At 43.2% G+C, this 115343-nt stretch carries 102 protein-coding genes (2 of these 102 only partly in view); 54 read left to right on the top strand and 48 right to left on the bottom strand.

Features of this window, described 5'->3' with window-relative positions; genetic code table 11:
* A protein-coding gene (locus tag L3V43_RS01345; protein WP_235366627.1) for a mechanosensitive ion channel family protein crosses the window boundary here: on the bottom strand, positions 1-354 show its start. Its footprint begins 531 nt before the window's first position; only the first 354 of its 885 coding nucleotides appear in the window; it begins with the start codon at positions 352-354; its stop codon lies beyond the left edge, outside the window.
* Positions 355-590: 236 nt separating this feature from the next.
* Between L3V43_RS01345 and L3V43_RS01350 the strand changes: the two genes are divergently transcribed.
* The 5 genes from L3V43_RS01350 to L3V43_RS01370 all read left to right on the top strand — a co-directional run bounded on the left by L3V43_RS01350 (position 591) and on the right by L3V43_RS01370 (position 3384).
* On the top strand, positions 591-1154 hold the full coding sequence (locus L3V43_RS01350) for a BON domain-containing protein (RefSeq protein WP_010606600.1): 564 nt from the start codon (positions 591-593) through the stop codon (positions 1152-1154).
* Positions 1155-1216: 62 nt separating this feature from the next.
* Positions 1217-1792: an outer membrane beta-barrel protein gene (locus L3V43_RS01355; protein WP_010606599.1), complete on the top strand. Its 576-nt coding sequence runs from the start codon at positions 1217-1219 to the stop codon at positions 1790-1792.
* A 584-nt stretch (positions 1793-2376) separates the two neighbouring features.
* Positions 2377-2706 carry a hypothetical protein gene (locus tag L3V43_RS01360; protein WP_010606598.1) on the top strand — a complete coding sequence of 110 codons (330 nt, stop codon included), beginning with the start codon at positions 2377-2379 and terminating at the stop codon, positions 2704-2706.
* A 2-nt stretch (positions 2707-2708) separates the two neighbouring features.
* Positions 2709-3146 carry a hypothetical protein gene (locus tag L3V43_RS01365; RefSeq protein ID WP_010606597.1) on the top strand — a complete coding sequence of 146 codons (438 nt, stop codon included), beginning with the start codon at positions 2709-2711 and terminating at the stop codon, positions 3144-3146.
* Positions 3130-3384, top strand: a complete 255-nt coding sequence (locus tag L3V43_RS01370; protein WP_045989359.1) for a hypothetical protein — start codon at positions 3130-3132, stop codon at positions 3382-3384. Before L3V43_RS01365 ends, L3V43_RS01370 begins: the two co-directional genes overlap by 17 nt.
* Positions 3385-3412: 28 nt before the next feature.
* Here the strand turns inward: L3V43_RS01370 and L3V43_RS01375 are convergent, their stop codons facing one another.
* The 6 genes from L3V43_RS01375 to L3V43_RS01400 all read right to left on the bottom strand — a co-directional run bounded on the left by L3V43_RS01375 (position 3413) and on the right by L3V43_RS01400 (position 10724).
* Positions 3413-5365, bottom strand: a complete 1953-nt coding sequence (locus tag L3V43_RS01375) for a response regulator (RefSeq protein ID WP_102057238.1) — start codon at positions 5363-5365, stop codon at positions 3413-3415.
* A 113-nt stretch (positions 5366-5478) separates the two neighbouring features.
* Positions 5479-5928 (bottom strand): response regulator, encoded by a 450-nt coding sequence (locus L3V43_RS01380; RefSeq protein ID WP_010606594.1) that lies wholly within the window; start codon positions 5926-5928, stop codon positions 5479-5481.
* Positions 5918-7402, bottom strand: coding sequence for a sensor histidine kinase (locus tag L3V43_RS01385; protein WP_102057239.1), 1485 nt, complete (start codon positions 7400-7402; stop codon positions 5918-5920). Before L3V43_RS01385 ends, L3V43_RS01380 begins: the two co-directional genes overlap by 11 nt.
* A complete protein-coding gene (locus L3V43_RS01390; RefSeq protein ID WP_010606592.1) occupies positions 7399-7614 on the bottom strand; it encodes a histidine kinase in 216 nt (71 codons plus the stop codon). The genes L3V43_RS01385 and L3V43_RS01390 overlap by 4 nt, the downstream gene beginning before the upstream one ends.
* A 15-nt stretch (positions 7615-7629) precedes the next feature.
* Positions 7630-9033, bottom strand: a complete 1404-nt coding sequence (locus L3V43_RS01395) for a sigma-54 dependent transcriptional regulator (protein WP_029215868.1) — start codon at positions 9031-9033, stop codon at positions 7630-7632.
* 80 nt (positions 9034-9113) lie between these two features.
* Complete coding sequence (locus L3V43_RS01400) at positions 9114-10724, bottom strand: diacylglycerol kinase family protein (RefSeq protein WP_237115869.1); 1611 nt, start codon at positions 10722-10724, stop codon at positions 9114-9116.
* 360 nt (positions 10725-11084) lie between these two features.
* On the opposite strand from L3V43_RS01400, the gene L3V43_RS01405 reads away from it, so the two are divergent.
* Together L3V43_RS01405 and smrA are read left to right on the top strand one after the other, a co-directional pair.
* A complete protein-coding gene (locus L3V43_RS01405; protein WP_010378899.1) occupies positions 11085-11324 on the top strand; it encodes a hypothetical protein in 240 nt (79 codons plus the stop codon).
* A 108-nt stretch (positions 11325-11432) separates the two neighbouring features.
* Complete coding sequence (gene smrA, locus L3V43_RS01410) at positions 11433-12014, top strand: DNA endonuclease SmrA (RefSeq protein WP_010606588.1); 582 nt, start codon at positions 11433-11435, stop codon at positions 12012-12014.
* 27 nt (positions 12015-12041) lie between these two features.
* Here the strand turns inward: smrA and L3V43_RS23660 are convergent, their stop codons facing one another.
* Positions 12042-12176, bottom strand: coding sequence for a hypothetical protein (locus L3V43_RS23660; RefSeq protein WP_010378895.1), 135 nt, complete (start codon positions 12174-12176; stop codon positions 12042-12044).
* Between the two features lie 136 nt (positions 12177-12312).
* Complete coding sequence (locus tag L3V43_RS01415; RefSeq protein ID WP_235366625.1) at positions 12313-13239, bottom strand: glyoxylate/hydroxypyruvate reductase A; 927 nt, start codon at positions 13237-13239, stop codon at positions 12313-12315.
* Positions 13240-13355: 116 nt separating this feature from the next.
* Here L3V43_RS01415 and L3V43_RS01420 point away from each other — a divergent pair, with 116 nt between their 5' ends.
* The 6 genes from L3V43_RS01420 to L3V43_RS01445 all read left to right on the top strand — a co-directional run bounded on the left by L3V43_RS01420 (position 13356) and on the right by L3V43_RS01445 (position 20645).
* A complete protein-coding gene (locus L3V43_RS01420) occupies positions 13356-15077 on the top strand; it encodes a lysophospholipid acyltransferase family protein (RefSeq protein WP_235366624.1) in 1722 nt (573 codons plus the stop codon).
* Between the two features lie 83 nt (positions 15078-15160).
* A complete protein-coding gene (locus tag L3V43_RS01425; RefSeq protein WP_237115868.1) occupies positions 15161-15643 on the top strand; it encodes a TlpA disulfide reductase family protein in 483 nt (160 codons plus the stop codon).
* A 109-nt stretch (positions 15644-15752) separates the two neighbouring features.
* Positions 15753-17816: a TonB-dependent receptor gene (locus tag L3V43_RS01430; RefSeq protein ID WP_206473352.1), complete on the top strand. Its 2064-nt coding sequence runs from the start codon at positions 15753-15755 to the stop codon at positions 17814-17816.
* A gap of 60 nt (positions 17817-17876) precedes the next feature.
* Positions 17877-18155: a peptidylprolyl isomerase gene (locus L3V43_RS01435; RefSeq protein ID WP_237115867.1), complete on the top strand. Its 279-nt coding sequence runs from the start codon at positions 17877-17879 to the stop codon at positions 18153-18155.
* 291 nt (positions 18156-18446) lie between these two features.
* Positions 18447-18710, top strand: a complete 264-nt coding sequence (locus tag L3V43_RS01440; RefSeq protein WP_237115866.1) for a GrxA family glutaredoxin — start codon at positions 18447-18449, stop codon at positions 18708-18710.
* A 129-nt stretch (positions 18711-18839) separates the two neighbouring features.
* Positions 18840-20645: a DEAD/DEAH box helicase gene (locus L3V43_RS01445; RefSeq protein WP_237115865.1), complete on the top strand. Its 1806-nt coding sequence runs from the start codon at positions 18840-18842 to the stop codon at positions 20643-20645.
* Positions 20646-20712: 67 nt separating this feature from the next.
* Here the strand turns inward: L3V43_RS01445 and L3V43_RS01450 are convergent, their stop codons facing one another.
* Positions 20713-21543: a M90 family metallopeptidase gene (locus tag L3V43_RS01450; protein WP_237115864.1), complete on the bottom strand. Its 831-nt coding sequence runs from the start codon at positions 21541-21543 to the stop codon at positions 20713-20715.
* A 303-nt stretch (positions 21544-21846) separates the two neighbouring features.
* Here L3V43_RS01450 and L3V43_RS01455 point away from each other — a divergent pair, with 303 nt between their 5' ends.
* Positions 21847-24183, top strand: a complete 2337-nt coding sequence (locus L3V43_RS01455; protein WP_237115863.1) for a helicase-related protein — start codon at positions 21847-21849, stop codon at positions 24181-24183.
* 296 nt (positions 24184-24479) lie between these two features.
* On the opposite strand, the gene L3V43_RS01460 is transcribed toward L3V43_RS01455, so the two are convergent.
* From L3V43_RS01460 to L3V43_RS01470, 3 genes are all read right to left on the bottom strand, one after another.
* The gene (locus L3V43_RS01460) at positions 24480-27398 is read right to left on the bottom strand and encodes a TonB-dependent receptor (RefSeq protein WP_237115862.1); all 2919 of its coding nucleotides are present in this window, start codon (positions 27396-27398) and stop codon (positions 24480-24482) included.
* A 493-nt stretch (positions 27399-27891) separates the two neighbouring features.
* Positions 27892-30759 (bottom strand): TonB-dependent receptor, encoded by a 2868-nt coding sequence (locus L3V43_RS01465; RefSeq protein ID WP_237115861.1) that lies wholly within the window; start codon positions 30757-30759, stop codon positions 27892-27894.
* Between the two features lie 381 nt (positions 30760-31140).
* Complete coding sequence (locus L3V43_RS01470) at positions 31141-33477, bottom strand: DNA polymerase II (protein WP_237115860.1); 2337 nt, start codon at positions 33475-33477, stop codon at positions 31141-31143.
* A 167-nt stretch (positions 33478-33644) separates the two neighbouring features.
* Here L3V43_RS01470 and dinG point away from each other — a divergent pair, with 167 nt between their 5' ends.
* The 7 genes from dinG to L3V43_RS01505 all read left to right on the top strand — a co-directional run bounded on the left by dinG (position 33645) and on the right by L3V43_RS01505 (position 39350).
* Positions 33645-35714, top strand: coding sequence for an ATP-dependent DNA helicase DinG (dinG, locus tag L3V43_RS01475; RefSeq protein ID WP_102057249.1), 2070 nt, complete (start codon positions 33645-33647; stop codon positions 35712-35714).
* Between the two features lie 2 nt (positions 35715-35716).
* Positions 35717-36496: a TSUP family transporter gene (locus tag L3V43_RS01480; RefSeq protein ID WP_010606576.1), complete on the top strand. Its 780-nt coding sequence runs from the start codon at positions 35717-35719 to the stop codon at positions 36494-36496.
* Positions 36493-37092: a primosomal replication protein gene (locus L3V43_RS01485; protein WP_237115859.1), complete on the top strand. Its 600-nt coding sequence runs from the start codon at positions 36493-36495 to the stop codon at positions 37090-37092. Before L3V43_RS01480 ends, L3V43_RS01485 begins: the two co-directional genes overlap by 4 nt.
* Positions 37092-37997: a histone deacetylase gene (locus L3V43_RS01490; protein ID WP_237115858.1), complete on the top strand. Its 906-nt coding sequence runs from the start codon at positions 37092-37094 to the stop codon at positions 37995-37997. Before L3V43_RS01485 ends, L3V43_RS01490 begins: the two co-directional genes overlap by 1 nt.
* A 27-nt stretch (positions 37998-38024) precedes the next feature.
* Positions 38025-38297: a late competence development ComFB family protein gene (locus L3V43_RS01495; protein WP_010606573.1), complete on the top strand. Its 273-nt coding sequence runs from the start codon at positions 38025-38027 to the stop codon at positions 38295-38297.
* Positions 38294-38455 carry a DUF2496 domain-containing protein gene (locus L3V43_RS01500; RefSeq protein WP_010606572.1) on the top strand — a complete coding sequence of 54 codons (162 nt, stop codon included), beginning with the start codon at positions 38294-38296 and terminating at the stop codon, positions 38453-38455. Before L3V43_RS01495 ends, L3V43_RS01500 begins: the two co-directional genes overlap by 4 nt.
* Positions 38456-38555: 100 nt before the next feature.
* Positions 38556-39350 (top strand): NPP1 family protein, encoded by a 795-nt coding sequence (locus tag L3V43_RS01505; RefSeq protein WP_237115857.1) that lies wholly within the window; start codon positions 38556-38558, stop codon positions 39348-39350.
* A 62-nt stretch (positions 39351-39412) separates the two neighbouring features.
* Here L3V43_RS01505 and L3V43_RS01510 read toward each other — a convergent pair whose 3' ends face one another.
* On the bottom strand, positions 39413-39877 hold the full coding sequence (locus tag L3V43_RS01510) for a hypothetical protein (RefSeq protein WP_102057251.1): 465 nt from the start codon (positions 39875-39877) through the stop codon (positions 39413-39415).
* Between the two features lie 285 nt (positions 39878-40162).
* On the opposite strand from L3V43_RS01510, the gene L3V43_RS01515 reads away from it, so the two are divergent.
* The 4 genes from L3V43_RS01515 to L3V43_RS01530 all read left to right on the top strand — a co-directional run bounded on the left by L3V43_RS01515 (position 40163) and on the right by L3V43_RS01530 (position 46090).
* Complete coding sequence (locus L3V43_RS01515; RefSeq protein WP_237115856.1) at positions 40163-43273, top strand: efflux RND transporter permease subunit; 3111 nt, start codon at positions 40163-40165, stop codon at positions 43271-43273.
* A 14-nt stretch (positions 43274-43287) separates the two neighbouring features.
* The gene (locus L3V43_RS01520; protein WP_235366612.1) at positions 43288-44361 is read left to right on the top strand and encodes an efflux RND transporter periplasmic adaptor subunit; all 1074 of its coding nucleotides are present in this window, start codon (positions 43288-43290) and stop codon (positions 44359-44361) included.
* A gap of 138 nt (positions 44362-44499) precedes the next feature.
* On the top strand, positions 44500-45255 hold the full coding sequence (locus L3V43_RS01525; protein ID WP_237115855.1) for a Nif3-like dinuclear metal center hexameric protein: 756 nt from the start codon (positions 44500-44502) through the stop codon (positions 45253-45255).
* Between the two features lie 31 nt (positions 45256-45286).
* A complete protein-coding gene (locus L3V43_RS01530) occupies positions 45287-46090 on the top strand; it encodes a methyltransferase domain-containing protein (protein WP_237115854.1) in 804 nt (267 codons plus the stop codon).
* A gap of 12 nt (positions 46091-46102) precedes the next feature.
* Here the strand turns inward: L3V43_RS01530 and map are convergent, their stop codons facing one another.
* The 5 genes from map to L3V43_RS01555 form a co-directional block, all read right to left on the bottom strand.
* Entirely contained in the window at positions 46103-46873 is a 771-nt protein-coding gene (gene map / locus L3V43_RS01535; RefSeq protein ID WP_237115853.1) for a type I methionyl aminopeptidase, read from the bottom strand.
* A gap of 1 nt (position 46874) precedes the next feature.
* Positions 46875-47075 (bottom strand): ParD-like family protein, encoded by a 201-nt coding sequence (locus L3V43_RS01540; protein ID WP_010606564.1) that lies wholly within the window; start codon positions 47073-47075, stop codon positions 46875-46877.
* Between the two features lie 166 nt (positions 47076-47241).
* The gene (locus L3V43_RS01545; RefSeq protein WP_237115852.1) at positions 47242-49515 is read right to left on the bottom strand and encodes a TonB-dependent siderophore receptor; all 2274 of its coding nucleotides are present in this window, start codon (positions 49513-49515) and stop codon (positions 47242-47244) included.
* 197 nt (positions 49516-49712) lie between these two features.
* Positions 49713-50087, bottom strand: a complete 375-nt coding sequence (locus L3V43_RS01550) for a rhodanese-like domain-containing protein (protein WP_130125958.1) — start codon at positions 50085-50087, stop codon at positions 49713-49715.
* Complete coding sequence (locus L3V43_RS01555; protein WP_235366610.1) at positions 50084-50572, bottom strand: hypothetical protein; 489 nt, start codon at positions 50570-50572, stop codon at positions 50084-50086. The genes L3V43_RS01550 and L3V43_RS01555 overlap by 4 nt, the downstream gene beginning before the upstream one ends.
* Positions 50573-50685: 113 nt before the next feature.
* Here L3V43_RS01555 and L3V43_RS01560 point away from each other — a divergent pair, with 113 nt between their 5' ends.
* A complete protein-coding gene (locus L3V43_RS01560) occupies positions 50686-51204 on the top strand; it encodes a hypothetical protein (protein WP_235366609.1) in 519 nt (172 codons plus the stop codon).
* Positions 51205-51618: 414 nt separating this feature from the next.
* Positions 51619-53247, top strand: a complete 1629-nt coding sequence (locus L3V43_RS01565) for a methyl-accepting chemotaxis protein (RefSeq protein ID WP_235366608.1) — start codon at positions 51619-51621, stop codon at positions 53245-53247.
* A 124-nt stretch (positions 53248-53371) separates the two neighbouring features.
* Here L3V43_RS01565 and L3V43_RS01570 read toward each other — a convergent pair whose 3' ends face one another.
* Positions 53372-54799, bottom strand: coding sequence for a serine hydrolase domain-containing protein (locus tag L3V43_RS01570; protein WP_237115851.1), 1428 nt, complete (start codon positions 54797-54799; stop codon positions 53372-53374).
* A 138-nt stretch (positions 54800-54937) separates the two neighbouring features.
* Between L3V43_RS01570 and L3V43_RS01575 the strand changes: the two genes are divergently transcribed.
* The gene (locus L3V43_RS01575; RefSeq protein ID WP_237115850.1) at positions 54938-56455 is read left to right on the top strand and encodes a winged helix-turn-helix domain-containing protein; all 1518 of its coding nucleotides are present in this window, start codon (positions 54938-54940) and stop codon (positions 56453-56455) included.
* 25 nt (positions 56456-56480) lie between these two features.
* Here L3V43_RS01575 and L3V43_RS01580 read toward each other — a convergent pair whose 3' ends face one another.
* On the bottom strand, positions 56481-57326 hold the full coding sequence (locus tag L3V43_RS01580) for a hypothetical protein (RefSeq protein ID WP_237115849.1): 846 nt from the start codon (positions 57324-57326) through the stop codon (positions 56481-56483).
* A 114-nt stretch (positions 57327-57440) separates the two neighbouring features.
* The gene (locus L3V43_RS01585; RefSeq protein WP_237115848.1) at positions 57441-57983 is read right to left on the bottom strand and encodes a hypothetical protein; all 543 of its coding nucleotides are present in this window, start codon (positions 57981-57983) and stop codon (positions 57441-57443) included.
* 216 nt (positions 57984-58199) lie between these two features.
* On the opposite strand from L3V43_RS01585, the gene L3V43_RS01590 reads away from it, so the two are divergent.
* From L3V43_RS01590 to L3V43_RS01610, 5 genes are all read left to right on the top strand, one after another.
* Entirely contained in the window at positions 58200-58949 is a 750-nt protein-coding gene (locus tag L3V43_RS01590; protein ID WP_010606554.1) for an SDR family oxidoreductase, read from the top strand.
* Positions 58950-59065: 116 nt separating this feature from the next.
* Positions 59066-59413 carry a phasin family protein gene (locus L3V43_RS01595; RefSeq protein WP_017216260.1) on the top strand — a complete coding sequence of 116 codons (348 nt, stop codon included), beginning with the start codon at positions 59066-59068 and terminating at the stop codon, positions 59411-59413.
* Between the two features lie 62 nt (positions 59414-59475).
* Positions 59476-61242 carry a class I poly(R)-hydroxyalkanoic acid synthase gene (gene phaC, locus L3V43_RS01600; protein WP_102057263.1) on the top strand — a complete coding sequence of 589 codons (1767 nt, stop codon included), beginning with the start codon at positions 59476-59478 and terminating at the stop codon, positions 61240-61242.
* A 360-nt stretch (positions 61243-61602) separates the two neighbouring features.
* The gene (locus tag L3V43_RS01605; protein ID WP_102057264.1) at positions 61603-62283 is read left to right on the top strand and encodes a hypothetical protein; all 681 of its coding nucleotides are present in this window, start codon (positions 61603-61605) and stop codon (positions 62281-62283) included.
* A gap of 113 nt (positions 62284-62396) precedes the next feature.
* Positions 62397-62885 carry a hypothetical protein gene (locus tag L3V43_RS01610; RefSeq protein WP_029215865.1) on the top strand — a complete coding sequence of 163 codons (489 nt, stop codon included), beginning with the start codon at positions 62397-62399 and terminating at the stop codon, positions 62883-62885.
* Between the two features lie 3 nt (positions 62886-62888).
* Here the strand turns inward: L3V43_RS01610 and L3V43_RS01615 are convergent, their stop codons facing one another.
* The gene (locus L3V43_RS01615) at positions 62889-63359 is read right to left on the bottom strand and encodes a DUF4920 domain-containing protein (protein ID WP_237115847.1); all 471 of its coding nucleotides are present in this window, start codon (positions 63357-63359) and stop codon (positions 62889-62891) included.
* Positions 63360-63497: 138 nt separating this feature from the next.
* On the opposite strand from L3V43_RS01615, the gene L3V43_RS01620 reads away from it, so the two are divergent.
* Positions 63498-65726 carry a TonB-dependent receptor gene (locus L3V43_RS01620; RefSeq protein ID WP_235366604.1) on the top strand — a complete coding sequence of 743 codons (2229 nt, stop codon included), beginning with the start codon at positions 63498-63500 and terminating at the stop codon, positions 65724-65726.
* Between the two features lie 75 nt (positions 65727-65801).
* On the opposite strand, the gene L3V43_RS01625 is transcribed toward L3V43_RS01620, so the two are convergent.
* The 4 genes from L3V43_RS01625 to L3V43_RS01640 form a co-directional block, all read right to left on the bottom strand.
* Complete coding sequence (locus L3V43_RS01625) at positions 65802-67532, bottom strand: hypothetical protein (RefSeq protein WP_237115846.1); 1731 nt, start codon at positions 67530-67532, stop codon at positions 65802-65804.
* A 256-nt stretch (positions 67533-67788) separates the two neighbouring features.
* Complete coding sequence (locus L3V43_RS01630) at positions 67789-69753, bottom strand: pre-peptidase C-terminal domain-containing protein (protein ID WP_237115845.1); 1965 nt, start codon at positions 69751-69753, stop codon at positions 67789-67791.
* A gap of 11 nt (positions 69754-69764) precedes the next feature.
* The gene (locus L3V43_RS01635) at positions 69765-70436 is read right to left on the bottom strand and encodes a DUF1566 domain-containing protein (RefSeq protein ID WP_174169930.1); all 672 of its coding nucleotides are present in this window, start codon (positions 70434-70436) and stop codon (positions 69765-69767) included.
* Positions 70433-71935 carry an ethylbenzene dehydrogenase-related protein gene (locus L3V43_RS01640; protein WP_237115844.1) on the bottom strand — a complete coding sequence of 501 codons (1503 nt, stop codon included), beginning with the start codon at positions 71933-71935 and terminating at the stop codon, positions 70433-70435. Before L3V43_RS01640 ends, L3V43_RS01635 begins: the two co-directional genes overlap by 4 nt.
* Positions 71936-72119: 184 nt before the next feature.
* Between L3V43_RS01640 and L3V43_RS01645 the strand changes: the two genes are divergently transcribed.
* Positions 72120-73958: a di-heme-cytochrome C peroxidase gene (locus L3V43_RS01645; protein ID WP_237115843.1), complete on the top strand. Its 1839-nt coding sequence runs from the start codon at positions 72120-72122 to the stop codon at positions 73956-73958.
* Positions 73959-74024: 66 nt separating this feature from the next.
* Here the strand turns inward: L3V43_RS01645 and L3V43_RS01650 are convergent, their stop codons facing one another.
* Together L3V43_RS01650 and L3V43_RS01655 are read right to left on the bottom strand one after the other, a co-directional pair.
* A complete protein-coding gene (locus L3V43_RS01650; RefSeq protein ID WP_237115842.1) occupies positions 74025-75134 on the bottom strand; it encodes a GNAT family N-acetyltransferase/peptidase C39 family protein in 1110 nt (369 codons plus the stop codon).
* A complete protein-coding gene (locus tag L3V43_RS01655) occupies positions 75134-76582 on the bottom strand; it encodes a RimK family protein (RefSeq protein WP_010606541.1) in 1449 nt (482 codons plus the stop codon). The genes L3V43_RS01650 and L3V43_RS01655 overlap by 1 nt, the downstream gene beginning before the upstream one ends.
* A 333-nt stretch (positions 76583-76915) precedes the next feature.
* On the opposite strand from L3V43_RS01655, the gene L3V43_RS01660 reads away from it, so the two are divergent.
* Entirely contained in the window at positions 76916-77743 is an 828-nt protein-coding gene (locus tag L3V43_RS01660) for a hypothetical protein (protein ID WP_010606540.1), read from the top strand.
* Positions 77744-78175: 432 nt separating this feature from the next.
* Here L3V43_RS01660 and L3V43_RS01665 read toward each other — a convergent pair whose 3' ends face one another.
* On the bottom strand, positions 78176-78430 hold the full coding sequence (locus tag L3V43_RS01665) for a hypothetical protein (RefSeq protein WP_237115841.1): 255 nt from the start codon (positions 78428-78430) through the stop codon (positions 78176-78178).
* A gap of 403 nt (positions 78431-78833) precedes the next feature.
* Positions 78834-79802 carry an AraC family transcriptional regulator gene (locus L3V43_RS01670; RefSeq protein WP_237115840.1) on the bottom strand — a complete coding sequence of 323 codons (969 nt, stop codon included), beginning with the start codon at positions 79800-79802 and terminating at the stop codon, positions 78834-78836.
* 121 nt (positions 79803-79923) lie between these two features.
* Between L3V43_RS01670 and L3V43_RS01675 the strand changes: the two genes are divergently transcribed.
* Positions 79924-80772: a sterol desaturase family protein gene (locus tag L3V43_RS01675; protein ID WP_237115839.1), complete on the top strand. Its 849-nt coding sequence runs from the start codon at positions 79924-79926 to the stop codon at positions 80770-80772.
* Positions 80773-80774: 2 nt separating this feature from the next.
* On the opposite strand, the gene L3V43_RS01680 is transcribed toward L3V43_RS01675, so the two are convergent.
* A complete protein-coding gene (locus tag L3V43_RS01680) occupies positions 80775-81686 on the bottom strand; it encodes a LysR family transcriptional regulator (protein ID WP_237115838.1) in 912 nt (303 codons plus the stop codon).
* A 96-nt stretch (positions 81687-81782) separates the two neighbouring features.
* Between L3V43_RS01680 and nfsB the strand changes: the two genes are divergently transcribed.
* From nfsB to L3V43_RS01695, 3 genes are all read left to right on the top strand, one after another.
* The gene (gene nfsB, locus L3V43_RS01685) at positions 81783-82442 is read left to right on the top strand and encodes an oxygen-insensitive NAD(P)H nitroreductase (protein ID WP_237115837.1); all 660 of its coding nucleotides are present in this window, start codon (positions 81783-81785) and stop codon (positions 82440-82442) included.
* 387 nt (positions 82443-82829) lie between these two features.
* Complete coding sequence (locus tag L3V43_RS01690) at positions 82830-83942, top strand: M35 family metallo-endopeptidase (protein WP_010606245.1); 1113 nt, start codon at positions 82830-82832, stop codon at positions 83940-83942.
* A gap of 133 nt (positions 83943-84075) precedes the next feature.
* Positions 84076-85137: an endonuclease/exonuclease/phosphatase family protein gene (locus L3V43_RS01695; protein ID WP_237115836.1), complete on the top strand. Its 1062-nt coding sequence runs from the start codon at positions 84076-84078 to the stop codon at positions 85135-85137.
* 623 nt (positions 85138-85760) lie between these two features.
* On the opposite strand, the gene L3V43_RS01700 is transcribed toward L3V43_RS01695, so the two are convergent.
* From L3V43_RS01700 to L3V43_RS01715, 4 genes are all read right to left on the bottom strand, one after another.
* On the bottom strand, positions 85761-87629 hold the full coding sequence (locus tag L3V43_RS01700; RefSeq protein ID WP_237115835.1) for a DUF885 domain-containing protein: 1869 nt from the start codon (positions 87627-87629) through the stop codon (positions 85761-85763).
* A 255-nt stretch (positions 87630-87884) separates the two neighbouring features.
* Positions 87885-88571, bottom strand: coding sequence for a transposase (locus tag L3V43_RS01705; protein WP_102057280.1), 687 nt, complete (start codon positions 88569-88571; stop codon positions 87885-87887).
* 410 nt (positions 88572-88981) lie between these two features.
* Complete coding sequence (locus L3V43_RS01710) at positions 88982-89155, bottom strand: hypothetical protein (RefSeq protein WP_157782802.1); 174 nt, start codon at positions 89153-89155, stop codon at positions 88982-88984.
* Positions 89156-89286: 131 nt separating this feature from the next.
* On the bottom strand, positions 89287-89751 hold the full coding sequence (locus L3V43_RS01715) for a CreA family protein (RefSeq protein ID WP_102057281.1): 465 nt from the start codon (positions 89749-89751) through the stop codon (positions 89287-89289).
* Positions 89752-90090: 339 nt separating this feature from the next.
* Here L3V43_RS01715 and L3V43_RS01720 point away from each other — a divergent pair, with 339 nt between their 5' ends.
* From L3V43_RS01720 to L3V43_RS01730, 3 genes are all read left to right on the top strand, one after another.
* On the top strand, positions 90091-92538 hold the full coding sequence (locus tag L3V43_RS01720; protein WP_237115834.1) for a TonB-dependent receptor: 2448 nt from the start codon (positions 90091-90093) through the stop codon (positions 92536-92538).
* 54 nt (positions 92539-92592) lie between these two features.
* Positions 92593-94077 carry a sulfotransferase gene (locus L3V43_RS01725; RefSeq protein ID WP_237115833.1) on the top strand — a complete coding sequence of 495 codons (1485 nt, stop codon included), beginning with the start codon at positions 92593-92595 and terminating at the stop codon, positions 94075-94077.
* A gap of 64 nt (positions 94078-94141) precedes the next feature.
* The gene (locus L3V43_RS01730) at positions 94142-95200 is read left to right on the top strand and encodes a hypothetical protein (protein ID WP_237115832.1); all 1059 of its coding nucleotides are present in this window, start codon (positions 94142-94144) and stop codon (positions 95198-95200) included.
* Positions 95201-95206: 6 nt separating this feature from the next.
* Here the strand turns inward: L3V43_RS01730 and L3V43_RS01735 are convergent, their stop codons facing one another.
* Positions 95207-95788, bottom strand: a complete 582-nt coding sequence (locus L3V43_RS01735) for a VTT domain-containing protein (protein ID WP_102057285.1) — start codon at positions 95786-95788, stop codon at positions 95207-95209.
* 156 nt (positions 95789-95944) lie between these two features.
* Here L3V43_RS01735 and L3V43_RS01740 point away from each other — a divergent pair, with 156 nt between their 5' ends.
* On the top strand, positions 95945-96541 hold the full coding sequence (locus tag L3V43_RS01740; RefSeq protein WP_237115831.1) for an ACP phosphodiesterase: 597 nt from the start codon (positions 95945-95947) through the stop codon (positions 96539-96541).
* A 173-nt stretch (positions 96542-96714) separates the two neighbouring features.
* Here the strand turns inward: L3V43_RS01740 and L3V43_RS01745 are convergent, their stop codons facing one another.
* Both L3V43_RS01745 and L3V43_RS01750 read right to left on the bottom strand, forming a co-directional pair.
* Positions 96715-98160 (bottom strand): serine hydrolase domain-containing protein, encoded by a 1446-nt coding sequence (locus L3V43_RS01745; protein WP_237115830.1) that lies wholly within the window; start codon positions 98158-98160, stop codon positions 96715-96717.
* A 104-nt stretch (positions 98161-98264) separates the two neighbouring features.
* Positions 98265-98648 carry a rhodanese-like domain-containing protein gene (locus tag L3V43_RS01750; RefSeq protein WP_010606234.1) on the bottom strand — a complete coding sequence of 128 codons (384 nt, stop codon included), beginning with the start codon at positions 98646-98648 and terminating at the stop codon, positions 98265-98267.
* A gap of 232 nt (positions 98649-98880) precedes the next feature.
* On the opposite strand from L3V43_RS01750, the gene L3V43_RS01755 reads away from it, so the two are divergent.
* Positions 98881-99762 carry a LysR family transcriptional regulator gene (locus L3V43_RS01755; protein WP_237115829.1) on the top strand — a complete coding sequence of 294 codons (882 nt, stop codon included), beginning with the start codon at positions 98881-98883 and terminating at the stop codon, positions 99760-99762.
* Here the strand turns inward: L3V43_RS01755 and L3V43_RS01760 are convergent.
* Together L3V43_RS01760 and L3V43_RS01765 are read right to left on the bottom strand one after the other, a co-directional pair.
* Positions 99740-100126: an MmcQ/YjbR family DNA-binding protein gene (locus L3V43_RS01760; protein ID WP_010606232.1), complete on the bottom strand. Its 387-nt coding sequence runs from the start codon at positions 100124-100126 to the stop codon at positions 99740-99742. The two genes, L3V43_RS01755 and L3V43_RS01760, sit on opposite strands and share 23 nt — an antisense overlap.
* Before the next feature lie 132 nt (positions 100127-100258).
* On the bottom strand, positions 100259-101269 hold the full coding sequence (locus L3V43_RS01765; protein ID WP_237115828.1) for a hypothetical protein: 1011 nt from the start codon (positions 101267-101269) through the stop codon (positions 100259-100261).
* Between the two features lie 160 nt (positions 101270-101429).
* Between L3V43_RS01765 and L3V43_RS01770 the strand changes: the two genes are divergently transcribed.
* From L3V43_RS01770 to L3V43_RS01785, 4 genes are all read left to right on the top strand, one after another.
* On the top strand, positions 101430-101747 hold the full coding sequence (locus tag L3V43_RS01770; protein ID WP_235366587.1) for a hypothetical protein: 318 nt from the start codon (positions 101430-101432) through the stop codon (positions 101745-101747).
* Positions 101748-101779: 32 nt separating this feature from the next.
* Positions 101780-102514, top strand: a complete 735-nt coding sequence (locus tag L3V43_RS01775) for a YafY family protein (protein WP_237115827.1) — start codon at positions 101780-101782, stop codon at positions 102512-102514.
* Between the two features lie 117 nt (positions 102515-102631).
* Positions 102632-103186 (top strand): hypothetical protein, encoded by a 555-nt coding sequence (locus L3V43_RS01780; protein ID WP_102057291.1) that lies wholly within the window; start codon positions 102632-102634, stop codon positions 103184-103186.
* A gap of 312 nt (positions 103187-103498) precedes the next feature.
* Positions 103499-103786 (top strand): hypothetical protein, encoded by a 288-nt coding sequence (locus L3V43_RS01785; RefSeq protein ID WP_010606223.1) that lies wholly within the window; start codon positions 103499-103501, stop codon positions 103784-103786.
* A 128-nt stretch (positions 103787-103914) separates the two neighbouring features.
* On the opposite strand, the gene L3V43_RS01790 is transcribed toward L3V43_RS01785, so the two are convergent.
* Positions 103915-104871 carry a helix-turn-helix domain-containing protein gene (locus L3V43_RS01790; protein WP_237115826.1) on the bottom strand — a complete coding sequence of 319 codons (957 nt, stop codon included), beginning with the start codon at positions 104869-104871 and terminating at the stop codon, positions 103915-103917.
* Between the two features lie 94 nt (positions 104872-104965).
* On the opposite strand from L3V43_RS01790, the gene L3V43_RS01795 reads away from it, so the two are divergent.
* Entirely contained in the window at positions 104966-105373 is a 408-nt protein-coding gene (locus L3V43_RS01795) for an MAPEG family protein (RefSeq protein ID WP_237115825.1), read from the top strand.
* Positions 105374-105553: 180 nt separating this feature from the next.
* A complete protein-coding gene (locus tag L3V43_RS01800) occupies positions 105554-107035 on the top strand; it encodes a diguanylate cyclase (RefSeq protein WP_237115824.1) in 1482 nt (493 codons plus the stop codon).
* A gap of 3 nt (positions 107036-107038) precedes the next feature.
* Here the strand turns inward: L3V43_RS01800 and L3V43_RS01805 are convergent, their stop codons facing one another.
* Complete coding sequence (locus L3V43_RS01805; RefSeq protein WP_010606219.1) at positions 107039-107221, bottom strand: ribosome alternative rescue factor ArfA; 183 nt, start codon at positions 107219-107221, stop codon at positions 107039-107041.
* Between the two features lie 212 nt (positions 107222-107433).
* On the opposite strand from L3V43_RS01805, the gene L3V43_RS01810 reads away from it, so the two are divergent.
* Positions 107434-108441, top strand: coding sequence for an alpha/beta hydrolase (locus L3V43_RS01810; RefSeq protein ID WP_102057293.1), 1008 nt, complete (start codon positions 107434-107436; stop codon positions 108439-108441).
* A 249-nt stretch (positions 108442-108690) separates the two neighbouring features.
* A complete protein-coding gene (locus L3V43_RS01815; RefSeq protein ID WP_102057294.1) occupies positions 108691-110235 on the top strand; it encodes a basic secretory protein-like protein in 1545 nt (514 codons plus the stop codon).
* An 87-nt stretch (positions 110236-110322) separates the two neighbouring features.
* On the opposite strand, the gene L3V43_RS01820 is transcribed toward L3V43_RS01815, so the two are convergent.
* The 5 genes from L3V43_RS01820 to L3V43_RS01840 form a co-directional block, all read right to left on the bottom strand.
* Positions 110323-110640 (bottom strand): hypothetical protein, encoded by a 318-nt coding sequence (locus tag L3V43_RS01820; RefSeq protein WP_010606216.1) that lies wholly within the window; start codon positions 110638-110640, stop codon positions 110323-110325.
* 9 nt (positions 110641-110649) lie between these two features.
* On the bottom strand, positions 110650-111372 hold the full coding sequence (gene bla / locus L3V43_RS01825; RefSeq protein ID WP_235366582.1) for a subclass B1 metallo-beta-lactamase: 723 nt from the start codon (positions 111370-111372) through the stop codon (positions 110650-110652).
* Between the two features lie 120 nt (positions 111373-111492).
* The gene (locus L3V43_RS01830; protein ID WP_010606214.1) at positions 111493-112623 is read right to left on the bottom strand and encodes a sodium ion-translocating decarboxylase subunit beta; all 1131 of its coding nucleotides are present in this window, start codon (positions 112621-112623) and stop codon (positions 111493-111495) included.
* 10 nt (positions 112624-112633) lie between these two features.
* Positions 112634-114415, bottom strand: coding sequence for a sodium-extruding oxaloacetate decarboxylase subunit alpha (gene oadA / locus L3V43_RS01835; protein ID WP_237115823.1), 1782 nt, complete (start codon positions 114413-114415; stop codon positions 112634-112636).
* Between the two features lie 12 nt (positions 114416-114427).
* On the bottom strand, positions 114428-114676 hold the full coding sequence (locus tag L3V43_RS01840) for an OadG family transporter subunit (RefSeq protein ID WP_010606212.1): 249 nt from the start codon (positions 114674-114676) through the stop codon (positions 114428-114430).
* Positions 114677-115134: 458 nt separating this feature from the next.
* Here L3V43_RS01840 and L3V43_RS01845 point away from each other — a divergent pair, with 458 nt between their 5' ends.
* Positions 115135-115343: the 5' portion of a YcxB family protein gene (locus L3V43_RS01845; RefSeq protein ID WP_010606211.1), read on the top strand. 286 nt of this gene lie beyond the right edge of the window; only the first 209 of its 495 coding nucleotides appear in the window; it begins with the start codon at positions 115135-115137; its stop codon lies beyond the right edge, outside the window.

A 115343-nucleotide genomic window follows, 5' to 3' on the forward strand; every position in this document is an offset into this window, starting at 1 on the left:
GATGAGGTTCTCGGTCATGTCTTGGAATGCAAAGCCAATAGCAAGGCCAATGATCCCCGCCCCAGCCAACAATGACATTACAGCACCTGATAGTTTTACTATATCTAAAGCGAAGAAAATCCCAATGGCAATAATAGAGACTTTAAATATGGAACTAATAAGTGAAGCCACTTGTTCTGTCTTTATTGCTTTTTTAATTGCCTTTGAAAACCAAATTGAAGATATTTTAGCCAAAACAGTGAAGAATATGAGTATCATTAAGGCTAGGATCATATTCGGTAGTAACTGCACACCGGATTCAAGCCAAGAGATTAACTTATCATTAATTAACGTCCAGAATTTTTCTAAATTCATAATCAAATATTCCTATTTAAGTACTCGACAAATCTAGAATGCAGTAATCATTCCTAGTTATATTAATTAGCCGTTCATGGAAAAGGTAATTATTACAAACTAATTTACACATCTTCTCGGTAAATTCTTCCTTAAAACTTACTCTATAAAAATAAATCACATAATTATCAATAAGTTAAAGATTGGCACAACAGCTGCAACAGATAATTCGACTACGAAATTAAAGGAGTTTAATTATGAAAAAGACATTAATTGCAACTGTACTAGTATCTTCACTTACTACTGCTTCAGCATTTGCTGCTGATAACTCTTGGGAAAAAGAAGCGAGTGACGCTTGGATAGACGGTAAAGCAGAAGCAACACTGCTTTTCAACGGTGAACTGAACAACTTTGACATTAACACTGATGTAAAGAACGGCGTTGTAGTGCTAACTGGTAAAGTTGAACACTCAGTAGATAAGAAGCTAGCTGAGGAACTGGTACTAGGTATCGATGGCGTAAAAGAAGTGAAAAACGACCTGACTATCGTTGATATGTCAGATGAGCGTAAAAAAGAGCGTAATTACGAAAGCGATAGTGGCTTTACTGACGCAAAAATCGCAACCGTAATCAAGTCTCGCTACCTGTTTGACACTGATGTAGATGGTACTGACATCGATGTTGATGTTGAAGGTCTAGTCGTAACACTAAATGGTCATGTTGGTAGCGAAGCGGAGCGCAAACTTGCTGTGCAAATCGCGAAAAACGCCAATGACGTTAGAGATGTAAAAGATAACCTTCGCGTTACCACAAAATCATAAGCCAATTTTGATTTGAGGGGGGCTTTCCCCCTCCCATACTTATATTGATTTAAGGAGTAAAGATGAAACAATTAACAATTGCTGCTGCGCTACTTGCCTCTCTAGGTCTTGCATCCACAGCCGCTCACGCGGAGTCTGATTTTGGACTAGATGATTATAAAATTTACACAGGTATCGGCTATGGCCAATACTCTTTCCAATGGGAAGATCGTGAGAATGACACTTCATTCGACGACGACTCTTCTATGCTAAAAGCGTATGTGGGTACAAAAATTAATCCATATTGGAGTTTTGAACTTGCCTATGAGAACTTCGACGAAGCAAGTGACATTGACAACTCTGCTGAAATAGACGGTATTTCTTTATCTACACGTATTTCAGCTCCACTAAACGAACATTTCTCAGTGTATGCAAAAGGTGGTTGGCTTGAGTGGGATGCTGATATCTACGCGGATATTCCAGCTGTAGGTCGAGTTTCATCTAGCCTTGAGGGTGGCGACTGGCTCTATGGTGCCGGTGTTGAGTTTCACCTCAATGAAAACGTTAACATGCGGTTAGAATACACTCGCTATGAACTTGAAGACAATATCGACCCTGATATGGACGTAGCTGCCGTCTCTATCGAATATCAGTTTTAAGCAGTAATTTTGGCTCTATAGCCTCCCAATTATTTCCCCTTTGACTCAGTCCTGGCTCTTCCACAAGAGTCTGGTTTTGGCGCTACCACTTGGTAGCGCTTTTTTTGTTTCTTCTTTCATAGTAATCCCATACTAACTTACTCATTTAAGTAACTAAACCAAGGCAAGAAAACCGGACTCGTAATTCCGCCGTAGCTCGCTATCGCTAAGGCCGAAATTTATATAGGCAAGGTAATAAATTTGCTACTTTGTTACTCGAAATAAGAAGTTTATACCTATCCAACATCAGTCGAAATCTCTCATCGAGCACGAAGGTTACTAAATAAAAATCCACTGTTGCAGATCCCTGTAATCCTGCCGAGTAAAAGATACGAATGGGTTATCGCTGTTGTGAGTCAATGTAAAAGCTGCAAGCTTTGTGACCACAATACCCTGTAGGTTCTGCTATGTAACATTTACACCCTTCATTTCGCATCTACCGACAAACGATACCGAAAAACATTAACCTTATGAATTTAAACAACTTTCAAGTTGGCAAAGGGTTTGCAACCTATATAGTGAACTAAACGAATAAGGAGTAGTTTATGAGTAATCAAGCAAACCAAACACAGACAAGCAATACAGCTAAACCACAGCCAAATGGCCAAGACTCTAGCCATCCTGTTACGGATCAAATTGCAGATACATTGCATGCATCAGTAGATTCACTGCACGCTTCGGCATCTCGTACTGAAACCTCACTACGTGAAAAAAGCCATAATTCGAGTGAAGCGATTGGTGCCAAACGCAAGGAGTGGGAACGTGCGTGGAATACATCAGGTGTGAAAAAGTATGCAACGGAAAACCCAGTAAAAACGGCTGGTATCGCATTCTCACTTGGTATGTTAGCAACTATGCTGTTAAGGAATAAGTAATCATGCAAGACCAAGCTCAAATAAGAGACCGTCAAGCAGCAGCTCACGAGCGCACTCCAGCGCTCGCTGAGCTTAAAGATTCTGTGTCTCTATTATTCAACAGCTATCAGCAAATCGCAGAAGCACAACTAAACCTATTAGGTGCTAAGTTTAGAGCTAATCTAAAAACCTTATGTATTGCGCTCGGGTTAATTCTATTTTCTCTAATCTTGACAGCAATGGTGTGGGGAAGCTTGCATGTGTTATTTGCTTACGCGTTAACCTACGCGGGACTAAGTTGGTTTGTTTCGGCGGGTATCGTACTGACTATCAATATCGCGATGATTTATTACCTAATCATAACAGGGCTGAAGCTCTTTAATAATAGTATTAACGACCTGACGTCTGGGTTTTATACCCCAGTTGCGAAGCAGGAGGCTAGCAATGACGAAGCTCGCTGAATTCATCACTGATAAGTTGCACCAAGAAGTGGTGATTGAGAAGAAAAAGCTCATTACCGCTAAACATTTTAATCAACTTACCCAAGTGAAAGCCAAGAAGGTATTCACCGGCGCGATTAGCTCTCCTCAAGGGTTGGGCTTCATGTTTATGTTTGGCGCACTCAGCGCTAAATATGGCAAGTTTGGCGCACTAAGAAAAATCGTACTTTTACAAAGAATAGCTCAAGGTATCATTTAACTCCTTGAGCTATTCTTTGGCTCTCTATCTAAACTAGCTTTTCTTTAATTTCTTTCAAATCCACAAGTGTAATTGGCTTTAATAACACTTCATCCACTTGCGACTCAGCCAACTTTTCCGGCTCTGGATCAAAACCACTAGCAATCACAATATGCTGATTAGGATCTTGTGCTTTAATTTCTCGAGCAAGCGTAAGCCCGGACTTATCGGGCAGACCTATATCCAGTAAAATCGTGTCAAAGCGCTCAGAACCAACAAAATGCTGCCAACAAGTTTGCGCGCACTCTGCCGTAACCACATTCACTTGCAGTGAATTAAGTAACAGCTTAAGCAGATTGCGTGTATCTGCGTCGTCTTCTACCACTAAAAACTGCAATGTGCCGCTAGCTTGCTCTACGTCATTGCTAGAAGCTACCAACTCCCCGCTCAAGTAGTGTGTTAAACATTCTCCTAACTCAGAGACATTAACAGGTTTGCTCATCATATCGCTAAAGCCTAATGCCATTAACTCCTCTTTTGTGCCTTTTTGAGCTGCTGCTGTCAGTGCGACAACAGGTAAGTCAATACCACGCTCTCTGAGTGCAACAATCGTGTCTCGGCCATCCATTCTAGGCATATGCAAGTCCATAAAGACTAAGTCATACTTATCAGGGTTATCCTTTAGCATCGCAAGCGCTTCAATACCATCACCCGCAATTTCAGCGGTTGCGCCAGTTTGACCAATCAAGGTACGCATTAACATTTGGATCTCACTGATATCTTCAACGATAAGGATATGCCCTTTCAAATCAGATGGAAGCGAGTTATTAGCCGCGTTGTGGGTCTTATCAAGCATTAATGGCGCCAGAGTCATTTCATCGATAGTATCAAGGTCAATACTAAAGCCAAATTCACTCCCCTCTCCCAAAGTCGACTCAACCGCCAGCTCCCCCCCCATCAATTTAATGAGTGCCGAGCTAATAGCCAAACCAAGACCTGCACCTTCGTCTGTACGAGTCGTAACATTTTGTACTTGTTCAAAAGGTTTAAATATACGTTTTAACTTCTCGCAAGGAATACCAATACCCGTGTCAATCACCTTGAATTCAAGTTTTGCATCCGCTTGTAGTGTTATCTCAACCTTCACAAAACCGGAGCTTGTGAACTTAATCGCATTATAAATAATGTTGATAAGTACCTGCTTCAACCGCGTCTTATCTACTTTTACATCCTGCGGCAATGGCGTTTTAGCCTCGATACTAAAACTCAAGCCTTTCTTAGCTGCGGCCATTTTAAACAAACTATACAAATCACTTAAAAAGCTACTCAAACACGTGTTTTGTTTATTGAGCTGTAACCGATTTTCATTTAGCTTGGATAGGTCAAGCACATCGTTTAACAGGTTAAGTAAGTGCTCACTATTATTATTGATAATAGAAAGCTCAGGCTTAACATTCTGCAATTCTTCCCGAGATAGGAGGAGATTAGTGTAACCTAAGATAGAAGTTAAGGGTGTTCTCAACTCATGGCTTAAATGGGCCAAAAAGCGGTCTTTTGCTCGACTATCAGACTCTACACGCAATCGCTCTAGGCGCTCACGTTCAAGCTCTTTGCGTGCCAAAGCGTAGCGAATGGAACGAATAAATCGTGCGCTACTGATCTCTGACTTAAGTACAAAGTCTTCAGCACCAGCTTTTAGGGCTTCGTTATCTAACACTTCGTCTGATTGCCCCGTCAGCATGATTATCGGTGTATGGACCTGTCTTGCTCGCGCTTCTTTTAACACGCTCAAACCGGTTTGTGGGCCTAATTGATAATCCAATAAGCAGAGATCGAAGCCATTGCTCTCAAGTGCTTCTAGCGCTTGATGGTATTGGCTTTGCCAAACGAGATTAAATTTAAAGTTAGGAATAGACTGTAAATAATCTAAGGTTAAAATATAATCGTCTTCGTCATCTTCAATGAGTAACACATTGACTTCACTGACCGACTCCTTTGTCATACTGGCCTCCACAAATGAAGTGATACTAATTCGTTTAGGTCGCCACGTTATGTTGATACAGATATAGGGCGACTTGGGGTGAGGTAGCGCTTGCTTGCACAAGCGCGATAGGATTAGTTTGGCAGCTCTACTATTTCAATCCAGTACTTGCCTAAATGTTTCATCAAATCGACTAAGCCATCAAAATCAACAGGTTTAGTAATATAAGATGCAGCGCCTGAGTCATACCCTCTCAATTTGTCCTCTTCTTCCTTTGAGGTCGTTAAAATCACCACAGGAATAGAACGTAGTATCGGGTCTTTTTTGATTTCTTGTAGTGCTTCTCTACCATCCATTCTTGGCATATTCAGGTCAAGTAAAATAAGGTTAGGTCTTGGGTACTGTTGCTTATCAGTAAACTGGCCCTCATTTCTCAAGTATTCCAAAAGCTCAACCCCGTCTTTAACAAACTGAAACGCATTGAGTACTCGGCTCTCTTCTAGAGCATCTTGAGCCAATAAACGATCATCTTCGTCATCATCCGCCATCAAAATATGGATCGGCTGAGTTTTCTTATAGTTCATTCTTCAATTCCTGAATAATTGGTGTTGGTTCAGCGAGTAGTGTTATCGTGAATTTAGCACCTTTACCATCTTCACTGGTCGCTGAAATCGTTCCGCCGTGTCGCTCAACAATACGTCTACACACGGTTAAACCAATGCCAGTACCAGCATATTTTTTTCTGTCATGCAGTCGTTGAAAAGGCGAGAATATTTTCTCAGCGTATTCAACGTCAAAGCCAACGCCATTATCTTCCACTACAAAGGTATAGGCATCTTGACTCATCAATTGACTGTTTTCAACCGCGATTGTAATAATCGGATTGCGCCCTTCTACTCTGAATTTAATTGCATTGGAAAGTAGATTTAAAAACAACTGATGTATTTGACTGGCATCACATTTTATTGTCGGTAACACATCCGAGTTTACGCTCGCTCTACTGTCATGAACTGCTATTTCTAAATCATCCAACACAAACTGTAAAACTTGATTAAGATCCTGATCTTCAAAAGGCTTTGCTCTGGTGGTAACTCGGGATAACTCAAGCAAGTCAGTGATAAGCGTTGACATCCGTTGCGCGGCGCTCGTCATTCGAGCCAGATAATCTCTGCCCTTATCATCAAGGTGTTCGCCATAATTCTTTTCGATGCGATCGCCAAAAGCACGGATCTTTCTCAGCGGCTCTTGCAGATCGTGAGAGGCAACAAATGCAAAGTCTTCTAGCTCACGGTTACTACGGTTTAACTCTTCAGCATAATGTTCTAACGCTTCGGTACGCGCTTGTACCTTTTCTTCCAGGTGATCGTTCGCTTTTTCTAACTCATTCTTTGCTTTCTTTGCGCTGCGTAGATTGACAACTAAAAGTACCAAAATGGCAAAAATCATCACGGCGCTCAGCAAAGTAAATACAACGATATTCATTTGTGCTTCTTTGCGGACGCGTTTTAACTGATTAAGCTGAATGGTTCGAATATCCACTTCTGCGGCCATGATTTGAGTAAACTCTTCTCGTAGGTCGCCACCAGAGTCCGCAGCTCGGTCAAGTAATAAGTTTTCATTACCTGTATCGGTGTTACGCGCAACGATTACCGTACTTTGTAAAGTTTTAAATCGCGCTTTTACGCCTTCAACATAACGATTGATTTTTTGCTGCTGTACTTCACTTTCAGAGTGATTACGATCAACCCTAGATAGACTTTCATCAAGGTTTTGCAACGCCTTTCTAAAAGGTGCCAAATCGCTTTCTTTATTTGAGATTAAAAATGCTCGTTGTCCAGCCTCTGCATTTAGCATCGCAATATGCAGCCTGTCCAATGACATCATCACTTCGCTGGTGTTACGGATACTCTCTTGAACTTGGTTTAATTCTTTAACATTGTTAAAACCGATTAGGGCATTGGACGCGACAAGGCCAACGCTCACAACCACCGCAAACCAAATAAAATTAAGCTTACTACTCAAATTCATAAAGTAATTCGACTTTGTTTCATTGTTCACTCATCATTTCCTTGCTCCACCAGCGTTTGTAACAACTCGCTGCACTCTTTGGTTGCCTTAATAATCGTATTCGCTATCTCGATCACCTGTTGCTGAGAACCAGGCTGTTCAGCAATAAGCTTAATCAACTCTGAGTTCATTGAAATTTGATTCAAAGGTTTGCGTGCATCGTGTACTAGCTTCGCGAGCTCACCTTGATCATGTTGTGTCATTGTTCCTCCCCGAAATTATGACTGTGTTTCTCCCTCATAGGCGTTTAAACGGTTGTAGAGCGTTTTTGTACTGATCCCAAGCATTCGCGCGGCCAGCGTCTTATTACCTTCTACTGATTCTAACGTTTGATAGATCAATTCTCTTTCTACTTCTTCAATCGTTTTACCAGGCTTCATTTCAGGCGTTGGTACTTGAATCGCATTTGCTCTGCTTGAAGTCCCCACCTGTGGTGGAATTGGAGTACGATTAAGCTGCGCATGCTCCATCATACGTTTAGCCTGTGCGAATGGTGAAGCGAAGTTCGCATCAAATACTAAGCTATGGTCATCGTGATCTGCCATAATATAGGCACGATGAATTGTGTGCTTGAGTTCACGCACGTTACCAGGCCAGTCATATTCAACCAAACGGCTCATATCCGCCGCCTTGATCACATATTGGCTATTACCTTTTTTATTCAAGCCTTGGAGAAAATGCTCGGCAAGCAATGGAATGTCTTCTTTTCTCTCTCTCAGCGGTGGAATATGGATTGGAAATACCGCCAATCGGAAATAAATGTCTTCTCGCAGTACATCATTGGTAGCAATATCTTCAACGCTACGGTTAGTCGCTGATATTACCCGACAGTTTACTTTTATCGGCTTTGTGCCACCGACCCGTGTCACCGTATGCGTTTCAAGTACACGTAACAAGTTTGGCTGTTGCTCTATTGGCATTTCGGTTAATTCATCTAAAAACAAAGTGCCATTTTCTGCTTGTTCAAATACTCCAACTTTTTGAGCATTTGCTCCCGTAAACGCGCCTTTTTCGTGACCGAATAGTTCGCTACCGATCAAGTCTTTCGGAATTGCACCACAGTTTACGTTAACCAAGTCCCCTGTCACTGTGCTGGCATTGTGAATTGCGCGGGCAAACATTTCTTTACCTACACCGCTTTCCCCCATCAACATCACATTAGCATCAGTACCCGCAACGCGCTCTATCATCTTATATAGATGTTTCATTTTGGCAGACTCGCCCAGCAACACACCAAAATGTGCTTGACTCTCGGTTCGCTTGGCTTTGTTCTTAGAAGGGCTTAATGCGTTTCTAAAATCGTCTGCATCAACTGGTTTAGTGAGATAATTTAACCCATCATGACAAAGCTGCGACAATGCTGATTTTACTGATGGATGTCCCGTAACCATAGTTATTGGTGTACGGATCCCTGCAGCTCTGATTTCATCAACTAAATGTAAACCACTGCCATCTGGCAGCATAAAATCAAGAAAGATATGATCAAAACTTTGTGTTTCTAGCCATTGTCTGGCCGACGCTAAGTCATTCGCTAAACACGCGTCATGGCCTAAGTATTCGACAATGCGACAGGCCAGCTCTGCAAAATCATGATCATCATCTACTAATAAAACGGTTTTCAATTGAGTCCCTCTCTCAATACTCCAATAGTGTTTCCACTTTTGATTTTTATCTCGCACACTAATGAATGGCCGCAAAATACCTAATTCGGAACCATTACGTTCAGCGCGTGTTTCTGGATCACTATCTCAATACTTTTTGCACTAAGCACTTCACCATCTAGTGCAAAGTGTTGTTCTTGTTCAAATTCTATGTTTATCTTTTCGCACTGCTCGGTGCGAATATTAGAAGGTTTGCCGTCCAATTTAGGTAAAATAAGTTCGGCTACCGTAAGATTCTGCGCACCATCCGGCTCAACCGGTAAAATCGTAATATCTAGTTTGCCATCGTCATAGATTGGCTCTCCATGACCTTGAGCAAGAATTGTGGTTTTTGGTGCTGCATTCGCTACAACCAGACTAACACATTCTATTTGAGATTGCTCAGCGCCATCAAAGCTCACTTTAAAATTAAGAGGCTTATTCTCACTTACCGCCTGCCAAAGGCCTCGAATATAGGCTAATTGCCCCGAGTTATTCTTCTCTTCACGCCCAGCCTTTTCGATCATTTCCTGACCAAAGCCAACGGCTGCTGCTAAAAGCGCGGTGCGGCCATTACAGTTCATTATATCAATAGGCTTAGTTTTACCCGCTAAAATTGCTTCACAGGCACGGTTAATGGGATCTATTTTGGACAGTGAACCAAGTAACACGGTCGCTAAGGAATTGGCAGTACCTAAAGGCAATATACCAAACTGTACATCACTTTGATGAACACCATGAGCAACACTTGCTAATGTGCCATCACCGCCTCCTGCGATGATGATATTTGGCTGTTTATCAGACATGATTTGTTTAGCCAAAGCCGCGACATCTGTCTCTTTCTCTGTAAAGTGAATGGATAAGTTATATTTTTCCGTCAGCATACCCACAATGTCGTTTTCATAGGTAAACCATTTACCCGATCCTGATACAGGGTTAATGACTAATGCCGCCTGCTCACTATGGGTAAAATTTTGACTGTGATGTAGCTTTGTCAGCCCTTTTAGCTGATGCTTGTTTAACCTTGCTGTTTCACGGCGGTTTTGAATTTTTTCAAGTGCTTCACGGACGGTATAATCGGGGTTGGTTGCAAGTAAATAAGCAGTACAAAAGAACACTGAGCGTCCTCGACCTAACGCACAATGCACCACAACCTTTCGCTTTAATTCGTGCTGCGCCGCTATCCATGCCATGCCATGCGCTAACTGCTCTGAGGTAGGCGCTTGATGATCTAACACTGGAATATTGAGGTAGTGTAAGCCTTGCTGTTCTGCTGACCAGTTTAACCCATCAAACTCCGCAGTTACGTCTAAAATGGCTTCAATCCCTTCCGCCTTAAGCATATCCACATCGCTTGGAAATAACCGACAAGCAACAAATAAATCATCGGTAAGCGGCTGAAATGCATCAACAACATCTCTACCTCTTTCAATTGCATTGTATAAATGTACACAGCCTAAATAAGGCCAAAATAGCCAAGTTATATACCAAGGAATTTTGCCTGTACCGTGCTTTCTAAATATGAGCGGATAGTTGGTTGCATAAGCAAAAGTAACTAAAGAAATAGAGACGGTAAACCACGCAAGCGGCAACATTAGCCAAGATCCAATACTGTGGATCGTGAGTGCGGCTAAACAGAGACTTGCAAACAGGTAGTACTTGAGCATTTTCATTGCCTTTCCTTAATTATTTTTGTCGCCTACGGCTTTTTATTATCGCCTTATGCGGAACTCTCTTAGGTTTGTACATATGTAACTAAGTATAGGTATGCATTTCTTAATCTGCGCTGATTCATCAACTTGTTTATGATAATCATGAAGATACTTAACTATAGCTGAGACTATTCACAAAGAAATAAAAAGTGCGTCTGGGTATTTGTAACGACTTATGCAAGCGCTGCTACATAAGTATTCAGCCATCATTAATCCATTAAAATTTCTAATTTGAAAATCATAAAATTTATCAGTTGAATGAAGCATAAATGATCACCATAATGGCGATCCTTTAAACGCATTTGGAGAACCAAACAGACAATGGCAAACGAGCTCGACTGGCTACTTAACTTAATATTACTTACTTTAGGTTTTGGTGCCTTTTTTATTAACCATAAAACGCTACTAAGAGTAGCTGCTGTGTGCGCATGTGGCGTACTTTTTATCTCGTTTAGCCTTGATCTGATGAACACCAGTGTAATTTCTAACCTTAGCTTGATTTTGATAAATACTTTTTATCTATTCAAAGTCTATACCTTTGGTCAGCTGGAAGTTCACTAGTTCTTTGCAGTAACTAGTTCATAGCGACTAGTTCCCAGCGACTAGTTCCCTATTTCACTTCGGTGCGCTAAAATCATGGCCATCATTGCTTGTTAATGGAGAAGCAGTATGGCCATGACTGATGAAGAGCTATTTTTAGCTTCAATGGGCGACGTCACTCCGCTCGCCCAAGACAAAAAAGCAGAATTACGCCGTCACAAAAACGAACCTACTATTTCGCAACTCGCAAAACGCGAGGCCGCCGAGCAAGAACTTGAGTTTGATCCTAATTACTTATCTACAGAGTACGTCGATCTATTAGATCCACACGATCTACTCGCCTATAAAAAAAGTGGCGTCCAAGATGGTGTATACAAAAATCTCAGATTAGGTAAATACCAAGTTGATGCTACCTTAGACTTACATGGCAAACCCTTTCATGATGCCCGTAAAGCCTTGTTTGACTTTGTTACCGATTGCCATGCGAAAAGCATCCGAGTGTTGTTATTAAGACATGGTATCGGTTTAAACAGTAAACCCTTTCCCGCAGTATTGAAAAGCTATACAAATAAATGGCTGCAAGAAATGCCGCAAGTGTTGGCATTTCACTCTGCATTAAAATGCCATGGTGGTAGCGGCTCTACTTACGTACTACTAAGAAAGAGTGAAGAGAAAAAACAAGAGAATAGAGAGCGTCACGCTAAACGCTAAAAAACAAAAAGCCGAGTAAAACTCGGCTTATTTGCTATTTGCGGTGGGTGTCGTCCCCTGAAGTTCACTTGCACTAGCTTGATTAAACCAAGCTGATACACCTAACAAAATAACCGAAACCACAACAAGTGATAATTTCGCGCCACCTTGACTTTGCTTCATGGGTTAGACCTTTTTATTATTGTTTTTTTGTTAAATTAATGCATCATTCATAAACACTCAAGATGTTTTTTTATACAGTAGTTTATTCTATTCTCTTTACACTCTGCTCTGTGGCTAATTACAATCATTTAATCAATTAGTAGCCCTGTTTTTTCTGGACTGAGTGAACGAGTGCTTTGCCCTCCTGCATCGCTAAATAGTTGTTAGCAATTTGCTGAGCAGCCGTATTCAAACTGGTTAATGCGGCAACATGTGGAGTAATACTAATGTTTGGCTGCTGCCAAAAAGCATGTGATGCAGGGAGTGGCTCAGTGTCAAACACGTCTAAAATAGCCCCGCCAAACGTCTCAGCCGCTAATGCATTGAGTAAATCCGCCTCGTTAAGATGACCTCCTCTTGCAACATTGATGAGTACGCAATGATCTGGCGCGAGTGCAAATAGCTGGGCGTTCAATATCCCTTTTGTTTGTTCAGTCAATGGTAGCAGGCACACAAGATAATCAATATCTGAAAGAAAAGCAGCTAGCTCATCTTGCCCACTGAAATGCTCAATATTGTCGAGTTGTTTTGCAGAGCCGGACCAACCTTTGATGTTAAATCCATTTACGTGTAGCTTGTGCGCGACCGCAAGGCCAAGTTGCCCCATCCCCATAATACCAACCGTGCGACCTGCTCTTGCGCGCCTTGGCTTCCATATTTGCTGAGATTGATTGTGCCCGTACTCTCTAACTCTAAGCTTATGACTTAATAGTTGGCCTAATACATATTCAGCCATATCATTCGCTAAATTTGGGTCAACGATACGCGCAACTTCTACATGTGGTGGTAATAGCTGCATCGGAATACTATCAACACCGGCACCGTAAGAATGCACAACTTTTAAATTAGGAAGCTGTGACCATAGCGTCTCTGGCGCGTTCCATGCCAGTACAAACTCGACCTCCTTTAATAAGCTAACATCATCAACGGGCCATTCAAGCAAGGTTTGCTGCGGCAGCAGCGCTGCTAGCTTAGCAACTAACTTGTCATTATTACGACCAGTAACACAAATAAGTAAAGCCATATCGTTCCTTTATTTTCGCTATACGCTATCACTGCAAAATAAATGACATACCAATGCAACATGCTTGTCATTAATAGTTTTTACTCTTGCAAAAAAGCGCCAACAGGTGATGAAAAATGATCAGTGTAGATAAAGTCATTGAAGCAAATCTTCCACAACTTGAAAACTCCCCAAAGGTAAAAGGTTTAGTAAAAAAAGGACTTGGTTATCTCTTGCATGAGCAAGAGTTTGTCGCGTTTGCTGACACCTACCCCCATTTGCAGGGGCTCGAGTTTGTTGAACAGGTGCTCGATGAGTTAGATTTTGACGCTCGCTTTAAACCAAAGCAAATAGAGCATATCCCAAGCGAAGGTCCGGTGGTGATCGTCGCAAACCACCCTATTGGCTCTTTAGATGCACTGGCACTAATCAAAGTGCTGGCGCAAGTAAGGCCTGACTTAAAGGTTGTTGCTAACCGGATGTTGATGTCGGTTACACCAATGCATCCACTATTACTGCCTGTTGATAACCTCTCAGGGACCAGTAAAAAGCAAGAGCTGGCAAACATTCACAAGCATTTAAAATCTGAGGGGGCGCTACTTATCTTCCCAGCAGGTGAAGTTTCTCGCTTAAGCCCAACCGGTATTAAAGACTGCAAATGGAACTCTGGCTTTTTAAGAATGGCTAAAAAAGCCAACTGCCCCATTCTACCCATTTTTATCAAAGCGAAAAACAGTCCGCTCTTTTACGGCACCAGTATGATTTATAAGCCTTTAGCCAGTTTATTATTGGTCAAAGAGATGTTTAAACAAAGGCAAAAGTCGCTAGAATTTGAAATAGGCGCCAGCATTCCTCCAGAATCTTATCTTATTGATAACCTTAAAGACAAAGAGATAGTCGCGCTTATTCGCAAGCAACTTTATCGCCTTGCCAGTAAAAAGCCACTGCCACTCAAAACACAAACCCCCATTGCAGTTCCAGAAAATCGCAAAGAACTTAAAAAGGCAGTGGAAGCGTGCGAATGTATCGGTGAAACACCCGATGGCATGCAAATATACGTTTACCAATACACCGGCAGCTCGGTGATATTTAGAGAGCTTGGACGCCTTAGAGAAATTGCCTTTAGGGCCGTGGGAGAAGGGAGTGGTAATCGTCGCGATATCGATAAATACGATATGCACTACCACCATTTGTTGTTATGGGACACGAAACAGCTTGAGTTGGTGGGCGCCTACCGCCTTGCAAGTGCCAAGCAAGTGATAGAAGAACATGGGCAAGCCGGGCTTTATACCGACAGTTTGTTTTCGTACAGTGAAGCCATGGCCCCATACTTCGAAAAAGGCCTCGAACTTGGTCGCAGCTTTGTGCAGCCCAAGTACTGGGGTCGCAAGAGCCTAGATTACCTGTGGTATGGGATCGGTGCATTCGTAAAGCGCTACCCAGAACACCGTTATATGTTTGGTGCAGTCAGCCTCTCAAACGCGTTACCGGATGAAGCAAAAGCCATGTTGGTTTATCACTACCAACATTACTTTTCAAACCTTGCAGGTATCGCCACGCCGAACAACGAAATGAAGCTAAGTAATGATCAGCTTAACCGTTATCAACACATGTTTAGTGGCGATGACATCAAAGAAGATTTCGCAGAGCTCAAACATATTCTTGCTAATATGGGTGCTCAAGTACCAACCTTATTTAAACAGTATACTGAACTTTGCGAAGAGCAAGGCGTGAACTTTCTGAGCTTTAGTATAGATCCCGACTTTAATAACTGTATCGATGGTCTGGTACTCGTTGACTTAGCGAAATTAAAAGAGCAAAAAGCGAAACGCTACCTAGGCGACAACCCCTACGGTTAAGCTCAAATACATTGATCCGCTGCAATAAAGATCGCTACACTGCGGTCTTTATTGTTGCCTATTGTTATCACGGGATCATTAGTATGTTCAAGCTACTTGGCCAAGCAGTCATCATTGTGCTGGTGTTTTTCGCCGTTTCAGCCTATCAAGAAAGAAACATGCTTGCCGACTCGGGAGAGCAAACGGCGCCGCCATTTCACCTACCCATTTTACAATCCAAGCAAACTTATTCGTCTATTCAGCTTAAAGGTCAACAAAGTGTCGTGTATTTTTTTGCGCCTTGGTGCGGCGTATGTCGAGTGAGCATGCCAAATATTGATAAACTACATCAGCAAGGCAAAGTCAAAGCAGTGGCGATTGCGTTGGATTATCGTTCCACTGAAGAAGTAACAAAGTTTGTCAGCGATCTACAATTAGACATGCCCGTATTGCTCGGTAATCAGACCACAGCACAAGCGTATAAAGTGCAGGCTTACCCTACATATTATGTACTTGATGAAAACTTCAAAATAACCGATCGCTCTGTTGGTTACTCATCTGAGATAGGGATCCGAGCGAGATTGTAAGAAACCTCAGTATACCGCTTACAGTTAATTACAACTCTCTGAAATTAATCAACAATTATTTCGTTTAGGCTGACGCACATCTTAATAAAGGATGAATAGGAAGCCGACCATGCGCCACGCCCCACACTTTACGCTCAGCAAAATTTCACTCCTCGTGCTCTGCACTACCCTTACTAATCATGCATTAGCCGATGAGAAGAAAATTGAACACATCGAAGTTATCTATAAACGCAGCTCAGTTATTTCAGAAATTACCGAAGATGCGCAAAAACTCGTAGACATGCCAGGAGCCATGGGCGACCCGCTCAGGGCTGCTTTTGCTCTACCTGGCGTTGTTGCTGCGGGTGGATCTATGGGCGCACCTGCCGTGCGAGGCTCTTCTCCTGACGACAATATCTTTGAAGTGGACTTTATGCCCGCAGGATATATCTTTCACGATTTCGGCAGCTCTATTTTCAACCGCAATACAATTCAAGATTTTCAGCTAAATTCTGCTGGATTTGGTACCAGTTACAGCAATGCCACTGGTGCCGTGTTTGACGTCACGCTGCGTAATCCAAAATACCAAGATATTGCCACCACACTTGATTTAACCATGTTTAACGCAGGTATTTTTGTTGAAGGTAAAGCAACTGAAAATTCTGCATTCTATGTGTCAGCAAGAAAAAGTACCTTACCACTGTTTTTCAGTGATGGCGAGGAGCTTGAGGATGATGATGGCAAGCCAACAGGGATCACCATTAACGATCCACCGGATGATCACGACTATCAAGCCAAGTGGCTGTGGGATATCAATGCAAATAATACCTTAACGGTAAATATCAATGGCGCGGAAGATTCGGTTGCGGCTGGGTTTTCAGGCGCGTCAGATCTTGCCCTTAAAACCCCAGAATATCAGGGCGATGCTCGCTATATTCGTAAATTTAATAGTCAGAACATTTTGTGGGACCACTACGCCAAAGACTTACATATTCGCGCAGGCGTCGGTTATCTCAATCACCAAGCCACCATGCGCTACGGTCAACGCGCGACTTTATCTGATGGCTACTTTGAGAATTTTGAAGAAGAACAACTCAGTTATAAAGTACGAGCCAGTTATAAGCTAAATAAAGAGCAACGTGTCATTGCAGATGCCGGCTACTACGACAAAAAATCCACCTACCGCTACGACGCTTTTAATTATGTTTGCACTGAGTTTGACCCCGACTGTGATCTAAATAAAGGTGAAAGGATTAAGGGCACATCGAGTGCTGGAACAGATTCTGCCTTTATTGGGGTTAATCACGTTTGGCAATTTTCACCAAACTGGCAAAGTGAACTAGGAATAGTGGGTGAATATTATGACTACAGTGATGAGACGATTGTCCATCCACGCCTTGCGCTCAATTACTTCTATAACGATGACACAGTGATCTCAGCTAAGGCTGGCACTTACAGCCGCATTCAAGACCTTGAATACATTTTACCTGTTGTTGGTAACCCGGAACTTGAAGCACAGCGTTCAACTCACTATACCTTAGGTTTTAAGCAGGAGTTGAAAAATGAGTGGTCATATTCCGTCGAGACCTATTATAAAACCATGGATGATCTGCCAAAAAGCGCCCCCTTATCTCAAGTAAACTACATCAATGGGACTTCCGGTACAGCCTACGGTGTTGATTTTATTGTTAACAAAAACAAAACCGATGACTGGTATGGCTGGATTGCAGTAAGCCTTGCAAAAAGTGAGCGTGAGGATGAGCTAACCGGTATTAAGCGTGACTATTATGCCGATACCCCTTTTATTCTGAATGCCGTGTTTCACTATGACTTTGGTGAAAAGTGGTCTGGAGGCTTTAACTTTACCGCTCGCAGCGGTCAAGCCTACACCCCAATTGTGGGTGTAAAAGAGAACCCTGAATTTGCAAACCGCTACTTGCCTGTGTATGGCGACCCATTCTCAGAGCGCTTTGATACTTATCATCGCCTAGATATTCGCTTTGAACGCAAAACAGAATTATTTGGTCTCGATGGCAAGCTAATTTTGGAGCTAATGAATGCATATGGCCAAGACAATACAGCCTATGTTGACCTTGACTACGATAGGGTCAAATCAATCAATGATTTATATATAGAAGAGGAAAGCGATGACTTTGAAATGCGTCCTTCTATTGGCTTCAGCGTAACATTTTAACTTGCCATAGGCGCGCAAGCTCTGCATGATCGCATTTATTTTTATAATGAGAGTCCCTTCATGCCTAAAGCGTGCGCCTATCATATTTTAGTAAAAACCGAAAAAGAGTGTTTAGACATCAAAGCCAAACTAGCCAAAGGTGCTGACTTTGGCAAATTGGCTAAACAACATTCCCTTTGTCCTTCAAAAAAGCGCGGTGGCGACCTTGGTGAGTTCAATAAAGGGGATATGGTGAAGGCCTTTGACGATGTGGTATTCAAAAAGCCGTTATTTGAAGTGCACGGCCCTGTGAAAACCAAGCTCGGCTTCCACTTGATCAAAACCGTCTATCGGAGTTAATCGCTTTTTTGGATTAATCTCATCATTTTAATTCAATTTACCTTCATGATTAATCCTCTATACTAAAGTTAATCATTTAACCTGAGGTTTGGATAAGGAATGAGCCAACTCATTGTTTTTAAGCTCACATTAAATTATTTCCTTATCTAGCCAGAGAGTTTTGGAGATAATCAGGCGAATTTACGCACCAATAGCTGGCTATTGGAAGTGAATTCAACGCAGTTAGCGCTAAAACTGGCTGCTAGAAAGGCATTAATTATCCGAAGTTCAGGTTCATTTAGGAGAAAGAATATGTTTACTGTTATTTTTGGTCGTGAAGGTTGCCCGTTTTGTGTTCGTGCAAAAGAAGTGGCTGAGCGTTTAACGCAAGAGCGCGATGACTTCAATTTTCGCTATGTTGACATTATCAAGGAAAGCGTAAGCAAAGCCGATCTTGAAAAGTCAGCGGGTAAACCTTGCCCTACCGTACCACAGATTTTTATCGACCAAGATCACATTGGCGGCTTTACTGAATTTGAAGCCTATGCAAAAGCAAATTTAGGCCTTTACCAGTAAATTAGCAAAATCACATAGATTAAATTTTAACCAATATCAGGCACATATAAAATAGTGTGATTTTATGCAAGCTTTTATTTTATCTTTCCTGTACAATGCGCGCCTCTTTAAAATAGTTGAGGCGCATTAATGTCAGAACCAGTTACGTTTGAATCTTTAGACCTTTCTCCTGCAATCTTAAAAGCAGTCGAAGAGCTGGGATATAAAACACCTTCTGAGATCCAAGCTCAATGTATACCGTTATTGCTAGAAAGAAAAGACGTACTGGGACTAGCGCAGACGGGTACAGGTAAAACGGCAGCATTTGCACTGCCATTGTTAAACCAAGTAGACGCATCCGTTAAACAACCGCAAATTCTTGTGCTTACGCCAACGCGTGAGCTAGCTATTCAAGTTGCTGAAGCATTTCAGCAATATGCTAAATATACTAAAGGCGTTGAAGTACTAGCGCTTTATGGTGGTCAAAGCTATGGCATTCAGCTAAGTGCTCTACGCCGTGGTGCCCAAATTATTGTGGCGACACCAGGTCGTTTGATTGATCACATCAACCGCAAGACGATTGACCTTTCTGGTCTAAACGCACTTGTACTTGATGAAGCTGATGAAATGCTACGCATGGGCTTTATCGATGATGTTGAAAGCATCATGGAGAAAACACCGGAAGAGAAGCAAACTTGTTTGTTCTCTGCGACTATGCCTAAGCAGATCCAATCAATCTGTAATAAATATTTAGACAATGCTGAACAAGTTAAGATCACTCCGCGTAACTCTACAGTATCTACGATCGAGCAAGTTTACTGGCGTGCAACTGCACACAAAAACAAAGCTATCGTACGTTTCTTAGAAGCGGAAGATTACGACGGTGCTATCGTGTTCGTACGTACACGTAATGACACTGTTCAGCTTGCAGAGCTACTAGAACGTGAAGGCTTCTCAGCTGCACCGCTCAACGGCGACATGAACCAACAGGCGCGTGAGCGCACAGTAGACCGTCTTAAGAACGGCTTGCTAGATATCGTTATCGCAACCGACGTTGCAGCACGTGGTCTTGACGTAGAACGTCTAAGCCTTGTTGTTAACTACGATATCCCACAAGACTGTGAAGCTTATGTTCACCGTATCGGTCGTACCGGCCGTGCTGGTCGTCAAGGTAAAGCAATCTTGTTCGTTAAGAACAACGAGCGTTATTTACTTAAGAACATCATGCGCCATACGCGCTCTGATATTGCACAGGTTGAATTACCAAGTGCGAAAGTCGTTGAAGAAAAGCGTATTGGTGCATTAGAGACTAAGATCTCTACAGCGCTTGAGCACAAAGACATTGAGTTCTTCTCAAAAGTCGCATCAGGCCTTGCACAAAAGCTAGAACTGAGCCAAGAAGACTTAGCAGCAGCGCTATTGTGTCTTGCACAGCAGCAAACGCCGCTGAAAGTTGAAGATATTCAAATTCAACAGCGTGAGCGTAGAGAACGTGACGACCGTCGTGGCGAGCGTCGCGACAGAGATGGTAGCCGTGGTGAACGCAAATCTCGTAGCCGTGACCGTGCATCAGGTCCAATGGATACTTACCGTATCGAAGTAGGTCGTGATCATGGTGTTCAGGTTAAGAACATCGTTGGTGCTATCGCAAACGAAGCGGATATCTCAAGCAAATTCATCGGTGAGATCCGTCTGTTCAATGAACACAGCACGGTTCAATTGCCGCAAAATATGCCAAGTGATGTACTTAGCCACTTCAAGAGCGTCCACATCTGTCAACGCCCTATGAACATGACTAAGAGCACTCACCCTGCCGACCAAGGTCAAGGCAGAGGCGAAGAGCAAAGAGATCGTAAGCGTAGCTTTAAAGACCCACGTAGTGGCGGTGGTGATAAACGCCGTCCTGAAGGTCAAAGAAGAGAAAAACGCGAAAGAAAAGAAATTAGCTTTTCTTAATCGAAGCTCTTAAGAAAAAGCCGCTCAACCGAGCGGTTTTTTTATTTTAGCTAGCGTCAGTTATGCTTTAATGTTGTTGCCAATCTCTTGGTTCAAACTGATAGTAGTCTTTTAACAAATTATATAGTTCTGGGTTTTCCTGTTTGAGTTCATGGGGCTTTTCAATAAAGGTTTCTGTTACCACGGCGAAAAACTCCGCTTCGTTTGTTGCGCCGTATGAATGAATAGCATGGGGCATATTGTAAGACAGCTGCATTTTTAAGTGCTGGTAAGCCTTTGATAGCACCCTCCCCCAGTCTTGGTAACTCATTCCTACAGGTAACGCAGGCGTTCCATTCGTCGCACCAGTTTGTTGGTCAAGTTGATGGGCAAACTCATGAAACACCAAGTTGTGGCCATCCTCAGGCAATCGATTTCCCTCAAGTACATCGTGCCAACTCAGCACTAAAGTACCTCCAGGCCAAGACTCTCCTTGACGAACTGTTTGGTGAAAACTAACCAAACCTGCACCATCTCTAGAGGTTTGTGGCGCGTAATAGCTACTGGGATAGAGTAATATTTCTTTGACGTTGGGATATAACGGCCAAGCTTGCTTAAGAACCAGTAAACAGGCATCTGCGGCAATAATTAAAGTCATCGGCCGTGACACCGTTAACCCATCTCTACCCAACACCCGTTTCTCGCCAAGAAACCAGACAATATGTTTTTCCAGCTGTGCGCGGTCAGCATCTGTCATCTTACGATAGATAGGCATGTATTTTAGCAATACTTGCTTATCTGAGGCGCTCAGCGTTTGATCTTGGTATTTCCTTTGCCACTGCAGTCTTTGAATTTTTTCCCAGTTCCAATACAGAGAAACAAATAGAATAAGGCCGATAATAAGCACTATTTCTATCATGACTGTTGGCCTTTATAAAATAACCTGAACTAGGAATAATAACTTGTTCTCTAGCAGTTGTTATCCCTTACTACTGCGTTAAATTTGTTTGCAATAGGCTAGCTATTGACGCACAAATTTGCCTTGTATTAAGAAAGAACATCTGGCTAGAGTTGAATAATGTTAGAAGGCGTATTTTATATCAGTTCCCTAACTTCTTATTCCGAGTTCAGGTTGAATAATCCGTCAAATATTAATTGGTACTGACTCCGACTTTTTCAAGCAAACTTTGTTACTATGGCGAAAAAATGCAAATGAACTGCTATGTCTTTACCCATTGAATCTTTACAGCCTCAGTTTACTCAAACACTAAGCGAACAAAATGCGATTGTTGTATGTGCCACAACAGGTTCTGGCAAATCAACCCAACTTCCGCTCTGGGCCTCACAACATGGCAGAGTATTAGTCATAGAACCTCGACGTATTGCTTGTACCTCTTTAGCTGAATATGTCGCGGCTCAAAGTGGCTCACCGCTTAGTGAAAAGGTGGGCTTTGCTATTCGGTTTGAGGGGAAGTTTTCACCAGACACTCAGGTAGTTTATGCAACACCTGGTGTGGCATTAAGGTGGTTTTTTGAGAGCAAACTTGCAGAATTCAGCGTCGTTATGTTGGATGAGTTTCATGAAAGACGCTGGGACATGGACTTATTATTAGCGCTCTTAAAGCAGGCTCAATCACACAAACTAATTGTTACCTCGGCGACGTTAAACAGCCAAAAATTAGCCTCTTATTTAGGCGCCCCTATCTTCGAGTCAGAAGGATTCATTTACCCCGTTGAAGAGTGTTTTCACGCGCCCGATCCAAGAACTATGCCCCAAAAAGAGCAACTCGATACTCGAGTTTTTGCAGCTTGCCAATACGCATTGAAACATTGCCAGGGCGATATTTTGGTCTTTTTACCTGGCAAGGCCGAGATCCAAGCAAGCTTAGCTAAAGTAAAAGCGCTGCCAGCGACTATCGTTGGTTTATATAGTGGCTGCAGCCCAGAAGCTCAGCGCATTGCATTAACCGCACAAAGTACACGTCGAATTATTCTCGCAACCAATGTTGCCGAAACCTCGCTCACTATTCCCAATGTCACTTGCGTGATTGACTCAGGGCTTGAGCGTCGTACTCATTTGCGCCTTGGAAAAACCGTATTAGGCTTAGATGCGATTGCAAGAGATTCGGCAAAGCAACGTCTAGGACGCGCAGGACGCACGCAACCGGGACTATGTATCCGGTTATATGGCCAATACGCGCCATTGATAGACAGCCCCCCGCCAGAGATCCAAAGAGAATCATTGACAGAGCTTGTACTTGCGGCGGGCTGCGCAACAACAGGCGTCTCGTCTATTGATTTTATTGACCCACTTCCTGAAAGCTCACTAAATAAAGCTACACAACAGCTAATTACATTAGAAGCCATTGATGAACAAAATATAGCAACTCCGCTTGGCAAGCTGCTGTACCCGCTACCAGTCGATTTTGAGTTTGGTTATGTGATCCATAAATTGGCTTCAAACACGCTACGCCAAGCGGCTATTGACCTTATTTCACTACTGTCTGTGCCAGCCCGAGTCTACCAGCTACCTAATGATGTAGAGCGTTTAACAAGATTAAATAGCCGATTTACTCGAGGCTCAGATATAGAAATCGCTATCGCGGTGGTGAGAGGACAAACTGAAGAATTAATTGATATTACGCCTGAGGCGCTCACAGAAGCACAGCAATTTAGCACGCAATTGCGTGAAGCATTTGCACTACCGCCTTTAGATAAGGCAGCTAGTTTTGACCATGACAAACTGGTCATTGAGTTAGCTAAGCTAATGCCACACTGGGTTTATATTAATAAGCAAAACCGTCGCAACGGCTTTAACAATGGCCTAGCTGAAGTCATGCCTTCAAACCATACTCGCGTACCGGAACAGGCAGAAGCATTACTGGTATTAGATACTTTTTCTCTCGTAGGTAAAGGTACCAAACAAGCCAAGACGCTCGCGATGTGTAATGCGCTACTAACGAAAAAGCAATTACTTGAAATGGGCCTCGGCAACCAAACATTGCGCTCTGCCCATATTGATAATGGTGAGCTTTGGGGTGAGTTTATTACACATTACAGTGACGAGGTTTTAGGCCAACAAACTAAGCGCCTTGAAAAGCCTAAGGATGTTGTTTATGCCTTAGTATTTCTTATCCATAATAATACGCTCTTTTCAGGTTTGGCCAAGCAAATAGAAGCCAGTATTGAGCAAACTGCATTGTTCTACCAATTTCATGAGCGCGATGAACTTGTGCCCACACTCAACTCCTTTTTAAGTGACAAGCTAACGGCCCTTGGTATAGAAAGCTATGACGATATAGAACTAATCAGCGAACAAGACTTGTTATTCAAAGAAATTGAAGCGTGGGAATTAACACCGTTTATTGAAAAGTTTCCGCTAACCTGGTCAATTCCAGAGCTGACTATGGCGGTAAGCTATAACTTTAAAGGAAAAAGAATCGAGCTTACTCATATCAACGGTACAAGGAAAGGCGCACCAAAGAGGTGGGAATTGCCAGCCTGGAGTGGTTTTAAAATACGCTATCGTAAAGCGAGTAAAGTAGTCGATGTGACTTAACTTAACCTGAACTCGGGATAGTAACTTGTTCTTTAGCAGCTGTTATCCCTTACTACTGCGTTAAATTTGCTTGCAATAGGCCAGCTATTGACGCACAAATTTGCCTTGTATTAAGAAATAACTTCTGGCTAGAGTGATATTACGCTTTTGAGCTTAGGTATTTTAGTTTAATAACTAACTTCTTATCCCAAGTTCAGGTTAACTTATTTTTGTCCAACCTCCACAATATTATGGTTGGGACACTGAAATAAAAAAAGGCTAACCAAAGTTAGCCCTTTTTGTATGTTAATTCATTTTTAGAATCGGATATTAAGACCAACGTTTAGGCGACGGCCGTAAACATCAAAGAACTCACCGTCATCATATGTTTCTGGGTTTCTCGGTGGTGTAATATCAAATAGGTTAGCCACACCAGCACGAACCTCAATCATTTCATTAACTGTATAGCGAGCATTTAATGTCCACTCAGTATATGAAGGAACGTCATTATAGTTATTGACTTCAGATGTCCACTCTCTGTCATTTACTGTCGCATGACGATACTTACCAATTAAACCAACATACAGATCATCGTATGTATAGCCAATCGTCAAGTTACCTTGCCAGCGTGGGTATCTAACTTCGCCAACGGTTGGCTGAAATACATAATCTGCGGCCGCAACGTCAGTGTTAAACTCACGGTGCTCCAAATATGTTGCAAGTAGACGTAAATCAAATGAACCAAACTCTGTCTCGTACTTATATGTTGACTCGATATCAACACCTTTAAGCGCATAAGACGCTAAGTTATATGGTGCATTACGTACAATTAAGATTTCTTTGGTCGCGGGGTCACGGTCTACTAAGTCGCAAGACGTGTTATCAAGGCTCGACGCCTGGTAACAATCGTTTACCACACGCTGCGGACCTAGAGATGCAATAGCATCTTCTACGTCGAAGCTCCAGTAATCAACAATTAACGTTAAATCTTCTGTTGGTGTATAGATAAAACCAAACAATGTATCGTCAGAAGTCTCTTCTTTCAGATTTGGGTTACCAGAGTTTACACTTGGTGGTGTAACATCACGCCAATCAGAAGATGGTCTCCAGTTTGACTCTAAAGGACCTGCGTTAGGGATACCCGCGGCTTTACAGTTTGCGATCATATTCGATTTCTTGTCAGCATCAACGGTTGTTGAAATTCGAACTTGATCACATGGATCTCCATACGACCTAAATGACTGAGTACCTGCTGCATGAATTTGTGATAGTGACGGAGCACGAACTGACTGTGATTTAGTCGCGCGGAAACGTAACTGATCATTTACCGCATAGTTAAAACCAACCTTCCAGGCAACATTATCACCAACAGACGAGTAGTCCATGTAACGAGCTGCAAGCTCTAGGCTCAACGAGTCAACAAATGGCGCGTCTGCTAGTAGAGGGATTGAAGTCTCTAGACCAATCTCATCAACCGTGAAAGATCCTTCCCAGCCATATACAAAGTTACCAAATACAAGGTTATTTTGCATTGCAGCTCCTGGTTTGTTAGAACCAGTTTCTTTTCTGTGCTCTGCACTAAGTGCAAACGATACGCCACCAGCTGGCATTTCGAACGCATAGCCAGATAGTACACCGCCAATAATTTGCTGTTGCTTCACTTTCGAGATTGAAGCCGATGTAGTCACATAATCCATCGCTTCTTGAGAGGCACCGTTTAAGCCAAACAAACTAAGTGGTTGACAGCCATCCAACGCACCTAAAAGTTCACCTTCTTCATCACGGTTGGCACAACGAACAACGCCATCAATCAACACAGCGTCGATCGCGTTATTGAAATTTTCCTCTAGGAATTCACCATTCCAAACTGTGTCGTTTTTATTACGACCATAGCTGAAATAGACTTCATAATCATAGTCATCTAACAAAACACCTTGGAAAGAAAGCGTCGTATTTAATGAAGTACGGTCATCTTCATAAGTACGGTTACCAAAGCCCTGAGCTAGTTTAGTGACTCCTATTGTTTCGTGATCTTTGATGCCTGCCTCTGCAAACTGTGCTTTTGCATCTGGGTGCCAAAATGCGTTGTCCGCACGTAGGGGACTATATAAGAAAATTGGGCTACTTTCAGAATACGCACTCGCCTTAGAGAATGAGATCTCAAAGTTCATTGAGTGGTCTTCATGGTAGTTATTTACAACATTTGAAAATACATTGAAACGTCTCAGTGGCGTTGCCAAATATTGGTGTTCAATAAATTTATAACCATTTGCAAACTCATCACCGAAATAACGGTTTGCAGGGTTAGGGTGTGGCTGTGGGCCTCCACCTGTCGCAAATGGAATTAGCTCCCCGTTGTCACCAAATACATAGCGACCACCAGGTAGCGTAGCATCACCAGCACGGTCATAAGCACCTAAAGTTTGAAGCCCACCGTATTGCGCCCATTTACCATCGGCAAGTATACGATCTGGCAAGCCATCTTTGTCACTTTCGTTGTCTGGGTTACGTAAAGTCGTTACTGGGTTACGTAAGAAGTCACGCTGTTCTGCTGACAATTGCTCTGTTTCTGAGTATGACAAGCTTGTAATAAAGCTTGTTTTCTCACCCTCATCACCAAAAGTGAATGAGAAGAATTCTGAACCACCGCCACTTTGTTCTGGAGTAGATTTTTTATAGTTAAAATCGATTGTATCTTGAGACTTCTTCAAAATGATGTTTACAACACCTGCAACCGCATCAGAACCGTATACTGCTGATGCACCGCCGTGTACAACATCCATACGTTCGATCATTTCTGTTGGGATACCATTTAAGTCTACAGCAGGGTTATCTACAGAAGCACCAACATAACGACGACCATTTACAAGTACAAGTGTGCGACCCTCGCCCAATTGGCGTAAGTCAGTGGTATTAATACCAGCACCGAAGATAGAGTTTGTAGTAGTTGTTGGAGATGAACCAACACCTGAAGCTGGAAGTTTTTGAAGAAGGTCTGCAACGTTAGTAATACCTGCGTTTACTAACTCAACACCTGTAATAGAAGTAACTGGAGTAGGTGCAACTTCTGAAAAACGCTTGATACGCGAACCAGTTACTTGGATGCGCTCAACGCTCTCGCCTTCTTCGGCTTGCTGTTCTTCAGCTGAAACAGCTGTACTGGCGAATGCTGCTGTTGATGCAGCTCCGAAAGCTAATGCTAAGCGAACAGCTTTGCTTACTTTATTATTAAACATGATTGATCCCTGATTTTATTTTTATATATACAAAAACCATATGAAAACAATAATTTAATATTAATCAAATCCTGTTTCCAAAGTTGGTCGATTTATCGTATCGAAGGCTATACTACTTTTAGTACCAACATAGGGTCAACAATCATTTCATAAAATAAACGTAAAACACCACTACTTTAACATAAAATATCAAATTTCTCCTTACAACTCATAAAGTTATAAAATTAAAAATAAGTTCACTTTTTTTACCCATTTTGTTATTCATCGCAAACTTTCCTTCTTTGCGCAACAATATGGGGACAAAAATCGCACTAGACCATCAAGTGTTGCTATGTATCAGTTGTTCATTGTAAGCATCACTGTGTAAAAGCAATCAATACGCTGTTGGAGTTGTTAAGGAAAAGTGTTTAGTGAGATCGGACTCGGACTTATTTTTGAGACAAAAAGTCGGCCTCGATTTGAGGCCGACTTGAGTCGAAATGCTAAACTTTGTTTAGAACTTTTGAGTTACACCCAAGAAGAACTGACGGCCGAATAGCTTGAAGTTACTTTCATCAGTGTTCGCATTGAACGCTGTTTCAATATAAGGAGGTAGCTCATCCGTTAGGTTACGAATACCGGCTTGTACCGTTGTGTTCGTGTCAAATGAGTATTGTGCTGTTAAATCGTGATACACATATGAATCAACTTTAGCAACTAAACCTGCTAGTGAATCGTAATTATCACGCTTAATGTAAGTTAGATCACCGTACTCAAGACCTGACTGATAGTTTGCAGCCCACACAACACGTAGGTTGTCTAGGTCATAACGTAGATTGAATAAGATTTTGTCTTCAAAGTAAGACGTGTCATCTTCAAATCTGCCAACGAGATCTTCAACGATAAATGTACCTGTTTCACCATCAAAGTTTTCTTCTCCACGCTCTAAGAAGTGAGTCCATGATACGCTAGCAACAAATGCACCGAAGTCTGTGTCAAATGAATAATTCACATCAAGGTCGATACCGCGAGCAGTCATACTTTGTAAGTTTGTAGTGCGGCTGTCTACACGGTCAACTGAACCATCAAAGCCACGTGAGATTTTTGCACACATATCTTCGATAAGACCAGCATAACAACCCTGCAGAATATCATCAGTTGCTAGAGAACCAATTTTACCCTCAATGTTGATATCCCAGTAATCAATAGTGACACCTAAGTTTTCAACAAAATCAGGAGCCCACACAAAACCAATAGTGAATGTTTCGCCTTCTTCAGATTGAACACCTGTGTTGCCACCTAAACGTGTACGAACTTGCGCGTCAGCACTGTTGTGACCGCCTGCTGGAGCCCCCATTTCAAGACATTTAGCCTGACCGGCTGCAGATAAACCACCAATGTTTGCCGCAGAACACGGATCTGAAGCGCTTTCAAATGAATCAAGCTCTGGCGAATACAAATCGCTTAGCGTTGGTTCACGGTATACTTCGGAATAGTTTGCACGGAACTTTAAGCCATCAAAAATGTTTGACTCAATTTTAGCCATCCAAGAGAAGTTTGAACCAGTTGTGCTAAAGTCGTCATAACGTGCACCTAGCGTTAAATCTGCAGATTCAACACCTAAATCACGAACTAGTGGGATCAAGAACTCTGCCGATGCAGCTGTGTAGTTCTTAGATAGACCTGTTAGTGGCTTACTGGTGTTACCAGTCACTGAATCAAAGAACTTACCAGAATCATTTACTTGTTCAAACTCAGTGGTGTAATACTCAAGGCCAAATGCACTTGAAACATAACCTGCTGGGACTTCAAATAGCTCACCAAACACGTCAACACGAACTTGGTGGAATGAATCATTATAGTGATCGCCTAGTGGTGCAGTAATGTAGTCAAGCATCTCTTGTGTCACAGTGCCTGGGCCACCAAATACATTTAACGATACACAATCAGAAATAGGTGCGTCAGGCGTACCACATACCACATTGCCAGCGTCATCTTTGAATGATGGGCCTAAAGCTTTTGCTAGGTGTGGACCGTATAGCTGACCAAAGTCAGTATCTTGAAGGCTATTTGCACCATAGTTGTAGTAAGCATCGAACTGCCAGTTATCGTTAATTGCGCCCTTTAGACCTGCAACTTGTTGGAAACGAACATAATCTTGTTCAAAGTAACGACCACCCTCTAGCATACGACGACGAGAGCGATAAACATCTTCACCGAATGGGTTATAGTAGTTATCAGCTGATACACCGTTAGCCGTCGAACCATTTGACAGTGTAACGACATAGCCTGGGTCATAGGCTGTGTCGAAAGGTACAGCCGCAAGTTCCTGTTTTGAGGTACGCTTATTGATGCGTGTTTCTGTATATACAACAAGGTCATCGTTTAACTCAAATGAAGTATCAACAAAGAAGTTAATCACTTCAAAAGGTGTTTGCATTAAGTTTACTGGGTTGTAGTTGTAAGTATCGTTTACTTCACCACCGCCGACAAATGGGCGCATGTCACTTAGAGAAGGCTTACCGTCGCCACCACTTGGGCATTTATCATTAGTAAAGTTACCTTTACCTTCAACGTAGAAATTACCACAAGGAGTAGAACCCGAACCTAAAATGAATACGTTCGCATTGTCACCATCTGGGATTAAACCGTTCTCGTAAAAACTCTTAGCACCTTCTTCTGAAAGCACCTGCCAAGGATATTGGAAGAAGTTAACGTCTTTCACATCACCCTGATAGATTGGATCCTGCTTGGTATAATCGAAACCTACTGTGATATGGCCTGTATCGAACTCTTTACCACCAACCAGTTGGAAGCTTTGCTCTTTACCACCGCTAAACATATCGTACCAAGACGTTGTTGCTTTAACTTCAACACCTGTAAGTTCTTTTTTGGTGATGATGTTTACAACACCAGCCATTGCTGACGAGCCATACGCAACCGAAGCACCATCTTTTAGAATTTCGATACGGTCGATCATCGCAGCAGGAATATTCTGGAAGTCTGCACTTACAGGCTTACGACCATTGATAAGTACTAGCGTACGCTCTGAACCTAAACCACGTAGTTCTACAAATACACCACCACTACCGCCGTTGTTACGCGTTGTTGTTGCTGGTGATCCAGACATAACTGGGTTTGATTGAACAAATTCACCAACGTTACTGATACCCATATCGCCAAGCGCTTCGCCGCCGATAACAGTAATTGGGGCAGTAGATTCAAGGTCGGTGCGCTTTAAGCGAGAACCTGTAACTTCAATACGCTCAACGCTTTTCGCGCCTTCTTCTTCTGCAACTACATTGGTTGCAAACACGGCAGCGCTAGCGCCACCAAACGCGATCGCTAAGCGAATCGCCTTAGTTAACTTATTGTTTAGCATGTGAATCACCCTGGATTGTTTTATTGTAAACAGCTTGTATTAATTATTATTTTGTCGCTTTGTTAATTTCTAAATTAGCAACATTAGGGGCAAGATATTAAACAAACACCCGAGTAATGATCAAGGTTAATTATACCATTTTTTGCAATTACCAATTGCAGGCACAAATAAATCGCAACATAAGATACTGAATTAAAATAACAAAACCACACAACCGTGAGCTTGATAAAAATAAAAATCCACAAAAACGGGACTAAATATGAAAACAAGGTGAAACACACCATTTTAGTTAACAAAAAAGGAACTTCATTTTAGTGTGTTTTTGCTGATCAATTAATTTTGAGACTTGAAGGTGGCTGCAATTTGAAAGCACGATCCCTATTAAATCAAATCGAAACTTTGTTGCCCATCGGAACGAATTGATAGCTTAGATGCATTTGGAAGCATCTGATATATAGGAAGAATTTGTTTTTCAATGTATTGATAATAATCAATATCTACGAGCTTGCCTTGCTGCGCGAACTTGGGTCCATCGGTACTTAAATAATACGGTATTTGCGCCCCCTTTTTAGCAGTTTGCAACAATCCATCTTCGATAGCTTGTTTCGCAGCTTTTACCTGAGGAGGGATATTTTTTGTATATAACTCAACAGACTTACCAAGCTTCTTTTTATAAATGAGTTTTTCGTCTACTTTTCCAGCGAAAATCTCATTTATGTATTGATGAGTGATCTCAACGGTGTCGAGCCCGTCAAACAGCGCGCGAATAATTGCTTGTTGATATTCCTTTGCAATTTCCGTCCAATCACTACGCACGGTCTCCATTCCTTTAAAAACCAGCTTTTGCTCGCCAAGATCTGTGATCTGCCCAACATATCGCTTTTTAGAGCCGACTTCTTGACCACGAATGGTGGGCATAAAGAATGGGCTATAATGTGTTTCAAACTCTATTTCTAAATAACTGTGAAGACCAAAGCTTTCCGTAAGTAAAGCGCGCCAGCGCTCATTAATTTCTACCATCAGCTGCTTGCCTATTGCTTGGCACGCTTCGCTACGCAAAGACTCGGGTAAACAGACGAAAGTTGAGTCGGTATCGCCGTAGATCACCTCATATCCAAGCTGTTCAATCCAGGTTCGCGTTTGTTGCATTATTTGATGACCGCGCATCGTTATTGAACTCGCAAGACGAGGATCGTAAAAGCGACAGCCTTTTGAACCAAGTACGCCATACAAGCTATTCATGATGATTTTAATCGCCTGTGAGAGCATCATGTCTTTGTCTAATTTAGCTTGTTCACGTGCGCTGGAGAGCGCGGCGACTAAACCCGGTAAATGATGTTCTGTGCGGCTAAATTTACCTTCATTAAAGCCCTCTATGGCACGTTCAGGATGCTGTAATCCTTCAATTAACCCCATAGGGTCAATGCAAAAAGTGCGGATAATTGAGGGGTAAAGGCTTTTGAAATCGAGTACCAAAATATTTTGGTAGAGACCTGGCTTTGAGTCCATGACATAACCGCCGGGACTGTCAAAGTTAATACCATGCTCAGATAAATTTGGTGCAATGTAACCGCTACGGTGCAGTAACGGTAAATACAAGTTGGTAAACGCAGCGACTGAGCCGCCCATTTTTTCGAGTCCCAAACCCGTCAACTGAGTTCGAGCGAGGGCAAATTCAAGTAAGTTAAGTTTACTAAAAATGTCGAGCACCAACTGACAATCTTGTAAGTTATACGCTGCGAGCGCCGGTTTATCATGATGAAACTGCCTGATGATTTCCTCAAGCCTGTCATCCTGTGCGATAAGCTTGGTAGTACCCAAAACCTTCTCAGCCACAAAGCTCAGTTTAAATGTTTCAAAGTGATAGGTCGCATTTTTCATCATATCGATGCCATCTAGCATCACTCTCCCCGGAATAAACACCCGGGTATAGTTACCTTTGAAGGTCGACATCGCTCCGCCATCTCGCCCTATCGCAAGTGCGACGCCGTTAGCCTGTGCGCGTTCCACAAGTATTGCGGCATCGAACTCAATCACATTCCATCCGATTAACACATCTGGGTCTAAACGATTCACTTGCTTGACCAGCTCTTCTAATAACGCAATTTCATCTTCAACCCAAACGACATTGACGGCAGCATGCTGCGCCTCACCTATCATGATCACCAGCTTTTTGGTATCGGTCACTAAACCCACCGAAAATAAGACCCCCTCGCCGTTACATTCTATATCGATAGAAAGCATTTCAAGGTGTGGCCTATAATCATCACAAGCCTTAAATTGCGCCTGAGTAATTTCGATATAGCCCGGTTTTTGCGTGGCTTTACCTTTGACCCAAGCAGCTCCGCGAATAAAGCGCTCCATTAAATAGCGGTCGGAATGGCGAATATCCTCTTCATATAACGCGATTTTATTTTCAAGTAGCTGTTTTGCCTCATAGAAGTGATTCAAGGTGCGAAATTTCACAACACAAACAGGAGCTTGATCGAAGTGCTTTAGTTGACTTGGCGAGATGCTAAACTGCAACTGAGCGCGACTTAGCAGCAGCTCTACTTCCGTTTTTTTATCTTGTTTAATGAAAAAGAGTGGCTGCTCATCCTCTACCCACACCTTGAGTAACTGATGTTGCGATTTGAGCCAATAACACAAGCGCAGTTGGCCATTTACCTGCATCTGCTGTCTCGATAAAATAAAGCCCTGATATATCGCTTGTGCCAACTCCAATACCACCCTAAAATAGACGAATCACTGTAATTATATCCACCTGTTTATTGAACATAAAGTCACAAACAGAATAAAACCTATCCGTTAACGCAGTGATTAACTAAAAATCGAGACTCAAGTGGTAGGCTTGCTTCATATCAGAACTCTAGGCTAAATAGATTATGCTCTCAGACAAACTAAAAAAAACCATCCGCCAAGCACATCAAAATGTCGCCTCCGCTTTAGATGGCTTTCGTCCTCGTCCGAGTCAAAATTATCTGGTCGCCGAAATCGCAAAAACACTCTCTGGTGATTATCACCGCACTCAACGTATTTGCGTGATTGAAGCAGGAACAGGTACTGGAAAATCTTTAGCCTATCTACTCGGCGCGCTTCCTGTTGCACTCTCAAGTAAAAAGAAACTCGTCATCTCGACTGCAACCGTCGCTTTACAAGAACAGCTGATCAACAAAGAGTTGCCATTTTTAAAAGAACATTCAGGCATAGACTTTAAATTTGACCTCGTAAAAGGCCGTCAACGCTACATCTGTGTACAAAAACTGATGGCCGCCGTCAGCGATGATGAGATGCAAATGTCGATGATGCCGACAACCAGCAGTCCGCTTTCTCAAATGGAGCAAAGGTGTTTAAGAGAGTTGGCACTTGCTTACCAAGAAAAGCGCTGGCAAGGTGATAGAGATAGCTGGGAAGACACAATTCCAGATAAAGTTTGGAATGTTATCGCTTGTGATAAACACGCCTGCCAACGGCAACTAAAATCTCATCACTTATGCCCTTTTCATTTAGCTCGACAAAAGATTGCACAAATGGATGTGTTGGTGATTAATCACGCTTTGTTACTGGCCGACTTAGAACTAGGTGGCGGAACGATATTACCGGAACCAGAAGAAACATTTTACGTAATTGATGAGGCGCACCACCTGCCTCATATTACCAGAGATTTTTCTTCTGCAGCGGCAACGATTAAAGGCACTATCGAGTGGCTTGAAAAGCTACTTAAGTTTAGCGGAAAGATGGCAAACACCGTGGTTTCGCAAAAAGCCATTGGGCAGAATTTCAAACTGAATGATGCAGCCAATGACGCTGCGAAGTACCTTAGAGCGGTAAGGGATATACTCGATCAGAGCGACTTTACTTATAACGATGACGATACCTACCGCTTTAGTCATGGCGAAGTACCTGAAGCGCTCACCGTAAAAGCAAAAGATATTGCGGATGCCACGCAAGATGCACTGCGTTGCCTTACCAAGATGCATGATGCTCTGTCGGGCGATGTTTCAGACGGCGATGTACAAGCTTTTTTAGCCGACCCATTATTGGTTGAAAGCGGTCAATATATCAACCGACTTGAGCAACTCAACAAACTCTGGTTTAGCTATGCTCGAAAAGGCGACAGCGTGCCACATGCAAGGTGGATAAAACGCTTAGAATACAAACACCATCACGACCATTTACTTTGCGATTGTCCGATTGAAGTCGGCTATTATTTGAAGGATCACCTCTGGCGAGAGTGTGCAGGCGCGGTGCTCTGCTCCGCAACCCTCAGTGCTTTGGGCACATTCGATCATTTCGCCCACGAAAGTGGGTTGGCAAAAGAGCCTGGTGTTAAATATATCAAGGCTGATTCTCCGTTTGATTATCCCAATCAAGCGACATTGCATTTGCCAAAAACCCAAACAGATCCAACGGATAAAGCCTTTAGCGATTATTTAGCGGATGCCCTGCCAACCTATTTAGACACCAGTAAGGCTAACCTTGTACTGTTTGCTTCTTATTGGCAAATGAATCATGTGGTAGAAAAATTAAGAGGTAAAAATCTCAATATTTTGGTACAGGGTGAGCTTTCCCGTGACGCCCTACTCACTCGTCATAAAGCAAATATCGACTTAGGTCGTGGCAGTATCTTATTTGGTACACAAAGCTTATCCGAGGGACTAGATTTACCCGGAAAATACTTAGAGAACCTCGTGGTGACTAAGATCCCTTTTGCCGTGCCAACGTCCCCTATTGAGGAAGCCCAAGCGGAATTCGTGCAAAGTAAAGGGGGGAATCCATTTTTATCTATCACGGTACCCGATGCTGCAAAGAAATTAGTACAAAGCTGTGGTAGACTGCTGCGTAAGGAATCAGACTCCGGCCGTATCACCATCTTAGATAGACGTTTAGTTACAAAACGTTATGGCAAAGCCATGCTTGATACTCTGCCACCATACAAAAGGCAAATTGATTAATAATGTTTGAACTCGCTTTAGATCCCACAACTTGGGGGTTACTTTGCTTAGTCGCACTGGCTGCTGGATTTATTGATGCAATTGCAGGTGGTGGTGGGCTGCTAACCGTACCAGCTTTGCTTACTGCTGGCCTTCCTCCGCATTTAACCTTAGGTACCAACAAGCTCGCCGCGAGTTTTGGCTCCTTAACCGCGAGCTTTACCTACTACAAAAAGCAGTTATTCAAACCTAGCTTTTGGATTGGCTCTATTATTGCCACTGCGATAGGTGCCGTATTGGGCACATTACTTGTCGACTTTTTAAGTATCGAGTTTTTAAATAAACTTATCCCCGTTATTATCATCGCTGTCGCAATTTATAGCTTAGTCGGTAGGCTAAGCCCAACAGATTCCCATACTTTGCCAGAAGCGAATCGAGCACTCAAAATCAAGCAGTGGGCGCAAGGTTTATCGTTGGGATTTTTTGATGGTATGGCAGGGCCTGGTACTGGCACGTTTTGGACTGCGTCTAACAGTATGCTCTATAAAATGAGCTTACTTTTAAACTGTGGTCTTGCTCGTTCAATGAACTTTGTTTCCAACTTTATCTCGCTTATCACCTTTGTAGCCTTGGGTCATGTTAACTTTATGCTGGGTATCACCATGGGCGCCTTTTTAATGTTTGGAGCTTGGCTTGGTGCGCATTCTGCGATTAAGTTTGGCAACAAACTAATCAAACCACTCTTTAACACTGTGGTTATTGTACTTGCTGGCAAGCTCATTTTTGAGGCTTATTTCTCGTGAGCACAGGGCTTATCAAGCTTGAGCAACAAGTCAGCCGCTTAAAGCAACAAGCAGCGCAATTTGACTCCGCGAAATGGTTTGATAAGAATCGTTATATGCAGGCACAGCCCAGCTTATTTGATGCCCGTGTATTTCGAACTAAAAGCTTAAAGCTCAGCGACTATGTTGAAGAAATAGCAGAAGCAATGTCCCACCTACCGCCAAGTGCGCAGCGCCACGCCTTTACATTTGCCATCGAGCGGATAGGTTCACAAATGGAAGCCGTGTTGAAGGTGTTAAAATCAACCCCGGTCTGGGCGAAAGAAAACAAACTGAATACACCAAAAAAAGCCAAAGTGTATAAGAAGGCAGTGCAGAAGATTATGCAGTCGTCCCATGAGTTATATCAGGAGCTGTCACAAAATCATGAATTTGAGCGTCGACTGCAAGAAATGATTGATCTCAGAAGACTACAGATGGACAAAGCAGATCCCACTCAAGCTGCCAAGCTCAATGCCGAAATATTAGCCCTTCATGCCCGCCTTGGCCGCTGTAGAAAAGCCATTTCCGCCACCGAGCAAAAAATTCAAGAAGTTGAGAAAAGTCAGGGCCGTTAATGCTGTACTACCACCCTATTTATAGCGAGTTGAGCCTGCCTGAAAAGCATCGCTTCCCTATCAGCAAGTATAAAAAATTATACCAACGAATAAACGCCAGTAAATTTGCTAAATTTATCAAAGAACCCGAGCAAAAAATCACAGCTGATGCACTGCAACTTTGCCACGACGGTAATTACGTTGATGGCTTTCTAAACGGCACGTTGAGCGAAAAAGCAATTAAGAAAATGGGCTTTCCTTGGAGTGAGCAACTAGTTGAACGCACTTTGATTTCTCTAGGTGGCGGTTTAGCGGCAGCAAAGTATGCGCTCGAATATGGATTTGGAGCAAACTTAAGCGGCGGCTATCATCACGCACATCGCGATTTTGGCAGCGGCTTTTGCATATTTAATGATTGGGCGGTGGTCGCGGCAACGCTCATTGCACATCAACGGGTTGAGCGAGTGCTGATCTTTGACTGTGACGTACATCAAGGCGATGGCACAGCAACGATCGTTGCAGATAGAGACGATATCATTACCTGCTCCATCCACTGTGAAAGTAACTTTCCTCGCATTAAACCGCAATCCGATTTGGACTTTGCCTTACCTGTGAATACACAGGATGCGCAATATGTGGCAACCGTCCGCGAAGCCTTACAACTGGCGGTTCGATTATACCAGCCAGACATCATCCTCTATAACGCTGGTGCAGACGTCTATCAAGGCGATGAACTAGGACACTTTAGTGTTTCAAAGCAAGGTGTTAGAGCTCGAGATTCGATTGTTTTTGAGTATGCTCATCACCTCAATATCCCATTAGCTTTTACTCTGGGTGGGGGCTACCAGCGCGACGTTGATCATCTTGTAGATATACATCAACAAACCTTTTTGGCTTTGTTCGATAACCCCGCTATTATGATATAAACTTAAAAGGAATGTGCAGGAGGCTGTATGAAGTTACATGATGATATTCATAATTATTATGAGAAGCTGGTCGTCGAACATATCGTCCGTCGTAAGTTAGATAAAATTTATGATGAAGACGTAATGGCTGACTTTTGTTGTACTGTATTGAACCAACTACCATCGCGTTATATTCGCTACGATGTCGACATGGAGTTTTACCTGCCTCAGCCCGAGCGTGTAAAAATGGAACAGGCGGTAGAGCGTGCGATTGATTTTGCCATTTCACAAATCGCTAAAAAGGAACAATTTCAAGTATGAGTACCCCTTTAGAACAAGCGCCAACTCATGTAAAGCTTGCCGTCGACCTCATTATGTTGTTAGAGGAGCATGATCTTCCTGCGGAGGAAGTCATGGCTGCACTTGAAATTGTCAGATCTGACTTTCAAAACAAGCTGAATAACCAACAAAAAACTTAACATTAAATATACATTTAAGTCATACTTAGTTTTTAACCTTAGATTCTAATCAATAGCGGTTGTGCAAAACGGCACAACCGCGTTTATTAAGGAAAGCTGTATGACAACAACACAACTCCCTTTATTGTCCCTCGCGATTATTGCTGCGTCTGCACAATATGCTTACGCCAATGACTTTGCTGCATTAGACGAAGCCCTCCCAGCACCCTACATTATCAACGGTACTGAACCTGTGTTTGATTTTGATGGTGATGGTTGCCTGCCGAGTGCTGGGATCAGTAAAACTGGCGCGCAAAATTCAGGGCTAAAAACATCGGGCCGCATCACAGGAGATTGCAGAGATAATCAATTTTTAAATACTTCTAATACTGTGCACCGCTACGCCTGTAAAACAACAACTAACGGCGAGTATTGTGGACACTTCTATGCACTTTACTTCAAAAAAGACCAAGTGTTCGACTACTTTGGTGGTGGTCACCGCCATGACTGGGAATATGCAGCGGTATGGACTCGAGATGGGATAGTTACACATGGTAGCTATAGCGCACATGGCGACTTATTCACTAAACCTGCTAATGAGCTACCATTCGAAAATGGCCACTTAAAAATTGTCTATCATAAAGACGGCATTTTGACCCATGCACTGCGCTTTGCCAAATCAAATGAAATCGCTGAAAACAACTATCACCGCTTTGTCACACCCGCTATCATCAGTTGGTACAAAATGGCTGGAGATGGAATTTCGAACACGGCATTACGAGACAAGCTCAATCAATATGATTATGGCTCCGCCACCTTGCCCGTTAAAGACAGTCGTTTCCTCAATAACCTCAATCGCTTTAAACCAAGTGACTACCCAACTTACGCGCAAAGTGATATAGACAACGCTCAGTAATTGCTTAGACAAACTCACCTCATCAATCGATGAGGTGAGTCGATATGCTATACCAATTGGTATTAGCCTGCGTCTTGCTTCTGCCTAAGCAACCTTGCTCGCTCTAGTTTATATTGTGCAAAGAAAATACTATCCATTTCACTTGTTTGCGGATCGATAAAATAAGCAATATCGCTTCGATATGGCTCAGGTGAGAAGTGTTTGCCATCTTCCCAATAGAGCACAGCGTGCTTTACTAATTCACCGAGATAGGTGTGATCCCACGCATAGTGACAAAAGCCATGGTGCTCCCCCAAATTAGGTGAGTATTTTTTTTCAATATCCGCCATTTGCCCGGTATTTTTGTAATCCGCAAATTGTTTAGCATCTTGCTCCGCCGATTGAGGATCAGTGAAATAGGCAATATCACGCCTAGGTGGTAAGGCTTGAGGTAATCCAAATTTATCCGATATACCATTGCACTTTACGACAATCCACTGCACAAAATGTGCCCCGATAATATGGTCCCATTTCAACGCAACGTACATATAACCTCCTTTTGAACATCATTTATCAATTATTGCAAAGAACTGATCATGCCCAGCTAAGTTTAGCCACTTCTATTGATCTTACTAGTGCAAGTTCAATTGCCTTTAATTCAGATCAAAAAGTTTTTCAAACTATAAAAAAGCGTTACAAGGTATTACAGAACCGCACTTTATCGCTTATTTTTGCCAATTTAGCGCTAGCTTTAGCAAACGTAAATTTCACCTTACTGGCACTTTTTTTACATCACACTACAATGCAGAAAAAGCAAGATTGGAAACGTACCGATGAATGTGACACGCAGTTCGCTAAAAAACCCAGCGAGTGTAATTGTCATCTTGGTGTTGATTATTTTATTTGGGCTGTTAAGTATATTTAAACTGCCCATTCAGTTGACGCCAGATATTGAGCAACCACAGATCACGATTTTCTCGGGATGGCGCCAAGCCGCCCCAGAAGAAATAGAATCAGTGATCATCGAACCGCTAGAAAATGCGGTAAAAAACACACCTGGCGCACTTGAGGTTAATACCAACATCAATCGTGGTAATGGCTCTATTACGCTAACATTTGCGGTGGGTGCAAATATGCAACAAGCGATGCTAGATGTACTAACAAGCTTAAATCAAGCCCCACCGTTGCCACTTGATGCGCTAGACCCAGTCGTATTCGCCGGCGGTAATAACGGTGAAGCAGCAGCCACTTTGTTGGTCACGCCCAAAGACTATCAGGCAAATAGTCTCGATTTTGATATGGCGCAGTTTCAAAAGCAAATCGACGAGTTTATTGAACCAAGACTTGCACGAATTCCCGGCGTGGCACGTGTCGATCTAGCGAGTGAGCGGCCAAAAGAGCTGCGTGTTACCTTTGATCCGCACAAAGCCGCCGCGCTTGGTATTAGTTTAGATCAAATCAGTAATGTACTTGCAAGCTCTCGCGATACCTCTGGAGGTCTTGCCAACGTTGGGCGTCGTCAATATACCGTGCGATTCACTGGCCAATATGACCTTTCCAGTATGGCTCAAATGCGTGTCGGCTACTCTGGGGACAGGCCAATCTACTTAGGTGATATTGCAAGTGTTGAGCGCACCTTTTCAGACCGTTTGGGCATGAGTGGCCGCAATGGTAAACCGGCCTATTATATTCGGCTCTCTCGGGCCAACGAAGCAAATACCGTTGCCTTGCTTGATGAAATCAACCTTGCAATTGATGAATTAAACCAAGGGCCGCTGGCTGAAAATGGCTTATCGATTGAGCTCAGCTTTGATGCCTCCGTCCACATTCGTAATGCACTTTCTTTAGTAAAAAGTAACTTAGGCCTTGGGGTACTCTTATCTTGTTTAATTCTGTGGCTATTTTTTAGAGGCTTAAAAGCAACCTTGGTGATTGCAGCTACAATCCCCATTTCATTGATGGTCGCCTTTCTCGCACTTAATATCTTTGACCGTAGTCTAAATGTGATCTCGTTGGCGGGATTGGCATTTGCAGTGGGCCTTGTACTAGACGCCGCTATCATAGTCCAAGAGAATATCTCACGCTTAAGAGCTGAAGGATTCGATAACAAAAAAGCCGCCTTAAAAGGAGCTGCCCAAGTGACAGGAGCATTATTTGCTTCGACAACCACCAGCGTCGCCATCTTTTTACCTATTCTCTTTATGGCGGGTATTGAGGGACAGCTATTCTCTGATTTAGCACTGACACTCTCGATTGCCGTTATTGCGTCAATGTTGTGTGCTATTACCCTTATTCCACTGGCAAACTATTTGTGGCCAGACTCTGAACTAAAACCAGATCCTTATCATCAATACTGGCAAAAGCTCACCAACTTCATCATGAAGTTGACCAATAACAGAGTAAAGCAACTTACTTGGATTGGCGTATTACTGGGTGGCTCGGTGGTTGCAACCATGACCATGCTGCCAAAAACTGACTTTATGCCAAGAGCCCCCACCGATGGCTTTTTCTTTAACCTAGTAACACCACCTGGTGGCAACGTACAGTTTATGGAAGAAGAGTTGCTGCTGCGCGTGAAAAAACGCTTAATGCCCTATTACCAAGGCGAAAAAGAACCTGGTATTAAAGACTTTAATTTCTATGCGTTTGGCTCTAATGCTGGCGGTTTTATCTATTCAGCCGACCCTCAACGTGTTGAAGAACTGATGAAAGTGGCCAGAGAAGAAATCTTCGTTGACCTTCCCGATACTCAAGTATTTTTCTTTCGCGGCTCCATGATCCAAGTCGCCAATGGCGGCGATGGTCGCGATATCAATATTGACCTTACAGGTCCCAATATGGACGACTTAATCTCAGCTGCTCAAGTGGCTCTACAAGCTGTGCAAACCGCACTCCCTGAGGCAACGGCCAGACCTCAGCCGCGATTGGATATGGCAGAGCCAGAGCTTAGATTAACGCCTAACGATCGCAGGATCACCCAAGCGGGATTAACGCGTCGAGATGTATCTCAAGCGGTACAAGCTTATACCGGTGGATTATTCGTCAATGAGTATTTTGATGGTAACGAGCGTATGAACGTTATTCTTCGTGGTATCCCTTGGCAAAGCCCTGAGGAACTAAAAGCCTTGCCTATCGTAACCCCTCAGTCAGGAATTCAAACTCTCGGCGAGTTGGCAAATATAGAACGTACAGTTGGCCCGACGCAACTGCGGCGTGTTAATGGTCGTCGCACAGTCAGCATTGTTGTCACGCCTCCGGCTGATATGAGCCTGCAGCAAGTGCAAACCATCTTGAGTGAACAGGTGATGCCAAAAGTGCGCGCAAGCCTACCGGCCAGTGCGGGTGCTATTTTGGCGGGAAATGCACAAAAGATGAATTCCGCAATGGAAGAAATGGCACTGAATTTTGTCCTCGCGTTGTTCATTTTGTTCTTGTTAATGACCGCGCTATTTAAGTCTGCCAAAGACAGCGCCTTGGTATTGTTAGTGATGCCACTGGCTATCGCAGGTGGTGTGCTGGCTCTGTATATTTTAAACCTCTTTACCTTCCAGTCCTTGGATTTACTGACCATGATAGGTTTTATCATCTTGCTTGGGCTGGTCGTTAATAATGCCATTTTGCTGGTGGATCAGACTCGCGTTGCGATGGCATCAGGTATGAGCCGTGAAGCATCGGTCAGACAAGCGGTGTTACTAAGAGCAAGGCCCGTTTACTTGAGCACCTTAACCAGTCTGTTTGGCATGCTGCCACTAATGCTCATGCCAGGCGTAGGCTCAGAAATCTACCGCGGCCTTGCGACTGTCATCGTCGGTGGTATGGCTATCAGTGCTTTATTTACCTTAGTGTTGATGCCGAGTTTATTGCAACTTGGGCGGCAAACTCCGCCATCCGAAACAAACAAATCAACGACCAAAGCCCCGCTCAGCCTAGTTGCCAATCAGTAAGTAGTGAGAACAGAATGAAAAACCCGATAAAACAGACACTTCAGGCCCTAGCACTATGTGCTGGGATCGTTGCGCCACAAGCCATCGCCGTGGTGCCAGTCACCGTCGCAGAAGTGACAAAAGCCCCTCTCACGAGCGAAATTGAAGTTAGTGGCACACTGTATGGGAAAGACGACGTGACGCTGACCGCCGGAGTTAGTGGCCGTTTGTTGTACGTAGCAGAACCCGGTACCAGTGTCGCAAAAGACGAAATCTTAGTACGTATGGACACACTTCCGCTGGAACTCGATAAGGCCCGCCAAGCCGAATTATTAAATCGAGCCAAGATCAATTTACGCTTATATCAACAAGAATTGACTCGATTAAAGAAGCTCGCAAAAACCAGCAGTGCGGCAGAGAGTCAAGTCGATGAAATGCAAAATAAACATGACCTAGCGCTGTCGGATATCGCCTTAGCAGAAGTCGAACTTAAGGTTATTGACGATAAGTTGACTCGCGCAACGGTCCGTGCACCATTTGATGGCGTTATCAGTGAACGTTTTAAGCGCGCGGGTCGAGAAATAAACCGCGCCGACGAACTGCTCACCATATTAGATATCCATCATCTAGAAGTTCGCCTATATGTGCCCGTTAAATACTTAAAGTTTTTGCAAAAAGGCATAGCGCTGCCAATCCGTTCTGGTGATTTATCGCAGCCAGATAACACGTCAGCAAAAGTCACAGCGGTGATCCCCTCAACCGATCCGCGCTCACAAACCGTTGAAGTGCGTGCAACACTCGCAGCAGATCAAACCCATAGGTGGGCAATTGGTCAATTAGTTGATGTAGCGGTGCCGCTCACCAGCAAACAAGCCGTATTGCTGGTTGACCGGGACGCCTTAATATTACGTAAACAAGGCACCCATATCGTCAAAATAGATGAGCAAAATAAAGCCGAACAAATTCCTGTCACCGTCGGCAATGGCAAAGGCCAATGGGTGGAAATTACTCCCCGCACCAGCGATATCTTACATGCCGGTGATAGAGTCGCCGTTCGCGGTGCTGAGCGCCTGCAAACAGGACAAGACGTCGAGGTGACAAACCCTTAATAACAAACCAGTTACTAGCCCAATGAGCTCACTCATGGACGAGCGGCTCATTTTTCTTTTCCACCCCCACGATATTCTCCCTTTTTGATCTATCGTAAAACCAGTTAAACTAGCGCTATCTAAGAGTTAGGGGGTGTTATGAAACGAACCAAATTAGTGAATCAATTAACGGAATTACTGAAGCCATTTCAAATTAGCGATTACTGTCCAAATGGTCTGCAAGTGGAAGGAACAGACGAAATCCAAAAAATCGTCACGGGTGTTACCGCAAGCCAAGCTTTAATTGATGCCGCTATTGAACGAGGTGCAGATGCCATTTTGGTTCACCACGGCTATTTTTGGAAAGGGGAAGATCAATGTGTTACGGGCATGAAAAAGCGCCGCCTACAAGCCCTGCTTGCCAATGACATCAACTTAATCGCTTACCACCTTCCACTGGATGTTCATCCTGAACTCGGGAATAACGCACAGCTCGGTAAGCTACTTGGGCTTGAATATGAAAGACCGCTTGAACCTTGGAATAAAAATAGCGTAGCGGTAAAAGGTAAATTAACGACGCCAATGACTGCTGTTGATTTTGCCGCTTTAGTTGAAGAAAAACTCGGTAGAAAGCCGCTCTTAAATGTTGCAGGCGATCACCCAATCAGCACCATCGCTTGGTGTACAGGTGGTGGGCAAAGCTTTATTGATCTCGCGGCAAGCCAAGGCATTGATGCCTACTTAACGGGTGAAGCATCAGAGCAAACCATTCATTCATCAAACGAGCAACAGATCCACTTTATCGCGGCTGGACATCATGCCACAGAGCGTTACGGCGCGAAGGCACTTGGTGAATATTTGGCAGCGCAGTATGGTTTGGATGTTGAATTTATTGATATCGACAACCCGGTTTGATACCCCTTTGCTTAATTAAGTGATCTCGCATATGGCTAGAAAAAAGCAGCAGCAAAAACCGGCACCGACAGATAAAAGCTTTGCTGAACTAACGCACAAGTTCAAAAACAATATCTATGGCACCAATAAAGGCAAAATCAGAGAAGCAGTGCTCAAGCGTGACTTGAGCGCACAAGTTGACTGGTTAACGCAATCAAGTGGCAAACGCATATTAGATGTTGGCGGCGGACAAGGGCAATTGGCGCTCTATTTAGCATCGCTTGGCCACCATGTCACTGTGATTGATATTTCTGAAGAGATGCTTGAACTTGCCAAAACGCGCGCGGATGAAGCCGGACTGAGTGACCAGCTGCATTTTATCCACGCGCCCCTGCAAGCGCTCGATACGCTGAACTTAGGACAATTCGACTTAGTATTGTGCCATGCGGTGCTTGAATGGCTAGTTGAGCAACAAAGTGCGCTTATGCTGCTAAAGTCGCAGCTGAGCGAAACTGGCTTGCTTTCGCTCATGTATTTCAACCATGAGGCGCATCTGATGGCCAATATGGTGTACGGTAACTTCGACTATGTGCAAAAAGGCCTTAAGGTAAAGCAAAAAGTAGGTCTCAGTCCCAATAAACCAATTAGCCAAACTGATATGGCAACTTGGCTTAATGAGGCAAAGCTCAGCGTTATGCAAAAAACCGGTGTTCGCTGTTTTCATGACTATTTAAGGGAGTTGAGTAAGGCGGATGAAGATTTTGACGCTTTGCTCGCCTTAGAGCTTAAATACAATCGCCAAGAGCCCTATGCATCTCTAGGTCGTTATACCCACTTGATATTAAAACAAGCGTAAGTACAGCACTGCTTACGCTTCTTCCGCTCTTAGGGTTAACACTTCAACGCCGTCATCTGTTACCAACACAGTATGCTCCCACTGCGCCGATAGCTTTTTATCTCGGGTTACCACAGTCCAGCCATCTTTTTTGGTTTTAATTTTTGCGCTACCCTGATTGATCATCGGCTCAATGGTAAAGGTCATCCCAGGCTTTAGCGTCATCCCGGTATTTGCTTTGCCATAGTGCAGTACATTTGGCGCTTCATGCATTTCTCTACCGATCCCATGACCACAATACTCGCGTACCACAGTGTAGCCGGCTTTTTCAGCCACTTGCTGTACAGCCGAACCGATATCCCCAAGCTTTGCTCCAGGTTTAACCATTTTTATTCCAGCCCACATCGCTTGGTAAGTCGTTGCCACTAACTTTTTGGCTGGGAGTAATGCGTCTGGCATCACATACATTTTGCTGGAGTCGCTGATAAAGCCATTTTTCTCAAGCGTAATATCGATGTTTACAATATCAGAAGACTTTAAGATTTGTGATTTACTCGGCACACCATGGCACACGACCTCGTTCACAGAGCTATTAAGGACGAACTGATAACCATATTGACCAAGGCTGGCAGGACGCGCTTTAAGCTCATCAACAATAAAGTTGTGCGCTTTGTCATTAATCTCTAGCGTAGAAATTCCGGGTTCAATCCAACTATCAATATAGTCAAACACTTGCGTAAGCAATCGCCCGCTTTCGCGCATCAATTGGATCTCATCAGCGGTTTTGAAAGTAACCTCTTGCATCTCAATTTCCTTTTGGCTGTTGTGACTTCACTCGCGTCATTTCTGCCGTAATGATCTCTGTAAACGTAAGCGTTGGATTGCGCTCGGCAAGTCGCCCAATTTTAATCCAAAACTCAGCCTGTGAATTGATTGAGCGCGACATCACAGTGCTTGCTTCACGGATCTCATCGTGTAGTTCATCTGAAATTTTTACGATACCCATTTATATAAACCATATACATATCATATATAATTCATATAATAACGGAGTTGCGGAACAATGCAAAATCTAATGCCAATTTGCTTATTATTTTGAAGCAAAAAAATGCACCGCCTCGGCGGTGCACTCCGTATTTTAAGCTTAAGTCACCCAAGCTTAGGTTGACTCATTAAAAGCTATAGCGCATCCCTAATTGCCAATTGAACGGTTCGCCGTGCATTACATAGCCGTCCCAAGATGAAATACTGTTGTAGTAACTTTCATCCAGTAGGTTGTTGAAGTTAAGCGACACACTAAGCTGTTCACTCACTTCATATCTTGCCATTAAATTAAGTAACGCTCCGGAAGATTGTGTGATCTTATACGCCTCGCTACCGCCGCCCGGCAATGGCCTTTGTGGTATTGCATAAAAGCTACCTTGCCAATTAATTCCAAGCCCCGCAGTCAAGCCGTCAACAAACTCGCTAAAGTTATAGGTGGTATACAGGTTTATGAGCTCTTTGGGCTGATCCGTTAACAGCTCTTTGCCATCTTTTGATTCAGTTTTGTGTTTTGATAGCCCTAAGCTGATATTCCACTGCTCATTGATAGAGCCTGTAAATTCAACTTCAAAGCCTTCTGTCGTATCGCCTTCACCGCGCTGAATATATGGCCTATTGCCCTGCGGAGTTAGATAGCTGTCTGGGTAGTTTGGATCGACAATCGCAAGCCCATTTTCAACATTACGATACACCGCCGCCGTAAAGTTCAAGGTGTCATCAAGTAACTCACCTTTTACCCCGAGCTCATAGCTTTCGCCGGTGCTTGGGTCGAGCATTTTATCATTGATATCAAAGTAGGCTTGCGGCTGAAATGCCTCTGTGTAGCTCGCGTAAACACTATATTGCTCATTAATATCAACCACGAGCCCGGCATAAGGTGTGACTTCTGTATCCACCTTTTCATGATAGCGGTTACGAAGAAACTTACCGTTATTAGGATCATAAAGGTCAATATCGTACTCCCAATTGGTGATCCTAGCGCCAACAATAAGTTTAACATCATCATGCGGGTTAACACGCACGGCCACAAATCCACCATTAGAGTCTGTTACCGTCAAACTATCACGGCCTAAATCTTTAAATGGATAGCGCGGCACGTCACCTGTCCAATCGTGAAAATTTAACCCTTCTAATGAAATAGTAGTCTGGTCGGCTTCATTACCAAATGACGTACGCTCCCGCTTGAATTGGTTATAGCTGAAAATGACATCATGCGTACGACCAAATAACTCAACCGGGCCTTGGAGTGACAAGTCTATTGTCTTTTGTTCATCTTCGGAGCTACTTATTACAGCACTGTAACCGAATCCATTATCGCTGCTACCATCTGGGTTAATAGGCCCATCAGGATAAACGAAAAAGAGCTGCCCACCTTGCATCTCAATGGTATTGTATGTCGCGATGGCATGGAGTTGCCAATCGTTTTCAAACGCGTGATCAAGCCCAACAAAATAGGTGTATTCTTCGATTGGCCAGCTACTCCATTTTGCCGTCATCCCGGTGTCACCACGGCGTCCCTGATAGCGACTACCATCAGCGTAAAAGTAAGGTTGAGAGTGGCTATTTATCGCCCCTTTTGAAGCAGTATCAGCATATTCCACACCGAGTCGCAATAAGGTGTAATCGGTCAGATCAGCCTCAACGGTAGAATATATAGACGTTTTCTCCTGGCTATAACGCTCAATGTAGGAATCTCTTTCATAATGTGCAGCAACAAAGCGGCCGCGAATACTGCCCTCTTGGTTTAACCCACTCGCCACATCCACCTCTGCGCGGTAATTATCCCAACTACCAGCCGAAACCGCCACACTGCCCTTAAACTCATCGCTTGTTGCACGTTTTCTTACTAAGTTTACGGTCGCGGTTGGGTCACCAACGCCAGTTAATAAACCATTTGCACCACGTACAATCTCAACACGCTCATAAGCAACCGCATCACCATTTACATTTGGTCTTCGGCCACCTGGGAACTGTTGCACACCGTCTATTTGGATTAAATTGACATCACCGCCACGTACAGAAAAACGTGTCCTATCAAGACTGGCTCCCCGCTTTGCATAAAAGCCCGTTGCATGTTCCAAGATCTCATCAATGTTAACCGTCTGCCAATCTTGCATCATTTGATTTGTGATAACGGTCACCGCTTGAGGCGTCTCACGCTGTGATAAAATCATTTTTAATGCCGCTTTGTTCGAAGACTCGGTGTAATTTTTTACACTCGTACCAGTCACATAAATATGCTCTAGTTCTTGAGCCCTACCATCACCCGCGGCATCAGCAGCTAACGTATCATCAGCAACTTCAGCGGCATGTGCATTGCCGTGTAGTGAGAACAGCACAAAAGTGGCGCAAAGAGAGAGTTTTAAAGAATTATTTATTGTACGTGAAGATGAAGAGCACATCGTTTTTCCCTAAATTAACTTCATTATGAAAACGATAGTGATTATCATTTATATTACCAACTCTTTCAAGTTCCTTTTTTAGTTATATGCCGTTATTTGAAGCGCAATTCAAGTGTGGCAGTGACCAAAACTTATTAAGCTTTGCCGTTTACCTTTTGTTTTTACCCGCTACTATTTACTCAAAAAGTAGGGAGCCCCTATTTCTTCACCACAGGTAAAGACTCCGCCAGCCACTTATTCATATCACCTTCTAGGTGTTTTAAGGTGTAGCCTTTTGGCGCTAGTGCCTCAATAAAGATGCCAGCCCTACGCCCAGAGCGGCAGTACACAACGAGTGGTGTATCAGTCAATTTAGTCAGTTCTTCCTGATGCGTCTCAATCTCGTTAAAAGGAATGTTTATTGCCCCTTTGATATGTCCTGCGGCAAACTCTTCAGGGCTTCGTACGTCCACTATGGTGTAAGCGTCTGCTGACATTTGATTTACCATCAGTGCTTGCTGTGTGATCGTTTCCGATTGGGCATAGCAAATACTGCTAACAAACCACATAAAGCTAATAATCAGTTTTCTCATTTTTCAGTCTCCTTTTTGTACAATCCATCAAATACTATTTGCCACTTTTCAGCCCCTTGCTTACTCAGCCAAACCTGACGTACCGTACCATCTGGGTTCGCAGTCCATGTTATCTTATCCGTCACCTTAATACCTGCTGCATTTTTCCTATCCCCTTGTAATACCATTTTCCCTTCATGAAGCTCACCATCCAACCGTAACAACAGTCCGCTATTATCCACCCAAGTTTGATGCCAACGATGAGTGGATGCATCATAAATATTTATACTCTCACCACGATACCCAAGTTCATTGGTATAACTTTCTTTAATAACACAGCCATCATACGCACGGGTAATGCGATTACGCCCAGACTCAAGACCTCCTACGCTCGTTACCAACCAATCTCCAAGCCAAAAATCAAACTGTCTAAATCCTTGATCTTCACATTTAGCAAAGCTATTACAGCTAAAAAACAAAATACTAATAACCAACCATACCTTCATTTCACTGACTCCTTATATCCAACCTTGTTAGCTTAGCGGGGATTAACCAAACAGCTAAAGAAATCAGAAAATACTCCGATACAGTTAGAAATAGAGATAACAAGGATAACGTTATGGAAATTCAAATGAAGCCACATCACTTTGCCGACGCACTAAACGCAAACAACGAAACACCCACTGCCACAAGTAACTCCACAGAGGAAACGGAAGAAAAACCAGCAAATGAAACCATACTGACTGAGTTTATGGACAAAAAGGCAAAGAAATACAAAGGTAACAACCCTAATTTTAAGCAACAATATGAAATGTTAGAGCAGTCAGAAGCCCTAATGAAAGAGCAAATCCAACATTTACAACAGCTTATTAGCGAGTTAAAAAAAACACCTCTGCAACGAGCTATAAAGGTATCCACAGTAAGCGATGCTGATATCCCAACAACACAAGAAGATACCCTGAGATATGAGCATACCGGCGCAAAACAGTATCGCGATAATGAAACAGAAAAAGAAATTGAGATTTTAACCCAACAACTTGATGAACTTAAATCACAGCATGCTGATGTAAAGCAACAGATGATCCAAATGGTACTTGATGAAATGACTAGGCAACGAGATAAAAGGTATGAAGTCTAAATAGTCCTAGCGCTTCTATTACTTCATAACAACTGAACTAAATCAATATTATGCAGATTTCTACAACTAAAATTTTGGTGAATTTTAATTCACCTAGGCTACATACCCCAATCTCATCGTTCAACGCTATCTATAAAGCTCCATAAAACAAAGATTTAAAACAAAAAAACAAGTGATGTGGCAAAGTTAAAAACCGGACATTTTTTAGAAAATAAAACCACATAAAAAGGATAAAAAACCACACTTACTTTCAGCTAAAAAATCACAAATCTAAAACACAAAATATAATCAACAAATAATACAAACTGCAAACATTAGCAAAAAACATTTAATTATTAATATCACCTGCTTTTCAAATACAATACTGCCCCTTTAAATATCAATCATCATCCATGGATTCATTGAGCTTCAATAATGCAGTTAAAAAAACTATCTATTTCTAACCAAATAACGTTAAGTTTCACCTTACTTTTTGTCATTTTCATTGGAGTTGGCTTGATGAGCTACCAAGGAATGAAAGAAGTGAACGCCAATCTGAACGACATAGTCAGAACCAGCATTCCATCTATGGAAACCATTAAAGACATTAAAATTGACTTAGCAACTATACGTAAAGATGAGTTTAGTACTGCATTAAACCCTGAAGACCCAGAGGTGCACAACTGGCTTGCTATTTTAAGAGATCTGAAGAAGTCATTGAATGACAAGATAGCATTTTATCAATCATTGCCAGTCAGCAAAGAAGAAAAGGCACTGTTCAATGCGTTTATTACCGCTTGGCAGCGATACGTCAATGCGACTTATCATTACGAAAGCCTTATCCTAAGTGGCAACGCAAAAGAAGCAAATCGAATCATTTTAGATAGCTACCCTCTGTTTGCCAACGCCATGTCTGAGCTTAGTGAACTGGAAGCATTAAATGATAGCAGTGTTGAAAATTCTGAGCGCTCGGCTATATCAGCAGTTAATAGCACCCTATTTACTTTAGCGATTTCTGGATTACTCGTTGCAGTAACCATAGTCATTATCTGCATACTTTTGAGTAAAGCGATTAAGACACCGCTTGCTTTATCCGTGGATCTTGCGAGTAAGATAGCCCGTGGCGAGCTAAATCACGCAATTGCACTTGAAGATACAGGTAAGAACGAGCTCGGTTTATTGACCCAATCTTTAGATAAAATGCGTTCACAGTTACACGCCTTAATCACCATGATCAATGACTCAGCCATTCAATTAACTGCGGCAGTAGAAGAAGTAAATGCCATTTCTTACCAGAATGCACAAGGTATGAATGTACAGCAAAATGAGCTGCAATCCGTCGCATCCGCGATGACACAGATGCAAGCGGCGATTAGTGAAGTGGCTAAAAGTACAGAAATGGGCGCTGAATCAGCAAATCAGGCAAGTGAAAAAGCCAGAGAAGGCAGCGACGCACTTAAATCAAATATCAATCATATTTCAGACGTTGCACAAACAGTCACATCTGCAGGTGAACTTGCCAATAATCTCGAAAAAAACTCACACAACATTAATGTGGTTGTTGACGTAATCAGAGAAATCGCGGAGCAAACGAATCTATTAGCATTAAATGCTGCTATTGAAGCTGCTCGTGCAGGTGCTCAGGGACGTGGTTTTGCTGTTGTTGCGGATGAAGTCCGCTCACTGGCCCAACGCACCCAAGATTCAACCACGCAAATTGTTGAAATCGTCAACGACCTACAAACCAAGTCGAAGGAAACCGGCGTGGCAACCAAGAGCTGTGAGCAGGGTATTGCACTTTGCGTTGAGCAATCAGAAGTCGCCGGCAATATGATCCATCAAATTGAATCTCAAATTGATAGCATCGCAGCCATGAGTACACAGATCGCGTCAGCTTGTCATCAGCAATCTGTGGTTTCAGAGGAGCTGAACAAAAATATCGAGACTATCAATTACTCGGCTGTTGAAATGACCGAAGGCGCCAACCAAACCGCGACGGCGTGTAATGAAATGAGTAAACTTGCCCACGACTTAAAGTCGCAAGTCGACAAGTTTACGCTCTAAAATACCGCCATAATGGATAAATAGCGCCTAAGCCTAGGTACGGCTAGGCGCTATATAATTGAGGCACTCTATCATCAAAAAAACAATGCTCGGTAACAGACATAGCAAAAGTTGATTGCAGCGCTCACTTTAGGACGGATTCTACAAATCTCTTAGCCGCCTCATGGTTACTATCTAGTTGCAATAGCTGCAGGTAAGTAACACGTGCATTGGTTTTATCTCCTTTAATAAGATACGCCTCAGCGAGACTGTCATAGGTATTCGCGCTTTTTGGGTGTGCCGCAACATTCAATTTGAAAAATTCAATTGCGGCGTCGTAATAACCGACTTCCAATAATTGATACCCAAAGCGATTTAGTTGGCGCTCACTTAACCCCTTCCCCGCACGAGCTTGGTGCTGATAGCTTTTAATCGCAACTTCAACACCGTCAGATAAAATCGTTGCAAAAAGCAGCCGATATGAACTTAACTTGGGCGATGCTGCAGCTTTACCTGCAAGGATTTCAAGTATGCCATCAACCATCTGTGTCAATGGTGCGCCGCCTGTATTATCCAGTAAAATAATAACCGTTTTGTCCTCCAATACTCTTGCAATCTTAGCCCCAAACCCTGGGATTCCACCGGCATGGTGAACCAGCGTTTTAATTTGACTGTCATCTCCTTTGTTGGTGATTTCCCAGCCAAATCCGTAATTTCTGTGTTTGGAAGGGGTAAATAACAATCTCCTGATTTCAGGCGTTAATAGTTTATCTGTGTATAATGCACGCTCCCACTTATACATATCTTGCACCGTTGAATACATTGCGCCCGCGGAAAAAGGCACTGTCATGTCAATAAAATCGGCATGTTTGAGCCCCTTTAACGTGGTATCGTAACCATTCGCTAGGCCTTTAATTACCTGCTTATGATCGGCAAATCCAGTTTCTTTCATATCTAGCGGTGCTAATATTTGCTTTTCAAGTAGTTGCCAGTAGCTGTTTCCACTCACAAGCTCAAGGATACGTCCAAGTATAGTGTAGCCGGCATTGCTGTAACGAAACGCAGAGCCCGGCTCAAACAACAAGTCTCCTGAGCAAAAATGGTCGATAAACTCATCGCGATTATAAGGGTTGTGACTTTGCACCTGACGAAATTCGGGGTGTTGAAACACATCTGGTAAGCCTGACGTGTGATTAAGTAACTGCCTTATGGTAATTTGGCCTCCCGTATCCTTTCGGTATGTGGGTAAATAGCTGGAAATGTTGGCATCAAGCTCAATCTTTCCTTTCTCAACCTGTTGTAATACCAAAAGTGCCGTAAACTGCTTGGTCACTGATGCTAGCTTAAATTTAGTGTTGGGTTGATTTGCTATTTGCCACTCTACATTGGCAAATCCATAACCTTGCTGCAGTAACACCTCAGATCCTCGAGCAACCAAAGCGGCACCATCAAACTCTTTAATTTGGTGATACTGCGCGATATAGTCATCTAGTTGTTTTTGCAGTTGAGTCGTCGCCTGAGCGGGCATAGAAAACAGGCATAAAAATAACAGTAAATGGGGTAATGCTTTCATGTAAATCCTTGTTTATTGTTATGACGAGTCTTACTCTACGTATTTAATGTTGGCTTGCCAGTGGGCTTTGGTGACATTGCGTGACAGAACAATTAAAAGCATTTAAATCAATAAAATAAAAAATACAGGATTTATAACTTGCAGTATCAGTTGAATCAAAAATGGGATTTTGATGTATCTTCTCGCACCATCAGTCATCGCGATGTATCTCATGTACTGACACCGCTCGCGCATAGATTGTTGCTGAACCTGATTGAGCATGCACCTCACCTTGTGAGCCACCAGCAATTAGAACAACAAGTTTGGCTTGGTCGAGTCGTGACTCATGATGCGATTAAAAAACAAATAGCAAGGCTACGAAAGCTCCTTGAAGATGATGCCAATAAACCAGAATATATCGTGTCTGAACGCAGCTTCGGATACCGCTTTAGTGCAACCGTTAATGAGATAAATCATAAACCGCAAGCGCCAGCAGTAAAGCGATTTACGACTCTAGCCGGCGGAAGTATCGGCCTAGCTCTGGCGTGCATTATTGGTATATATCACTCCCCTTTTACCTCACCATTTTCTTCAACAAGCTATGACGCAACATTGAGCATCGCCCAACAACACTTTACCCAACAAACTTTAGAAGATAATTTACGGGCGATAGCGCTGTATCAGCAAAGCATCACTACATCACAAGATGTAGATGAGAGTTATAAGGGATTGAGTCGAGCATTATTGAGCGACTATAATTTATATAATCAGGTTGCAGACGCGCTGACAAAAAGCCGGAACAATACAGAAAAAGCACTGAATTTAACCCCCGATAGTCCGTCGGCAAAACTGCTTTTGGCTCAAGCACATACGCTTCAAGGGCATTACCAACAAGCGCAAAAAATTCTAAATGACACCGTAGCAAATACGCCTAATTGGCCTTTGTTAAAGTCACATCTTGCCGAAACCTATCTCTTGCAAGGCAATACCATTGATGCATACCCACTAGCACGCCAAGCTTATGAGGCTTCTCCCAGCGAACCCAAAGTAGTTGCTAGCTACCTCCACTGCCTGCGCAAAATGCATATGGCCAACTGGTTTAACAAGGTACTTGTCAACCCCAGTCCTGAAGTAAAGGCATCTCCTTGGATACAACTAGAACACGTCCAGTTTTTGCAGCAACAAGCGCGGCATGAACAAGCCATCCAACAACTTAATTTATTAGCCAAAGCCGCGCCAAATTCCCAGACATTAAACTGGTTCACAGCCCTTTCTTATCTAAGTAACAATCATCATGATAAAGCGACCAATGTTTTAGCGCTGACGGTTGAAAAGCACAGTAAATACGCATTATTCAGTCAATTATACTTGGCACTCCTCACTGCTAAGCATCAATCAATAAGTAAATATACCAATGATATTGCCAACCAGATAAAGACCGGCAACCAAGACCCTGAATTGGTCTTTAGCCTCGGCCTCATCAGCCTTTACCATCAGCAAAATGACAAGGCTCAGAACTATTTCAAACAAGCTATTGACCAGGGATTTAGTGACGAGTTTAGGTTTAAAGCATTGCCCTTCAACATCACGGCAGCTCAAGCTCACTTTTTAGATAACATTGTTGAGCAGCTTACTCTGACTAACTTAAAGAAAAGAATAAAGCGCACACCGAAGTAATCACTGTGCGCTGTATGCCAATAAGTTAATTGGCAGGTCTTAGCGTTTCGATTACCTGAGCATCAACCCAAAAAATATCAGCATCTCGTGAAGGTGTTGTACGGTTAAAGAACAGATATTTGCCATCGGGTGTTACACTCGCTGACGCCTCCCGCGCATTCGTGTTTACTTTGTCTCCCAAATTAATCGCTTCGCCCCAACTACCGTCTTTCAAACGAAAGCTGATATAAAGATCTGAGTTACCAAACCCTGAATCTCGAACCCCGTCCCATATAATGTAAGAATCATCGGGCGCGATAAATGGATGCGCATTATATAGACCGGTGTTAATTTCAGAACCTAATTTAACCGGTCTTTGCCGTTGACCATTTTTCATCTCAGAGATCCTAATAACATCGCCACTTTTATAATCGTCAAACACATACGTACCATTCGCAGATGCACTTAACCGCATGATCCCCCAGCTTTCTTTATCAAACATTGGACCAAGACTTTTGGCTTCAGACCAGCTCCCCTCTCGACGCGTCATAACATATTTCCCCATATGCATGGTCACGCCATCTGGTGCTAGTAATGGCCTGCCAACTCTTGGACCTACAGTCGTTTCATGCCACTGTTCACCTCGCTGCTCGTATGCGATCAAACTCCAACGATTCACGTTCAGATCCTTCCGCGTAAAATAAAAAGTTTTCATGTCCGGAGAGAAAAATGCATTGTGATCTCTGTGCTCTGTTGACACCGTGCCAAGCGCAAATACTTGAGGCGTGTCCCCAGGTGGTGTTTGGCCAAGATAAGGACCGGATATAAGCTGCGCATAACTCTTAGCAGACATTGATATCATCAACAGCGCTAAACCAATGTTTATTTTCATTTTTATTACTCACTTTCTTCTGTTAGAGATTATTTTATGAGAGTGGGTAAGGTAACAATTTCAGCAAAATTCTCTTGAATTTCTGATGATTTATTAATGACCTTTATCTGATTTCTACCGTTTTCCTTTACGTTTAAGCTCCTCTAATCGCTCCCGCTCCGCTAAAATCATCTTTAACATCTGGATGCGAAGTTCCGCTTCTTGCTGTTTAAATTCAGAGAGCTGCTCTTCAAGCACTTTCACTTCATCTACTTTTGTTTGGTCACGATACTTTTTACTGCCTACATGTTCGATTAAAGCTTGCTGCTCATCATTAGTCGCGTCTGGGAGCTGTTCGACCCGTAAAAAACGCTGCTCTTGGGACTGCATTAGCTTATTAATTCTCTCTTGGAGCTTACGAATTTGCGCTTGAATGAGGTCCATTGCCTTTTCTAAGTTTTCATAATCCTCTTTAAATACAGGGTTATCTTCCTTATAACCAGCCGCTTCGTCATCGAGTTCTTTGGAAAGCATCGCGGGTACATCTTGCTTTTCCTCCACATCGCTTTGGGATTGCGATTCTAACTGGTTGGAAGCAGCTTGAGCCGAGCCCTGTGATTTCAACTCAGCCAGTTGCTTTAACGGTGATAAGCCACCTTGATGTATTTGAATATCCATTTTCACTCCTTGGGATAGACACTGATTGTTATACATATCGGAAAAGCTGGAAAAAACTTAATTAAATTTATGTTGTGCGTTCCTAATTTCGTTTCCGCTGTCTTCAAACTGACATCAACTCGCGACCAATTTGTCATAAATACCAGCAAAAATACTCGATAAGCTAACTCGGCTAGGAAGTATGTTGGTATAGCCTCTTTTTTTCGCGGGAGCGTTATGGAAAACAAGCAAATTGCAGTGGTAACTGGTGCCTTTGGTGGGATTGGTTCTGCTATTACGAAAACACTCATTGAAAAAGATTTTTTTGTTATAGCGATAGCAAGCGAAAGGCGTAATGAGGCCGACTTTGATCTCTGGCTTAACACGCTACAAATAAATCCAGCTGCAGTAAAACCTTTATTCTTGGATGTGACTAACGCTGAGCAATGCCACGCAGCGATGACTCAGGTCCTACAAGAATTTGGTAATATCGATTTACTCGTAAACAACGCTGGGATCACACGCGACTCAGCGTTTAAAAAAATGACCCACGCGCAATGGAGCGAGGTGATCAACACCAATCTAAATTCCCTTTTTAATATGACCAACCCTGTCTTTGCGGCAATGTGCGCTAATAAGCAAGGTCGTATCGTTAATATCTCTAGCGTTAATGGCCTAAAAGGTCAATTTGGGCAGGCAAATTATTCCGCTGCGAAAGCGGGCATGATTGGGTTTACTAAAGCGCTAGCCTATGAAGGTGCGAGAAGCGGTGTCACCGTCAATGCAGTAGCGCCAGGCTACACGGAAACGCCTATGGTAAGCGCCATGCGTGAAGACGTATTAAATAGCATAAAAGCACAAGTACCGATGCAACGTTTAGCCACGCCTGACGAAGTTGCAGCCGCAGTTGCTTACTTAGCATCAAATGCAGCCGGTTACATTACTGGCGAAACCCTGTCGCTCAATGGCGGCCTATATATGCAATAACCTAAAAAACCTCAGGTTAAATACCACCGAGGGAGCGAGCTGTCCCTGATGTTCGGTGGTGCTAACTGATCACTATCATCCATTGTGTTAATTTAATCGATAACAAGGAAAAGACCATGTACAGCGATTTATTCAAAACATTCAACGAACAAACTGAGCAATTCTTTGCACCAGCGGTACAGTTTAACCAAATCGTAGCAAAAAACATCGAAGCACTCTCAAAAATTCAGCTGCACTCGGCTGAACAGATCACTAAAACATCCATTGAGCAGCTAAAGCAAGCGACTGAAATCAAAGATGCAAAATCTATGATGGATTTTAACGCAAGTCAGTTGAACGCGTTAAACGCTCTAAGCCAACAGATGATCCAAGATGGTCAAAAGCTTTCTCAATTAGGTCAAGAATTTAAAGACAGCTTAGAATCTCTTGGCAAAGAAACCCTAAAAACCGCGAAAGCGCAATAACCTGCAATTTTGGGCGACTTAGGTCGCCTTACCCGTTCAAACAACACAAAGGATCTACCTGTATGGGCACTCAAGAAAATATTGAGCAAGGGTTAACTGCGTGGTGGCAATATAACCAAGAATTGTGGCAGCTCGCAGCGACACATTTTGGTAAAGAGAATCCATTACAAAATGCATTAAATGAGCAAAACCAAGCCGACTTACAAAGCTGGCTCAGTGCACTCAATCAGCAACCGGAAACCTTTATTAAACAGCAAAATGCGTGGTGGCAGACTCAGTTTGCAATTTTTCAAAACAGTTTTATGCCACAAACTACCGATGATAAAGAAGACATTATTAGCCCAGAACGTGGAGACAAACGCTTTGTAGACCCTGATTGGCAAGAAAATCCTTGGTTTAACTACCTTAAACAAAGCTATCTTTGGTTTGGACAATCACTACAAAACACCATTGAAAATACTCCAGGCCTCGACCCAAAACTTAAAGAGCGATTAGCGTTTTTTGCAAGACAGTCCGTTAATTCAGTATCACCGAGCAACTTTGTTTCAACCAACCCTGAATTACTTAAGCTGACGTTAGAAAGTAACGGACAAAATCTATTCGATGGACTGGCGCGCTTAAAAAAAGATTTAGCCAAAAGTACTGAAATGCTCCGAGTCAGCATGACCAATGAAAATGCGTATACACTCGGGGAAGACCTAGCTTGTACACCGGGTAGAGTGGTATTTCAAAACCACTTGTTTGAATTGATCCAATATCATCCGACTACGGAGCAAGTACACAAGACTCCCCTGCTTATCGTGCCGCCATTTGTTAATAAATACTATATTTTGGACTTGAGAGCAGATAACTCCATGGTTAAATGGGCACTTGAACAAGGCTATACCGTGTTAATGATGTCATGGAAAAACCCAGATCCAAGCATGGCAAATATTGCGTTTGACGACTACGTCGTAGACGGTGTGTTATGTGCTTTAGAGCAAACTGAAAAACAAACAGGCGAAACACAAATCCATACTGTGGGTTATTGTATCGGCGGTACTCTACTCACCTCATGTATGGCCTATATTGCTGCTAAGCGCATGAAACAAAGAGTAAAAAGTGCAACCTTGCTGACCACGATTTTAGATTTCTCACAGCCAGGTGAACTTGGCGCATTTATAAATGAGCCCACCATTAATGCGCTAGAACAGTATAATAATCAAAATGGCGTGATGTCTGGGCATCTGCTCGGTACTTCTTTTAGTATGCTGAGAGAAAACAGCTTGTATTGGAATTACTTCGTTAATAACTACCTCAAAGGCAAAGCGCCCGCTGACTTAGATTTACTCTATTGGAATAGTGATAGTACAAATCTAACAGCGGCCTGCCACAACTTTATTTTGCGGGACTTATATCTTAATAATCAGCTTATTGAAGACAAGTCTGTCAGTATTCGTGGCACTAAAATTGACCTCAGTAAAGTAAAGCAACCTGTCTACTTTCTCTCTACCCGTGACGATCATATTGCGCTGTGGCAAGGCACTTTTGAGGGCGCCAAAAGACTCAGCAGCCCGCTCACTTTTGTGCTTGGGGAGTCAGGTCATATTGCCGGAGTGGTCAACCCGCCAAGTGCAAACAAATATGGTTATTGGTTTGATGGACAAGACCACGAGAACCCCGCTGAGTGGCTTGCCTCGGCAAAGCATGAAAGCGGGTCATGGTGGTCGCATTGGGCACAGTGGTTACATCAAATAAACCCAGAGCAAGTTCCAGCCCGTGCCGCGCAAAGTGATGAACAACCGGGGATTTACGATGCCCCCGGAGAATACGTCAAACAGAGTATTTAACCTGAGCTGCGGATAATTAATGCCTTTCTAGCAGCCAGTTTTAGCGCTAACTGCGTTGAATTCACTTCCAATAGCCAGCTATTGGTGCGTAAATTCGCCTTGCCTACAGGATGTAGGTACCTTAGCGAGAGCAGGACGCGGAAGCGGTGTTTTCCCTAAAACTCTCTGGCTAGACAAGGAAAAAACCAAGTTATTCTTTAGAAGCAATGAGTTGGAACATTCCTTATCCAAACCTCAGGTTATTTAAGAAACTTACAATCAAATCAATTAGAGGCAAGCTATCTTGCTTCTAATATTTCCCATTATTGACACACGCTACACATTCGGTCAGTCTAGGACGCAAAAATATAGGGAAATAACATGATTGGATTTCTTCTACTTGTTGCGGTATTTGTGGTCTTTGTTGGTGTATTACAATATCAAAAAGTAAAAACGACGGCGCGTAGACGTAGTTTTATTCAAGATTACGATCTCACGCATTTAAGACCCAAACTCAGTCAACATTATCCTGAGCTTACCAATGAGCAACTTACACAGGTTGAATTGGGCCTTAAGCAGTTTTTCCAAGCGAACTTATTGCTCGAAGATCAGTCCTTAGCTATGCCCTCCCAGGTTGTCGATGCGCTGTGGCATGAATTTATTTTACACACACAAGAGTATCATTCCTTTTGCTATGAGGCTTTTGACCGTTTCTTACATCATTGTCCATCTGAGGCAATGAAAGGGAAAAACAAAGCTCAACTCAGTCTGCGTAAAACATGGAGAGCCTGCTGTAGCATCGAAGGAATATCTCCTCGCAGACCGGCTACTTTACCTATATTATTCGCAGTTGACGCTTTACTTAATATTCCAAATGGCTATTACTACTCGGCAACTGATTTTCGAGAGCCCATTGCCAAAGGCGACTCCAGCAGCACAACCTATGCGGGGCACATCGGGTGTACGTCAATGGACAGTGGCGACAGCAGTACCTCCTCGTCGAGTTCTTCAAACTCAAGTTGTAATAGTGGCTCAAGTTGTGGCAGCGGCTGTAGCAGTTAGTCTTAATAATTGATGAAGTAACCTTTTACATTCGTTAACGTTAAGACCTTATATTGACGCTTAAGATTAGCTACTATTTGTACCGGTTTAACTAGTTTTCGTTTGGTGATCCGGTGCCTATTGTTAACAAATATTACAGCTTAGTATTTTCAGCTTTACTGGTGTCAGGGTGTCATCAGTTGGGTGAAGGCCAACCTTTGTGGAAAATAGCCTCTGAGGGCATTATCTTTGACGGGCAGCTGCAAACACATCTTTCCGCTGCTTCAATTCAATGCGAACAGTGTGAAGTCAAGCGCCAGTCCGATATGCGCCCTTCTGGTCCCGCGGATTACACATTGGTGTCGGAAAACCACAAACTAAAAGCGATTTGGGGTAAAAGTAGTAATGCCGCTTTATATATTCCAAATAACGCCGGCAGAACCTTAATAAATTTAGCACCAGATACCGAAACTGGTGTCTGGATAATGGATTTAGATAGCACACCAAAACCCCTAAAGGTGGGTAAGGTGAATTATGTGATGCTTGGTGCTGACACTTACCAAGTGGTGATCAGCCCAAATTCACAGCGTACAAACTTCGAGTACGCCGTCCTTGTGAAATAGCTTTTATTTCGTTTCTAAAATCGTTACTGCATCCGGTTTGAGCCTAACTAGACTCATCCCCTCAGTGACTTTGCTTGCATCAAACGCTTCACCGTTTTCGTGCGCTCTATGGGCCAAATAACGCTTCGTTTTCTCAATATCTAGCTCGAACCGCTCAAGTACACCAGTCGCATAAGCGCGCTTGCCAATGGCTGACATTGGAAAAACCATATCGCCATCCCGTACCTTTACGTTTATTTCCTCACCATTATCTACCTTCAGTGTCATCCAACAGCCACGCTTTTTGCACACTTTTACCACTTCACCTGACAGCGTGATCTCACTTCCCGTAAACTGCTCCGAGTTTTTCAATACATCTGCGGCCGCAACAAGCTTGTTCATGTTCGCACCGCCGCCAAACTCAATTGTTTTAGCATCAGCCGTTGATACTAGCAGTGTGATAACTAAACCACAGAGTAAATTGTTTATCTTCATATTTTTCCTTAAAAGTCAGAATAGTAACGCCTTTATCTATATAACTATAAGTAATTATTTATTGCAATTAGATCTTATAACAACTAACATCTTCGCCGCAATTGCAAATGGTAATTATTTTTATTAAGGATTAATAATATGAAACTCTCTACTCTCTCTTTATCCATTCTTGCAACCTTCAGCGGCTGGAATGCATATGCTGAGCCGTCTTCCCCAACCAATTCCGAAATTGAAAAAATAGAGGTGTTGGGACACAAATTATCGACCTTAAACCATGATGTAGCGGCTTCAGTTTCAGCGCTAACGGAAGAGCAAATAGCGCGGCAACAAGCATCCGATTTAAACCAATTACTCAAGACTCTCCCCAATGTTGAACTATTTGGTAGCGTGACGCCGCTCTCTGGACAACCCGCCATTCGAGGGTTGTACGGTGAACGAATACACATCTCTGTAGACAATGTGAAGCGTAAGATTGATTCGGATGGCAGCCAAAATATCGCGCAAATTAATTCCTTGGGAATAAACCCAGATCAATTAAAGCAAGTGCAAGTATTGCGAGGTGCCGATTCTTTAACCGTCGGTTCTGGGGCCATCGGAGGGAGTATACGACTCGTAACCAAAAACGCTGCAGATTACCTAAATGACCAGCATGGATTTGGCAGCAAAGCTTCGGTCACACATTTATCTGTATCGGATGCCAATGATATTAACGTCAGTCTATTTCACCTGAATGATCACAGTGATACGGTCTTGTCTCTTAGCCAAGTGGAATTTAACGATATTGATGTCGTGGCAGACACCAAAGCCGCAGAAGACGATAGTATTCAGCAGATAAGTAAAATAAAGAATCAGTCAAAACGTCAAAACCTCGCGCTTAAAAATACTTGGTACATCAACGAACACCATACTTTGAGCAGTAAAATTGATTACAGTAAAACCGAGTCAATCGATCAGCCGTATGCCCAGCGCATAGACTTAGCGTTGGCCTATCCGACACTTGCAGAAGATTACAAAAATGACTATCTGGAAGGAATGCTCAACTACACGTATCAAGGTGTTAGCGAGTTGCTTGACTTAGATATACAAGCATTCTTTGCACAAAAAACCTATGATGAAATCACCAAAGGTTATATTGAACGCGGCAGCAACAAAATTAACTATGATGGAGAGAAAAATGGAGAAAGTACGCGCAAAGGCTTGAGAGTCGCTAACTTGGCTACATTCACTGGGAAAATAAAGCACAAGCTAGCCATTGAAGCGCAGTACGAATCCGAAAGCTTCGACCAACAGCAATGGGACGAAAATCCTGCTGATAAGTCAACCTACTATGGCGATAGCGACGCCTCCAATTGGTCAATTTCTGTTATCGATCAAAGTCAGTTTTTAAATGAGAGATTACTCCTTACAGGAGGTGTGAGATTCGATAAATACACCCGCTCAAGTAACCATTTTGTCGCCTATTCCGATAATGATGATTCTGAACTCTCTAGCGAGCTAGGAGTAACTTTTAAAGTCGCGGATTATCTTAATTTTTACGCTAAAGCCGCGGAGGCATTTCGAGCACCTTCGCTTCAAGAGTTGTATAAAAAAGATGAGTGGAGATGTCATATTGGTGGAAAAATTTGCTTTAGCGAACCGCAACCAGATTTAAAAGCCGAAGACTCTCAAAGCTACGAAGTTGGTTTTGGTTTGAGTTGGCAAGACTTATCCTTCGCTGATAACTTCAGTGTAAAAGTCATGTACTTTGATAGTGAGGTAGATAATTACATCGACAATGTACCTTTTATGTACTACATCGATGAGAATGGCAATAAACAGCTCGGCTCACCCGGTCCCAATCCCAGCAATGGGGTCCCTGTCGCCACACACCGTGATTATAGTGCGAAAAACATCGGCAAGTTATTCAGTCACGGTATTGAAATTGAGGCACAGTATTCATTTAAAAAATTAGACATCTACCTAGGATACGCCTCTATGAATATGGATGTCGTCGGTGTACCTAATTTCTTTTTAGGCACTATTGACCATACACGCCAGCCATATTCTGAAGCACCAGCAGATAAGCTTACTTGGAATACCAATTATCAATTGAACAGTAATTTAAATCTGGGTTTTCAATTGTTACACTACAGAGCTCAACAGCGCCTTAGCGAAGATCTCATCACACGCGGATACGGTACTGGGACCTATACTATCTACAACCTCAACGTAAAATACCAAGGTGAGGGAGTATTATCAGGCTTTTCTGCCCGACTGGGTGTAGACAACCTAACGGATAAGCGTTATTTGCGAGCGCCAGCAAGTGAAGCGAACGACCCCGCAGAGCTTGGCAGAAACATTAAAGCGACAGTAAGCTACCAATTTTGATAAAGTAAATGTGATTTTAGAACAAAAATGCCGACTTAAAGTCGGCATTTTTAACATCATTTGGGTTTTTGCTCGTTATAGTTTTTTCAGCTTCATATCAGTGCCAAATACAAGGCCATGATCTGCAACATCCATACTAAACTCAAACACCATATTTTGCTGTAAAAATGCATCAATACCTTCGGGCATTGGTTGACCAGTCGCTTTTGCCGCCTCTAACATTGGTGCTAAAAACGCTTGCATATCCATACTGAAATGCGTCATGCCATTAGTTTCTAGTGCTTGGCTTGCCATTTTCTCAGCAATAATTGTCGCCTTTTCACCCGTAAACAGCACTAAGTGATCGCCTTTAACCGCCAACTTGATATCCATACCCAATGGCTGCGGAGATGGAATGTACTGGTTAATTGAAACCGGAGTACCATCTTCTGGGATTTGAATTTGACCCAGCATAGGTGCAAGCCCTTTCACCGTATTAACAAGTACTAAAGGATCTTCGGCAGACAATGTGACTAGCGCATCAAACGTTTTAGGTTCTGGCATGCCTTGGTCGTTTGGCTCCATAACAAGATCAAAAACGGATGCACTCACGCCTTTAACCGAGTTCGCCATGCCTGTCATCATCGCAATAGCCATTGGACTGTTTTGTTTCGCTTGCTGCTGTAGTGCAACGAGTTCAGAACACTTGAATTCAGCTTTAGTAAAGCGGCCCCAAAGGGTGTTTACAAGCGGTGCAACTTTTGCAACATCAACACCATAGCCAAACCCTAGCACTTTCTCTTCGCCGTTGGTGACGTGCGCAGGAATAAAACCACGGATAGACCCAAGCGCTTTCATCAGTTCAGCATCTTTACCCACCACCACAGTATCAACTTCAAAGTCGATTGCGGAATTTGTAAATTTGATATTCTTGGTACCCAATACCGTCGCAGGCCACAGATTGGCGATTTCGCTGTAGTCCGCCTGACACTCTGGAGCACGTACCGCTGCTAATTTCTCAGTACCACCACCTAGCTGCAATAGATTATTTAACATACGAGTCAAATCAGACTGCTTGTTTGCAGTAATACCATCGACGATAGCCACATGGTTCAGAAACGCAATTGACGAACCATCAAAACCAAACTGCGTATTGTATTGCTCAAGTTTGCCAGATTGCGCCAGTGACTGGGCTGGTTTGGCAATACCCAAAGCAACTTTTAAATCCGCTTCGGTGTTAATTGGCGTGTTAAATGTTGTTGTTACCCATTGACCTTGCACGGATGTGATAAGCTCAATTTTAGCTTCTGGCGCGAACTCAAGCTGATAACGCGTTAATGCGACACCATCAAGCGTATCTTCTTGGTATGTGATTTCGGCATCTTTTGCAGCCATTTTTATCGTACGTTGAAAAGCCTCAGGATCCGCCAGTTCATAGCGCAATGTTGGCAGCAAACCAACTGTGTAGAATACACTTCTGACCGTATCACCCATGCCTAAGATAGCTTTCATTTGTTCAGGGGATGTCATCGCTAGATTGTATTGCTCTAGTAGCGTTGCTACAAAGTCCAAGTGCTTATCATTTTCTTTTCTAAGCAACCCAGTTATCTCTTCGATATTTTGAACCTGTCGAAGCTCTTCAGGCATGAAAGACAAATATTTTTGTTGCTCAAAAGGCGTTAATTGCCCCCAAAATACCGCGGTATCAGCCGGAACATATTCCAGTTGTTCCATCGCGATGCTTGAAGAAGATGATGATTGAGTGGTTACATAAGCACCAACGGCAATAGCCACAGCACCTAAGCCAACGAGAAGTTTTGTATTCATAATGTGATCCTTGTTATCACCACGGAACATAGCCAAACACGTGGTAAATTTATTCTTCCCTACGAACCGCAACGATTGCGCGCGTCAGAGGTCGTTGCATCAAAACACCTAAGTGTCCAAAAATGCAGCGCTATTGTACCTTGATTATTGTCTCAATTCCATTAATTGTGCGCAGTCAAGTTACTCTCAATATTCGGTCAGTTTTAAAGTGAGCTTGATCGTTACATCAATAACCACCAAGCTCTCATTTACAGGGTTATTGACTTTCTGCTTGTAAAGTCAACCCTGAAAAAGCAGCGTAACCATAGAGTCCAATATACCAAGTTCCCGCATTTGGATTGGTGATTGTGCACGTTTCATTATTGCCATTTTCATAAGGCCGACACTCGTAGGTATTACTATTTGGTTGTTGACCAAAACGCAGATATAAATCAGCATCTCCAGTACCACCCAATGCCTTTACTTGTAGGCTCTGTGTCCCCTGTGCCACGTCAAAAGTATAATACTGCCACTGGCCTTTGCTGGCGGATTGATCCAACCATTGCTGGCTATTACCTTGATCTGGTGGAGTGTCAGTATAAACCGTAGCTGTTAGCGCAACGCCCGAATAACGCTCATAGCCATCAAGCATGACATAGTAACGACCAGTTTGTACTGGAGTAATCGTACAGACTTCATTATTACCTGATTTATAGGGTCGACAATCGTAGTTTTGTGTCGTTGGTTCCGCATTAAAGCGCACATACATATCTACATCCCCACTGCCGCCCGCCGTTTCAACTTTTAGCTGCGTCGCTCCTGCAGGCACATCAATGTAATAAAGTGTCTGAGAAGACTTAACGCCAGTGACATTCGCTTGTGTTTGACCACTGATAAGTTCAATTGCAGCTGGCGGCTCAACAATGGGGGTTTCTATCACAGATAGATTATTGCTTGCTTTGATCAGATTCAGTTCATCACCAATTTCGGCGGCATACCACCATGTCATATTCATAGGTAACGCGAGCGGATCGGCACCTCGCTGCGCTTTAGATAAGGCAGTTGCATTGCTTGAAAACTCAGCAGTTCGAACAGTAAGCTTATCATTTGTCACACTCAACACTTTAAACTGTTGAATACTCGCAAGGTCGATAGTCCAGCTTTTTGGATCATTGGCGCTTCTTGCCGGTGCACCCCAGCTTCCCTCACCCACATAAACGGTGCCGCCTTGGGTCGTTGCAGTAAAGCCATTGCTGGTAGGCGTTAGTGCGTAAGTCAGTTTATTGATATGAGTATCGGACTCTACCACTAGGTTCATCGCATTATTATAGAAGTCTTGTGCCCACCAAGTGTGTAATATGGTGTTGTCTGACTTACCTGAATAGTGAGGATACATCGGCTTGTGATACTGAGCGATACGCCACGTTGCGCTGTTGCCCTGAGACTGTAAGTCGCTTTTCAGCCAATTGTTCATCGCTGTGGCATAGCTCGACCAGCCACTATTTTTAAATTGGCTGTTTAAGGTATAAACCCTTAAAAGCCCCGCCACGTTAAAAGCACCATAGGTATCTTTTGCTGTACACGCACCATCTTGGTCATAATCTACGCCAAATACTTCGCATAGCGTTTTGTAGTTATCGTCTTCGTGATTGCCATGTGTTGCTACAAATGGATAAATTCGCTTGTATGCAAGGCCATCAATCAAATCATCCGAAAAGGTTAATTGCCAATCTTTTAAGTATTCACGCATTTCAGAAACGGAGTTTGCATTGGTGTAATCGCCACCATGCATAATAAATAGCGGTCGAATTTTAGCGATCAACTCATTGCCTTTACGGCGTGTTGTCCAACCCGTGCGCGTATCACCACCAGCTACAGCAGTGATCCCTGATGCCGTTTGCGGCGCAGTTCTGAACCACAAACGCTGCCCGCAACCTTGTGAATCACAAACACGATAATAAACCGCACTATCAGGGGTTAAGCCGGTTAATTTCACAAATGAACTTGAGAGGCCACCGTCAAAGGTATGCGTAGCGCTGACCGCAGCACTTTGCCAACTCTGCTCATCCGTTGTGCTGCCATATTTAACAATATGATTAGTGCCTGATGTAGGTGTAAACCCTATTGTTGCTGAAGTGCTTGGGCTGGTGTCCCACACAAGACGGTGGTAGTCACTCGCAGCAAAACTGCTGCAAGATAGACCTGCTGCAACCACAAAAGTTGCCATTTGAGTATATTTCATTTCCTTGGTTCCTAGTTTAGAGTAACAGGCTCAGCACGACTTTGAGCCAATGAGAGTGGTGTTGATGGCGTAGCCACCAACATGACAAATGCGGCGTTTGCATATGGGAGCGAAAGCGCCTCTGCAGATTGAAAATTCACAGCCGTTGCTCCTAACTTTTCACGCTTAAATGACTTGGGTAATGGCACGCCAGCCTCACCACTCCAATAGTCACCATTTTTAATGTGTGGGAAAAAATCACTTGCGATATGGGGTTGTCCGGGACTATTTGGCGTTTGAATTAAAGAGCGTAGCTCATCAGGTGTAGGTAAGCGCCATTCGGCACTACCACATAAAGAAGCTTGGTTGGTTTTACGGATCAGATCTTGGCTATCGCAGTGGGATGCTTCGAAATAACAATCACCTTGATCAGCATGACCAAATTGACCGTCATACCAAGAGTAACTCCAATAGCCATCGTGGATAGACTCATCATCTCGTTTTACTTCCCAGAGCAGATTAAGCTTTTTGTCATAGACACAATGCCAAGGACCCTGCCAGACAGACAAAAACTGCATGTCATTAGTGACTTTAATAAAGCGTGCATGAGTTGGAATTTCTCGCTCAGAGGGGCTGAATAACAAGTAGCTAATCGCCACAGCGGCAATCGCTAAACTAAGTATTAAACGTGAGGCTACGGTCATAGCATATACCTCAATTGAATCGCTCTGTGGTGACGAGTATGCGCGATTTGTGCGTGATCAAATGCCGAAACCCACATGCAAACACCAGAGCGCAGTTCAACATCAAGAGGAGAATGCGTTTGGTGTTTACGTACCAGCTCTAGCGTCCAATAGCCATCGTGCCACTCTCCCCTAGCTCTAACATCGGCTCTATCTCCCTCAAAACGATTTGAACGGTACAACACGGACGGGAGCTGTTCGCCAATTTTCGCCATGTCTCGTTGTGGGTTGTAGGTTTCGCTGGCAAACCAATCAAGGACTTTGCGCTCAGTGATATCTGGCGATGGAATTGGCATTCGCTTTGGCGTAACCTCAGTCGGTGAGTACCAACGCCAATTCATCACATAAGCACCGCTTTCTTTGCCATCAGGTTGATATCCTGCGGTGTAACGCCTTTGCCCAAGTGCAACGCTTTGAGGTGGCCCAAAAAAATTATCATCGGCCAAGTACATGTCATTGGTTCTCAGCGCTTTCCAGTGCCATAAGTCTCGCGTGCGGCCGTCCGTACTTGCGTGATAGCCCTTGCCATGCCAGTTACGGGGCTTACCTGCAAGCGGCGCATCGCCGTATTGAACGGTGCCATCACCTCCTAGTTCACAGGTTGTCGATAACATGATGGCAAACTTATCTTCGTAATAAGTGCGCTCGTCAAAGCGATAAAAGCCATTTTCTTGTACTTGCCAACCGTCCGAGGTTTTTTCCAGCGGCAGATGCTCTAGGCTTTCGGTCGGATCTTGCCAGCGGATCAGAAAGAAGGTTTCATCATGGTTGCTCAACGCTTTTATTTCGACCTCACTACTCCCATCCAAGAAGTTTGCACCACCAAATGTAGTTAACTTAATAGGCTTAGCACGCAACCATTCAGGCTCGTCTCCTTTACCGTCTATTTCAAAGTGGCTTTGCCTTGATAGCGGCGCAACTTCTAACCGTAAATGCTGATCTGCAACAATAAGCTTTATGCCAAGGCCGCAAAAATACACCAGAGCAATACTGCAACTGAGCAAAATAAGCGCATTTCGGGGCAATAACACGCTCAGTACTTGCTTGCCCTTAAACACCGTATGCTTTATGCCATGCAACACCACATACAAAAAAATGGCTGTCGCTGATAACCCATGAATCACTAGACTGAGACTCTCTGGATTGAGCCAAAGTAACCATCCTGTGACTATACTCAGCACGATAACCAGATACCCAAGGTAGTTAACGGCTTTATCAAACTTGCTTGGTACGCCACGAAACGGTGCGCGAATGGTTGCCACAGTAAAAACAATCGCAATCAAGGTGAGTAAGCAACCAAATAACACGTGCACTGACAGCAACGCGCCTTGTGGAAGCAAAGGCGAAAGAAACGCCAGAAAATCATGATTGATAATACCCAAGCGAGGGCCTGTCAGTAACCCAACCAAGATAACTATTACCGCCATAACATGAAAAATGGCAAAACTACTTCGACGCACAACCGCTCCCAAATAAATAAAGTAAATTTAGTGTAAACAAATAAATTTACATAAATATTTCATATTTGGAAAGATGAGACTTTCTCATCTTGTGAATTAGCGGCACGTGTAATGTCGTGTAACTTGATTGTTAATAAGTTTGTACTAAGGTAGTTGATACTTCCACCGTCACGGACAGTTCAACATGAACAGCAGACTAGTAATAAAATATGTAAGTGCGGCAGTGGCTTGCACACTGTTTCTCGCAAGTTGTAGCTCACCAAGTAAAAAACCTTCGGTGCCCAAAGAAACGCTCGACCCAGTTGCAGAATCTGGCCAAGTGCCTGAGCGAGTTTGGCTCAATCAAGGGTGGTCAGATAAACTTCGGCAAGACTTTTGGTTTACAGGCCAAGGGTCACAAATCATTCCCTATACTTGGTTTACTTGGTTAGAGCAACCCAACAGTAAAAAGCTCTTTCGCGATAGCGAACATATGGAAATGCTGCGCTACCTGCCCAGTAAAACCGCCGCCAATAACCCTTCAGGCTTGCCCATCGGTTTTGCCGTGCATAACAATCAAACCACGGGACAAGCTTGGGTCGGGATGACCTGTGCGGCATGTCACACTAACCAAATTGACTATAACGGCACAAAAATCTTGGTAGAAGGTGCGCCCACCCTCGCCAACTTTGTACTCTTCTTTAGCCGCCTTAATGCCGCGTTAGAAGCGACCCTTAACGATAATCAAAAGTTTAGCCGTTTCGCGATGCGCGTATTAAAAGAAGGGGCATCGCAAGAATTGATTGATGATTTACGAGACGATCTCAAGCATGTGGCGCTTGCAACCGCCGAGCGACAAACCGTTAATGACTTACCCGAAGACTATCCAGACGATTTTACCAGCTATGCTCGACTTGATGCGTTTGGCAATATTCAAAACGCCGGTACGGCATTTGCGCTTGACGACCTTAACAATAAAAATGCGCCCACCGCGCCCGTCTCCTATCCATTTTTATGGGGGACGCACCAGTCAAATGTTGTGCAGTGGAATGCTTCCGCACCCAATATTCCTGTGGTCGGCCCATTAGTACGCAACATTGGTGAAGTTGTCGGTGTGTTTGGTTCGTTATCCATTGAAGAAGCACCGGTTTGGCAGCGCGTTTGGGGGAAACATGCTCGATATAGCTCAACGGTAGACTTACATGCGTTAGGGCAACTAGAAGCGTGGGTAAAAACACTTCTGCCACCAGCTTGGCCTGAGCAATACCTTCCAGGGATTGACACCAATAAGGCGGCACAAGGAAAAATGCTATTCCAAGCAAATTGTGCTAGCTGCCATCAATTAATTGACCAAAAAAATCTACTTAAAGATTACGAAGCGGTAAAAGTACCGGTAAAAGAGATTGGTACCGATCCCACTATGTCTAATAACGCCAGCTGCCACATGGCAAAAACATTGTTCTTGGAAGGCACAAAAACCGACATTATCGCGGGAGACAAATTCCAAGCCGTGGATAGCGCTATCGATATCCCAGTAAATGGCGTGGTGGGTCTAGTGCTAAAAGATCCCATCAAAGCAATCGAAGCGGGCTTAATAGCAGAGCGCACTGGGCCAGATGGTAAGAAAACCACAGTGAAAAAATCCATTGAAGAGCGCCTCAAAGTCTATTTGGCAAATAGACAACAGTTAACCCCCAATACTAACGAAGATTGTGTGGATGGTTTTTACGACGCGGGTGTCTACAAAGCAAGGCCGTTAAATGGAATTTGGGCAACCGCGCCATATTTACATAATGGCTCGGTGCCAAACCTATGGTCACTACTACAATCACCAGAGTCACGCCCAGATACCTTCTGGGTTGGCAGTCGCGAATTCGACCCTATCAATGTTGGCTATATTACTCATCAAGGCATGAACGAGTTCAAAGTGAACAAAGCCAGCGGTGAAGTGATGCCGGGCAATGATAACAGCGGTCACGTTTACGGCACTACCTTGAGTGACAATGAAAAGTGGCAAATCGTTGAGTTTTTGAAAACGCTATAAACGCCATGTAGCGCTAAAAACAAAGGGCCGAATACAGGCCCTTTGACTTATAACCGAAAAGGTTATTTAAAATGACTCGTGCAACACCACCAGCGCACTTAACTTGCTTGCGCCAAACGTCATCATTTTTTCAAAATCCGACCTTGCGATGGGTACTTGCTGGCAGTCGATAGGGTTTTGGTCGTCCTCAACATCAGGGTCATTAAGATATAAGCACAACTCATCCAACCCCGTAATAAGCACCCAATGCGGCGCCTTTTTACCGTTTAGCCGATAAGTGCTGATCAAGGCCAATACCGCACTGCCCTGTAACAACCATTGTTCAACCTGTTCAAGCTTTACATCGGCTTGGTGAATAGCAATATCACGATATTCACACTCTTGACGGAATTGCTCATGAACTAAGGTCATCACCTGCTTTTTCTGCGCGCTTCTCACGCCATCTAAAAATAGCGGGCCTGCCGTATTCACCATCACCTCTGCCGCAAAACCACGGCGCTCCGCAGCCAATGCCAAACCAAATGGGTGACAGCCGCCGTGACCTGCGGTCATAAAGATGGTGGTCGCTTCACGCCATATCTCAAGCTCTAAGGCCTGATCGCCCATACAGCCTGGATCTATGCTTGCCATTGCCATCATCAGTGACGCCGGTCCGCAGGTAAAGTCTGTTGTTTGTTGATACCAAGGAGCCTGATGCAACACCGCCTTTTGCGACAGCTTACGCACACATTTTTGCATTCTTAGCGCGTCATCATGATCCGCATAGTAGTTTTGATACTCGCCAAATACACGATAACCCATGCGTTTATATAAGCCGATGGCAGCGTCATTGCGTTTAGCCACTTCTAAACGCATATATAACCAGCCCATTTCACCCGCTCTGACTTCAAGCTCAGACATCAGTTGGCGTGCGATCCCCTTACCTTGATGATGAGGCGATACCGCCAATGAATAAAGCCTTGCCAGCCGCGTTCCTTGGTGCAACCAAAGCAATCCATAGCCCACAAGTTCCCCTGCTAACGTTGCAGTGAGCAGCAGACTATGTTCAAAACTGATGTAATGCTTGAGTTGGCGACGACTCAGTCTATCCGCACTAAAGCAGCTTTGCTCCAACGCATTTAGTGAATTCAAATCGTGCTGTGTCGCCTTTTCAAGCACCAACGCGGCTTGCAACATTACTTTTTACCTCTCGCTTCAAGGCGTCTTGAAAATTCAGACATCACTTGCATGTACAGCTCGTCACCGAGATATTTGTCTTCAACCCCTTGGTCAATATTCGGGTTGTCGTTTACTTCAAGCACGTAGGCTTTGCCGTTGTGCTCTTTAATATCAATACCATACAAACCATTACCCACAACTGCTGCTGCTTTTAAGGCTGCACGTAACACCGCTTTTGGCACTTCAAAGGTTGGTAGCGTGTCAAACCCACCCGAGAAATTGCGTTTTGACTCATGGTTGTAGATTTGCCAATGGTTACGTGCCATATGGTAACGGCATGCGTAAATTGCACGGCCATTTAACACCCCAATACGCCAATCGTAGTCCGTGTATAAGTAAGCTTGTGCCAACACAATCGCAGAGACGCTCATCAGCTCTTGTAAACGCTCGCCAAGCTCTTCTTTGGTTTTTACTTTAAATACGCCTTTTGAGAACGAACTCTCAGGCATTTTAAGCACCATAGGTAACGATAACTCAGCAATGAGTTTATCGATTACTTGTTCATTACACTGACTCACAAATCGCGTTTCTAAACTTGGCACCTTCTTGTAATTAAAAGCATCATGTAAAAACACCTTATTACAACAGCGTAGGATCGAGCTTGGGTCATCAATTACCACTAAATCTTTTTGCTCGGCTTCTTGCGCAAGGCGATAAGTATGGTGATCAATCGCTGTGGTTTCACGAATAAATAGCCCATCGTATTGGCCTAAGTTGTATAACTCAGCCGCTTCTAATGGATGTACTTTAATGCCAAGCTTTTCACCCGCTTTAACAAAGCGGCTGATCGCCCCTTTATTACTTGGCGGCAATTTTTCATCGTGGTCCACCAACATCGCAATATCCCAGCGATACTTTTTGTGGCTCTTACGTTTGTTCCACTGAGTGGCATGCACATGACCTAATACTTGAGTACAAAACTCAAGCTGCGCCACCTGTAGTGTCGAAAAGTCGCGACGCTGCACCTGCACTCGCACGCCTTTATCTTGCTGCTGTAATGTCACTTTTAGTAAGGGCGCAGGAAATTGCTGAAATAAATACGCCGCCAACTTACTAAACTCAGGCTGTTGGGTTTCGCCCATACAAATGATCAGCTCAGCGTCATCGGTAATCGCGATCCCACGCTTATCAAACCAAGCTTGCGATAAAAACAACGCATTATCGCCATCACGTAAACCATTAATAACCTTTAGACTCGGAAGCACTTGGTGATTACGCGCTTCAGCAAGTAAAGAGCAGTAATAACCTTGGCTTAAATAACGGTCACAGTCACATAAATTAATCACTCGAAGTTTTGATTCACCGAGCTTTGGGTACTCTTGCAAATACGTTTCAAACGTCACTACGTTATTTGCCAAAGGCAGTACATCTGCATTTTGATCAACAACGAATAGAGTAGATAGCATCTAAATAATCCTTAGGTGGCGATGCGTTAGCACATCAGTACATGATGGTTTAGGCACCCCACGATTTAACATAGGGTTAGTGGGCAAATTCAAGGGCCACATTAAAGTGGAGTAGTTGTAATCTTAAATATAGCACTTGGCAATTGAGTAATTTTGATTCTCAAGATAAATCTTTCTTGCTGTCGGCGCCTGGAATGAAAAGCTTTACTTTCAAATAGTTAAATAAGTTAAAGGTTCGATAAATAAGATTAATGCTAACGATGAAGAAAAATTGCATTACCAGTAAAGTTTACAATACTTAATTGATCAAAAATAAAATAACAGGACTTCCTCATGCAAAGGAAAGCAAATCTTCTGGCCCGACTTCGTATCGCATATGAAACGACTAAAAAAGAACTACTAATATTATTATTGTTACTTGCAGTTGTTGTTGACATGCTGCCAACTGAATTATTTTTTAGAGTTGAAGTCGCCAACACCATCAAAACAGGGTTGATGTTACCTATTGCATTTATCTTGCTGGAGCTTTTGTTCAAAATATACGATGCTGTTTTGCACAATCGTAGAGAAGTAAAAATAATTAAATCCAATGACTTGTTAGGAGACATTGGTCGACTATGTGAATCTGAACGAGAAATAAATATCAAATATATCGGTGTCGCAGGAAGACATGGCTGGAGTACTGTAATTGCCAGATTTTTAGATCCAAGCTCAGAGATGTGTCTGTTGAGTAAAAAGCAAATAGTCATAGAGATAGCTTTATTAGCGCCGCAACAAGTCGGCTCAATCGATGGTGGTACGGAAAGATATTCTGTAGTCCAATCAGTATTAAAGGAAATAGAATTTACCAAGCAAAGGTTGCAAGCCGAGGGAATGAAACACGTCACGATCAAAACTTACCTTTATGAACATACTCCTAATTTTCTTGGTTTTTTGGTTAATGACAATTATTTATTCACTTCCTTAACCTATTGGGAATATGTTGGCACCGGAGAGAAGTACCTTAGAGGTGGCGGCACTGATTACATTGTTTATGATAAGAACGATGGATTCGGAGGAGCTTATTATCTCAAACGTTTTGAAAGCTGGTTTTGTCATTGCGTAGAAAGTACGCATCAAGAATCATATTGCTCTGAAGAAGCAAAGCATAAAAAGGACTAGCGGTTTAACATGATTAAAGAAGAATAATCACTACTATTCGACTTTCAACATAACGTTGCCGGTAAATTTAGGTTTAAAAAGAGAGCGAACAGATAATACCCATCCCATATTTTCACCGATACAGGGGAGGCACTTCAAAGTTGAAGCTGTCATCTTTTGAATACACAAACTTTAGGTGGGTGTCAGAAACTTTAGGTGGGTGTCAGCACAAACTGAAAACTGAAGTGGAATCCCACCCTGTCGGCTACATACCTGAAAATAATTATTATGATTGGCAAATCTAGTTGCTATTGCTCTATAACAAACACAACTAACACTATGATATAATGTGATAAATTTTATTTTATTGATTTTTGTTCTTGTGAATTTTTATGGTAGTTTTATCAAGTCGCATTTAGGACTCGTATACAGCGAGTCCCCGACTGGAATTGACTAGATTAATGTAAATAGCTCTATACTCCCGGAAGAAAAATATTTACTATGCGATATTTTAGTGAAACCTATTATTTCTTCATTGAAGATTTCATGCTGAACTTTAGTTGCTTTAGGTATTTTTAAAAACTCTACACCTTCAAAAACTTTAAAAAAAATCAGGCATTTAATTTCGAGTAAAAACATGATTAAAACCCTACTAATTCCGTTTTTTTCTTTTTCCATCACAAAGTTATCTTTAACTTTAGCAGCCACACACAAAGCCTTAAACTTAATAACCATTAGTTTATTTTTACTAATTATAGGTTTTAACTTTTATTTTTTAACACAACCAATTAGAGGAAAAAGCTTAATTCCAAAAACACTTAAATCTAAACGAGAAGGATAAACATAATGAAAAAAACAAACCCTAAATATTTCTTTAAAAATTTAGCACAACACCAAGTTGAATTTTCTTTTCTCTCATCTTTATTTAGATCTAAAACATTATTAATAATAACCATCATATACCTATTGCTATTTATAGGATTTGTTAATTTATTATTCAAATAATTAAGAATTGAGGAATCGATGACGCCCACTATAGTATTCCCACTACATATTTGCACCGAAGCTGGGAATTTGACTAACAAACCAAAACTTACCTACCTTCGGTTCTTCACTTTAGCTTTGACGGTGGTTTCCCATACCATTTTAAACAAACTTTATTCAGCGCACTTTGCTCTGTAAAACCGAGTGCGTCTACAATATCGAGTAACCTTGCGTTGCCGATGAGTTGTTCAAATCGATGCTTTCGCTCTTGGTCGAGTAAGGCTCTAAAGCTGGTGCGTTGTGTTTTTAGCTTACGCTGCATCGAACGCACACTCATGTTTAATGCCTTAGCCATACTTGCTTGGTTGACTCCAGTCAGTGAGTGCTTTGCCGCCAGTAAATTGGCAACACGCGTTTTTAAATCATGATTATCACAAAGTGCTGATACGCTTTTTGCAACCGCTTGCTCAATATGTTCGTGCATTAGGCTGTCGACGGTAGCGACTGGCATGGTAAGAAAATCTAACGGAAAAGAGAGTGTATTTTCAGGGCAGTTTTGTGATACGGGGCAGCCAAACCAAGTTTGCAAACGCTGTAATTCTAGGCCACACACGCTAAAGCTAAGCTGGAGTTGGTTAGGCGATAAAGTTGATCGCAAAAGCTGCCTTGCAGCGCTCACCCAAGCGGTCATATTACGCAAAATAGCTTGCTTACCCAGCGAGGTTTTTGGTTGCCAAGTTAACTTGGCATTGTCGCTATCACTTGTGAATACGGCGAGACCAATATCAGCGACAATGGCGTCGTAATGCAATAATGAGGTAATAGCCTGCTGCAAGTCTTTACTGGTTTCGACCAAGTAGCCAAGCGCCCCATAGTCATGCAACTGAATGGCTTTACCCAGTTCAAAACCAATCAAGGGATCGCCGCTTAACTCCTGCCCTACCTCAAGCAACCGCTCGTACTCAACGAGTGTTACACGTTCAGGCCGTGACGCTACCAGCTCAGCAAACTCGCCTTGCAGTCTCTTGTCATCGGTAAAATGGTCATGGAGATATACCCACGCACTATAAAAATAAACAAACGAAGTGGAGTGCATTGCAGTTCCTTTTGTCGTATTTGGACAAATTGTTGGCGCAGTTTGGCAGGATTGTCAATGGCTAACCCGTTACGCTAGTGCATATAAAGTACCAAAGCTTTGGCTAAAGAAGGAGCTATATATGGTTGATGTATCGCTAATTTTACTGGCACTCAGTCCCATCTTTTTACTTTGTGTTGCTTGGGAGTATATCAAGCACCACGAACACTATGATTGGCGAGACTCAATACTCAATGCCCTACTCGCCTTGCTCCATCAAGGCAGCGACGCGCTAGCTTTGCTTGTGCTGATGCCGCTCTTTTACTGGCTCCATCAATTTGCCTTATTCACAATTGAATTAAATCTCTTCACTTTGCTTTTTGGGTTTATCTTGCAAGATTTTTTGTATTACTGGTTTCACCGCGCATCACATTGTATTCACTGGCTTTGGAGTGCACACGTGGTCCATCACAGTTCTAACAACATGAACTTTACCACTGCATTTCGCCAAAGCTTGCTATACCCTATTGTCGGTATGTGGCTGTTCTGGCTGCCTATGATACTTCTTGGATTTACCCCGACCTTGGTATTTGCCATCGTCGCAATCAACTTAGCTTTTCAATTTTTTGTTCATACACAAACGGTTAATCGATTAGGGATGGTAGAGCGAATTTTTAATACGCCTTCCCACCACAGAGTCCATCACGCCAGTAATCCTGACTATATAGATAAAAACTTTGCCGGGGTGCTGATCATTTGGGATAAGCTTTTTGGCACCTTTATCGAGGAGCGTGAAGACATACCAATTTGTTATGGAATAAGAGGTGCGGCACCAAAGCAGACCCCTTTAGATGTTAACTTTGCTCAGTGGCGTCATATGTTCCACCGCTTTTCACAAGCAAACACTTTAAAAGGCAAATGGTTGGCGCTGTTTGGTTATCCAACCCACTTACCCGACAAGCTAAAAAATACGGACTCTGCCAAATCCTAGAGCTATTTATACCGCTCGGCCTTTTCTACAAGCGCTTGGCAGTACTTTCTTAGTTTATCGCGCAGCACTCTCACACTTGGGTTGATCATTTGCTTTGACGGGCAGATCAACCACAGCGGCTTACATTCAACGCGATAGTCATTTAATATACTTTGCACCACACCTTGTTCTAGTTGGTCTGCTACGTCTATCGCGGATCGCAATGAAATACCCGCTCCTTGCGCACACCAGCGCTTTACCACATCCGCATCATTACTGGTTCTACGCCCTTTAAGCACCACTTTGTAAGTTTGCTCATTTTTCGTCAGTTTCCACGTATCAAACTTACTGCCTCTGATCAAAAAGAATAGCCCTTGGTGCTCACTTAATTCCTCGTGATCCTTTGGCGTGCCTTGTTTTTCTAAGTATTCCGTAGAGGCACAAAGCAGTAATGGCACATCACAAATTTTAAAGCCGTAGAAGCTACTGTCTTCAGGCGCACCATAGCGCAGCGCGACATCAACACCGTCACGATAAAAGTCGAGATTGTGATCATTAAGAATAAGCTTCAGGGCAAGTTTGGGGTATTCATCAAGTAATTCGTCTAGCCAAGGAAGGAGAATATTACGGCCAAAATCTGACGGAGCGGTTAACCTTAGCTCACCGTCAATTTCGTTGTCGTTATCAAGCACCTGTTTTTTGCCATCAGCCAAAAGCGCAAGTGCCTGCTCGCAAATTGGCAAATAGGTTTCACCTTGCTTTGATAGCCTTAAGCTACGCGTAGAACGCACAAAAAGTTGAAAGCCAAGGTGCTTTTCCACTCGCTTTATCGCAGCGCTCGCCGTGGCAACTTGCATATCTAACTGCGCAGCCGCCGCACTAATGTTGCCAAGCTGAGCCGTTTTCATCACGACGATTAAATCTTGTGTATTCATTTTCAAAAAATTTTTGAAACTATTTAACTCATTATCATCTTTTTATTGATTATGTAAAACCCTATTATCTCTTGAAAGCAATTTTAGGAGTCTGTTATGTACACATTACGCGATGCAATTCACAATCGTTATTCCACAAAAGCCTTTGATCCTAATAAAAAAATTAGTGATTCAGATATTGAGCTACTTAAGCAAGTACTAAGGCTGAGCCCATCTAGTACCAACGTTCAGCCATGGCATTTCGTCATCGCAAGTACTGAGACAGGCAAAACTCAGGTGGCTAAAAGCACACAAGAGAATTACAAATTTAATGAAGCCAAAGTACTTAACGCATCACATGTTGTTGTATTTGCTGCAAAGCAAAATATAGATGATGCACATTTAGATAAAGTGCTTGCCAAAGAAAGTGCCGACGGCCGATTTGAAAAAGGCTCTGAAGTAGAAGCACAAATGAATAATGGCCGTCGCTATTTTGTCGGCTTAAATCAAACCAGCGATGAAGCAATCAAAGCATGGACTGGCAAGCAAGTTTACTTAAATCTTGGGCAATTTTTGCTAAGCACTGCACTACTCGGTATAGACTCTGTACCCATTGAGGGTTTTGACGCTGATATTCTCAGCAATGAGCTTGGGTTAACTGAGCAAGGTTTTGATGCCCTTGCCATTGTCGCATTGGGCTATCGAGACGAAGGTGATTTTAATGCTAAATTGCCTAAATCTCGCCTTGCTATCGACGATATCATTACCGAAATCTAATACCCAGTTTGGCACTGATAATGGTTTGCTAGATAACATCAGTGCCACTCCAGCTTCTGTTGGAATACCATTTCAAACACCACAATGTAAATCAATGTGAATGAAACAATAAATTCACAACTTTCCTTTCCTCAGTTTTGTATTAAATTTATCCATACTTTTCAATAACATTACAGTTATTTGAAATTATTGGTAATTTTTTAATGTAAACTTTTTAGCTCTATTGTGAAAATTCTGCTTGAAACATCGAATATATTATTGTTAATTAAAAGTGAAGAGTGAATTCACCTTTAAAAATAACGAAATGACAACAAGTAAACTCAGTCCTCACAACTGGTTTTGTACCTGCCAGCCGAGAGACTGTAGCAACCTCAACAGGAAGAAATAATGAAGCTACTATCACGCACACTATCTACCGGGTTACTCGCAGCAGCCGTAACCGCATCACTGAATGCTCAAGCAATGAATAAAGACCTAGCGGTAAGCGTTGATGTCGACACAAAAAGCAATGGCGATGTTATTGCGACGCTAAACATCACCAATCAGGGTAAAGGTAACCAAAAAATCTTAAGCTGGTATACAGATCTCGAAGAAGAGCATATTTTTAAAATTACGCGTGATGGTAAAGAAGTTAATTTCTTTGGCCCTCACTACAAACGCCCAGCTCCTACCGAAGCTGACTTTATCAAGCTAAAGTCTGGCGAAACGCTCACTAAATCATTTGAGCTTTCGGGCCTTTATGATCTTAGCCAGCCAGGTAACTACGAAATTAGTTATGATGTTGAATCATTTGACCTTTTCGGTAAAAAAGAAATCCCTAGCATGACTACAAGAACGATGGGGCAGCAATCGATGATGCGTGCCGATGTAGCAGAACTCAGCTCAAATTCGGTCAATCTTTGGCTTGAAGGTGTAGCATTAAGCAAAGGTAACCTCCAAGTTAACGCAAAACCAGTCGCCGGTGCAGCAGACTGTACTGATGGCACTTGTTTTACAGGTCGTTGTAGTAACAGTGAAAAAACCAGTATTTTGTCAGCACTCAATGCTGCGGACCAAATTACTAATGACTCTGTTGCTTACTTAAATAGCCACTCAGCGAGCAACCCGTCTACGCGTTATCAAACTTGGTTTGGCGCAGCGACAAGCAGCCGCTATGCAACCGTGAAATCTAACTTCAACGCAATCAATGATGCAATCGACAACCAAGATCTCACTTTTGACTGTAGTTGTAACAAATCATACTTTGCTTATGTATACCCAAATCAACCATACAAAGTCTATCTATGTCGCGCATTTTGGAGCGCAAATGAGCTAGGTACGGATTCACGCGCAGGCACGATTGTTCATGAGCTAAGTCACTTTAATGCCGTTGCAGGTACAGATGACATCGTTTATGGCCAATCTGGTGCGAAAAACTTAGCAAACTCAAATCCAAGTCAAGCAATTCAAAATGCTGACAGCCATGAATATTTTGCGGAAAACACTCCGTACCAAAACTAATCTCGACTTATTTGGTATAGATATCCCTGACGAGTATCGGGTTTAGGCAAGCGCCTAGACCCGATGCTATTCACAGCGATTTCAGCTAACATGAAATATACTTCTTAAATTCATCTATTTGCTGAGGAATTTCATGACTTGGGTTATCGTCGCGCTGTGTGGTTTTATCCTACTAGCTACGCTATTGCCACTTGCTAAACATCCGCATTGGAGTGTGAGAGCAATGGAGTTCCCGCGGCTTCAGCTCGTTGTTATTACCGCATTTACGCTACTGCTGTCCATTTTCTATCTTAATCTTCAAAGTGTAGCCGCGCTTGCTGCCATTTCTCTATTAGGTTGTTTAAGTTTTCAACTGTGGTGGATTTTACCCTACACCCCACTTTGGCCTGTCGAGGTAAAAAAAGCGACAACCAATACTCACACAATTAGTTTGATCACCGCCAATGTACTGCAAACTAATCGACAGTTTAATTTGCTGCTGGAGCAAGTCCGGGTACATCAACCTGATATTTTAGTCACGTTAGAAAGTGATGAGATATGGGAGCAACAATTAGACTCATTGCTGGACATACTGCCCTACAGCGTTAAATGTCCACAATCCAATTTATACGGCATGCACGTTTATTCTCGCTACCCGCTAGACGAGGCAAAATGTGAGTATATCGTTGAAGAAGGCGTACCTTCGATACATGCAAAACTCAGGATCGCTCCCCATATCATGCTCCAAACCCATTTTTTGCATCCGGCACCGCCAAGCCCCACCGAAAACGAAACGGCCATTGAGCGAGATGCGGAATTGGTGGTTGTCGCCAAACGCGTCATAAATGAGCCACTGCCCACCATTGTCACTGGCGATCTCAATGATGTTGCTTGGTCACCAACCACGAGATTATTTAGGAAAATAAGTGGGCTTCTTGATCCGAGAGTTGGCCGAGGCATGTTTAACACTTTTCATGCACAGTACCCGTTTGCACGTTGGCCGCTGGATCATTTGTTTTCGAGTCACCATTTCACAGTGATCGATATTAAAAGGCTCAACAACATAGGGTCAGATCACTTTGCGCTTTATGCAAAACTCGCTTATCAACCGATCAAAAATGAAGATGAAGCAGGACTTGAGCTGAAAAAGAAAGATATACATCGCAGCAAAGAAATTATTGAAAATGCCGTGGCAAAGCCGAATTGCAAATTATGATAACCTGAGGTTTGGATAAGGAATGAGCTAGCTCATTGTTTTTTAATCACCTTAAACTATCTTCTTATCTAGCCAGAGAGTTTTGGGGATAACTAGGCGAATTTACGCACCAATAGCAGGCTATTGGAAGTGAATTCAACGCAGTTAACGCTAAAACTGGCTGCTAGAAAGGCATTAATTATCTGAAGCTCAGGTTATGATAGCGAATTTAAGTACGCTAAGTGTGAACAAGTGCTAGGGCCTGTTGATCTTTCAAGTTTGTTTTTGCAGCAGTTTGATTGGTATTTATACAAGGCAGAGCCAGCGTAGCATAGTCATTCTATGTAAGTCTGGCGATAAAGACTTTGTGCTCCTGCAAAGTCACCTTACCCCACATCCTTGTGGGGCAACACAGAAGAAATGCCAATCAAGCGCTGCCCTTTGGGTTCATCTGAGTGCGCTTTGTTCATTGTTGCTCAACTTTTGCCTAGATTACTAGGCGGCAAGTCGAGCGTCGCGACCAAAACACACTCAGAAGAACAAAAATCAAACAGCAAAGGTCAACAGGCCCTAGAAATAGCGGTTTTTAAATAACGTCAACTTGAAGCCAGCATCGTTCACTGACTTCAAGCCGAAAAGTGTATTTACGACTTCAGAGAATTAATCCAAGTCTTGATATCTTCTTCAACAAGCGCCATTGGCCTTGCGCCCTTTAGCAACACCACGTCGTGGAATGCTTTAATATCAAACTTATCGCCCAGTTGCTGTTTAGCATGCTCTCTAAGCTCAACCAATTTAAGCATACCTAACTTATAACCAAGCGCTTGTCCTGGCCAAGCGATATAACGGTCGATAGCCGATACCACATCGCTCATCGCCGTACCAGTTGCATCAGCAAAATACGTGATCGCTTGGTCGCGTGTCCACTTTTTATAATGTAGGCCCGTATCAACCACCAATCGAGCCGCACGATATGCCTCAGCTTGCAGACGGCCTAAGTCTCCAAATGGGTCGTCCTTATACATCCCCATTTCGTATGCCAATAGCTCTGAATATAGCGCCCAGCCCTCAACATAGCCATTAAATGAGGCATTTTGACGCATCAAACCGATTTCTGTTTGCAACATATTAAGCGCAATTTGGAAGTGGTGACCAGGAACCGCCTCATGATACGTTAAGGTTTTCATGCCAAAGCTTGGTACTGCTTTCATGTCTTTTAGGTTGATTGAAAATACCCCTGGGCGACTGCCATCAAGCGATGGACCGTTGTAGTAACCACCTGGCGCACCTGCTTCCACGGCCTTTGGTATACGTTTAACTTCAACAGGTTGTGGTGGAATTGTAGAAAAATAATCTGGCGCTTTTTGTAAAATTGTCCCTATTTCACCACGCAAGAACGATAATAACGCTTCACGACCTCCGCCAGAATCCGCATATAAGAATCTCGACTCTTCATTGAGCTGCTTCATCCGGTCACCAACAGTACCTTGTGAATAGCCATTTTGCTTAAGGATTTCGTCCATGCGCTTTGAAATACGCTCCACCTCAGCAAGGCCAATTTGGTGGATCTCTTCCGCGCTCATATCAGAATCCGCCAAATAGGTGATTTCATGCTGGTAGAAAGATTCGCCATTTGGTTGGGCCCAAATACCGACATTTTCAGGCGCTTTGCTCTCTAGCGCGTGCATAATCGCAGACACATTTTTAAACTCAGGATAAAGCTTTTGCTCAACTATTTGTGTTGCCTGTGCAACATAATCAGCGGCGGCTTTATCCGTAATACCATCAATATTCGCAAGTTTATCTTTAAACGACGCAACCAAAGGATGTTCTGTACCACTTGGCGCCGTGAAGTTATCTAAATAACCTAGCGTGTTTGGAAATAATACTTTTGGTAAAATTACGCCTTTATTGGCATCCGCTTTTACCTTGCTTGCAACTTGCTTCGTGACTTCAACAAAGGCATTTAGGCGCGCAACATAGTCTTTTGCATCTTGCTCACTTTCAATTCCATGCTGATCTTTTAGCACATTAGGAATATCCAACAATGGGCCAGACAACTGGTTAACAATGTATGGCAGGTGTCCGCCCCAAGTATCAATATAACCTGCAGAGAAGCCTTTATCGCCGGCATAATAACGGGCAATAACTTCATTTACTTTAAGGTGCAACAAGTCATCAGAGTTCGCCACGCCCGATTGTAATTGTTTCAATTTATCTGCGGCTGCGTTCATATCCACCTGTAGCGCCTGCATACCGACAACCGAGTAATCTGGCAGTCTATTGGCGTAGTGACCATATTCACTGCTTGATAATTTGAGCGAAGTGGCAAGTGCGGGTTCGTGGTTAATAAACTGCTTGGTGTACTGTTCTACGACTTTGTCGATTTCTGCACGAGAGAGAGTTGATTCAGTGGTTTTAGCAACAGATGTAGTTTCTGTTTTTGGCTTGTCTTGAGCACATCCGCTCAAACCTAGCACAACAGAGAGTGCTACCAAGCTTATTTTATTCATTATTACGCCGCTCCATTAAGGTTGTTGTCAAAGCTAAAATACCAGTGCAGATCTGGCTGCTGATGGAATAGTCATACCAATTTGAAAAAGCAAATGGATATAAGCACTTTATTAAGAATATGAGACTGCAATAAAGTGCTCACGCTATTCTCATAGATGCAACTACAAGTAACATATTTGCGTTTTTGTTACAGCTATAAAAGACGGAAAATTGCGAATTAATTGACTTTTCCGAGCTTTTTCCAACAAACTAGCTTAGCTTTCGAGCACCAGGGGCTTTGGCGTATTAGCGCATTGCGACGGTAACTCAACGATAACGCGCTGCACGCGACCAGATGACTTGTCAAACACAAAGCAAGCATGTGGCCTTTGCTCTAACTGTAAGCTGATGGTGATACTCAAACTTTTGGGTAAAGCTTGGGCTATGACATCTCTCGATGCTTCGGTAAAGAGTACAGATTCAGGGGTAAATTGATAAAACTGCCCAAACTGCAAATCACAGTGGTCGCCTTGCTGTAAGTCCTTTCTATATTCATATTGATAGAGCTTGCTGCCACAACCGGGGCCAAAATAACAGGTCGTCAATGCCGTAAAATTGTAGTCCCGCACTTGTGGAATAAAGCAGCGCTGAGTTCCCCGCTTTGGCGTTGGATGCCAAATCTGTGCACATACTTTAAAAAATGGTCGTTTATTTTCATAAAGTACATATAGATCATCATTGTCCACCATCCCTCGCGCATGATGTTGGTAATTACTACTACCCGCAACTCGTGCCGCGAGAAATTGCTTATTTTGCGATAGCCGATACAACATTTCAGCTAGCAGCCTCAATGTACTGTCATCCAAGCAAGCTGGACCTGTATATAAGCTAGAAACACAATTAACAAAGTCACTAAAGCTAATTGCCCCATGACTATAAAAGTTATCAAATTGGCGTGCCATATTTCTTCCTTGTTTGTAAGCGTTTTAGTCAGACGAATAGCGAGTGCGTCAGCTAAAATTCGAGTTTTTTTAAAACAGAAACTTGCAAATATCCGATTGCAAACTGCGCTGCTTTTTTCTTAGTCCCTAATTAAAGCTAATGCAGACTGAGGAGAACGCAACAAATTAATTACAATTTTGCTGGCAGCCTAGCTAAGACTATTAATGAGATGAGTCAGAGATGGCGGTTTAGAGCTTATACGCTATACAGCGCGTAAGTGAAGCATGAATGTATGTCATAAAAACTTCATGCAAATTTATGCACTTAACACCACGCGCGACAGAGACTGAGCCGAGCGTAATATTTATATTATATTTTCATCGTTTCGAATGACATTAATCAGCAAAACAAGATAAATCACGGCCCAAATTTACTTAGATTTGGATTCAGAGATTACCTCGTCTTGGCTAAACATCTCAACCTGAGCAGCTTGAGATGAGATGCTATGAGCATCAGTTGTTAACGTTAAAATAACAAACAATACAGTCATCACTGCAAATGCAATATTGACCGTTTTCCCTAAAAAGCGTGTTTTTAACATCACGATTTCTCCTAAACTTATCACTACTAAGCTTAGTCGAAATCGTGAGCAAAAAGGTTTAATTCAAACAAAAAAATAACTCATTAAATGCAATTATCGAAGCGTGTGGGTTTATGTGCTAGCGAACATTCGAGTTAATTGGTTTTATCGCCTTGATAAGCCTGAGTTCCCCATAGTGGCACAGTTGATAAGCTATGCTTAAAACTGCCAGAGGTTTCCTTGGTGGTATAGGCTAAGTACATTAAAGTTTGATTTTTTGCATCAAAGATCCTTCTCACTTTCATTGCTTTAAAAAACACACTTTTTGATTTTTTGAACACCACTTCACCAGAATCGCTTTTGTCTATATTTGCTAGCATTGCCGGTGTTATTTCGCTCGTTTGACGACAAGAAATAGAGCTATCGCTAGGATCTGAAAAACTCAAGTTATCTTCAACACTCGCGACATGGCAGGTCACGCCCGTTACAACAGGGTCAACCATAGAGTCTAGTTTTATATCTTTGAGCGTAAATAGACCAAGAGATACATCACCAACTTCACTGTCAGAGCAACCGAGTAACGAACAAGATGCCAACAATGCAAACATCAGCTTTTTCATTGTTTTTCCTTAATATTATCGATGTATAAAAGAAGTATACGGAGCTAATACTCTAAGCTATTTAAAAATTTTCGCAAATAGCCGTCTTCCATAAAGAAATAACCATTCAAAAAATCAAAATAATTATTCACAAAATACGAATAAGCATGTTAGCATGCGCCGCAGTTTCAGGGTGGTTAAATTACCTAAAGTAAATACAAAGTATTGCCCGTCTATTTACCGCCAGCTGTATGAAATTTTCTCTAAACTCGGGACTAAAATGTGCTACCTGCATACTTACCCATTTATAAATATTGAAATTTCGTCACGTTTAATTCTAAATTTGAGGTTCCACCATTTATGAGTAAGCTCCATCCAAGCTTAGTCGCACTAGCTGTTAGTTCGAGTTTTTTTGTTGTGACTCAATCACAAGCTGAAGAAAGTAAGGCTCAAGAAAAGTCAATTGAGCGAATTCAAGTAACAGCAACTCGACGCGCAGGCACAGTTCAAGAAGCGCCATTAAACATTACCGCCGTCGACAGCGATGTAATGAGCGACCAAAATATTGGCGACCTTGAAGACGTAGCAAGATGGGTCCCAGGTTTGACAATCACAGAACAAGGTGGCCGTGAAGGTTCACCTATTATTGTTCGTGGTTTGAATACTAATTCGTCAGAACGTGCCTCTGACTCGGGAACTGTGGCAACTTACCTCGGCGAAATCCCAATCAATGTGGATTTGCGACTAACCGATATCGAACGTGTTGAAGTCTTGATTGGCCCACAAGGTACGCTTTACGGTGCAGGCACGCTAGGTGGTGCGATTAGAACCATGCTTAAAGCACCAGTGCTTGACGTTATTGAGGGTAAACTAAGTGGTGATTTATTCAGTATCAATGATAGTGACAGTCATGGTCATGAAGTGGGTGCTGTCTTCAATATGCCTGTAGTGATGGATGAATTAGCCGTTCGTGCAAGTATTAACCGCTATCACAACCCCGGCTTTATAGATTACAGTTATGTGGTTAAGCAAGCTGGCGTTTCAAACCCAGATCCTGATTGGTCCAATGCTGAGGATGTAAAAGCAAACATCAACGCAGTTGCGGATGCAAATGATGAGACCATTACGACCACACGGGTTTCTCTACGTTGGTTGGTGAGTGAGAGTATCGATACCACGCTGAACTATTTTCACCAGAAGCAAGAAAATGGCGCTAACTCAATTTCACAATATCAAAGCCTTGCAGCACAGCACTCGCTTGCCGATACGATCAAACCATACGAGTCAGCCTATCGCGTGCTTGAACCTAACGAACAAGAAGACGACCTGCTTAGCCTTGAAATCAACGCCGATTTAGAGTTTGCTGATTTAGTTTCGGCATCCGGTTGGTCAAGTAAAGAACAACAAGGCCAACGAGATCAAACCGATCTACTTTATGATATTTGGCCGGGTTATGCGGATTTTCCTAGTTTCACCGCGTTGACCAAAGACACCACAGATCAAGACACTTTTACCCAAGAGATCCGTTTAGTCTCTAAAGGGGATGACGCGCTAAATTGGATTGCTGGGGTATATTACAGTAAACAAGAAATTAGCTCGGACGATAGAGAGTACACGCCAGGACTCACGGAGTTTTGGGGCGATGAAATCGACAATGTTGAGCAAGACCTTGAGTATATTGCACTTACCAATGCCACCAGCAAAGAGTCTGCATTGTTTGGCGAAATCGGCTACGCATTTTCAGATGATTTTAATATCACAGTGGGCGCTCGTTTCTATCGCTATGATGTTAAAACTGAGTCAGCGGCTGAAACCCCGCTCTATTCTGGGGGCCTGCCAAGCCTCGAACAAATTTCATTTGAACAAGTCAGTGCCAAAGACAATGGTAGTTTGTTTAAGTTTAATGCCAATTACACTTGGCAAGATGGACTGCTGACGTACTTCACTGTCAGTGAAGGATTTAGGTTAGGCGGTGGCAACGGTTTGGAGTCCTGTCCAGAAACACTACCAGAGCAACAGATCATCTGTGCACTGCCGCATGAGCTTAGCTATAAACCAGATACCACCACTAACTATGAGCTGGGATTAAAGTCTACATGGCTAAATAACAAGCTGCATTTCAACGCCGCATTATTCAGTGTTGATTGGGAAGATGCACAGATCTCATCTGTGACGGTAAACGGCCAAGAGATCATTACCTCTAATGCTGGATCTGCGAACTCTAGTGGGATTGAGTTGTCAACCCGGGCTATGTTGAACGACCAGTGGACGGTGTATGCAACCTATTCTTATGCAAAAGCACAGCTAACTGATGATGCACCAGCCCTGTTTGCGGTATTCAAAGAAGGTGACTATAGCGCAGAAGAAATTGCGCTTTACCAGCCGTACTATGACGGTACAGATGGCGACCGCCTACCTGGCGCCCCAAAACAGCAGTTTTCATTCGGTTTAAGCTACGAGCAGGAAGTGTTCGACGACAAAATGCTTAACGTTAATTATGGAGTAACCGCTCAGAGTGACGTATACACGAAAGTCGGACTCAAAGCTGACGGAGAGGTATTGCCAGGATTTGCCTTGTCTAACCTCAGTGCGAAGCTTTCAAGCGAGCAATGGGCCGTCACTTTTTATGTCGACAACCTGTTTGACAAATTTGCTTTCACCTCGGTAAGACGCGACAAGTCTTGGGCTGGTGAAGCTAAATTCGCGGCGTTAAACAAAGCCTTGCCTGAGCAGCAGCGAGTGTACGGACACTATGTCACAACACCTCGTACCGTTGGGGTCAAGCTTAACTACCAGTTTGAGTTATAATCAGCAAAAAACTAAAATAGAGAGTGAAGTTACCTTCACTCTCTTTACGTTGCGATGACATCATACAATCAGATCCAAAGCTATATTCAACAGCGTCAATTTCAAGCGGCGCATCACGCATTAGTCGCTCGCATTAATACCAATGCCAACGATCACCACACGTACGCCTTATTGGCCGAATTGAATATCGCTCTCGGTAACCTCAGCAAAGCACTAAAAATTTACGACAAGTGCCTAAGTTTATTTCCCTGCGCACTTTACTCCCTAAGTGCTGCCAAACTTGCGCTTTTTACCCAAGCACCATTAGTGGCAAAGCGCTATATTCTGCATTTACTAGGTAACACACAATTGTCGGGGTCAGAGCACGATACCCTCGCAAATATCTTACTGAGATTAAACCAATATACTGACGCTGGTTGGCATTTTAACCATGCCTATACACGCTCACCACACAGTCCTGAAATCGCGCTCAACTATGCAATGCATTTAAAGATGTCTGGTGAATTAGCACAAGCGCGGACGCTGCTTGCCTCTTTAGTGCAAGCAAACCCAAGTAATGCAAAGTGCCAGTTAGCCTACTCAGAGCTTACTCCTGTAGAATTAGCATCGACTCGCATCGCTCAGTTAGCAACTGAAATAACAGCGCAAACTACACCACTTGCATTACAGCGGCTTCACCATGCACTGGCACTCGAATACGAAAAGCAGGAAAATTATCCCAAGGCATGGCAAAGCTTTGTGGCCAGTAAACAAGCGGTCAGTGCTGAGGTTTCCTATTCATCTAAACAAATGATTGGCTATTTTCAAGCACTTGGCAAACTTCTAGACAAGCCTATTGATTTTGCTCCAGAGCAAACGTTTGCACCTGTATTTATCATTGGGCTACCACGCTCAGGCACCAGTTTAATGGAGCAGATCTTAGCGCAATTGTCGCTACAACCGCTGGGAGAAACCAGTGTATTGCCCCAAGCACTTAGGTTTTCTCGTGACTATAACAGCAATATTCAGCACATCAGCCACGCATATAAAGAGGCTAACGCCATTGGGCAATACCGTCTCTTCACCGCGCAGTCCTTTGCTGGTGCTCAACGTTTTATAGACAAACAACCATTTCATTTTTTCTTTATCGATTTGCTTGCAAAGGCGTTTCCACGCGCGAAATTTGTCGTGATGAAACGAGACAGAACAGATACTTGTATCGCAAACTTTCGTCAATTATATCAAACGAATAGCCCCTTTCATGGCTACTCATACCGGATGCAAGATATTCAAGCTATGTATGATAATGCTTATGCGTTTTTGCAAGATGCCGCACAAAAACATCCGACTCAAATTAAATTTGTGAATTATGAATCGCTGGTAGAAATGCCTCAGGCTGTGATGAAGGAAGTCTGTCAATTTCTCGAGTTGGATTGGCAAGACAATGCACTTCATTTTTATAAGCAGAGTTATTACTCAGCGACAGCCAGCAAAATGCAGATCAGACAACCATTGAACAATGCAAGTGTGGGCAAATATCGAAATGTATACCCAATATAGGAATATTGCCCCATTGCAGTGATGATGCTAACGTTAAGCAAAAGGAATACAAAACAATAACGATATGAAGCAACTATTCCCTACTCTCTGTTTCGCAACACTTGTGGCTTGTACACCGGTCGAAATAACAAAAACCGAGCGAGCACTCACACAAGCTCAACAACAAAGAGACATAGAAGCACAAGTACACGCGCTCAAGACACTCAGTGAATATGATAGCGCCACATGGCAAAGCTTATATCAAAAAACACAAAATGCCTCAGCTTTACTACTAGACGCACAAATTGCTTATGAAAACGCTGATATCGTTACGGCTCAGATAAAAGCCGCGCAATCAAAAGCACTTAACAATTCAGTGCAAGCGGATACATTGCTGCGCACCTTATCTGCCGACTATCCTCTGACGGAGCTGATTGATACATTGGTAAAGTTACATTCTGCATCAAACCGGCATGAAATTGCACTCACGAGCTTCTTTAACCAACCTCCTAGTAAATGGAACATAATCGACGTCAATCAAAAATTGTCGCTGATCAACGCTCATATTCAAGCGATTCGAAAGCAGATTGCAGCTATTCCTGAAGGTAAAAAGCACAATGCAGTCTACCAAACTGTACTGACGGTGGCTGAATCTCAAATTGAACAACTAGGTAAGCAGGAAAGTTTGCTTTTGCGCAACCTTCAGCAGCAGTTAAGTACCATACATGCGGAGCAATTTATACAGCTTCATCACACAGTGACAGAGCAACTGAATAACTTTGAAGAACGAGTAGTAGCCTCAATGATCCGCCAAGATCAAAATAAATTAATTGAGACAATGCAGCACCAAAGTGAGCTGCTGTACAACATTGATCTCATGTTAAAGCAGACAGGCTCTGCAAGACATGCTGAGTTTGAGCTTTTTTACCTTGCTTATATTCAACTGCTGAATAAGTCCAAAGATTACAGAGGGTATGCTCGACAAGGGAAAGCAGCCCTCGCATTATTTGAGCGCGCCGGAGCCCCTAATAACTTTTATCAACAGTATCAAATGCTGGTGTCAGAGCCACTAACACTGAGCGATGATTTACTCGCTTTTGCACGCTCACAAAATGAATCAAAATTTTTGTATAGAAAATACTAGGCCCTACTAGCGACTAGTTATCCACCATGCGAGCAGCACAATTGCCGTTGTGAGAATAACGGCTTTTATTTTATGTTGTTTAATTAGCTTTTCAGCCTGATCACCAGCAAAGTAAACGACCGCCGCCAAGCCAAAATAACGTAGTGAACGGGCAATACAAGTTGCAATTAGAAATTGTAATAGTGAAAACTTTGTGGCGCCAGCTGCTAACATGGCAATCTGAAAAGGTACTGGCGCAATACCTAAGGTCAACACAAACCAAAATCCCTGACTTTGCATCTGCGCTTTCACTTGCTCAAACTGAGACTGGCTCGACAGCAGCTCAATAGCGGAATCCCCCACTGCATCAAATAAATAGTAACCCAACGCATAACCAAATAAGGCACCAATCACACATCCAACCGTCGCCATTAGCGCAATTAGCCATAGTTTTTCTCGCCTTGCCTGCATTAGCGGCACCATCACAGCTTCAAGCGGAATAGGCACGATGGTTGACTCTAAAAAAGAGGCAACCGTGATCCCTTTGAGCATATTTTTTGATTCTACTAATCGCTTGGTCTTTTGCTTCAATTCAGCCGTTAGCGCCATCACACTTCCCCTGATGTTCTGAGTAATGGAGACAAGCATAGCCTAAGCTATGTTTCTCCTTCCTGAATTAAATGGTTATTCATATATGCTGGTATTTGTATGTGCGGACAAATGCGATACTCTGTTTTAGAGTGAATTATTGGGGGGGATGTTTCTGTGAATTATTTGGCGCATTTGTACTTTGCCAAACCAACTGCCGCATCGCACTTTGGCAACTTGCTCGGTGACTTTCAAAAAGGCGTGAATATACAAGTACTGCCCAAACCTGTGCAACTTGGTCTACAAACACATATGCAAGTCGATAAATTTACTGATAGCCACACGATAACAAAATCTGCTAAACAACTTTTTTCGCTCGCGCGTCGCCGCTTTGCAGGCATTGCACTGGATGTGTTATATGACCACTTTTTGATTAAGCACTGGCAGCAATATCACAGCACCTCGCTTGATGACTTTAAACGTCAGAGCTTTTCATTGCTGCACGATAACTTGCACATCATGCCTGCGCACATGCAACGAGTCGTTAGCGCAATGACACAAAATGATTGGTTTGCCACCTATAAATCCGTAGCTGGTGTGGGTCATGCACTCGATAACATCGCCCAACGTATTCGTTTTCAAAACCAATTTTCAGGCACTGAAGTGGATATAAAAGAGCACTACCACCAGCTTGAATCTGGATTTCAAACCTTTTTTCCGCAGTTGGTTGAGCACATAAGGCAGCAATCCATAGAGCACCAGAAAATAGAGTAAACTGTCGCCGTGTTACTCAATACCAACTCGATTGCAAGGTTGCCAGGAAGGGCTGCCCCGCGCTGGACACCTGTTCTTTGGCTGCTATCTAACCAGTCAAAACGGTACATAAACGCTAGGTGTATTTTATACCAATACCAGAGACAGACTACTCGTTGACGTGAAGTTTCCGATTAAATCCGCTCAAAACGATATAGGCCTCGCCAAATCACCGCGCTGATCTCACCTTTATCATTCGTTTCAATGGTGACATCCGCCCCCCCTTCAAGCTCAATCAGAGTGTCTTCCTCTGTAGCAACAAACGCCATCAGGTTGTCACGGGCCATATCTAAGACGTTAAATCGCGTCCCCTCTCGGGTGATTTTCATTTTAAACTGATGATCTTTCTCATAAGCATACAGACCTTCCAATTGCTTTGCGCGTGCCTCAGGTAATGTAATCGCGGTTATCTTTTTACTGCGTATAAAATTCCAGCCGTAATGTTCGCTGATGGCAATGCGAAGCTCACCAAATACGGTACTCGCTGAGTCGCCATTGGACATCAACACCATACCCTCATCTTTTTCCACAAATGCTTCAAAACGATTGCTAAAGCCTTTATTTTTACCACCATGGGTGAAAACAAGCCCTTGCTCTCGCTGTTCAAGCTCTGGTCCCAAACCCCATACGTCATGATGAACTTCAAGCATTTGCTTCGCCAGCTCTGGTGTGATGGGCCCCACGGTATTGCCTGCATACGCTTGTTGTACGGCCATAATATATTTAGCGAGATCCACCGGAGTGGTCCAAAGGCCAGCCGCGGCTTGTTCTGGATAAACATGCCAGTCCCTTTCAACTTGCTCGCCTTTATCGTCAAACGCAGCACTGGCTTTTGACCATAGCGTTTTCGGTAATGGTTGCGCATAGGTACTATTGTGCATCCCTAGCGGAGTTAAAATTGCCTGTTGGACATACTCTTCAAATGGCATTTTTGTCACATCTGCCACGAGCAATTCCATTACCGTGTAACCACCGCCAGAATAGCGCCAAGCTTTACCTGGCAAAGTGTCAACCGTCACTAAGTCGGTATTGCCTTTACCCATTAAGACTTCAACGTCAGTTGGAATTTTACTACCACGCACGTAGCCCGGAAAACCATGTTGAGTGAGCCCCGAGGTGTGAGTCATTAACTGTCTCAAAGTAACAGGATTGGCTTTGGTAAATTCGTTCGTTGGTACTTTCCAAGAGGTGAGATATTGATTAACGTCAGCATCTAAATCGACTTTACCATCTTGTGCTAGCTTTAATACCGCAAGCGCTGCAACGGGCTTACTTATTGACCCTGCCTGAAACAGCGTTTCAGTAGTCACTTTTCGATTTTGCTTTTTATCTGCAATGCCAAAACCCTCAGCCCACACCACTTTACCATCTTTGATCACGGCAAGGCTTAAGCCCGGCAAATGCGTTTCTTGAAGACGCGTCTGCAAATCTACAGGTTTATATTTTTGGCCTTCTAACTGAACTCTAGGTAAAAGATTTTGTGCAACTTGTTGAACTTGATGTTGGGCCGAGTCAGTGGCGAAGGATGTCTGACTTAGCAAAGACGAGCAAAATATGGCGCAGTACAATAGTTTCGACATGATATTTCCCTTGTTATTATCGTTATTCACTCACTTTACACATTGATAAATGTGCCGTGAATGAATAACAGTATAATCATGAGATGAAGAAAAATGCACCTACATCAACTTTGAGCCTGAGACACTCGGCGATTAACGGGATAACGCTCGAAATCCTCCCAGTAATGAATTCCACCTATCATCTCTTTTACTTGATAGCCCATTTTTGCAAGCTTATACGCGGCCTTTGTCGCGCCATTACACCCAGGACCCCAACAATAAACCACGATTGGTGTGACCTTGTCATACTTAGCCATCGTCAGTTCGCTTATGTCTGCGCTTGGCATATTAACTGCGCCTTGAGCATGACTTTTGGCAAAGGCTTCATTCGACCTGACATCAAATAACACAAAATCCTGCTGCCCCGTTAACATCGCCTGATAAACATCAGCACAATCCGTTTCGCAAGCCAGCTTCATTGCAAAATACTGTGATACTTCTACTTTCATCTTCTAACTCCTATTTAAATACTCTGGGTCCTAAATAATCTGAGCTGCGGATAATTATTTAACCTGAGGTTTGGATAAGGAATGAGCTAGCTCAGGTTATTTAACCTCACCCGAGGTCAACTACGTTACGCACTTGATAGGCGTTAATGAATTCATATTTTTTGAAGGCGATGTTCATCATTTCAGAATAGGCAATCGCAGCAAGCTCATTTAAACTGGTGGTATTCAATACGTGATTGAGTTTAGTGCAATGGAGTTTTACCATTTAAGGTCGTTTGTTGCGGTTGCAGAGGCCCAAAACCTAACGGCAGCAGCGAAACGACTGTACACCACACCACCTGCTATCAGCGCCCATATCAAAGCGCTTGAGGAGGAACTCAATACAGTATTGTTTCATCGTTCTAGCAAAGGGATGCAGCTCACAGAGCAAGGTAAGATCTTGCTAGACAAAGCTAAGTTAACGCTTGCAAGTGCAAATGATTTAATGCACACCGCATCGCAAGCCAAAACACTGCTCACAGGCGAGTTCAGACTTGGCTTGAACCACCCTATTGGCACCTCGAGCGAACTTGGCACACTAATAAAAACCCTCAACCAGCACTTTCCAAGTCTTTCTTTTTCGCTGGAATTACTCTCAAGTGGTGTCATCGTCGACAAACTCAGTGATGGCCTACTTGATGGTGGGGTTATTTATGGCGAAGTACCTGCACATTTTAGCGCTGTACCGCTCACAGAAGTTGCAGTTACCACCGCTTATCCTGCATCTTGGCCTGTGCCATCACATAAAGCCGAATTAGCACAGATGACGTGGATACGTATGGGAAAAGGCTGCCCTTTTGATAAGCAACTTGATCAACAGCTAAGCGAAGTAAACTCGGTAAATATTAATGCTGCGGATGAGCGCTCCCGCTTGGCTTTAGTTAAGGCAGGGCTCGGCGTGAGTTTTATTGAAACCAACGCCATTGCAGATCAAGGAGCAGAAGTTGCCTTGTCTAGTTTGCTAGACTTTTTGCTCCCCGTACATTTTGTTGTGGCAAATCAAGCGCTCACAGAGCCTAAAGTGAACGCCGTGTACCAAGTCGTTTGTGCGTCTATTGATGCTGCGCAAGGATAATCCCCTGCTGCTTTTTCGGCATTTTTTCGACTACAAGGCGAAATGAGTTATCCATCATCCGCTCAAGTTCTCCTGTAGGAATGGAGCCATCGAGCACCACCGTGTTCCAGAGCTTTTTATTCATGTGGTAACCCGGTAACACCGCACTAAAAATATCTCGCAGCGCTTGCGCTTCATCAGGATCGCATTTGAGATTTACGCGCCAATGGGGATGCTCGTCATCTTCTTTGCCCATTTTACCAAGCGCCAACGTCGCGAACATTTTGTCTTTCACTTTATATACATCAACGCCTTCACCAAAAGGTTGACTTACGCTGGTATAGGGTTTTGCAAGCAAGTAGTCGTGTACTTGTTGATGATCCATCTTATTCTTCTGCCTTTAGGTTAATCGTTGCCGCTTAGTAGTAAAGCATAATACCAAGCGGCGTAGTAGCATAAATTACTCAACCTGAGGTTTGAATAAGAAATACGCTAACTCATTGTTTTGAAGCTCAGGTCACTCAGGTTGTGGCGCCTGTCCTTGCCAACTCCAACTTGGAAATAGTTCGCCATTCACGACGGCATTATTACCAGAAAACAGTGAGTGCGGCCTTTCTTTCGTTACCCAATTTGTCGCAGAGGAGTGCTCCAACTCAAAAACCACGTTCCCAAAGAAGCTGTAAGGCCCTGACAAGGTCGAGTTTCTATAAGCAGCAAACAAGGTTTGGCCGCCCATCATCAGTTCACCAACACTACTTTGCTGGTCGATTTCGGCGGCGCCTTTACTCCAGATCATTAATAGGTTTATATGCGACTGCCCATCTGCTAAAAAGTAGCCATTTCCAGCAACTTGTACTGCGTCGAACTGGTTCCCTTGGGTACTTCTAGCATTGGCGGTGTCAAACACATATGCTGTCATCGCCTGATTTCCGGCTACAAATTCAGCAAAAGCGCCCCCTGCTATTTTCACTTTGGCTTGGTTTAGATTACTTAAGTAAAGATTACTATTATCTGTCACGATATAGTGGTATTCAGGCTCAGTGCCTTGCACTTGAGTCGCGACATTATCCAATCTTGCCATTCCCTGCGCCGTTACCGTTACGCTACTTTGCTGAGCGGTGCTGACAAGCCCTAAGTTATTGAGCTTAACCGAACCAGACTCCACTAATACGGTCGGCTGCACGCCGTTTAGCGCCGCAGAGATAACATCTTGAGTATTATCAGACCCTGAAATGGTGATACCAGGTCTCGTGATCTTAATTGGGCCCTGACATTGTCCTTGAATAGCAAAGGTAATTTCATCGGCAGGCCAACTTACTTGCTCAACGGCACGTTTCAGTAAGCTGGGGTTAGTATGACAGTTGATAGCAAAAGTATACGACCCACTGATACTTTGTGATGCGACTTGCTTTGCCAAGACATACAGCCTTTTGACATCGCTGTCATTTATGTCCTTTGCAAAAACATGGGAAGCGCAGATAGCGGATGCAACTAAACTGGTTGCAAATATGCTTGTACTTAATTTCATTTCCTTATCCTTTACACGGTTAATCCTGCCAATTGCAGTACCCTAAATCCTAATACAGATCCTTTATTTTGCTAGGTGAAACTGTATATTTAAACACTACTGACACTCCCTGACACAACATCGTGATTTACTCTTTTCAAACTCAAAAAGGAGAAAGACCATGCAACAAAATGTCGTAGAGATTGTAAAATTTAAATTGGCTCTTGGTGCTACAGAGAGTGACATTATGGGTGTAAACCCAGCATTTACCGAGTGGGTTGAACAGCAACCTGGGTTACTATATCGTTCGTTGACTAAAGACAGTCAGACTGACGAGTATTTAGATATTATTTATTGGCAATCGATGGAGCATGCTAAAGCGGTTTCGGCACAATTCCCAACAACCGAAGTATGCCAAAAATTAACGCAATACATAGACAGCGAGAGTGTCACCATTAGTCACAGTAATGTGCTCTCTCAAACCCCATGTAGCGGTTAATCAATCTGAGATTTGAATAACAAGGAAAACTCGTGCATAAATCAGAACGTCTCTTTCAGTTAGTGGATCTGCTCAAGGGTCGACGATTAGCGGTTACCGCTAAGTCATTGGCCGATCACTTTACGGTATCTGAGCGTACGATTTATCGCGATATTCAGGACTTACAAAGTTCTGGCGTGCCAATTGAGGGGGAAGCAGGTGTCGGCTATATTATTGGTGACTACCCACTGCCCCCTATGATGTTTAGCTATGATGAACTCACCGCATTATTACTTGGCAGTAAAATGGTTGGAGCATGGACGGATCCCGAACTAAGCGCACATGCAAAAGCAGCCATTGCCAAAATAGAGGCCGTGCTACCCGCTCACCTCAAACAACAGCATGACCACTCCCCTTATTTGGTTTCGAGTTTTAAACACGGACCACAACAACAATCCTTTAGCGCTACACTCAGGCTCGCCATTGCGGCTAAGCAGTGTGTACAACTTGAATATCAAGACGTTGCAAAGCAACAAACCCAGCGTATTATCGAGCCTCTCGGATTGGTTTATTGGGGTGGAAAGTGGACGCTGGTCGCATTTTGTCAGCTCCGCAGTGATTACCGTGAATTTCGCTTGGACCGTATCACCGCGATACATAAAAGTAAGCTGACCTTTACCGTAAATCCTGATAAAAACCTCAATCATTATGTTGAATTAGTTAAAGCCAAATACGCCGAAGAAATTGCACAGCACCAATGGCAAGCGCCTGATAAAAGTAGCAACTAATTCTAAGCTCACTGCCCGATTCATATTTTGTTACTAATACTTGCGCATCTAAAATCAACCTTTTCAAACTGCACCGCGACTAATTTTGTAAATCAGACTTATTCCTTCGAGGTGCTTATGAAAACCACAAAATCAATACTCATTATTTCGGTAACACTAGCTTTGAGTGCCTGCATTGGCTACTCCAATGCAAATACAACCGAGCCGCAAACACAAGGCAGCTACCGGCTTATCGCTTACCAAGACTGTAACCCAATAATCAAACACACCATGGACGCCGAACAGGTGGCCGCATACAAAGCACTCAAAGCGGCAGAGCTTGATATCTCAGCTTCTGAGTTACCAATGAAAGATATTGAAGACAAGCTCGCACTGCTCAGCAAAGAAATGGAAGCCATTAGTAAAGAGGCGATACAAGAAGACGACGATCGACTTGTGATCAATAAAGCGCTACTGGCAAAACAAGAAGAGAAGGCCAAGCAGATTGAGGCAGTAATTGAAAGTCACGCAGCTAATTTTGATGCCATTGACGACTATGCCGAAAAAATCGAAGCCGCAGCAAATCGTTTTGATAAGGCGTTAAAACCCATAATCGGTGACTTAAAAGAGGTCAATATTAATATCATCGAACCCGGTGAAACCCCGAGTGCCCGTTGCCTCGCGTCAAGCTAAGCAAGTTGAACTGATTGAATGGAGGAAAATATTCCTCCAACTGTATTTGCTCATCACTTGCCTTACCATTTAGACAAATTGATATGGACTTTGACTGACAGGCGACTTTGAGCAAAATATGGCTACTTCATTAAATGCTTTATGCGTATTAGTTCACATATAAAGTATGTTATGTTTGTTCATGCTAGCCTCAGCTGTTTAGTTATTTAACAAATTAATTATGGCCTCGCTTTGTATTAAGCTAACCCACGAAAAAGAGAAGGCTAGCACAGTGTGGGAGTCATTATATCTATATATTTCGGAAGGTCGGCAGTGAATGATATTGAAAGGAATAAGTTAATCAAAACTAGCTGGGATTTGCATAGTTTGGTAGAAAGTAGCTACCTTGGCAATCCCGCTACCAAAGGCGATGAGGAATGGCTAGAAAAACAGCGTATTCTATTAGCTGACATGGCCATTCATTTATTACAAACGGCTATTCAGCCAGGTAACATAGAGCTTGATAAATTAAAAAATAATCTGCACTCGATTCTAACAATCACAGATCAATTTTTACCCCATTCAGGACTTAAAGAAGCAACAGAGAAACTTTACAAGTAAACATACAATACATGTCCAAGTTAGTATTGCCGTAGTTTGGTTTCCTGTAGTAGTCATGTTTTGCAGTTAACAATAGCGATAACAGCCGATGTTATTTATTGCACAAAGAGAAAGGTTAACACCCACTATTACGACCCTCTCACTCGATTAAGCGATTGGTTATAGTGCTTTTTGTATTGCTTCGCTAAAGCCTGACTGTCTTGGTAGCCAACCTGATTGGCTATCTGCTCCACACTCATATTAGTGCTATGCAATAGCTGTTTGGTGCGAACGAGTCGCGCAAGTCGCACGTACTCAAAAGGCGTCATACTCGTGTGCTGTTTAAAGCGTCGAATTAACGTACGCTCTGACATACAAGCATGTTTCGCAAGGCTCTGTAAGCTATGCGAAACATCGAGATTATCGCTGATATGATACTGTGCCTTAAGCAATTGCGCATCTCTATGTTGTAAAAAGCCACTGAGCTGCACAAACTCATTTTGACTCGCTTGCTCGTTTGGTATCGCCAGCCACGCGGCGATTGTTTTTGCCACTTCTGAACCCAGCACGTCGGTAATAAACCGCAGCATCAAGTGCAAGTAACTATGAGCTGCGCCCGCGGTATACACCATACCGCTTTGCTCTGTTACCTTTTGGCTGTTGGGCTTTAAAACGGGATAATATCGTGTAAAAAAAGGCGTAAGCCACCAGCTACACGTAAATTGTTTTTTATCCAACAATCCTGCTGTGGCTAAAAATGCGGTACCGCAACATCCGGCAAGTTGATAAGTCGCGGGATGAAATTCAATACCATGCTTGTTTAATTGTGCTTTGACTTGCTGGCATTGTTGCCACAACAAAGGCTCTGACGAAAAGTGACTGCCGAGCCAGATAACGACATCAGCACCAGCCAATGCGCTAAATTCAGCATGACAAACAAATTCTAAACCCTGACTACTCATCACCGACTTTTGCCCTGAAAGCGCAACCGTCTGCCAGCAAAACACCGCCTTACCAGCGACTTTGTTTGCCACGTTCAAAATATCAATCACACCAGTTAATGCGCTCGCAAACACATGTTCAGGACATAGCAAAATCACCTTCATGGCAATATCAAACCAAAATTAGTCATTATTGACACGATAAGTTAGCAATCAATCTAGTTAAAGTAAAACCTCTTTCAAACTCAGGAGCTTTACTATGTGGATCCATATTCCGATTTTATTTTTGCTTAGCCTAACGCTGCTATTATTTCTTCTGACCGCAACGAGTAGAATTCGCGCAGTCAAAAATGGTGATATTGCACTTCAAGATATTCGCTATGTTGAGAAACACGCCTTCCCCGAGCGCATAAGATTATTAGGTAATAGCTATGACAGCCAGTTTCAGCAACCAGTGTTATTTATCGCATTACTGATACTTTTGCATATTGAGCAAATGACGGGACAATTTTGGTTTGTGCTCAGCGCCGTGTTTGTCGCAGCAAGATATTGGCACAGCTACGAGCACATACTGGGCAGTAACTTACGGTTACGAACCCTAGCATTTGGATTAAGTAGCTTTTGCTTGTTTTTTGCCTGGTTTAGCTTCTTGTTCGATAGGATGTAAAAAGTCTCTGGTTAAAGGGATTTTACACTGGCTAAGTTACGTACAAGTTTGTTACATTAACTACAACAATAACCTTAGGTTTTGGTTGTGCTGCAGTCTAGGTTGAATGGCGTCAAAATACACAGCAACTTTAGTGGGAAGCTTACGCTCCTACTCGCTTTTATTTACGGCGCCGTATTTTTGTTTAGCCCCTCAATTTTTGCGCTTGATGACAATTGCTCGCTCACGACCGCTCACGACGACTCAATTTTGCTTACTATCAATACCACGTCTTATAGCAAAATTGAACGCGACAACAATACCGTCTCGATAGCCTGCAATTTACATGAAGACAGCGTTTTTTCATTTGTAGATGTTGGCCTTAATCACTATCAGTGGCGGGTCAATTCCCCGCTGCCCGTTAAGTTCTCACAGCCCGCATTTATCATTCCAAAAGGTAACTACACAGCAACCTTAAGCTTAAATTCTATGCAAATTCATACGCCAAGATTTAGGCTGATGAGCATGGGGAAATTTATTTGGGAAAGTCAAAAAACCAGCCTAGTCATGGGCGCATTTTATGGCCTTTGTTTTACCTTGATTTGCTATGTATTGATCATGGGTAGTCGCCTCAATGATCCTATATTTAGGCTTTACGGCGCTTATATCTTCTGCCTTTGTGGATTTGTATTATTCCAAGAAGGGCAATTAAATCTTTTTGTTTCATCTCAGTATAAGCCATTACTCAAACACGCATATTTACTTAGTATTGGTCTCACTGTGGTTTCGGCAACCTGGTTTATGTTGAGTATCCTACTTGTTGACAAACAGTGGCCAAAACTCGTGTTGTTACTTAAAAGTGCCGCGGGTATCGTGATGATCCTGAGCATACTTAAAATTCCCACTCAACAAGCACAAGTGTCTTACTTATTAAGCCAAATTATGGCCTATATCACCCTCGTTATTGTCGCCACTATCTTTGTGCTATCTGCTCTTCAAACCAAGCGTAAAATTGGCGAAGCAAGTTTGGTTTTTGCGGCACTGAGCCTAGTATTAGTCGGTATGGTATTTCGCGTGCTGTTAGTGGGATATAGCCCATTTATGCAGCGGTATGCACTTATTTTTGCGTTTGCCATTGAGTCTTTACTTCTTGCCGTTGCGGTATCTAAACGCATTGGACGGCTCAGACAGCAAAAGCAACAAGCTGAAAATGAAGCAAATTATGATCAATTGTGCGCCATTTTTAACCGTCGAGGCTGGTACAAACAAGCCAACGTACTAGTCGAGCAATTTAATAAACGTGGTGGTGTTTTGGCATTATTTTACATTGACTTAGATAAGTTTAAGTTGATTAATGACCAATTTGGTCACGATGCTGGAGATAAGGCGCTTGCCCATGTTGCGACGTTTTTGTCATCAAGTATCAGAAAACAAGATATTGTAGGACGCCTAGGTGGCGATGAGTTTGCAGCCCTGTGCTTATTTGACGACACACAGTCTGCAGAAGAAAAAGCACAACAGCTGCAACAACAGCTCAATACCTTGCAATTTAGTCATGGAAAACAAGAGGTAGCAATTCAAGGTAGTGTCGGGCGAGCATTTTCCCAACACCCGATAACAGATATCAGCGACTTAATCGCACAAGCTGACAAGCAAATGTATCAGCAAAAAACCTTATCTTAAAGCTTAGGCTGCCTTAAGGTAAGGCTCTTGGCCTTTGTGCTTTACGCTACGTTGATAACTACCTTTGCCTTTTTTGCTTTTTTCAACTTTCGCCTTAAACAACGGGCTGGTTACCAACGCTTTTAATGCGTTGTCTTTAATTTCACCACGCTGATGAGCATGCTGAAGTTTGCTTTTTTTAGTCATGACTTACTCCAAATAAGAATCATATAAATTGATAGTGTTGATGCATAATTTCAGACCATCAACAAGCGCGAATATTAACCTAAATGTTTTAAAGCGCAATGGCTTTTAGCAATAAATTTTCGTCTTTTTTGACTGCTATTTTAAAGTTAAGTTCATACCTACGCTCTATACTTAAATGCAGTCCTTTCAAGTCAAGCTAAACATTCGCGACAATGACCGATATCGAGATTGCAACCGGGATCAGCATACATTATCAGGACGAGGGGGTGCCTCACGCCCCCGTTATTATTTTGATAATGGGTCTTGGGGCACAAATGACGATTTGGCCCGATGAATTGTACTTTGGGCTAGTCAATAAAGGTTTTCGGGTGATCCGTTTTGATAATCGCGACACGGGATTGTCGAGCCACTTGGACCATTTAGGTTCACCGAGTGTGATAAAAACCATGCTGAGCAAAAAACTTCCTATTCGCGCTTCTGTTCCCTATACCCTAGAAGATATGGCCGAAGATGTTGTCGCTTTGATGGCAGGACTTAAGATTAAACGCGCCCACCTTGTTGGTGCTTCTATGGGCGGGATGATTGCACAAATCGTTGCTGCTAAGCATAAAAAGAAAGTGGCAAGTTTGACCTCAATTATGTCAACCTCAGCGTATCCCAAGTTTACCGCAGCAAATGTAAAAGTCATGCTGCAACTAGCAAAAGCACGGCCAAAGTCAGACTGCCACCAATCTGCTATTCAATACAATATAAAACTCAACCAGCTGATCGGCAGTCCTGCTTACCCTCAAGACGAAGGGACGCTACATCAACAAGCCAAACACAGTATTGAACGCGCGCATAACCCGCAAGGATTTAAGCGTCAGCTTGCAGCGATTGTCGCAAGCCAATGTCGCAAGCACACGCTGGCAAAGATAAAAACGCCTACACTTGTTATCCATGGTACCGACGACCCTATTTTCCCCGCGGCCGCTGGCCAGCAAACCGCCGCGACTATTCGCAAATCCAAACTAAAACTGGTCAATGGGATGGGTCATGACTTCCCTCCAATGCTCATGCAGAAGATTGCCAAATGGGTGGCAAAACACGTAACTAAAGCAGAGCGAAAGCGATTAAAAAAGAAACAGCGCAAACAAAATGCTGTCCAGGAGACTACAGATAAAAAAGTCCCGAAAAATCAATCAAACACGCCCCAACAAAACACAGTTCAAAATAAATAACATTCCCTAACATCACGCCCTGTAAAGCCTGAAAGTGCTAGCCTTCGCATCGTAATTCAACCTAAATCAGGAACACCAATTCTATCCTTATCGTTAAATTAAAGTAAATTTCCATTTGACAAACGCACATAAAAGCAACAACAATTAAACCGTTCCAAACTCATTTGGACGCCAAAATAAAAATAGCCATGGATACAACATCAACAGATATCTACCCACAAAAAGTGGAACGATACAAAAGAGGTCAACATGAACATCATTATAGCTAAAACGCGATTCCAACGTTCTTTTATAGCAGCCGCTTTAGTGAGCCTAGGCTTAAGCTCGGCGCACGCAAACAGCGATCTGACAACTGCCAATGCCGCTGCTATCAGCGTTTCAGGAGAAAACCAACCCTATGAGGGCAAAGTCAACGCATTTGATAATAACCACTACAGCAAATGGCTTACTTTTTCAGCTTCCGGTTGGATAAGTTATGCGTTTAGCGAAGCGGTGAATTTAACAGCTTACACCCTCACTTCTGCGAACGATGCGCCACAAAGAGATCCCAAAAATTGGACGCTTCAAGGCTCTCAAGACGGTCAAGTGTGGTTTACTATAGATTCGCAAAACAATCAAAGTTTTGCTTCGAGACATCAAACTAAGCAGTTCAATGTCAGTACCAATCAAGCGTACCGCTTTGTGCGCTTAAATGTCACCGCAACGCAAGGTGCCAATTTATTACAGCTTGCAGAAATCGAATTTATCGGTGCTCCGGCAAACGGTGGTACAACCTTGCCATTTAACCAAAATGGCAGCGTTACCCCTGGCCAATGGGCACATTTTGGGCCATTTACAAGCTCAGCTCCTATCACAGCAACCTTGACTGGCAGCGGTGATGCAGATCTATACCTAAAAGCAAATAGCCAACCGACCACCACAAGTTATGACTGCCAAAGTATCAATGATGCCAGCTCCAACGAGCGCTGCGATATAAGCTCAAATGCGCCGGTTTATGTTTCTGTATACGGTTTCCAAAGCGCCAATTATGAATTAGCCGTCAGTAGCGATAGCACACCACCAAACGACACGTGGCAACGTCCGGAAGTAAACTTTGTTGATGTAAATCCTGAAACACGAGGCTCAGCATTATTTAAACGGATCATACCAAACCCAGCTGCACACATGGCCGAACGCTGTGTGGATGTAGCAAAAGTGCTATACCGCGACGCCAGTGAATCCCAGCGTTTTAGAAAATTGCAGTTTGAGTTGAGAGCCAAAGATCATTGGGGTAAGGATTTCGTTGCCTATAAGATGGGGCAAGACGGTTCGGGTGAGATGACTATCGTCGTTAGCACCGCGCACTTAGAACGTATTTATCGCGATAATAATAACAACGATGCCGTGATCCGTGATGAAATCGACGGCATTTTATTCCACGAAGTCACCCATGGTTACAATAACTCGCCGCTGACTCATGACAGCTATGGTGATGGCAAGGCAAACTGGGCATACACCGAAGGTCTAGCTGATGCCGTGCGGATCGGTGCTGGTTTTCATAAGTCACGCTCACCAGATATCATCAACGCTAAACGCTGGCTTAGTGGCTACACCACAACTGGGTTTTTCTTGCATTACGTCAAACAACAGCACGACTCTGAGTTTATCTACAAGTTTAATAAAGCGGCGAAAGATATGGGTAATTATACCTGGTCATTTGATGCTGCATTTCAACATATCTTGGGCCGAAGTGTTGAAGATGTTTGGAACGAATATGTCGCCTTTATCCAAAATGGCGGACAGCTGGAGTATTAATTTTTAAAATAGTAACTCTGCCACGTAAAAGGGTCTAAGAAATTTCTCTGAGAAACTCCTCTATGAGACTCCTTTACGTGGTATTCGTTATTTTTGTAACGCCTGCTCGTGGGACATTGTTTTTAGTTTAATCGCGAGGCCACAGGAGAAGTAGATCTTCACCACTCCAACAATGATCAAATGAAAGTTTGGGTGGGAAAGCAAATCTAAGTCATAGATATAGGCTGCTTTTATTGGCGCGTCGCCATTTTCTATCATGGCGATTAGCCAATGATAGATTGCAATCCCCTCTTTGATAACCCCAAGCACTATCAAGGCTACGCCCGTTAAAAACAACAAGCGACAATACCACAGCGCAGTTTCTAAACCCGGACAGCGTAAATTACGAAATGGAATAAATTTCATGTCAGTCCTTTAGTTACCTTTTGATTGCTCGATTTTGATTAGCTTAACGGTATGGTGCAACAAAGATAAATCCCCTTCTTTACCATGCCCTGGAATAACCATGTTTGCTTCCGGATATCGGCTCAATACCTTGTGTATAGACGCTTGCCACTCATCAACCGAAGCATCCTCCAAGTTACCTAAATTTTTACTCACCACACTTTTCACAAAGCATCCTGCGAATAAAATCTTAGATTGTGGCAGCCACACGACAATATTATCTTTCGAGTGTCCTGCACCTGGGTAATAGGTTTCAACGACACCTGACTTTATTGCTGCTGAGGCTTGCGGCAAATTATGTGACGCGATAGCGCTGTGTTTTTGGGCTAATAGATGGTTAGTTTGGGCTGATGCATAGGTTGGGATCTGATGTTTATTTAATACCGCTAGGCCACCGCTTGCATCTTGATGATAATGCGTGACCACCGCCCCTTTAATATTGAGCTTGCGGTCCTCGGCCCACAATAGCAGTGCTTCTGTGTCTTGCTCGGTCCAAGGTGTATCAACAATGTAAGCATCTTGACCGTCGACCACAATCAGCCCAGAGCCTGCCACTAACCCCCAAGGTTCAACGTGTAGCGAAGATTCATGTTTATAAACATGCTCTGCTATCGGTGTTACCACTAAAGTCGATGTTTCCGTTGCAACTGTCACACAGGGTAACAAAAATAAGAAAGGAGCTAAAAACTTCATCTGAAGTTGTTCGTGTTAATTAAAAGTGACGAAAGACTATCAAGTTCAAGAATATAAAGTCCAGAAATAAAAATGCGCGGCAACCTAAAATCGCCACGCAAATGGTTGGAGAAGTGTAAATTAGCCTACCAGTGCAAGCAAAATACCAGCAGCAACCGCACTGCCTAATACACCCGCGACATTGGGGCCCATCGCATGCATCAGCAAGAAATTATGCGGATTGCTTTCAAGGCCAACCTTATTGACCACACGCGCCGCCATCGGGACTGCGGATACCCCAGCAGCGCCAACTAACGGATTAATGGGGGTATCACTAAATCTATTCATGGTTTTAGCCATTAATACACCTGCTGCGGTACCAATTCCAAATGCCACGGCACCTAGTGCTAAAATCCCCAACGTCTCAACCGTTAAGAATTGATCAGCTGCCAACTTTGAGCCCACCGCCAAACCGAGGAAAATGGTGGTGATATTAATCAACTCGTTTTGCGCCGTTTTACTCAAGCGGTCTACTACACCACACTCTTTCATCAAGTTACCCAAACAGAACATACCAACCAAAGGTGTTGCAGCAGGTAAAAACAGTATCGTTAGGCCCAGTACCGCCAGAGGAAATAGGATTTTTTCGGTTTTTGATACATGGCGTAGCTGTGGCATCGCAATCTGGCGCTCTTCTTGCGTCGTGAGTGCTTTCATGATTGGTGGTTGAATAATTGGCACCAACGCCATATACGAATAGGCTGCCACCGCAATTGCCCCTAGTAACTCTGGTGCAAGCTTAGACGCGAGGAAGATCGCAGTTGGACCATCTGCACCGCCAATAATGGCGATTGCAGAGGCGTCTTGCAGGGTAAATTCAAAACCCGGAATATAGTTCAGCAATATAGCCCCAAACAAGGTGGCAAAGATCCCAAATTGAGCTGCGGCACCAAGCAACAGCATCTTGGGGTTAGCTATCAAAGCACTAAAGTCCGTCATCGCACCCACCCCCATAAAGATCAGTAAGGGGAATACTCCGCTGTCTATACCTATGTAATACACGTAGTATAAAAGCCCACCAGGATCGGCAAGCCCAGCGACAGGAATATTCGTGAGTATGGCACCAAAGCCAATAGGCACCAATAGCAACGGCTCAAAGCCTTTGGCGATCGCAAGATACAAAAGTCCGCAGCCCACAGCCATCATGCAAAGTGCAGGCACGGTGAAGTTGGCAAGTCCTGTTGCTTGCCATAAATTAAGTAACCCTTCCATCACGACATCCTTATGCTAAAGACATGATGGCATCGCCAGCACTGACGGAGTCGCCTTCAGAGACGAGTAGCTCCGCGACTTGCCCACTGTGTGTTGCGCGCACCTCGGTTTCCATTTTCATGGCTTCCATGATGAGTACCACATCGCCTTCTTGCACCTCATCTCCTGCGCGCACCATAAGCTTAAAGATGTTGCCAGCAAGTGGCGCATTCAAAGTTTCACTGGAGCTTACCGAGGTTGACTGAGGAATAAGCTCACTGTCTTTGACTTGTACTTCTTGTAACTCTCCACCCGGCGCAACCATCACATCGTATACTTTGCCATCCACTTTTACGCTGTAACGCTCACTAGTTGATGACTTGGCTTTAGCAGGCGTCGCTGCAGCTTTTTGCTCTTTGCTTTCAACAAGCGTCGGTTTTGGCTCAAACGCATCTGGATTATTGCGATTTTTCAGGAATTTAAGGCCAATCTGCGGGAATAATGCATAGGTAAGCACATCATCAATAATCTCGTCGGCTAAGGTAATTTGCTCCTCTTTTGCCGTCGCGACTAACTCGCTTTGTAAACTATCCAGCTCAGGTTCAATTAAGTCTGCAGGACGGCAGGTAATAGGCTCTGCGCCTTCAAGCACGCGTTGTTGCAAAGCTTGGTCGACTTGCGCTGGTGTCGCTCCATATTCGCCTTTCAGCACGCCAGCAGTTTCTTTGGTTATAGACTTGTAACGCTCACCAGTAAGTACGTTTAATACCGCTTGCGTCCCGACAATCTGTGAGGTTGGTGTTACCAGCGGTAAGTAGCCAAGTTCTTTACGCACACTTGGAATTTCTTTTAGTACTGCGTCAAGCTTGTCACCTGCACCTTGCTCTCGCAGTTGATTTTCCATATTTGTTAACATGCCACCAGGCACTTGTGCAGATAGAATACGACCATCGACCCCTTTCAAGCTGCCCTCAAAAGCTGCATATTTCTTTCTCACTTCACGGAAATAGGCTGCAACCTCTTCAAGCTCAAGTAAGTCCAGCCCGGTATCACGTTCTGTGCCTTCCACAATCGCCGCGATAGTTTCTGTTGCGCTATGACCATAGGTCATACTCATCGAAGAAATCGCCGTATCGAGCATATCGATACCCGCATCTATGGCTTTTTGATAAGTTGCAGTACTGAGCCCTGTGGTTGCATGGCACTGCATTGCGATAGGAATAGAGACGGACGCTTTAAGCCCAGAGATTAACTTTTCGGCATCATAGGGTTTCAGTAATCCAGCCATGTCCTTGATACAAATGGAATGACAGCCTAAGTCTTCGAGCTGCTTGGCCTGCGTGAGCCACATTTCCAGCGTATGAACAGGGCTTACGGTGTACGAAATCGTGCCCTGCGCATGCGCGCCCACTTTGATGGCCGCTTTAATAGCCGTTTCTAAGTTGCGCACGTCGTTCATTGCATCGAATATTCTAAATACATCTACCCCGTTATGGTGGGCACGTTCAACAAACTTTTCGACAACATCATCAGCATAATGACGATAGCCCAATAGATTCTGACCACGCAGTAGCATTTGCTGTTTGGTTTTTGGCATTGCAGCTTTCAGTGCACGGATCCGCTCCCATGGATCTTCGCCTAAATAGCGAATACACGAGTCGAAGGTTGCTCCCCCCCATGATTCAACAGACCAGTAGCCCATATTGTCGAGCTTCTCAGCGATAGGAAGCATATCTTCCAAGCGCATTCTGGTGGCGAGTAATGACTGATGCGCATCGCGCAGCACTAATTCGGTTAGCTTTAACTGTGACATGCAAAACCCCTATTAATTGTTTTTTCTGTAGGCTGCAACGGCAGCGCTAATGGCTGCAATATGTGCCTGTGGCACACCCTGTGACGATGTTGCTCTGGTTGTTTTTGATCTTGTGGTACTTGGCTCTACTTCTTTAAATTGAGCAGCAAAGTTGGCCAACAGTCGCATCGCAAAAATCAAAATGGACAGAAAAACAAAAACACCAACCATACCGGTCAGCATAAGATTTCCTGCTTGCAGTAGCTGCGCTCCAATATCCATTTTTACCCCTTACTTGCTGTTTGGTTTTCCTATTCGATGTTAACGAACTGGTATAAACCTTCACTTTTTATAGATATTTATTCACCTTATAACAAAAAATGTTCCACTGTAAAGCCTGCTGTAAATTGGTATTACCAAAACACTTAACTTACAAATAATCAGTTAGTTAGCTAGGAAAGCACTAATAAATATGGAAAACCAACGTAATAAATATGAAAAATATTCAAAATAGCGCCAACTAATACTGAGATCCTAATGAATATAGAAAGGATTTTTGATTACGCAAGATAAATTGTAAATTGGACTGACCAAGGGTTAACGTTTACGTAAACGTCATACTGTATAGCGCGTATTTCGCTGGATATAGCAAAAGGGAACTGCAAACAATTTATTCGCGTTACAGCTTTTTCAATATAGATGGGTATAATAATGGGAAATTTTTACCACAACGAACATCTATGCCCTCCCTTGAACAAAATGAAAATTTATCTTTTCAAAGCCAATTTAAGTTAGATAAAGCCTATTATCGAGAGTGTTTTGAAGAATCTGAAGCCAATGGACTTGCTGTTAAGCCGAAATATGGCTTGCTTGTGCTGCTAATTGCATTGGGGCTGTTTGCTATTTACGGGTTGCAGGAGCACTACGTCGGGAACTTTCTTATTCTATT

This window comes from Pseudoalteromonas sp. L23, from assembly GCF_021728455.1.
In the GTDB taxonomy this organism is placed as follows: Bacteria; Pseudomonadota; Gammaproteobacteria; order Enterobacterales; family Alteromonadaceae; genus Pseudoalteromonas.

Excerpts from the sequence above, each read along its gene's own strand:
- L3V43_RS01350 (WP_010606600.1), top strand. The coding sequence starts at position 591 with ATGAAAAAGACATTAATTGCAACTGTACTAGTATCTTCACTTACTACT.
- L3V43_RS01355 (WP_010606599.1), top strand. The coding sequence starts at position 1,217 with ATGAAACAATTAACAATTGCTGCTGCGCTACTTGCCTCTCTAGGTCTT.
- L3V43_RS01360 (WP_010606598.1), top strand. The coding sequence starts at position 2,377 with ATGAGTAATCAAGCAAACCAAACACAGACAAGCAATACAGCTAAACCA.
- L3V43_RS01365 (WP_010606597.1), top strand. The coding sequence starts at position 2,709 with ATGCAAGACCAAGCTCAAATAAGAGACCGTCAAGCAGCAGCTCACGAG.
- L3V43_RS01370 (WP_045989359.1), top strand. The coding sequence starts at position 3,130 with ATGACGAAGCTCGCTGAATTCATCACTGATAAGTTGCACCAAGAAGTG.
- L3V43_RS01375 (WP_102057238.1), bottom strand. The coding sequence starts at position 5,365 with ATGACAAAGGAGTCGGTCAGTGAAGTCAATGTGTTACTCATTGAAGAT.
- L3V43_RS01380 (WP_010606594.1), bottom strand. The coding sequence starts at position 5,928 with ATGAACTATAAGAAAACTCAGCCGATCCATATTTTGATGGCGGATGAT.
- L3V43_RS01390 (WP_010606592.1), bottom strand. The coding sequence starts at position 7,614 with ATGACACAACATGATCAAGGTGAGCTCGCGAAGCTAGTACACGATGCA.
- L3V43_RS01400 (WP_237115869.1), bottom strand. The coding sequence starts at position 10,724 with ATGAAAATGCTCAAGTACTACCTGTTTGCAAGTCTCTGTTTAGCCGCA.
- L3V43_RS01405 (WP_010378899.1), top strand. The coding sequence starts at position 11,085 with ATGGCAAACGAGCTCGACTGGCTACTTAACTTAATATTACTTACTTTA.
- smrA (WP_010606588.1), top strand. The coding sequence starts at position 11,433 with ATGGCCATGACTGATGAAGAGCTATTTTTAGCTTCAATGGGCGACGTC.
- L3V43_RS23660 (WP_010378895.1), bottom strand. The coding sequence starts at position 12,176 with ATGAAGCAAAGTCAAGGTGGCGCGAAATTATCACTTGTTGTGGTTTCG.
- L3V43_RS01415 (WP_235366625.1), bottom strand. The coding sequence starts at position 13,239 with ATGGCTTTACTTATTTGTGTTACTGGTCGTAATAATGACAAGTTAGTT.
- L3V43_RS01420 (WP_235366624.1), top strand. The coding sequence starts at position 13,356 with ATGATCAGTGTAGATAAAGTCATTGAAGCAAATCTTCCACAACTTGAA.
- L3V43_RS01425 (WP_237115868.1), top strand. The coding sequence starts at position 15,161 with ATGTTCAAGCTACTTGGCCAAGCAGTCATCATTGTGCTGGTGTTTTTC.
- L3V43_RS01430 (WP_206473352.1), top strand. The coding sequence starts at position 15,753 with ATGCGCCACGCCCCACACTTTACGCTCAGCAAAATTTCACTCCTCGTG.
- L3V43_RS01435 (WP_237115867.1), top strand. The coding sequence starts at position 17,877 with ATGCCTAAAGCGTGCGCCTATCATATTTTAGTAAAAACCGAAAAAGAG.
- L3V43_RS01440 (WP_237115866.1), top strand. The coding sequence starts at position 18,447 with ATGTTTACTGTTATTTTTGGTCGTGAAGGTTGCCCGTTTTGTGTTCGT.
- L3V43_RS01445 (WP_237115865.1), top strand. The coding sequence starts at position 18,840 with ATGTCAGAACCAGTTACGTTTGAATCTTTAGACCTTTCTCCTGCAATC.
- L3V43_RS01450 (WP_237115864.1), bottom strand. The coding sequence starts at position 21,543 with ATGATAGAAATAGTGCTTATTATCGGCCTTATTCTATTTGTTTCTCTG.
- L3V43_RS01455 (WP_237115863.1), top strand. The coding sequence starts at position 21,847 with ATGTCTTTACCCATTGAATCTTTACAGCCTCAGTTTACTCAAACACTA.
- L3V43_RS01460 (WP_237115862.1), bottom strand. The coding sequence starts at position 27,398 with ATGTTTAATAATAAAGTAAGCAAAGCTGTTCGCTTAGCATTAGCTTTC.
- L3V43_RS01465 (WP_237115861.1), bottom strand. The coding sequence starts at position 30,759 with ATGCTAAACAATAAGTTAACTAAGGCGATTCGCTTAGCGATCGCGTTT.
- dinG (WP_102057249.1), top strand. The coding sequence starts at position 33,645 with ATGCTCTCAGACAAACTAAAAAAAACCATCCGCCAAGCACATCAAAAT.
- L3V43_RS01480 (WP_010606576.1), top strand. The coding sequence starts at position 35,717 with ATGTTTGAACTCGCTTTAGATCCCACAACTTGGGGGTTACTTTGCTTA.
- L3V43_RS01490 (WP_237115858.1), top strand. The coding sequence starts at position 37,092 with ATGCTGTACTACCACCCTATTTATAGCGAGTTGAGCCTGCCTGAAAAG.
- L3V43_RS01495 (WP_010606573.1), top strand. The coding sequence starts at position 38,025 with ATGAAGTTACATGATGATATTCATAATTATTATGAGAAGCTGGTCGTC.
- L3V43_RS01500 (WP_010606572.1), top strand. The coding sequence starts at position 38,294 with ATGAGTACCCCTTTAGAACAAGCGCCAACTCATGTAAAGCTTGCCGTC.
- L3V43_RS01505 (WP_237115857.1), top strand. The coding sequence starts at position 38,556 with ATGACAACAACACAACTCCCTTTATTGTCCCTCGCGATTATTGCTGCG.
- L3V43_RS01510 (WP_102057251.1), bottom strand. The coding sequence starts at position 39,877 with ATGTACGTTGCGTTGAAATGGGACCATATTATCGGGGCACATTTTGTG.
- L3V43_RS01515 (WP_237115856.1), top strand. The coding sequence starts at position 40,163 with ATGAATGTGACACGCAGTTCGCTAAAAAACCCAGCGAGTGTAATTGTC.
- L3V43_RS01520 (WP_235366612.1), top strand. The coding sequence starts at position 43,288 with ATGAAAAACCCGATAAAACAGACACTTCAGGCCCTAGCACTATGTGCT.
- L3V43_RS01525 (WP_237115855.1), top strand. The coding sequence starts at position 44,500 with ATGAAACGAACCAAATTAGTGAATCAATTAACGGAATTACTGAAGCCA.
- L3V43_RS01530 (WP_237115854.1), top strand. The coding sequence starts at position 45,287 with ATGGCTAGAAAAAAGCAGCAGCAAAAACCGGCACCGACAGATAAAAGC.
- map (WP_237115853.1), bottom strand. The coding sequence starts at position 46,873 with ATGCAAGAGGTTACTTTCAAAACCGCTGATGAGATCCAATTGATGCGC.
- L3V43_RS01540 (WP_010606564.1), bottom strand. The coding sequence starts at position 47,075 with ATGGGTATCGTAAAAATTTCAGATGAACTACACGATGAGATCCGTGAA.
- L3V43_RS01545 (WP_237115852.1), bottom strand. The coding sequence starts at position 49,515 with ATGTGCTCTTCATCTTCACGTACAATAAATAATTCTTTAAAACTCTCT.
- L3V43_RS01550 (WP_130125958.1), bottom strand. The coding sequence starts at position 50,087 with ATGAGAAAACTGATTATTAGCTTTATGTGGTTTGTTAGCAGTATTTGC.
- L3V43_RS01555 (WP_235366610.1), bottom strand. The coding sequence starts at position 50,572 with ATGAAGGTATGGTTGGTTATTAGTATTTTGTTTTTTAGCTGTAATAGC.
- L3V43_RS01560 (WP_235366609.1), top strand. The coding sequence starts at position 50,686 with ATGGAAATTCAAATGAAGCCACATCACTTTGCCGACGCACTAAACGCA.
- L3V43_RS01565 (WP_235366608.1), top strand. The coding sequence starts at position 51,619 with ATGCAGTTAAAAAAACTATCTATTTCTAACCAAATAACGTTAAGTTTC.
- L3V43_RS01570 (WP_237115851.1), bottom strand. The coding sequence starts at position 54,799 with ATGAAAGCATTACCCCATTTACTGTTATTTTTATGCCTGTTTTCTATG.
- L3V43_RS01580 (WP_237115849.1), bottom strand. The coding sequence starts at position 57,326 with ATGAAAATAAACATTGGTTTAGCGCTGTTGATGATATCAATGTCTGCT.
- L3V43_RS01585 (WP_237115848.1), bottom strand. The coding sequence starts at position 57,983 with ATGGATATTCAAATACATCAAGGTGGCTTATCACCGTTAAAGCAACTG.
- L3V43_RS01590 (WP_010606554.1), top strand. The coding sequence starts at position 58,200 with ATGGAAAACAAGCAAATTGCAGTGGTAACTGGTGCCTTTGGTGGGATT.
- L3V43_RS01595 (WP_017216260.1), top strand. The coding sequence starts at position 59,066 with ATGTACAGCGATTTATTCAAAACATTCAACGAACAAACTGAGCAATTC.
- phaC (WP_102057263.1), top strand. The coding sequence starts at position 59,476 with ATGGGCACTCAAGAAAATATTGAGCAAGGGTTAACTGCGTGGTGGCAA.
- L3V43_RS01605 (WP_102057264.1), top strand. The coding sequence starts at position 61,603 with ATGATTGGATTTCTTCTACTTGTTGCGGTATTTGTGGTCTTTGTTGGT.
- L3V43_RS01615 (WP_237115847.1), bottom strand. The coding sequence starts at position 63,359 with ATGAAGATAAACAATTTACTCTGTGGTTTAGTTATCACACTGCTAGTA.
- L3V43_RS01620 (WP_235366604.1), top strand. The coding sequence starts at position 63,498 with ATGAAACTCTCTACTCTCTCTTTATCCATTCTTGCAACCTTCAGCGGC.
- L3V43_RS01625 (WP_237115846.1), bottom strand. The coding sequence starts at position 67,532 with ATGAATACAAAACTTCTCGTTGGCTTAGGTGCTGTGGCTATTGCCGTT.
- L3V43_RS01630 (WP_237115845.1), bottom strand. The coding sequence starts at position 69,753 with ATGAAATATACTCAAATGGCAACTTTTGTGGTTGCAGCAGGTCTATCT.
- L3V43_RS01635 (WP_174169930.1), bottom strand. The coding sequence starts at position 70,436 with ATGACCGTAGCCTCACGTTTAATACTTAGTTTAGCGATTGCCGCTGTG.
- L3V43_RS01645 (WP_237115843.1), top strand. The coding sequence starts at position 72,120 with ATGAACAGCAGACTAGTAATAAAATATGTAAGTGCGGCAGTGGCTTGC.
- L3V43_RS01650 (WP_237115842.1), bottom strand. The coding sequence starts at position 75,134 with ATGTTGCAAGCCGCGTTGGTGCTTGAAAAGGCGACACAGCACGATTTG.
- L3V43_RS01655 (WP_010606541.1), bottom strand. The coding sequence starts at position 76,582 with ATGCTATCTACTCTATTCGTTGTTGATCAAAATGCAGATGTACTGCCT.
- L3V43_RS01660 (WP_010606540.1), top strand. The coding sequence starts at position 76,916 with ATGCAAAGGAAAGCAAATCTTCTGGCCCGACTTCGTATCGCATATGAA.
- L3V43_RS01670 (WP_237115840.1), bottom strand. The coding sequence starts at position 79,802 with ATGCACTCCACTTCGTTTGTTTATTTTTATAGTGCGTGGGTATATCTC.
- L3V43_RS01675 (WP_237115839.1), top strand. The coding sequence starts at position 79,924 with ATGGTTGATGTATCGCTAATTTTACTGGCACTCAGTCCCATCTTTTTA.
- L3V43_RS01680 (WP_237115838.1), bottom strand. The coding sequence starts at position 81,686 with ATGAATACACAAGATTTAATCGTCGTGATGAAAACGGCTCAGCTTGGC.
- nfsB (WP_237115837.1), top strand. The coding sequence starts at position 81,783 with ATGTACACATTACGCGATGCAATTCACAATCGTTATTCCACAAAAGCC.
- L3V43_RS01690 (WP_010606245.1), top strand. The coding sequence starts at position 82,830 with ATGAAGCTACTATCACGCACACTATCTACCGGGTTACTCGCAGCAGCC.
- L3V43_RS01695 (WP_237115836.1), top strand. The coding sequence starts at position 84,076 with ATGACTTGGGTTATCGTCGCGCTGTGTGGTTTTATCCTACTAGCTACG.
- L3V43_RS01700 (WP_237115835.1), bottom strand. The coding sequence starts at position 87,629 with ATGAATAAAATAAGCTTGGTAGCACTCTCTGTTGTGCTAGGTTTGAGC.
- L3V43_RS01705 (WP_102057280.1), bottom strand. The coding sequence starts at position 88,571 with ATGGCACGCCAATTTGATAACTTTTATAGTCATGGGGCAATTAGCTTT.
- L3V43_RS01715 (WP_102057281.1), bottom strand. The coding sequence starts at position 89,751 with ATGAAAAAGCTGATGTTTGCATTGTTGGCATCTTGTTCGTTACTCGGT.
- L3V43_RS01720 (WP_237115834.1), top strand. The coding sequence starts at position 90,091 with ATGAGTAAGCTCCATCCAAGCTTAGTCGCACTAGCTGTTAGTTCGAGT.
- L3V43_RS01725 (WP_237115833.1), top strand. The coding sequence starts at position 92,593 with ATGACATCATACAATCAGATCCAAAGCTATATTCAACAGCGTCAATTT.
- L3V43_RS01730 (WP_237115832.1), top strand. The coding sequence starts at position 94,142 with ATGAAGCAACTATTCCCTACTCTCTGTTTCGCAACACTTGTGGCTTGT.
- L3V43_RS01735 (WP_102057285.1), bottom strand. The coding sequence starts at position 95,788 with ATGGCGCTAACGGCTGAATTGAAGCAAAAGACCAAGCGATTAGTAGAA.
- L3V43_RS01745 (WP_237115830.1), bottom strand. The coding sequence starts at position 98,160 with ATGTCGAAACTATTGTACTGCGCCATATTTTGCTCGTCTTTGCTAAGT.
- L3V43_RS01750 (WP_010606234.1), bottom strand. The coding sequence starts at position 98,648 with ATGAAAGTAGAAGTATCACAGTATTTTGCAATGAAGCTGGCTTGCGAA.
- L3V43_RS01760 (WP_010606232.1), bottom strand. The coding sequence starts at position 100,126 with ATGGATCATCAACAAGTACACGACTACTTGCTTGCAAAACCCTATACC.
- L3V43_RS01765 (WP_237115828.1), bottom strand. The coding sequence starts at position 101,269 with ATGAAATTAAGTACAAGCATATTTGCAACCAGTTTAGTTGCATCCGCT.
- L3V43_RS01770 (WP_235366587.1), top strand. The coding sequence starts at position 101,430 with ATGCAACAAAATGTCGTAGAGATTGTAAAATTTAAATTGGCTCTTGGT.
- L3V43_RS01780 (WP_102057291.1), top strand. The coding sequence starts at position 102,632 with ATGAAAACCACAAAATCAATACTCATTATTTCGGTAACACTAGCTTTG.
- L3V43_RS01790 (WP_237115826.1), bottom strand. The coding sequence starts at position 104,871 with ATGAAGGTGATTTTGCTATGTCCTGAACATGTGTTTGCGAGCGCATTA.
- L3V43_RS01795 (WP_237115825.1), top strand. The coding sequence starts at position 104,966 with ATGTGGATCCATATTCCGATTTTATTTTTGCTTAGCCTAACGCTGCTA.
- L3V43_RS01805 (WP_010606219.1), bottom strand. The coding sequence starts at position 107,221 with ATGACTAAAAAAAGCAAACTTCAGCATGCTCATCAGCGTGGTGAAATT.
- L3V43_RS01810 (WP_102057293.1), top strand. The coding sequence starts at position 107,434 with ATGACCGATATCGAGATTGCAACCGGGATCAGCATACATTATCAGGAC.
- L3V43_RS01815 (WP_102057294.1), top strand. The coding sequence starts at position 108,691 with ATGAACATCATTATAGCTAAAACGCGATTCCAACGTTCTTTTATAGCA.
- L3V43_RS01820 (WP_010606216.1), bottom strand. The coding sequence starts at position 110,640 with ATGAAATTTATTCCATTTCGTAATTTACGCTGTCCGGGTTTAGAAACT.
- bla (WP_235366582.1), bottom strand. The coding sequence starts at position 111,372 with ATGAAGTTTTTAGCTCCTTTCTTATTTTTGTTACCCTGTGTGACAGTT.
- L3V43_RS01830 (WP_010606214.1), bottom strand. The coding sequence starts at position 112,623 with ATGGAAGGGTTACTTAATTTATGGCAAGCAACAGGACTTGCCAACTTC.
- oadA (WP_237115823.1), bottom strand. The coding sequence starts at position 114,415 with ATGTCACAGTTAAAGCTAACCGAATTAGTGCTGCGCGATGCGCATCAG.
- L3V43_RS01840 (WP_010606212.1), bottom strand. The coding sequence starts at position 114,676 with ATGGATATTGGAGCGCAGCTACTGCAAGCAGGAAATCTTATGCTGACC.